The sequence below is a fragment of the Pseudomonas subflava genome, assembly GCF_023823685.1.
GTDB lineage: Bacteria > Pseudomonadota > Gammaproteobacteria > Pseudomonadales > Pseudomonadaceae > Aquipseudomonas > Aquipseudomonas subflava.
In genome coordinates this window covers 1-111,660 of sequence record NZ_JAMXBF010000008.1, presented here as the reverse complement: position 1 = coordinate 111,660, position 111,660 = coordinate 1, and the positions used below count along the sequence as shown (strand labels likewise).

104 protein-coding genes (1 of these 104 only partly in view) are annotated in these 111,660 nt (G+C 67.3%); 46 read left to right on the top strand and 58 right to left on the bottom strand.

The genetic code is table 11. From position 1 onward, the window contains the following. From NF616_RS13290 to NF616_RS13265, 6 genes are all read right to left on the bottom strand, one after another. Positions 1–870, bottom strand: partial view of an NAD(P)/FAD-dependent oxidoreductase gene (locus NF616_RS13290; RefSeq protein ID WP_252273763.1) — the 5' portion only. The gene continues 387 nt to the left of window position 1, outside the view; 870 of the gene's 1,257 nt are visible here — the first part of the coding sequence; it begins with the start codon at positions 868–870; the stop codon falls past the left edge of the window. After that, positions 867–1,103: a (2Fe-2S)-binding protein gene (locus NF616_RS13285; protein WP_252273762.1), complete on the bottom strand. Its 237-nt coding sequence runs from the start codon at positions 1,101–1,103 to the stop codon at positions 867–869. The genes NF616_RS13290 and NF616_RS13285 overlap by 4 nt, the downstream gene beginning before the upstream one ends. Next, positions 1,096–2,205: an NAD(P)/FAD-dependent oxidoreductase gene (locus NF616_RS13280; protein ID WP_252273761.1), complete on the bottom strand. Its 1,110-nt coding sequence runs from the start codon at positions 2,203–2,205 to the stop codon at positions 1,096–1,098. The genes NF616_RS13285 and NF616_RS13280 overlap by 8 nt, the downstream gene beginning before the upstream one ends. Next, complete coding sequence (locus NF616_RS13275; protein WP_252273760.1) at positions 2,202–3,137, bottom strand: 4-hydroxyproline epimerase; 936 nt, start codon at positions 3,135–3,137, stop codon at positions 2,202–2,204. The genes NF616_RS13280 and NF616_RS13275 overlap by 4 nt, the downstream gene beginning before the upstream one ends. A 110-nt stretch (positions 3,138–3,247) precedes the next feature. After that, positions 3,248–3,919 (bottom strand): GntR family transcriptional regulator, encoded by a 672-nt coding sequence (locus NF616_RS13270; protein WP_252273759.1) that lies wholly within the window; start codon positions 3,917–3,919, stop codon positions 3,248–3,250. 62 nt (positions 3,920–3,981) lie between these two features. Then, positions 3,982–4,923 carry a LysR family transcriptional regulator gene (locus NF616_RS13265; protein WP_286675048.1) on the bottom strand — a complete coding sequence of 314 codons (942 nt, stop codon included), beginning with the start codon at positions 4,921–4,923 and terminating at the stop codon, positions 3,982–3,984. Between the two features lie 190 nt (positions 4,924–5,113). Between NF616_RS13265 and NF616_RS13260 the strand changes: the two genes are divergently transcribed. Next, the gene (locus tag NF616_RS13260; RefSeq protein ID WP_252273758.1) at positions 5,114–6,529 is read left to right on the top strand and encodes an acetyl-CoA carboxylase biotin carboxylase subunit; all 1,416 of its coding nucleotides are present in this window, start codon (positions 5,114–5,116) and stop codon (positions 6,527–6,529) included. Between the two features lie 72 nt (positions 6,530–6,601). Next, positions 6,602–8,407, top strand: a complete 1,806-nt coding sequence (oadA, locus tag NF616_RS13255; RefSeq protein ID WP_252273757.1) for a sodium-extruding oxaloacetate decarboxylase subunit alpha — start codon at positions 6,602–6,604, stop codon at positions 8,405–8,407. 57 nt (positions 8,408–8,464) lie between these two features. On the opposite strand, the gene NF616_RS13250 is transcribed toward oadA, so the two are convergent. Together NF616_RS13250 and NF616_RS13245 are read right to left on the bottom strand one after the other, a co-directional pair. Beyond that, the gene (locus NF616_RS13250; RefSeq protein ID WP_252273756.1) at positions 8,465–8,860 is read right to left on the bottom strand and encodes a hypothetical protein; all 396 of its coding nucleotides are present in this window, start codon (positions 8,858–8,860) and stop codon (positions 8,465–8,467) included. 148 nt (positions 8,861–9,008) lie between these two features. Further along, positions 9,009–9,224 (bottom strand): DUF1127 domain-containing protein, encoded by a 216-nt coding sequence (locus NF616_RS13245; protein WP_252273755.1) that lies wholly within the window; start codon positions 9,222–9,224, stop codon positions 9,009–9,011. A gap of 355 nt (positions 9,225–9,579) precedes the next feature. On the opposite strand from NF616_RS13245, the gene NF616_RS13240 reads away from it, so the two are divergent. The 3 genes from NF616_RS13240 (at position 9,580) to NF616_RS13230 (ending at position 12,284) form a co-directional block, all read left to right on the top strand. Continuing rightward, positions 9,580–10,617 (top strand): threonine aldolase family protein, encoded by a 1,038-nt coding sequence (locus NF616_RS13240; protein WP_252273754.1) that lies wholly within the window; start codon positions 9,580–9,582, stop codon positions 10,615–10,617. Positions 10,618–10,742: 125 nt separating this feature from the next. Beyond that, complete coding sequence (locus NF616_RS13235) at positions 10,743–11,567, top strand: HDOD domain-containing protein (protein WP_252273753.1); 825 nt, start codon at positions 10,743–10,745, stop codon at positions 11,565–11,567. Positions 11,568–11,849: 282 nt separating this feature from the next. Beyond that, positions 11,850–12,284 carry a CBS domain-containing protein gene (locus NF616_RS13230; protein WP_252273752.1) on the top strand — a complete coding sequence of 145 codons (435 nt, stop codon included), beginning with the start codon at positions 11,850–11,852 and terminating at the stop codon, positions 12,282–12,284. A 3-nt stretch (positions 12,285–12,287) separates the two neighbouring features. Here NF616_RS13230 and NF616_RS13225 read toward each other — a convergent pair whose 3' ends face one another. The 3 genes from NF616_RS13225 to NF616_RS13215 all read right to left on the bottom strand — a co-directional run bounded on the left by NF616_RS13225 (position 12,288) and on the right by NF616_RS13215 (position 14,984). Then, complete coding sequence (locus NF616_RS13225) at positions 12,288–12,638, bottom strand: hypothetical protein (protein WP_252273751.1); 351 nt, start codon at positions 12,636–12,638, stop codon at positions 12,288–12,290. Between the two features lie 208 nt (positions 12,639–12,846). Then, positions 12,847–13,935 carry a polyamine ABC transporter substrate-binding protein gene (locus tag NF616_RS13220; protein WP_252273750.1) on the bottom strand — a complete coding sequence of 363 codons (1,089 nt, stop codon included), beginning with the start codon at positions 13,933–13,935 and terminating at the stop codon, positions 12,847–12,849. Between the two features lie 23 nt (positions 13,936–13,958). Beyond that, a complete protein-coding gene (locus NF616_RS13215) occupies positions 13,959–14,984 on the bottom strand; it encodes a histone deacetylase family protein (protein WP_252273749.1) in 1,026 nt (341 codons plus the stop codon). 178 nt (positions 14,985–15,162) lie between these two features. Here NF616_RS13215 and glsB point away from each other — a divergent pair, with 178 nt between their 5' ends. Next, positions 15,163–16,083: a glutaminase B gene (glsB, locus tag NF616_RS13210; RefSeq protein ID WP_252273748.1), complete on the top strand. Its 921-nt coding sequence runs from the start codon at positions 15,163–15,165 to the stop codon at positions 16,081–16,083. Positions 16,084–16,288: 205 nt separating this feature from the next. Here glsB and NF616_RS13205 read toward each other — a convergent pair whose 3' ends face one another. From NF616_RS13205 to NF616_RS13195, 3 genes are all read right to left on the bottom strand, one after another. Next, a complete protein-coding gene (locus NF616_RS13205) occupies positions 16,289–19,543 on the bottom strand; it encodes an autotransporter family protein (protein WP_252273747.1) in 3,255 nt (1,084 codons plus the stop codon). 82 nt (positions 19,544–19,625) lie between these two features. Continuing rightward, positions 19,626–20,615: an asparaginase gene (locus NF616_RS13200; protein WP_252273746.1), complete on the bottom strand. Its 990-nt coding sequence runs from the start codon at positions 20,613–20,615 to the stop codon at positions 19,626–19,628. A gap of 113 nt (positions 20,616–20,728) precedes the next feature. Then, positions 20,729–22,177, bottom strand: a complete 1,449-nt coding sequence (locus NF616_RS13195) for an alanine/glycine:cation symporter family protein (RefSeq protein WP_252273745.1) — start codon at positions 22,175–22,177, stop codon at positions 20,729–20,731. Between the two features lie 163 nt (positions 22,178–22,340). On the opposite strand from NF616_RS13195, the gene NF616_RS13190 reads away from it, so the two are divergent. Then, on the top strand, positions 22,341–23,159 hold the full coding sequence (locus NF616_RS13190) for a helix-turn-helix domain-containing protein (protein WP_252273744.1): 819 nt from the start codon (positions 22,341–22,343) through the stop codon (positions 23,157–23,159). 1,112 nt (positions 23,160–24,271) lie between these two features. Here NF616_RS13190 and NF616_RS13185 read toward each other — a convergent pair. Genes NF616_RS13185 through NF616_RS13175 form a run of 3 tightly spaced genes read right to left on the bottom strand, consistent with a single transcriptional unit; the run spans position 24,272 to position 26,027 of the window. Further along, positions 24,272–24,943: a GNAT family N-acetyltransferase gene (locus NF616_RS13185; RefSeq protein ID WP_252273743.1), complete on the bottom strand. Its 672-nt coding sequence runs from the start codon at positions 24,941–24,943 to the stop codon at positions 24,272–24,274. After that, positions 24,940–25,383, bottom strand: coding sequence for a GNAT family N-acetyltransferase (locus NF616_RS13180; protein ID WP_252273742.1), 444 nt, complete (start codon positions 25,381–25,383; stop codon positions 24,940–24,942). The genes NF616_RS13185 and NF616_RS13180 overlap by 4 nt, the downstream gene beginning before the upstream one ends. A gap of 14 nt (positions 25,384–25,397) precedes the next feature. Further along, the gene (locus NF616_RS13175; RefSeq protein WP_252273741.1) at positions 25,398–26,027 is read right to left on the bottom strand and encodes an FMN-binding negative transcriptional regulator; all 630 of its coding nucleotides are present in this window, start codon (positions 26,025–26,027) and stop codon (positions 25,398–25,400) included. Between the two features lie 88 nt (positions 26,028–26,115). Between NF616_RS13175 and pdxR the strand changes: the two genes are divergently transcribed. After that, positions 26,116–27,582, top strand: coding sequence for a MocR-like pyridoxine biosynthesis transcription factor PdxR (pdxR, locus tag NF616_RS13170; protein WP_252273740.1), 1,467 nt, complete (start codon positions 26,116–26,118; stop codon positions 27,580–27,582). Positions 27,583–27,923: 341 nt separating this feature from the next. Here pdxR and aspA read toward each other — a convergent pair whose 3' ends face one another. After that, on the bottom strand, positions 27,924–29,351 hold the full coding sequence (aspA, locus tag NF616_RS13165) for an aspartate ammonia-lyase (RefSeq protein ID WP_252273739.1): 1,428 nt from the start codon (positions 29,349–29,351) through the stop codon (positions 27,924–27,926). Positions 29,352–29,617: 266 nt separating this feature from the next. Between aspA and NF616_RS13160 the strand changes: the two genes are divergently transcribed. Then, positions 29,618–30,526, top strand: a complete 909-nt coding sequence (locus tag NF616_RS13160) for a LysR substrate-binding domain-containing protein (protein WP_252273738.1) — start codon at positions 29,618–29,620, stop codon at positions 30,524–30,526. Between the two features lie 619 nt (positions 30,527–31,145). Here the strand turns inward: NF616_RS13160 and aauR are convergent. The 8 genes from aauR to NF616_RS13120 form a co-directional block, all read right to left on the bottom strand. Then, on the bottom strand, positions 31,146–32,468 hold the full coding sequence (gene aauR, locus NF616_RS13155; RefSeq protein ID WP_286675047.1) for a two-component response regulator AauR: 1,323 nt from the start codon (positions 32,466–32,468) through the stop codon (positions 31,146–31,148). Beyond that, the gene (locus NF616_RS13150; protein WP_252273737.1) at positions 32,461–34,329 is read right to left on the bottom strand and encodes a sensor histidine kinase; all 1,869 of its coding nucleotides are present in this window, start codon (positions 34,327–34,329) and stop codon (positions 32,461–32,463) included. Before NF616_RS13150 ends, aauR begins: the two co-directional genes overlap by 8 nt. 200 nt (positions 34,330–34,529) lie before the next feature. Further along, positions 34,530–35,264, bottom strand: coding sequence for an amino acid ABC transporter ATP-binding protein (locus tag NF616_RS13145; RefSeq protein ID WP_252273736.1), 735 nt, complete (start codon positions 35,262–35,264; stop codon positions 34,530–34,532). After that, positions 35,261–35,929: an amino acid ABC transporter permease gene (locus tag NF616_RS13140; RefSeq protein ID WP_252273735.1), complete on the bottom strand. Its 669-nt coding sequence runs from the start codon at positions 35,927–35,929 to the stop codon at positions 35,261–35,263. The genes NF616_RS13145 and NF616_RS13140 overlap by 4 nt, the downstream gene beginning before the upstream one ends. After that, a complete protein-coding gene (locus NF616_RS13135; RefSeq protein ID WP_252273734.1) occupies positions 35,926–36,672 on the bottom strand; it encodes an amino acid ABC transporter permease in 747 nt (248 codons plus the stop codon). The genes NF616_RS13140 and NF616_RS13135 overlap by 4 nt, the downstream gene beginning before the upstream one ends. Positions 36,673–36,878: 206 nt before the next feature. Beyond that, entirely contained in the window at positions 36,879–37,793 is a 915-nt protein-coding gene (locus tag NF616_RS13130) for a glutamate/aspartate ABC transporter substrate-binding protein (protein ID WP_252273733.1), read from the bottom strand. 247 nt (positions 37,794–38,040) lie between these two features. Then, a complete protein-coding gene (locus NF616_RS13125) occupies positions 38,041–38,835 on the bottom strand; it encodes a hypothetical protein (protein ID WP_252273732.1) in 795 nt (264 codons plus the stop codon). An 84-nt stretch (positions 38,836–38,919) separates the two neighbouring features. After that, positions 38,920–39,099, bottom strand: coding sequence for a hypothetical protein (locus tag NF616_RS13120; protein ID WP_252273731.1), 180 nt, complete (start codon positions 39,097–39,099; stop codon positions 38,920–38,922). A gap of 298 nt (positions 39,100–39,397) precedes the next feature. Here NF616_RS13120 and purE point away from each other — a divergent pair, with 298 nt between their 5' ends. The 4 genes from purE (at position 39,398) to NF616_RS13100 (ending at position 41,903) form a co-directional block, all read left to right on the top strand. Further along, the gene (gene purE / locus NF616_RS13115) at positions 39,398–39,889 is read left to right on the top strand and encodes a 5-(carboxyamino)imidazole ribonucleotide mutase (protein ID WP_252273730.1); all 492 of its coding nucleotides are present in this window, start codon (positions 39,398–39,400) and stop codon (positions 39,887–39,889) included. A gap of 17 nt (positions 39,890–39,906) precedes the next feature. Further along, positions 39,907–40,989 (top strand): 5-(carboxyamino)imidazole ribonucleotide synthase, encoded by a 1,083-nt coding sequence (locus NF616_RS13110; protein WP_252273729.1) that lies wholly within the window; start codon positions 39,907–39,909, stop codon positions 40,987–40,989. A gap of 83 nt (positions 40,990–41,072) precedes the next feature. After that, positions 41,073–41,318: a GlsB/YeaQ/YmgE family stress response membrane protein gene (locus NF616_RS13105; protein ID WP_252273728.1), complete on the top strand. Its 246-nt coding sequence runs from the start codon at positions 41,073–41,075 to the stop codon at positions 41,316–41,318. Positions 41,319–41,372: 54 nt separating this feature from the next. Further along, a complete protein-coding gene (locus NF616_RS13100; protein WP_252273727.1) occupies positions 41,373–41,903 on the top strand; it encodes a DUF3299 domain-containing protein in 531 nt (176 codons plus the stop codon). Between the two features lie 105 nt (positions 41,904–42,008). On the opposite strand, the gene NF616_RS13095 is transcribed toward NF616_RS13100, so the two are convergent. Then, entirely contained in the window at positions 42,009–42,902 is an 894-nt protein-coding gene (locus NF616_RS13095; protein WP_252273726.1) for a D-hexose-6-phosphate mutarotase, read from the bottom strand. Positions 42,903–43,011: 109 nt separating this feature from the next. Next, positions 43,012–43,416, bottom strand: a complete 405-nt coding sequence (locus NF616_RS13090; protein ID WP_252273725.1) for an acyl-CoA thioesterase — start codon at positions 43,414–43,416, stop codon at positions 43,012–43,014. Positions 43,417–43,641: 225 nt separating this feature from the next. Between NF616_RS13090 and NF616_RS13085 the strand changes: the two genes are divergently transcribed. Then, complete coding sequence (locus NF616_RS13085; protein WP_252273724.1) at positions 43,642–44,931, top strand: MFS transporter; 1,290 nt, start codon at positions 43,642–43,644, stop codon at positions 44,929–44,931. A 15-nt stretch (positions 44,932–44,946) separates the two neighbouring features. Here NF616_RS13085 and NF616_RS13080 read toward each other — a convergent pair whose 3' ends face one another. Then, complete coding sequence (locus NF616_RS13080; protein WP_252273723.1) at positions 44,947–46,251, bottom strand: PQQ-dependent sugar dehydrogenase; 1,305 nt, start codon at positions 46,249–46,251, stop codon at positions 44,947–44,949. A gap of 151 nt (positions 46,252–46,402) precedes the next feature. Here NF616_RS13080 and NF616_RS13075 point away from each other — a divergent pair, with 151 nt between their 5' ends. The 9 genes from NF616_RS13075 (at position 46,403) to NF616_RS13035 (ending at position 57,722) form a co-directional block, all read left to right on the top strand. Then, the gene (locus tag NF616_RS13075; RefSeq protein WP_252273722.1) at positions 46,403–47,371 is read left to right on the top strand and encodes a PstS family phosphate ABC transporter substrate-binding protein; all 969 of its coding nucleotides are present in this window, start codon (positions 46,403–46,405) and stop codon (positions 47,369–47,371) included. Between the two features lie 174 nt (positions 47,372–47,545). Further along, complete coding sequence (locus NF616_RS13070; RefSeq protein WP_252273721.1) at positions 47,546–49,825, top strand: ABC transporter permease subunit; 2,280 nt, start codon at positions 47,546–47,548, stop codon at positions 49,823–49,825. 82 nt (positions 49,826–49,907) lie between these two features. After that, entirely contained in the window at positions 49,908–51,524 is a 1,617-nt protein-coding gene (gene pstA / locus NF616_RS13065) for a phosphate ABC transporter permease PstA (protein ID WP_286675054.1), read from the top strand. A gap of 65 nt (positions 51,525–51,589) precedes the next feature. Next, positions 51,590–52,423 (top strand): phosphate ABC transporter ATP-binding protein PstB, encoded by an 834-nt coding sequence (gene pstB, locus NF616_RS13060; protein WP_252273719.1) that lies wholly within the window; start codon positions 51,590–51,592, stop codon positions 52,421–52,423. Between the two features lie 151 nt (positions 52,424–52,574). After that, a complete protein-coding gene (gene phoU / locus NF616_RS13055) occupies positions 52,575–53,303 on the top strand; it encodes a phosphate signaling complex protein PhoU (protein WP_252273718.1) in 729 nt (242 codons plus the stop codon). A 96-nt stretch (positions 53,304–53,399) separates the two neighbouring features. Further along, the gene (locus NF616_RS13050) at positions 53,400–54,302 is read left to right on the top strand and encodes a response regulator (RefSeq protein WP_252273717.1); all 903 of its coding nucleotides are present in this window, start codon (positions 53,400–53,402) and stop codon (positions 54,300–54,302) included. A gap of 240 nt (positions 54,303–54,542) precedes the next feature. Further along, positions 54,543–55,439 carry a peptidoglycan DD-metalloendopeptidase family protein gene (locus tag NF616_RS13045; protein ID WP_252273716.1) on the top strand — a complete coding sequence of 299 codons (897 nt, stop codon included), beginning with the start codon at positions 54,543–54,545 and terminating at the stop codon, positions 55,437–55,439. Between the two features lie 93 nt (positions 55,440–55,532). Then, positions 55,533–57,347, top strand: coding sequence for a sensor domain-containing diguanylate cyclase (locus NF616_RS13040; RefSeq protein WP_252273715.1), 1,815 nt, complete (start codon positions 55,533–55,535; stop codon positions 57,345–57,347). Positions 57,348–57,449: 102 nt separating this feature from the next. Further along, positions 57,450–57,722 (top strand): hypothetical protein, encoded by a 273-nt coding sequence (locus tag NF616_RS13035; RefSeq protein ID WP_252273714.1) that lies wholly within the window; start codon positions 57,450–57,452, stop codon positions 57,720–57,722. Between the two features lie 54 nt (positions 57,723–57,776). On the opposite strand, the gene NF616_RS13030 is transcribed toward NF616_RS13035, so the two are convergent. The 5 genes from NF616_RS13030 to NF616_RS13010 form a co-directional block, all read right to left on the bottom strand. After that, complete coding sequence (locus tag NF616_RS13030; protein WP_252273713.1) at positions 57,777–59,114, bottom strand: hemolysin family protein; 1,338 nt, start codon at positions 59,112–59,114, stop codon at positions 57,777–57,779. A 73-nt stretch (positions 59,115–59,187) separates the two neighbouring features. Then, positions 59,188–60,492: a phosphate regulon sensor histidine kinase PhoR gene (phoR, locus tag NF616_RS13025; RefSeq protein ID WP_252273712.1), complete on the bottom strand. Its 1,305-nt coding sequence runs from the start codon at positions 60,490–60,492 to the stop codon at positions 59,188–59,190. Between the two features lie 31 nt (positions 60,493–60,523). Continuing rightward, positions 60,524–61,213 carry a phosphate regulon transcriptional regulator PhoB gene (gene phoB, locus NF616_RS13020; RefSeq protein WP_061902709.1) on the bottom strand — a complete coding sequence of 230 codons (690 nt, stop codon included), beginning with the start codon at positions 61,211–61,213 and terminating at the stop codon, positions 60,524–60,526. A gap of 85 nt (positions 61,214–61,298) precedes the next feature. After that, the gene (gene ubiA / locus NF616_RS13015) at positions 61,299–62,192 is read right to left on the bottom strand and encodes a 4-hydroxybenzoate octaprenyltransferase (RefSeq protein ID WP_252273711.1); all 894 of its coding nucleotides are present in this window, start codon (positions 62,190–62,192) and stop codon (positions 61,299–61,301) included. A gap of 59 nt (positions 62,193–62,251) precedes the next feature. Beyond that, complete coding sequence (locus NF616_RS13010; RefSeq protein WP_252273710.1) at positions 62,252–62,797, bottom strand: chorismate--pyruvate lyase family protein; 546 nt, start codon at positions 62,795–62,797, stop codon at positions 62,252–62,254. 223 nt (positions 62,798–63,020) lie between these two features. Between NF616_RS13010 and NF616_RS13005 the strand changes: the two genes are divergently transcribed. From NF616_RS13005 to NF616_RS12990, 4 genes are all read left to right on the top strand, one after another. Continuing rightward, positions 63,021–63,188 (top strand): rubredoxin, encoded by a 168-nt coding sequence (locus NF616_RS13005; protein WP_252273709.1) that lies wholly within the window; start codon positions 63,021–63,023, stop codon positions 63,186–63,188. A gap of 281 nt (positions 63,189–63,469) precedes the next feature. Further along, positions 63,470–63,742 (top strand): HU family DNA-binding protein, encoded by a 273-nt coding sequence (locus NF616_RS13000; protein WP_021702152.1) that lies wholly within the window; start codon positions 63,470–63,472, stop codon positions 63,740–63,742. Positions 63,743–63,878: 136 nt separating this feature from the next. Beyond that, positions 63,879–64,277 carry a helicase gene (locus tag NF616_RS12995; RefSeq protein WP_252273708.1) on the top strand — a complete coding sequence of 133 codons (399 nt, stop codon included), beginning with the start codon at positions 63,879–63,881 and terminating at the stop codon, positions 64,275–64,277. 68 nt (positions 64,278–64,345) lie between these two features. Next, positions 64,346–65,074, top strand: coding sequence for a hypothetical protein (locus NF616_RS12990; protein WP_252273707.1), 729 nt, complete (start codon positions 64,346–64,348; stop codon positions 65,072–65,074). Between the two features lie 40 nt (positions 65,075–65,114). On the opposite strand, the gene NF616_RS12985 is transcribed toward NF616_RS12990, so the two are convergent. The 6 genes from NF616_RS12985 to exbB all read right to left on the bottom strand — a co-directional run bounded on the left by NF616_RS12985 (position 65,115) and on the right by exbB (position 71,986). Then, on the bottom strand, positions 65,115–66,527 hold the full coding sequence (locus NF616_RS12985) for an aminoacyl-tRNA deacylase and HDOD domain-containing protein (RefSeq protein ID WP_252273706.1): 1,413 nt from the start codon (positions 66,525–66,527) through the stop codon (positions 65,115–65,117). 102 nt (positions 66,528–66,629) lie between these two features. Next, positions 66,630–68,705, bottom strand: coding sequence for an ATP-dependent DNA helicase RecG (gene recG / locus NF616_RS12980; protein WP_252273705.1), 2,076 nt, complete (start codon positions 68,703–68,705; stop codon positions 66,630–66,632). Then, entirely contained in the window at positions 68,702–69,634 is a 933-nt protein-coding gene (locus NF616_RS12975; protein WP_252273704.1) for a hydrogen peroxide-inducible genes activator, read from the bottom strand. The genes recG and NF616_RS12975 overlap by 4 nt, the downstream gene beginning before the upstream one ends. Positions 69,635–69,728: 94 nt before the next feature. Next, positions 69,729–70,448 (bottom strand): energy transducer TonB, encoded by a 720-nt coding sequence (locus tag NF616_RS12970; RefSeq protein ID WP_252273703.1) that lies wholly within the window; start codon positions 70,446–70,448, stop codon positions 69,729–69,731. Then, positions 70,445–70,870: a TonB system transport protein ExbD gene (exbD, locus tag NF616_RS12965; RefSeq protein ID WP_252273702.1), complete on the bottom strand. Its 426-nt coding sequence runs from the start codon at positions 70,868–70,870 to the stop codon at positions 70,445–70,447. Before exbD ends, NF616_RS12970 begins: the two co-directional genes overlap by 4 nt. A 3-nt stretch (positions 70,871–70,873) precedes the next feature. Beyond that, on the bottom strand, positions 70,874–71,986 hold the full coding sequence (exbB, locus tag NF616_RS12960) for a tonB-system energizer ExbB (RefSeq protein WP_252273701.1): 1,113 nt from the start codon (positions 71,984–71,986) through the stop codon (positions 70,874–70,876). 163 nt (positions 71,987–72,149) lie between these two features. Between exbB and NF616_RS12955 the strand changes: the two genes are divergently transcribed. Next, positions 72,150–73,004 carry an NAD-dependent epimerase/dehydratase family protein gene (locus tag NF616_RS12955; RefSeq protein WP_252273700.1) on the top strand — a complete coding sequence of 285 codons (855 nt, stop codon included), beginning with the start codon at positions 72,150–72,152 and terminating at the stop codon, positions 73,002–73,004. Here the strand turns inward: NF616_RS12955 and NF616_RS12950 are convergent. The 6 genes from NF616_RS12950 to NF616_RS12925 form a co-directional block, all read right to left on the bottom strand. Then, entirely contained in the window at positions 73,001–73,732 is a 732-nt protein-coding gene (locus NF616_RS12950) for a hypothetical protein (RefSeq protein ID WP_252273699.1), read from the bottom strand. The two genes, NF616_RS12955 and NF616_RS12950, sit on opposite strands and share 4 nt — an antisense overlap. A 5-nt stretch (positions 73,733–73,737) precedes the next feature. After that, on the bottom strand, positions 73,738–74,118 hold the full coding sequence (locus NF616_RS12945) for a RidA family protein (RefSeq protein WP_252273698.1): 381 nt from the start codon (positions 74,116–74,118) through the stop codon (positions 73,738–73,740). Between the two features lie 38 nt (positions 74,119–74,156). Continuing rightward, positions 74,157–76,268: a bifunctional GTP diphosphokinase/guanosine-3',5'-bis pyrophosphate 3'-pyrophosphohydrolase gene (gene spoT / locus NF616_RS12940; protein ID WP_252273697.1), complete on the bottom strand. Its 2,112-nt coding sequence runs from the start codon at positions 76,266–76,268 to the stop codon at positions 74,157–74,159. A gap of 62 nt (positions 76,269–76,330) precedes the next feature. Then, complete coding sequence (rpoZ, locus tag NF616_RS12935; protein ID WP_252273696.1) at positions 76,331–76,597, bottom strand: DNA-directed RNA polymerase subunit omega; 267 nt, start codon at positions 76,595–76,597, stop codon at positions 76,331–76,333. Between the two features lie 190 nt (positions 76,598–76,787). Continuing rightward, complete coding sequence (gene gmk, locus NF616_RS12930; protein ID WP_252273695.1) at positions 76,788–77,408, bottom strand: guanylate kinase; 621 nt, start codon at positions 77,406–77,408, stop codon at positions 76,788–76,790. A gap of 39 nt (positions 77,409–77,447) precedes the next feature. Next, positions 77,448–78,311: a YicC/YloC family endoribonuclease gene (locus NF616_RS12925; protein ID WP_252273694.1), complete on the bottom strand. Its 864-nt coding sequence runs from the start codon at positions 78,309–78,311 to the stop codon at positions 77,448–77,450. 154 nt (positions 78,312–78,465) lie between these two features. On the opposite strand from NF616_RS12925, the gene rph reads away from it, so the two are divergent. The 3 genes from rph (at position 78,466) to NF616_RS12910 (ending at position 80,574) form a co-directional block, all read left to right on the top strand. Next, complete coding sequence (gene rph, locus NF616_RS12920; RefSeq protein ID WP_252273693.1) at positions 78,466–79,185, top strand: ribonuclease PH; 720 nt, start codon at positions 78,466–78,468, stop codon at positions 79,183–79,185. 23 nt (positions 79,186–79,208) lie between these two features. Next, positions 79,209–79,574, top strand: coding sequence for a DUF4870 domain-containing protein (locus NF616_RS12915; protein ID WP_252273692.1), 366 nt, complete (start codon positions 79,209–79,211; stop codon positions 79,572–79,574). 64 nt (positions 79,575–79,638) lie between these two features. Further along, on the top strand, positions 79,639–80,574 hold the full coding sequence (locus NF616_RS12910; RefSeq protein ID WP_252273691.1) for a DUF808 domain-containing protein: 936 nt from the start codon (positions 79,639–79,641) through the stop codon (positions 80,572–80,574). A 220-nt stretch (positions 80,575–80,794) separates the two neighbouring features. On the opposite strand, the gene crc is transcribed toward NF616_RS12910, so the two are convergent. Further along, positions 80,795–81,574, bottom strand: a complete 780-nt coding sequence (gene crc / locus NF616_RS12905) for a catabolite repression control protein Crc (RefSeq protein ID WP_252273690.1) — start codon at positions 81,572–81,574, stop codon at positions 80,795–80,797. A 92-nt stretch (positions 81,575–81,666) separates the two neighbouring features. Here crc and pyrE point away from each other — a divergent pair, with 92 nt between their 5' ends. Together pyrE and NF616_RS12895 are read left to right on the top strand one after the other, a co-directional pair. Further along, positions 81,667–82,308, top strand: a complete 642-nt coding sequence (pyrE, locus tag NF616_RS12900; RefSeq protein WP_252273689.1) for an orotate phosphoribosyltransferase — start codon at positions 81,667–81,669, stop codon at positions 82,306–82,308. A gap of 16 nt (positions 82,309–82,324) precedes the next feature. Continuing rightward, positions 82,325–82,933, top strand: a complete 609-nt coding sequence (locus NF616_RS12895) for a DUF4124 domain-containing protein (protein WP_252273688.1) — start codon at positions 82,325–82,327, stop codon at positions 82,931–82,933. An 18-nt stretch (positions 82,934–82,951) separates the two neighbouring features. On the opposite strand, the gene argB is transcribed toward NF616_RS12895, so the two are convergent. The 4 genes from argB to coaBC form a co-directional block, all read right to left on the bottom strand. Next, a complete protein-coding gene (argB, locus tag NF616_RS12890; RefSeq protein ID WP_252273687.1) occupies positions 82,952–83,860 on the bottom strand; it encodes an acetylglutamate kinase in 909 nt (302 codons plus the stop codon). Between the two features lie 23 nt (positions 83,861–83,883). Continuing rightward, a complete protein-coding gene (gene algC, locus NF616_RS12885; RefSeq protein ID WP_252273777.1) occupies positions 83,884–85,290 on the bottom strand; it encodes a phosphomannomutase/phosphoglucomutase in 1,407 nt (468 codons plus the stop codon). A 1,213-nt stretch (positions 85,291–86,503) separates the two neighbouring features. Then, positions 86,504–86,959: a dUTP diphosphatase gene (gene dut, locus NF616_RS12880; protein ID WP_252273686.1), complete on the bottom strand. Its 456-nt coding sequence runs from the start codon at positions 86,957–86,959 to the stop codon at positions 86,504–86,506. A 23-nt stretch (positions 86,960–86,982) separates the two neighbouring features. Further along, positions 86,983–88,191, bottom strand: coding sequence for a bifunctional phosphopantothenoylcysteine decarboxylase/phosphopantothenate--cysteine ligase CoaBC (gene coaBC / locus NF616_RS12875; protein WP_252273685.1), 1,209 nt, complete (start codon positions 88,189–88,191; stop codon positions 86,983–86,985). A gap of 162 nt (positions 88,192–88,353) precedes the next feature. Here coaBC and radC point away from each other — a divergent pair, with 162 nt between their 5' ends. Then, positions 88,354–89,028: a RadC family protein gene (radC, locus tag NF616_RS12870; RefSeq protein WP_252273684.1), complete on the top strand. Its 675-nt coding sequence runs from the start codon at positions 88,354–88,356 to the stop codon at positions 89,026–89,028. Here the strand turns inward: radC and NF616_RS12865 are convergent. Then, a complete protein-coding gene (locus NF616_RS12865; RefSeq protein WP_252273683.1) occupies positions 89,025–90,599 on the bottom strand; it encodes an ABC transporter substrate-binding protein in 1,575 nt (524 codons plus the stop codon). The genes radC and NF616_RS12865 overlap by 4 nt on opposite strands. 323 nt (positions 90,600–90,922) lie before the next feature. On the opposite strand from NF616_RS12865, the gene rpmB reads away from it, so the two are divergent. Next, complete coding sequence (rpmB, locus tag NF616_RS12860; RefSeq protein ID WP_021702024.1) at positions 90,923–91,159, top strand: 50S ribosomal protein L28; 237 nt, start codon at positions 90,923–90,925, stop codon at positions 91,157–91,159. 10 nt (positions 91,160–91,169) lie between these two features. Then, positions 91,170–91,325 (top strand): 50S ribosomal protein L33, encoded by a 156-nt coding sequence (gene rpmG / locus NF616_RS12855; RefSeq protein WP_021702025.1) that lies wholly within the window; start codon positions 91,170–91,172, stop codon positions 91,323–91,325. A gap of 268 nt (positions 91,326–91,593) precedes the next feature. Here the strand turns inward: rpmG and NF616_RS12850 are convergent, their stop codons facing one another. Then, positions 91,594–91,956, bottom strand: a complete 363-nt coding sequence (locus tag NF616_RS12850) for a cupin domain-containing protein (protein WP_252273682.1) — start codon at positions 91,954–91,956, stop codon at positions 91,594–91,596. Between the two features lie 214 nt (positions 91,957–92,170). Here NF616_RS12850 and NF616_RS12845 point away from each other — a divergent pair, with 214 nt between their 5' ends. Continuing rightward, positions 92,171–93,664 carry an aldehyde dehydrogenase gene (locus NF616_RS12845; protein WP_252273681.1) on the top strand — a complete coding sequence of 498 codons (1,494 nt, stop codon included), beginning with the start codon at positions 92,171–92,173 and terminating at the stop codon, positions 93,662–93,664. Between the two features lie 150 nt (positions 93,665–93,814). Further along, a complete protein-coding gene (locus tag NF616_RS12840; RefSeq protein WP_252273680.1) occupies positions 93,815–94,957 on the top strand; it encodes an MFS transporter in 1,143 nt (380 codons plus the stop codon). A gap of 36 nt (positions 94,958–94,993) precedes the next feature. On the opposite strand, the gene NF616_RS12835 is transcribed toward NF616_RS12840, so the two are convergent. Together NF616_RS12835 and NF616_RS12830 are read right to left on the bottom strand one after the other, a co-directional pair. Next, the gene (locus NF616_RS12835) at positions 94,994–96,484 is read right to left on the bottom strand and encodes a phospholipase D family protein (RefSeq protein WP_252273776.1); all 1,491 of its coding nucleotides are present in this window, start codon (positions 96,482–96,484) and stop codon (positions 94,994–94,996) included. Between the two features lie 115 nt (positions 96,485–96,599). Beyond that, positions 96,600–98,024, bottom strand: coding sequence for an aminotransferase-like domain-containing protein (locus tag NF616_RS12830; protein WP_252273679.1), 1,425 nt, complete (start codon positions 98,022–98,024; stop codon positions 96,600–96,602). 172 nt (positions 98,025–98,196) lie between these two features. On the opposite strand from NF616_RS12830, the gene NF616_RS12825 reads away from it, so the two are divergent. Beyond that, entirely contained in the window at positions 98,197–98,418 is a 222-nt protein-coding gene (locus NF616_RS12825; RefSeq protein ID WP_252273678.1) for a DUF1127 domain-containing protein, read from the top strand. A gap of 397 nt (positions 98,419–98,815) precedes the next feature. On the opposite strand, the gene NF616_RS12820 is transcribed toward NF616_RS12825, so the two are convergent. Both NF616_RS12820 and dadR read right to left on the bottom strand, forming a co-directional pair. Next, positions 98,816–100,138: an NAD(P)/FAD-dependent oxidoreductase gene (locus NF616_RS12820; RefSeq protein ID WP_252273677.1), complete on the bottom strand. Its 1,323-nt coding sequence runs from the start codon at positions 100,136–100,138 to the stop codon at positions 98,816–98,818. A 100-nt stretch (positions 100,139–100,238) separates the two neighbouring features. Then, positions 100,239–100,727 carry a transcriptional regulator DadR gene (gene dadR / locus NF616_RS12815; protein ID WP_252273676.1) on the bottom strand — a complete coding sequence of 163 codons (489 nt, stop codon included), beginning with the start codon at positions 100,725–100,727 and terminating at the stop codon, positions 100,239–100,241. A gap of 209 nt (positions 100,728–100,936) precedes the next feature. Here dadR and dadA point away from each other — a divergent pair, with 209 nt between their 5' ends. From dadA to NF616_RS12785, 6 genes are all read left to right on the top strand, one after another. Then, positions 100,937–102,235, top strand: coding sequence for a D-amino acid dehydrogenase (gene dadA, locus NF616_RS12810; protein WP_252273675.1), 1,299 nt, complete (start codon positions 100,937–100,939; stop codon positions 102,233–102,235). Next, positions 102,210–102,563 (top strand): RidA family protein, encoded by a 354-nt coding sequence (locus NF616_RS12805; protein WP_252273674.1) that lies wholly within the window; start codon positions 102,210–102,212, stop codon positions 102,561–102,563. Before dadA ends, NF616_RS12805 begins: the two co-directional genes overlap by 26 nt. Before the next feature lie 62 nt (positions 102,564–102,625). After that, positions 102,626–103,714 carry an alanine racemase gene (gene alr / locus NF616_RS12800; protein ID WP_252273673.1) on the top strand — a complete coding sequence of 363 codons (1,089 nt, stop codon included), beginning with the start codon at positions 102,626–102,628 and terminating at the stop codon, positions 103,712–103,714. A gap of 103 nt (positions 103,715–103,817) precedes the next feature. Next, positions 103,818–104,366, top strand: a complete 549-nt coding sequence (locus NF616_RS12795) for a cupin domain-containing protein (RefSeq protein ID WP_252273672.1) — start codon at positions 103,818–103,820, stop codon at positions 104,364–104,366. Positions 104,367–104,584: 218 nt separating this feature from the next. Further along, positions 104,585–105,007, top strand: a complete 423-nt coding sequence (locus tag NF616_RS12790) for a c-type cytochrome (RefSeq protein ID WP_252273671.1) — start codon at positions 104,585–104,587, stop codon at positions 105,005–105,007. 115 nt (positions 105,008–105,122) lie between these two features. Next, the gene (locus tag NF616_RS12785) at positions 105,123–107,237 is read left to right on the top strand and encodes an acetyl-CoA hydrolase/transferase C-terminal domain-containing protein (RefSeq protein WP_252273670.1); all 2,115 of its coding nucleotides are present in this window, start codon (positions 105,123–105,125) and stop codon (positions 107,235–107,237) included. Positions 107,238–107,667: 430 nt separating this feature from the next. On the opposite strand, the gene rep is transcribed toward NF616_RS12785, so the two are convergent. After that, entirely contained in the window at positions 107,668–109,677 is a 2,010-nt protein-coding gene (rep, locus tag NF616_RS12780; protein WP_252273669.1) for a DNA helicase Rep, read from the bottom strand. Between the two features lie 295 nt (positions 109,678–109,972). Here rep and NF616_RS12775 point away from each other — a divergent pair, with 295 nt between their 5' ends. Beyond that, a complete protein-coding gene (locus tag NF616_RS12775; RefSeq protein WP_252273668.1) occupies positions 109,973–111,640 on the top strand; it encodes a putative bifunctional diguanylate cyclase/phosphodiesterase in 1,668 nt (555 codons plus the stop codon). Positions 111,641–111,660: the final 20 nt, after the last annotated feature.

The following is a 111,660-nucleotide window of genomic DNA, read 5'->3' as shown; positions in this document are numbered from 1 at the left end:
CAAGGCCTTCTCGCTGCCGCCGAAACCGGTGCTTTCGCCGGCGGCATAGTGATCGGCCAGGCTGGTGGCCTGCCAGGCATCGACGGCGATGGCGCCGTTGTCGATGTGGCAGCCCAGGGCCTGGCCGAGCTGCAGATTGGGGATCAGGCCGAAGCCGCAGGCCAGGCGCTCGCAGGCGACTTCGCGGAGCTGCCCGCCGATGTTCAGGCGCACCGCTTCCAGACGGCCTTCGCCCAGCGCTTCGAACACGTGGCTGTTCGCCCGGTAGCCCGGATGGAACAGGCCGAACGACTGCAGCAGCTTGTGCGGCCAGCGCGGCAGCTGTGCGGCAAAGCCGGCAACCTTGCTCCACGGCGCCTGTTCGGCGATGTTCAGCACTGTCGCGCCGTTGTCCCGCGCCGTGGCGGCGCTGGCCAGCAGCAGCGGGCCGCTGCCGGCGATGACGATGCGCTCGCCGGCTACCGGCATGCCGCCCTTGATCAGCGCCTGCAAACCGCCGGCGCCGGTGACACCGGGCAGGGTCCAGCCGGGGAAGGGCAGCAGCAGCTCGCGGGCGCCGGTGCACAGGATCAGCCTGTCGTATTCGATCACCCGGCCCTGCTCGGGGTCTTCCACCAGCAGCGCCTTGGGACCGGCCAGGGCGACCACGCGGGTGGCCGGCAGATGTTCGATATTGGCTTGTGCCTCCAGGCGCTGGCGATAGTCGCGGGCCAGTGGCGGCAGGTGCGCCTGCGGGCCGTCGCGCCAGATCTGCCCGCCGGCGGCGGGGTTGTCGTCGAGCACGGCGATGCGCGCGCCGCTCGGTGCGGCGGCCAGGGCCGCGGCCATGCCGGCGGGGCCGGCGCCGATGATGAGGATGTCCACCTTCATGGCCGGCTCTCCACCCGCATGCCGTCTCGGCACAGGGTCTGGCAGGCCAGGCGGCGCTGGCCGTCGATGGTTACCCGGCACTCCTGGCAGATGCCCATGCCGCACACCGGCGCGCGGCGCTGGCCGCTGACCGAGGTGCGGCTGGTGCCGTCGCCGCCGAGCAATAGCGCGGCGGCCACCGTAGTGCCGGGGGCCACCAGCAGCGGGCGGCCGTCGAGAGTCAGTTCAGGCATGCGCGCGTACTCCGGGGAAGCGCTGCGGCAGATAGGGTTCAGGCGCCAGGGGGGCGGTCTCGCCGAGCAACTGGGCGACCAGCAGGTCGGCGCTGCCCGGCGCGGTGGTGACGCCCAGGCCCTCGTGGCCGACCGCCAGCCACAGGCCGGGACGCTGCGGGTGCTCGCCGAGCAGCGGCAGGCCGTCCGGGCCGGCGGCGCGGAAGCCGGTCCAGGCACGGATGCCGTTGAGCCGGGCCAGGCCCGGCATGTAGTCGACGGCGCGCTGCAGCATCTTCGCCAGCATCCACGGCTCGACTGCGGGATCGCTGGAGCCGAACTGCCGCGAGGCGCCGATGAACAGCTGGCCGGTCGGCCGCGGCTGGATATTGGCGGCCGTCGACGGGCCGCTGGCGTTGTGCGCGCTGGTCACGTAGCCCAGCTCCACCAGGGTATGGCTGATGCGCCCGGGGTAGCGATCGGTGATCAGCAGGTGGCCCTTCTTCGGCTCGATCGGCAGCTCCGGGCACAGCTCGGTGACATGGGTGCCGCCGGCCAGGATCACCGCCTGGGCGCCGAGCCAGCCGCCGTCCTCCAGGCGTACGCGGGAGCCGTCGATCTCGATCACCCGGGCCCGGCGCTGTTCGATCAGTGGATGATCGAGCAGCCAGCGCGCCGCATTGGGCGCGTAGAGAATGCCGTCGCCGGTCACTCGCAGGCCGCCATGCAGGCCATCGCGCAGTTCCGGCTCGGCATCGCGCAGGGCGCCTGCACCAAGCAGCTCGCAGTCCAGGCCATGCTCGCGCAGCACCTGATACTTGGCCTCGGCCACGGCCATTTCCTCGGCATTGGCGGCCAGCCACAGGGTGCCGTTCTGCCGGTAGGCACAGTCGTCTGGCATGTCGCGAGACCAGTCGCGCCAGCGCTGCACCGAGTATTGGCTGAGCGCGAGCTCCGCCGGGTTGTCGTCGAGCACGATCAGGTGGCCCATGCCGGCGGCCGTGGCGGCGCGCAGGCCGGCGTCCAGCACCAGTACGCGCTGGCCGCGCCGGGCCAGTTCATGGGCGCAGGCGGCGCCGACTATGCCGGCGCCGATGACGATGACGTCGGCGCCGTCACTCACAGGCGAATGCCCCAGGCGAACGGATCGTCCGCTTCGATCAGCAGGGTGGCCTCGGCGCTGATGTGCGCGCGGCCGCGGATGGTGGGGATGATGCGGCCGCCTTCGGCATTCTCGTAGCTGCCCTCGAACTGGCTGCCGATCACGCTGGCCTGGCGCCACAGCTGGCCCGGCTGCAGCTTGCCGTCGGCCGCCAGGCACGCCAGCTTGGCGCTGGTGCCAGTGCCACAGGGCGAGCGGTCATAGGCCTTGCCGGGGCACAGCACGAAGTTGCGGCTGTCGGCCTCGGTGTCGTCGGCGAACAGCTCGATATGGTCGATCAGGCCGCCGTCTTCGCCACGGATGCCCTGGTCTTCCAGGGCCCGCTGCACGGCCACCGAGTAAGCGGTGAGGGCGTCCAGGTTGTCGCCGGCCACGCGCAGGCCGTGGTCGCTGATCAGGAAGAACCAGTTGCCGCCCCAGGCGATATCGCCGCTCACCCGGCCATAGCCCGGCACGTCGACGGTGACCGCCTGGCGATAGCGGTAGGCCGGCACGTTGCGCACGCTCACCGAGCGGTCATCGTGCAGGGTCGCCTCGACGGTGCCGACCGGTGTCTCGATCCTGTGCACGCCCGGGCCGATGCGGCCCAGGTGCGCCAGGGAGACCACCAAGCCGATGGTGCCGTGGCCGCACATGCCGAGGTAGCCAGTGTTGTTGAAGAAGATCACTCCGGCACAAGCGCTGGGGTCGACCGGCTCGCACAGCAGGGCGCCGACCAGCACGTCGCTGCCGCGCGGCTCCAGCACGCTGGCGGCGCGCCACTGGTCGAAGCGCTCGGCCAGCAGCTGGCGGCGCTCGGCCATGCTGCCACGGCCGAGGTCGGGAAAGCCTTCGAGGACCAGGCGGGTTGGTTCGCCGCCGGTGTGCGAGTCGAGTACACGGATGCGTTGCATGGATGGCCCCTGGCGATGGATGTTCCCAGCAAGGGTGCCGCTCCGGCGGCTCGGACGCTTGAGGCATTTCGGTGGTCGCCATGACGAAATCGGCACAGCGGCGGGACGTCTCAGAGGCGGTTGGGCAGGTGCTCGTAGAGGGTCTGGCAGACACCGTTGATGTGCGTCTCGATCAGCCGGGCGGCGGTGTCGGCGTCGCCGGCGCGGCAGGCGGCGATGATCTCGCGGTGCTCGTGGTCGGCGCGGTCCTTGCCCTCGGACAGGCTCATCTGCATGCGCAGATAGCGCTCCAGCTTGTCATGGATCGAGCGGATCAGGCCGACCAGGAAGGGCCGCTGCGCCGGCTCGTAGAGACAGGCGTGCAGCTGCCAGTTGAGTTCGGCCCAGCGGCCGACGTCTTCCTCGCCGAGGAAGGCCTCGCAGATGCGCTCGGCGGCGGCGAAGGTGTCCTCGGTCATGTTCGGCACCGCCAGGCGGATCGCCCGCACCTCGAGCAGCACGCGTACTTCGAACATCTGCGCCATCTCCGGCTCGGAGATGCGGGTGACCACCGCGCCCTTGTTGCGCTGGAACAGCACCAGGCCTTCGGCCTCCAGGCGCTTGAGGGCTTCGCGCACGGGGATCTTGCTGACGTTGAACAGTCCGGCGATGTCGTCCTGGCGGATCGGCTCATCCTCGGCGAACTGCCCGGAGATGATGGCGTCGCGCAGGTGCTTGGCGATGACCTCTGAGGCCGAGGGAACTATCCCAAGGTTGGGGGCATTGAAGCGGGGTAGGGGCACGATGCGTCACCGGGTCGGCTTGTCGATGCGAATATCATATACGAAATCCCTCATTTTCCAGTTCACCCCGCCCGGCTGAAGCGCTCCTCCAGCGCGGCGATCTGCGCCCGCTCGCCGCGGATGAAGTCGCGGAACGCCTGAGCCACCGGCGACAGGTGCTTGCCGCGCGGGTGCACCACGCACCAGCTGCGTTGCAGCGGCAGTTCCTCCACCGGCAGTTCGCGCAAGAGCCCGCGCGCCAGCTCCAGGCGCACGGCGTGACGCGGCAGCAGGGCCAGGCCGAGCCCGGCGATGACCGCCTCGATCTGGGATTCGCTGGAGCCGACTTCGAGCGTCTGCGCGAAGTGGGCGCGCTTCTGGTGGCAATACTCCTCGCAGGCGCGGCGGGTGCCCGAGCCGGCCTCGCGGACCAGCAGCGGAAAGGCGGTGAGATCGGCCAGGAGCAGCTTCTCCAGCGTGCACAGCGGGTGCTGCGGCGGTGCCACCGCGACGATGGGGTTGTTGAGGAAGGGGAAGAAATCCAGCGGCTGATCGCCGGGGGGCTGCGACATGATCAGCAGGTCGTCGCGGCTGGCCGACAGGCGGCGCACCGCCTGGCCATGGTTGACCACCACTAGCTGCAGGCTGACCTCCGGGTGCTGCTCGCGGAAGGCGGCGAACAGGTGCGGTACCAGGTACTTGGCGCTGGACTCCACGGCCAGGCTCAACTGGCCCTGTAGCGAGCCCTGCAGGTCGGAGAGCTGCATGTCCAGCGCCTCCAGGCGGCCGAACACGTCCTCACTGGCGCGCAGGAGGGCCTCGGCGGCGGGTGTCAGGTGCAGCTTCTTCGCCACGTAGTCGAACAGCGGCTGGCCGATCAGCTCCTCCAGCTGGCGCACCTGCAGGCTCACCGCCGGCTGGGTCAGCGCCATCTCCTCGGCCGCCCGGCTGTAGGAGCGACTCTCGCACACCGCACGGAACACCTGAAGCTGGCGAAAAGTCATTCGCATCAAGGACTTGCGCATCTGTAAAGGAACTCCAGCAGGCGATGGCTGCGGCAACTATAAGTCTTGACTAATGCTTAGCCCAATAATTATTCATTTTTGGTAATCCAGCCGCGGCGCTAGCTTAGAAAGCAAGACCGCCGCGGGCTGTGCGGTCATTCGCGGACCGCTTTGCGGCGGTCCTTTGCTCACGTGATCGAGGACCAGGCTCGTGATCAAGAAGATTCTCATCGCCAACCGCGGCGAGATCGCGGTGCGCATCGTGCGTGCCTGCGCCGAAATGGGCATCCGCTCGGTGGCCATCTACTCCGATGCGGACCGCCAGGCGCTGCACGTCAAGCGTGCCGACGAGGCGCACAGCGTCGGCGACGACCCGCTGGCCGGCTACCTGAACCCGCGTAAGCTGGTGAATCTGGCGGTGGAGACCGGCTGCGACGCGCTCCACCCGGGCTACGGCTTCCTCTCGGAGAACGCCGAGCTGGCGGAGATCTGCGCCGAGCGCGGGATCAAGTTCATCGGCCCCTCGGCGGAGGTGATCCGCCGCATGGGCGACAAGACCGAGGCGCGGCGCAGCATGATTGCCGCCGGCGTGCCCTGCACCCCGGGCACCGAGGGCAACGTCGCCGACATCGCCGAGGCGCTGTCCGAGGCCGAGCGCATCGGCTACCCGGTGATGCTCAAGGCCACTTCCGGCGGCGGCGGCCGCGGCATCCGCCGCTGCAACAGCCGCGAGGAACTGGAGTCGGCCTTCCCGCGGGTGATCTCCGAGGCCACCAAGGCCTTCGGCTCGGCGGAAGTGTTCCTGGAGAAGTGCATCGTCAACCCGAAGCACATCGAGGCACAGATCCTCGCCGACAGCTTCGGCAACACCGTGCACCTGTTCGAGCGCGACTGCTCGATCCAGCGCCGCAACCAGAAGCTGATCGAGATCGCCCCCAGCCCGCAGCTCACCCCCGAGCAGCGCGCCTACATCGGCGACCTGGCCGTGCGCGCCGCCAAGGCGGTGGGCTACGAGAACGCCGGTACCGTGGAGTTCCTGCTCGCCGAGGGCGAGGTGTACTTCATGGAGATGAATACCCGGGTGCAGGTGGAGCACACCATCACCGAGGAAATCACCGGCATCGACATCGTCCGCGAGCAGATCCGCATCGCCTCGGGCCTGGAGCTGTCGGTGAAGCAGGAAGACATCGTCTATCGCGGCTTCGCCCTGCAGTTCCGCATCAACGCCGAGGACCCGAAGAACAACTTCCTGCCCTCGTTCGGCAAGATCACCCGCTACTACGCCCCTGGCGGCCCCGGTGTGCGCACCGACACGGCGATCTACACCGGCTACACCATTCCGCCCTACTACGACTCCATGTGCCTGAAGCTGATCGTCTGGGCGCTGACCTGGGAGGAGGCGATGGACCGCGGCCTGCGCGCGCTGGACGACATGCGCGTACAGGGCGTGCGCACCACCGCGCCCTATTACCAGGAAATCCTGCGCAACCCGGAATTCCGCAGCGGCCGGTTCAACACCAGCTTCGTCGAGAGCCATCCGGAGCTGACCCAGTACTCGATCAAGCGCAACCCGTCGCACCTGGCCATCGCCATCGCCACCGCCATTGCGGCCCACGCGGGGCTTTAACGAATCGTAGCCCGGACGCAGTCCGGGATCTGCGGCCCCGGACTGCGTCCGGGCTACAGGAGAGCAGAGAACATGACCAAGAAGATCAGCGTTACCGACACCATTCTGCGCGACGCCCACCAGTCGATCATCGCCACGCGCATGCGCACCGAGGACATGCTCCCCATCTGCGACAAGCTCGACAAGGTCGGCTACTGGTCGCTGGAAGTCTGGGGCGGCGCCACCTTCGACGCCTGCGTGCGCTTCCTCAAGGAAGACCCGTGGGAGCGCCTGCGCAAGCTCAAGGCCGCGCTGCCCAACACCCGCCTGCAGATGCTCCTGCGCGGGCAGAACCTGCTCGGCTACCGCCACTACAGCGACGACGTGGTGCGTGCCTTTGTGGCCAAGGCCGCGGTGAACGGCATCGACGTGTTCCGCATCTTCGACGCGATGAACGACGTGCGTAACCTGCGCGTCGCCATCGAGGCGGTGAAGGCCGCCGGCAAGCACGCCCAGGGCACCATCGCCTACACCACCAGCCCGGTGCACACCATCGACGCCTTCGTCGAGCAGGCCAAGCAGATGGCTGCCATGGGCGTGGACTCCATCGCCATCAAGGACATGGCAGGCCTGCTGACGCCCTACGCCACCGGCGAGCTGGTCCGCGCGCTGAAGGAGGCGCTGCCGCTGGACGTGGTGATCCACTCCCACGACACCGCCGGCGTGGCCAGCATGTGCCAGCTCAAGGCCGTGGAAAACGGCGCCGACCGCATCGACACCGCCATCTCCAGCTTCGCCTGGGGCACCAGCCATCCGGGCACCGAGTCGATGGTCGCGGCCCTGCGCGGCACGCCCTACGACACCGGCCTGGACCTGGAGCTGATCCAGGAGATCGGCATGTACTTCCACGCCGTGCGTAAGAAGTACCACCAGTTCGAGAGCGAGTTCACCGGCGTGGATACCCGCGTGCAGGTCAACCAGGTGCCGGGCGGGATGATTTCCAACCTGGCCAACCAGCTCAAGGAGCAGGGTGCGCTCAACCGCATGAACGAAGTGCTCGCGGAGATTCCGCGGGTGCGCGAGGACCTGGGCTTCCCGCCCCTGGTCACCCCGACCTCGCAGATCGTCGGCACCCAGGCGTTCTTCAACGTGCTCGCCGGCGAGCGCTACAAGACCATCACCAACGAGGTGAAACTGTATTTGCAGGGCCGCTACGGCAAGGCGCCGGGCAAGGTCAACGAGCAGCTGCGCAAGCAGGCCATCGGCAGCGAAGACGTGATCGACGTGCGCCCGGCCGACCTGCTCAAGCCCGAACTGGACCGCCTGCGCAGCGAAGTCGGTGCGCTGGCCCAGAGCGAGGAAGACGTGCTGACCTTCGCCATGTTCCCCGACATCGGCCGCAAGTTCCTCGAGGAGCGCGCCGCCGGCACCCTGACCCCGGAAGTGCTGCTGCCGATTCCCGAGGCCGGTGGCGTGGCGGCGGCCGGTGGCGAGGGCGTGCCGACCGAGTTCGTGGTCGATGTGCACGGCGAGAGCTATCGCGTGGACATCACCGGCGTGGGCGTGAAAGGTGACGGCAAGCGCCACTTCTACCTGTCCATCGACGGCATGCCGGAAGAGGTGGTGTTCGAGCCGCTCAACGAGTTCGTCGCCGGGGCCGGCGGCAAGCGAAAACACGCCAGCGCGCCGGGCGACGTCAGCACCACCATGCCGGGCAACATCGTCGACGTGCTGGTCAAGGAGGGCGATGCGGTCAAGGCCGGCCAGGCCGTGCTGATCACCGAGGCGATGAAGATGGAGACCGAGGTCCAGGCGCCCATCGCCGGCACCGTCAAGGCCATCCACGTGGCCAAGGGCGACCGGGTCAACCCGGGCGAGGTGCTGGTGGAAATCGGCTGACGGCGGCGCAGCGATGAAAAAAAGGGAGCCGCGGCTCCCCTTTTTCATGGCGGGGTATCAGCGACGCAGGCGCTGGTTGCGGCGCAGGTCGATCAAGTCCTGGTAGGTGCAGGTCTGCGGTTCGGCGCCGGTGAGGTCGTAGCAGCGCTGGCCGAAACCCATCGGCCAGTAGGCGATGCCTACCGGCGGCCAGAAGATCGAGGCCACGCGGAAACGGCTGCGTAGCTTGCCGCGCTGGATGGTGTTGGCCTGTGCGTCTTCCAGCCGGTACGGCACGCCGCCGGCGGCGCCCCAGGAGAACGGGCGGCTGCGCACCAGGCCCTGGTTGTGTTTGACCGGGCGTTCGTTGACGATCAGGGTGCTGTTTTCCGGCAGCTTGAACCAGGCGCCGGTGGAGCAGCCGGCGAGGGCGATGCTCGCCGCAAGCAGGGCGGCGGACTTCAGTAGGGACATCTCGACTTCCTTGTACGCAAGCAGTGGCAGATTGCCGCTATCGCGGCGGCGCGCACTATAGCGGCTTGCCCCTGGCTTGGCGATGCCCCGAGCGGCGGGCACAAAAAAGGGAAGCCCTCGGCTTCCCTTCGTTAGCAGGCGGTACGACTCAGCGCCAGAACGGCTTGCTGATCTCCACGGCGCGGTCGTAGGTGCTGATGCCGGCGTCGGCCAGCAGGCGCTCGTCGAGGCGAGCCAGTTCACGGCGGCTGCTGGCGCGGCGCTGCCACAGCAGCAGGGTGCCCAAAACGCGCAGGGGCAGGGCGCCGTTGGCGGCCGGGGATTGTTGTTGGAACATCAGGTCGGAACTGAGTATGCGTTCCATGGTGGTGCTTCCTTCCGCGATCTGCGGGGCTAAGTGGTGTTCTATTGGAAGCCTATTTTCCTGACTGCCCAGTCGATTTTGCAGGCACAGCTGGGCTAAATTGCAGGCCTATTAGTTAGGCGGCTTTGCAACTGTTCTGGTCCTATGGCGACAACTGTACTGGTCATCCGTGAAAGTTCGGGTTGCTACGGACCTCGCGAGAGTTTTCACTAGGGACCAGGCCAGATGCGACAGTTTGCTGGCGGTACAGTTATTTTTGCCGATCCGAAACTGATGCAACTGTTATTGCCAGCGCAAACGCCCACGAGGCGGCTGCGGCTGGCTAGATTTACCGGTGTTCCCACGAGGAAATCCCATGACCGACCACACCCAGCAATTTGCCAGCGACAACTATTCCGGCGTCTGCCCGGAGGCCTGGGCCGCCATGGCCGAAGCCAACCGCGGCCACGAACGCGCCTACGGCGAGGACAGCTGGACGGCCCGCGCCGCCGACCGGTTCCGCCAGCTGTTCGAGACCGACTGCGAGGTGTTCTTCGCCTTCAACGGTACCGCCGCCAACTCCCTGGCCCTGGCCTCGCTGTGCCAGAGCTACCACAGCGTGATCTGTTCGGAGACGGCCCACGTCGAGACCGACGAATGCGGCGCGCCGGAGTTCTTCTCCAACGGCTCCAAGCTGCTCCCCGCCCGCACCCTGGACGGCAAGCTGACGCCCGAGACGATCCGCGAGGTGGCGCTCAAGCGCCAGGACATCCACTACCCGAAACCGCGCGTGGTGACCCTGACCCAGGCCACCGAGGTCGGCACCGTCTACCGTCCGGACGAGGTCGCCGCCGTCAGCCAGCTGTGCAAGGAGCTGAATCTCAACCTGCACATGGACGGCGCGCGCTTCTCCAACGCCTGCGCCTTCCTCGGTTGCAGCCCGGCCGAGCTGACCTGGAAGGCCGGCGTCGACGTACTGTGCTTCGGCGGCACCAAGAACGGCATGGCGGTGGGCGAGGCCATCCTGTTCTTCAACAAGGCGTTGGCCGAGGACTTCGACTACCGCTGCAAGCAGGCCGGCCAGCTGGCCTCGAAGATGCGCTACCTCTCCGCGCCCTGGGTCGGCCTGCTGCAGGACGACGCCTGGCTGCGCCACGCCGGCCATGCCAACCACTGCGCGCGCCTGCTGGCGGAGCTGGTGGCGGACGTGCCGGGCGTGAGCCTGATGTTCCCCGTGGAAGCCAACGGCGTGTTCCTGCAGCTCTCGGAGCGGGCCATCGAGCGGCTGCGCGAGTGGGGCTGGCGCTTCTACACCTTCATCGGCGCCGGCGGCGCGCGCTTCATGTGCGCCTGGGATACCGAGGAGGCGCGGGTGCGCGAACTGGCCGCGGACATCCGCCGCGCGATGGGCTGAAACCCGCGCCGCAGCGCAGCGGCAGGCAAGGCGGCCGACGAAAGGCAGGGGTGGACCGGGGTGGGCTGGCTAATGTTTTCAGTCCCACCCCTCACTTTTTTCCGCTTCGCCGGAGAACGTCGCTTATGGAAATCAACAGCCTCTTCGCGCAGTTGCACAGCCTTCCCAGCATTCCCAAGGTCGCCCAGGACCTGATCCAGCAGTTCGACAATCCCAACACCAACCTCGACGCGGTCGCGCGCAACATCAACCTCGACCCGGTGATCGCGGCCAAGGTGCTGCGCCTGGCCAACTCGGCGCGCTTTCGCGGCGCGCGCGAGGCGCACAGCGTCGAGGATGCCGCCTCGCGGCTGGGCTTCAACACGCTGCGCACGCTGGTGCTGGCCTCGGCGGTGACCGGCGCGTTCAAGACCGATTCCGGCTTCGACCTCAAGGCGTTCTGGCTGCACAGCTTCCAGGTGGCGAGCATCTGCCGGCTGCTGGCCAAGACCCGCGGCGTGGCGATGGAGACGGCGTTCACCTGCGGGATGATGCACAACATCGGCGAGCTGCTGATCCAGACCGGCGCCCCCGAGCTGGCGGCGCGGCTCAATCGCGGCGGCAAAACCGATGCCGCCGGCCGCGTGGCGCAGGAGACGCTGCAGCTGGGCTTCGGCTTCCCCGAGGTGGGCGCCGAGCTGGCGCGGCGCTGGCAGCTGCCCGAGGTGATCCAGCAGGCCATCGCCCTGCAGGCTCGCCCGCATCAGGCGCCGGTGGACATGCCGCTGCCGCGCCTGGTGGCCCAGGCGGTGCTGATCGCCGAGGCCCTGCGCGAGCACGACGGCGATCTGGCCAAGACCCGTCAGGAGCTGGACAGCCCGCTGTGCGAGGGCATCGACCTCGACGCGCTGTTCGACAAGCTGCCGGAGGTGCTGGAGGCCGACAAGGGCTTCAGCCAGTTGCTGGACTGAAGGCGGAGTGAAGCTCTGCGGACGCACGGCCCTGCCGCATTAGCGCGTGGCGAGGGGCTCATCTGCCCTTCGTTGACCGCGCTTTCTGCGCCTTTCGATAAGCGCGTGCTGTCGCCGTTGCGCCCGGCCTGGCCTGGCTCCGACAGCAGGCAGGCTTTCCCTGAAACCGGCGCGCCAGTGAATTTCTCAATGGCCGCCATGAAAATCTCCGGTTGGCCCGTTGCGCTCCCCTTGGCCGATGCTTCGCCCCATCGACGCGAACAGAGGACAAGGGGAATCCGCATGAAGACCGTGGCGCAGATGCTTCGCAGCAAACCGCAACAGAACGTCCATACCGTGGCGCCAGACGCCAACATGCTGGAAGCGCTGCGGCTGATGGCCGCGCACAATGTCGGCGCCCTGCCGGTGATCGATGGCAGCCGGCTGGTGGGCATCGTCAGCGAACGCGACTACGCCCGCAAAGGTGTGCTCGAAGGACGTTCGTCCATCGGCACCGCGGTGCGCGAGGTGATGAGCGTGCCGGTGGTGACGGTGCAGCCGCAGCAGAGCATCCGCGAATGCATGGGCCTGATGACCGACGGCCACCTGCGCCACCTGCCGGTGGTGGAAGGCGAGCGGCTGCTCGGCCTGCTGTCCATCGGCGACTTGGTCAAGGAGACCCTGGCCGAGCAGGACGGGCTGATCCAGCATCTGGAACAGTACATCCGCGGCGAGTGAGGCCTAGCCCTGCGGCGTCGCCTGTTCCGCCGGCGGCGCCTGCTCCGGCGATTCCTCGCGCTTGCTGCACACGCCGTTGGCGCCGTGCCGGCCGGTGTAGGTCACGCTCGGCGTGCCGTCGGCTTCAAAGCTGATGGAAATGGTCACGCCCTCGCCCTTGGCCTCGTAGTACTGCTCGCTGAATTTGCTCAGCGTGGCCTGCTTGCCGTTGATGAACACCGGCCCGCCGGCCTGGCTGCGCACGGCCAGGTCGGTGGGGCAGGTGACGTCCAGCTCCGGCAGGCTGACGGCCTGGGCGTTGCTGGCGAGGAGGGTGGCGAGAAGGGTCGCGAGGACGAGCGGCAATCTGTTCATGGGAAACTCCATGCGGGTAAGCGCAAGCGCTGCCCAGTCAACTAAGCAGCCGCCGCCCCGCCTGTCCAAGCGCTTCGTCAGTTGTCCGCGCGGCAGCGGGCTCTGCCTCATAGGGCGGTCTCGGAGCGAAGCGACAGCCGGCCATCCGCTGCACTTCGCGGTGCGGATAGCGGGCTGTTTTCGCGAGTGCATCTGACCCAGCGCAGACTCAATTACCGGTCTTCACCTTGCTCCAGGCCCGGGTGCGCGCGCGCTCGGCCGCGCGGGGTAGCGGCTCGAGGGTGTAGAGCGTCTTCATCGCCTCGGGCGTCGGGTAGAGGTTGGGGTTACTGCGGATCGACTCGGCGACCAGCGCGGTGGCGTCCTTGTTCGGGTTGGGGTAGCCGACGAAGTCGGAGATCGGCGCGATCACCTGTGGCTGCAGGAGGAAGTCGATGAAGGCGTGGGCCTCGTCGATGTTCTTCGCATCCTTGGGAATCGCCATCATGTCGAACCAGATCGGCGCGCCTTCCTTGGGCAGGCGCATGTCTACGGTCACGCCATTGTTCGCCTGCCTGGCGTTGTTGGCGGCCTGGGAGAAGCTGCCGGAGTAGCCCACGGCTGCGCAGATCTCGCCGTTGGCGATATCGCTCATGTACTTGGAGCTGTGGAAGTAGCGCACATGCGGGCGGATCTTGCTCAGCAGCTCTTCGGCCTTGGCGTAGTCGGCCGGCTCCGTGCTGTTCGGCGGCAGGCCCAGGTAGTGCAGGGCCAGCGGCAGGATCTCCGACGGCGAGTCGAGCAGGGCCACGCCGCAGCTCGCGAGCTTGGCGATGTTCTCTTCCTTGAAGATCAGGTCCCAGCTGTCCACCGGTGCCGTGTCACCGAGGGCGGCCTTGACCTTGTCCGGGTTGAAGCCGATCAGCACGGTGCCATACATGTAGGGCACGGCGTACTGGTTGCCCGGATCGTTGGCCTCGATCAGCTTCATCAGCTGCGGGTCTAGGTGCTGCCAGTTGGGCAGTTTGCTGCGGTCGAGCTCCTGGAATACCCCGGCCTCGATCTGCTTGGCCAGGAACACGTTGGACGGCACCACCAGGTCATAGCCGGAGTTGCCGGTGAGCAGCTTGGCCTCCAGCGCCTCGTTGGTATCGAAGATGTCGTAGGTCAGCTTGATGCCGCTGTCCTGCTTGAACTGGGTCAGGGTCTGCGGGGTGATGTAGTCGAACCAGTTGTAGACCTTGAGTTCGCGGTCGGCGGCCTGGGCGGTCCCGGCCAGGGTCAGGCCGCAGAGTGCGGCGGCGAGCAGTTTCTTCATGTTGTTCTTCTCCTGTGCAGGGCTCAGCCCTGGAAACCTTCGAGCACGTTGACGGCATTGATGCCGATTTCGGCGACCGCATAGCCGCCTTCCATGACGAACAGCGTAGGCTTGCCCAGCGCGGCGATGCGTTCGCCCATGCGCAGGTAGTCCGGGCTGTCCAGTTTGAAACTGGAGATCGGGTCGTTCTGGTAGGTGTCGACGCCGAGGGACACCAGCACCACGTCCGGGCCGTAGGCGGCGATACGCCGGCAGGCGGTTTCCAGGGCCGCGCCCCACACGTCCCAGGCGCTGCCGGCGGCCAGCGGCAGGTTGAGGTTGCAGCCCTCGCCACGGCCCTCGCCGGTCTCGTCGGCGTAGCCGAGGAAGTGCGGGTACTCGAAGCTCGGGCTGCCGTGGATATTGGCGACGAGCACGTCGTCGCGGTCGTAGAAGATCGACTGGGTGCCGTTGCCGTGGTGGTAATCGACGTCAAGGATCGCCACGCGTGCGGCGCCCTGGTCGAGGAAGGCCTGGGCGGCGATGGCCACATTGTTCAGGTAGCAGTAGCCGCCCATCACGTCGGCGCTGGCGTGGTGGCCCGGTGGGCGGCAGAGGGCGAAGGCGCTGTGGGCGCCGGCGGCGATCTCGGCCTGGCCGCTCAGGGCGATCTGCGCCGAGCTGTACACGGCCTGCCAGGTACCGGCGGTGATCGGCGCGAAGCAGTCGAAGCTGTGGAAGCCGTACTGGCCGTAGAGGTCGTCCGGGCGCTTGGCGCGCAGATGGCGGGCCGGGAACACGCCGGGCAGGAAGTCGGCCGTGTTGCCCTGGGCGGCCCAGCCGGCCCAGGCCTTCTGCAGGAAGTCCAGGTAGTCGCCGGTGTGGATGCGGGCGATCGGCGCCAGGCCGAACTCCCGAGGCGCCAGCACCTCGCCGAGGTTGCGCTCGCGCACCCGCGCCAGCACATGGTCGGCGCGCGCCGGCATCTCGAAGCAGGGTTTGAATTCGCCGTCGACCATCTCGCCCTGGGCGTGGTGCAGGCGGTGGTCGTCGCTGTAGAAGGTCAGCATCTTGTTGTTCTCCTCGAGGGGGCTGGCGGCATTGTTGGCGCGGGTGGCGGGTCGGGAAACGATAACGCCGGCCAACAAAGGGATAAATCCGGCCAACTTCGACGGGCTGCGCCCGCGGCGTGATGGCGCGCGTGGGCCGAGCGTCTATTTCGGCACCCGTACACGCAAGAGGCCGAACATGCAGGCGCTGTTGAACGAGATTGTGGACCAGGTGCGCCCGCTGCTGGGCCGCGGCAAGGTGGCCGACTACATCCCCGCCCTGGCCGAGGTGCCGGCCGAGCGCCTGGGCATCGCCGTGATGGGGGTGGACGGCAGCCTGTACACCGCCGGCGATGCGGCCGAGCCGTTCTCGATCCAGAGCATCTCCAAGGTGTTCAGCCTGGTGCAGGCGATTCAGCATTCCGGCGAGGACATCTGGCAGCGCCTCGGCCACGAGCCATCCGGCCAGCCGTTCAACTCGCTGGTGCAGCTGGAGTTCGAGCGCGGCCGTCCGCGCAACCCCTTCATCAACGCCGGCGCCCTGGTGATCTGCGACATCAACCAGTCGCGCTTCGCCGCCCCGGCGCTGTCCATGCGCGACCTGGCCCGGCGCCTGTCCGGCAATCCGCTGGTGGTGTCGGACGCCAAGGTCGCCGAGTCGGAATACCAGCACCGCGCTCGCAACGCCGCCGCGGCCTACCTGATGCAGGCGTTCGGCAACTTCCACAACGAGGTCGAGACAGTGCTGCGCAGCTACTTCCACCACTGCGCCCTGGCCATGAGCTGCGTCGACCTGGCCCGTGCCTTCGGCTTCCTGGCCAACCAGGGCCTGTGCCCGCGCAGCGGCGATACCGTGCTGAGCCCGAGGCAGACCCAACAGGTCAACGCCATCATGGCCACCAGCGGTCTGTACGACGAGGCCGGCAACTTCGCCTACCGCGTCGGGTTGCCGGGCAAGAGTGGCGTCGGCGGGGGCATCGTCGCGGTGGTGCCGGGGCGCTTCAGCGTCTGCGTGTGGTCGCCGGAGCTGAACGCCGCCGGCAATTCCCTGGCCGGCATGGCGGCCCTGGAATCGCTCAGCGAGCGCATCGGCTGGTCGGTGTTTGCCCCACTGGGGTGAGCCGCGCCGTTGGGTTGAATCCGTAGGGCGGGTGTTACCCGCGCATCTCACACGCGGGTTTCACCCGCCCACGGAAGCCATCCCCATCTTGCATGGGAGCAGCGGAGCGATCTGGCTTGGCGCTTGGCCGGTAGCCCGGACTTCAGTCCGGGACACCCCGGCCGGCTCCCGGACTGAAGTCCGGGCAACATCGCTGGCTTGGCTCTTAGAAGCGCGCCTGCCACTGGGCGATCAGCGCATGGTTCTGCGCATCGCTGCCCAGCTCGCCGCTGTAGCCCAGACCCAGGCTCTGCTCGGCGCTCAGGCCGAGGTCGACACCGGCCTCGACCAGCAGGCTGTTGCGATCCAGGGCCGCGCCCTCGACGCTGAAGGCGTCGCCGCCGGTGAGGAAGGACTGCCGCGCGCTGCTTTCCAGGTCGCCGAAGGTGTGGCGCCAACCCAGGCTGGCGCGCGGGGTCAGGCTCATGCCGTTGTCCAGGTTGCCGAGGTGGGCGACGCGCACACCGAGGGTGCTGCTGACGTTGTCCTGATCCTGTTCCTCGACGTGCAGGGCGGCGGCACCACCTTTCTCGTCGTAGCTCTCGTGGCTGTAGCGCTGGTAGCCGATGGCGGCGAAGGGCTCGGCGAGCAGGCGACCCTCGGCCAGCTGGTAGCCCAGCTCGGCGAAGGCCTGCTGGCTGTGGGCGTCGTAGTCGGCGCGCAGGTTATCGCGGAAGCCGCTGAAGTCGACGTCACGCTCGCCGCTGTTGTCGTGCCAGCTGTAGGAGGCGCCCAGGCGCAGGGCCAGTGGCCCGCTCTGGTGCTGGGCATAGACGCCCAGGTGCAGGCTGTCGATATCGTTATTAGCATTGTCGGCATCCACGTCGGTGCGGCCGTAGCCGCCGAGCACGCCCAGGCGCCAGGCGCTGCCCAGGGCCCAGTCGGCGCCGAGTACGGCACCGGCGCTGTCCTGGCGGATGTCACCGCTGTCGGCGTCCAGCTTGCCGTGGCTGCCCAGGCCTTGTAGCCAGAGGCGTCCGGCGGCGTTCGGATCGTTCAGCCCGCGGGCGTCGCGCGGCACGCCGCTGGCGGCCAGTTGCGGGCCGTCTTCGCGCAACAGGGAGGCCTGCAGATTGCCGCTGCCGCCCATCTGCTGCATGGCCGAGAGCATGCTGCTGCCGACCTGCGCACCGCCGGCCAGGGTGGCGCTGGCCATGCTGGCGTTGCTGCTGCCGGCCAGTTGCTCCAGGCCGCGGCGGGCGTTGTCCGCATCGCTGCCGAGCAGGGCCTGGTAGAGCTCACCGCTGCCGCTGGCCTGGATCACGTTGGCTACATTGCGACCGTTGCCGCTGCTGGCCAGGTCGGCGTAGGCCAGGTCGTTGCGGAGCAGTTGCAGTTCGACGCTGTCGCTGCCGTAGCTGAGCTCGGGGGTGAGGAAGGCCAGGTTGCTGCTGACCGTGGCGAACTGGCCGCTGATGCCGCCGTCGGCCTGCAGCACGCTGTACTGGCTCAGGCGCGGGTAGTCGCCCGAGCCTGCGACGATCTTCAGGGTCGCGCCGCTAATGCTGGCGCTGCCGCTGACCGAAGTGGGGTTGTGGCTGCCGTCGGCGGCCACGTCGAGGATCAGGCGCGAGCCACTGGCCAGGCTCAAGTCGCCGCCGACCTGGCCACCACCGAAGCCGGCGCCACTGGCGACATTCACGTCGCCGGCGATGCGGCCGAGGTTGCGCAGGCTGCCGCCGAGCACCTCGGCGCCATTGCTGAAGTCGTCGCTGTCCAGGCTCCAGCTGCCCTGCAGTACCTGCAGCAGTTCGAAGCCGCTGCTGTTGCCGAAGCTGCCGCCGGCGGCATCGTCGAGCAGCACGCGGTCAGTGCCGGCGCCGCCCGTGACGCTGCCGACGAAGCGGCTGCCGGCCTGCAGGATCAGGCGGTCGTCGCCATCGCCGAGGTCCAGGGCCAGGCCGTTCTGGCCCTCGATCAGACCGGCGTTGAGTACCTGGTCGTTACCCGCGCCCATCTGCACGGCGGCGCCGGCCGTGGTGCTGGCGAGCTGGTCGACGCGGGTGGAGTCGGCGCCGCCGCGGATCACCCCGCCGCTGCGGTTGATCAGCACGTCGTCGTAGTCGCCGACCAGGCCAATGGCGGTCTCGTCGGCGCCAATGATGCTGCCAGCGTTGTCGATGCGCGCCGCGCCGCCGTGGGGGGTGTCGGTGCCACGGCCGGTGGCCGAGGCGGTGCCGCTGGCGCCGTCGTCGATCAGGATGCCCTTGGACTGGCCGAAGATGGTCGCGCCGGCGGCGTTGATGATGGTGCCGCCACCGGCGGCGATGCCGTCGGCACCGTTGGGGTTGCCGCCGGAATCCAGGCCGCCGGCACCTAGGCCTTCGATGCGGCCGTGGTTCTCGATGTAGGCCATGCCGTCGATATCGACGCCGTCGCCGTCGCCGTTGCTGGTGGTGACGCCGAGGCCTTCATGGTCATAGGCGTTGCCGGCACCGGCATAGCGGCCGCTGATCAGGCCATAGTTGAACACCACGCCGTGGCCGTCGAGGCCGACGCCGGAGCCGTTGTGGCCGATGATGGTGCCATCGGCGTAGTTGATCACCACCGGGTTGGCGATCTGCACGCCGTTGGTGGTGACGCCGTCGACCACCTTGGCGAAGGTCACGCCGTTGCCGTCGGCCGAGGTGATGACCAGGCGCTCCAGGCCGAACAGGTCGGCATCGGCGTCGGCCGCCAGCGGGTCGCCGCCGTCGATGCCGTGGCGCGGGCCCTCGATGCTGCCGTGGTTGAGAATGGCGACGTTGCTGCGCTCGTTCTCGATGGCCACGCCGTCGGCGGCGGAATAGTCGTTGGCGCACTGGCCGCTGACGTAGTCCGGGCAACTGGTGTTGACCGTGCCGGTGGAGACGATGCGCCCGTAGTTGGTCAGGGTGAAGTTGCTGCCCAGACGCAGGGCGTCGTTGCCGGTGGAGCTGATGGTGGCGTCGCGGTTGTCCGCCGCGCCGTTGATGATCTGGTTGCCGGTGCTGGTGTAGTCGGCGTCGGCCTTGATCGCCCGCTCGCCGCCGACGCTCACGCCGCTCTGCGAAATGGTGCCCTGGTTGTCGATGATGTACTGGCCGGCCGGGCGGTTGAGACGGATGGCGACGTTGCCGACCGCGTCGATCAGCGCGCCTTCTTCGTTGCGGATGGTCAGTAGCGGGGTGCCGGTGTTGGCATCGATGGTTCGGCCGCTGCCGGTCTGCTCGATGGCGCCAGCGTTGGTCAGGGTCGAGGTGCCGCTGCCGATGGTGACCGCCGCCGTACTGCCGCTGGTGCTGAGAATGCCGCCCTGCTGCACCACGCCGGCGCCGGTCAGGCTCTGCCCGTTGTTCACCGTGCTGCCGGTGGTGACGGTAAAGCCGGCGGCGAAGGCCGGGCCGGCGATAGCGGCCTGCAGGGCCAGGACCAGGGGGAGAGGGCGCAGGAGCGGATTCATGCTGGGTCACCAGTCGCTGGAATAATAAGGCCAGCGACTATGCCCAGAACGTATTACGGAATTTTGAAGGCCCCGCGCTCCCTCAGTCGGCGCATTCCCCGCACAGGTCGAGGGCGAACAGGCGCTCGGCCTCGGCCGGCGCAAGGCCCGCGCCGATCAGGCTGAACAGCTTGCCCAGGGCGGCCTCGCGGGTCATGCCGGTGCCGCTGACCAGGCCGGCCTCGGCCAGGGCGCTGCCGGCGGCATACACATCGAAATCGACGTGGCCCTGCGGGCACTGGCTGATGGCAGCCAGCACCACGCCGCGCTCGCGCGCCTCGCGCAGCACGGCGAGGAACTCGGCATCGTCCGACGGCCCGGTGCCGCTGCCGTAGCACTCCAGCAGCGCGGCCTCGACATCGGCCAGCACCGCGCGCAGCTGGGCGGCGGACAGGCCGGGGAACAGCGGCTGTACGGCCAGCTTCACTTCGCGGCGTGGGCGGCGGTAGTGCAGCGCCTCCGGTAGCGTCTCGGCGCGGGCACCATGGCGTGCGCGTGCGGTGTTGACGAAGGCATCGAAGGCCTCGCTCTTCAGCTTGCTGGCGCGGGCGCCGTGCAGCAGCTCGCCGTCGAAGAACAGGTGCACGCCGGGCAGGCAGCCCAGGTTCAGTGCCGCCAGGGCGCCGAACAGGTTGGGCCAGGCATCGCTACCCGCGGCGCCGGCGGGCAGCATCGAGCCGGTCAGCACCACCGGCACCTGGATGCCCAGCAGCAGGAAGCTCAGCGCCGCGGCGCTGTAGGCCAGGGTGTCGGTGCCGTGCAGCAGCAGCACGGCATCGAAGCCTTCCTCGTCCACCGCCTGGACGATGGTGTCACGCATGGTCAGCCAGTTGGCCTGGCGCATGTTGGCGCTGTCGATCGGCGGGCTCAGCTCGCGGAACTGCCAGGCCGGCGCCGGGCGCTCCGGATGCAGGGCCTGCTCGGCCTTGAGCCGTGCCTCGAAGCCGGAAGCCGGCGCCAGGCCGGCCTCGCTCATTTCCATGCCGATGGTGCCGCCGGTGTAGAGCACCAGCAGGTTCTGCGAAGGGTTCATGGGGTCGTCCGGTCAGTTGGCGATAGGCGTTTCGCCCGAGTGTATGGCCGTCGGGCAGAGGTAGGACCGAAAAAAAGGGGGCGCTGTGCCCCCTTTTTATTTCAGCGCATGACTCAGCGCTGATGCAGGCTGTGACCGATCTCGGCGCGCTCGCTGGCCGCCTCGGCCTGGCCAGGGGCCGCATTCCAGACGCTCGGATCGAGATCCAGGTCGGCGAACTGCTTGGCGTCCAGCACCGGGCTGGCGACGCCGGCCTCGATCTGCGCGTCGTAGTCGCGCATCAGGCGCAGGCCGACCTTGAACAGCATGAACACCGCCGCCAGGTTGACCAGCGCCAGCAGGCCCATGGTCACGTCGGCGAAGCCGAACACGGTGGACAGGTCCTGCATCGAGCCCCACAGCACCAGGCAGATCACCAGCACCCGGTACAGCTGCACCATCCAGCGCTTGCTGGTGAAGAAGCCCAGCGCGTTCTCGCCCAGGTAGTAGTTGTACACCAGGGTGGTGAAGACGAAGAGCAGCAGCGCCATGCTGACGAACACCCGCCCCCATTCGCCGACCTGGGCGGCCAGCGCCGACTGGGTCAGGACCACGCCGGCCTCTTCCATGCCCGGCTGGTAGACGCCGGAGAGCAGGATGATCAGCGCGGTGCTGGTGCACACCAGCAGGGTGTCGATGAACACGCTCAGCGACTGCACGATGCCCTGGGCGGCCGGGTGCTTGACCTCGGCCACGGCGGCCACGTTCGGCGCGCTGCCCAGGCCCGCCTCGTTGGAGAACAGGCCGCGCTTGACGCCCATCAGGATGGCCGCGCCGATGCCGCCGGCGAAGGCCGGCTCCAGGCCGAGGGCGCTCTTGACGATCAGCGCCAGGGTGGCCGGCACCTCGGCGATGTTCATGCCGATCACCACCAGCGCCATGCCGATGTAGGTGAAGGCCATGATCGGCACCAGCACGTCGGCCATGCTGGCGATGCGCTTGATGCCGCCGAAGATGATCAGGCCGATCACCAGCACCAGGGCGATGCCGCTGAAGTGGGTGGGCAGGCCGAAGGTGTCGTGCAGCGAGGTGGCGACGGTGTACGACTGCACGGCGTTGAAGCCGAAGCCGAAGGTCATCAGCAGCAGGATCGAGAAGATGATCGCCAGCCAGCGCAGGCCGAGGCCGTGCTGGATGTAGAAGGCCGGGCCGCCGCGGTAGCTGCCGTCGGGCTCGCGGCGCTTGAAAAGCTGGGCCAGCGAGCATTCGAAGTAGCTGGTGGCCATGCCGAGCAGGGCGACGAGCCACATCCAGAACACCGCGCCCGGGCCGCCGAGCATGATGGCCACGGCCACACCGGCGATGTTGCCGGCACCTACACGGCCGGCCACGGAGAGCATCAGCGCCTGGAACGAACTGAGCTGGCCCGGCTTGCGCTGGAAGGCTTCGGCGAAGATGCCGAACATGTTGCCAAAGTAGCGGAATTGCACGAAGCGGGAGCGGATCGAGAAATACAGGCCGAGACCGACCAGGGCGACGATGAGGACCTTGCTCCAGAGCAGGTCGTTGAGAAGATCGAGCATGATGGGTTGTCTCTCTTGTAGTTATGCGTGATGAACGCCGGTACAGCACGCGCGGCTGGCGCATGGTCGGCCCGTGGCTGGGCTCGGGCAATTTCGCGGGTTGCGGCGAGTTGGCGCTACCTGATGCTAGAATCGCGTCGCTCGCATCACTTGGAATGGCCACATGTCGGAAGCCCTCGGCGACAACCTCAAGCTGCTTTGCAGCCACTACCGCTCGATTGCCGAGGTGTGCCGCAAGCTCGCCATCAACCGCGCCCAGTTCAACAAGTACCTCGGCGGCCAGAGCCGCCCCACGCCCTACAACCTCAAGCGCATCTGCGACTTCTTCGGCGTCGAGGACTACGAGCTGCTGCTGCCCGCCGAACAGTTCGCCCGCCTCATTGGTGCGCGCACTTCGGGCCATACGGCAAGCAAGCGCGGCGACGCCCTGCTCAAGCTACTCAGCCCGCTGCGCGAGCAGACCGGCGACCTGCGCCGCTACTGCGGCTATTACTTCGAATACTCCAACTGCATGTCGGTTCCTGGCTACGTGCTGCTGTCGCTGGTGCACCTGTGGGAGGAAGACGGCGACTTCCTGTTCGAGCGCCAGGAACGCCAGGAGCGCTCGGCCAGCGCCGACGTGCAGGCCGAGGACTGGGTGCGTTGCCGCTACCTCGGCGCCGCCTTCCAGCTGCAGGACCGGCTGTTCCTGATGGACTACGAGTCGCTCACCCTCAACGAGATGAGCCAGACCATCCTCATTCCCAGCTACAAGAGCCGCCTCACCCGCCTCAACGGCCTGAAGACCGGCGTCTCCAGCGGCGACCGGCGCAACCCGGCCTGCACCCGCGTGGTGTGGGAATACCTGGGGCCCGAGATCAACCGCATCAGCGCCTACCGCCAGGTGCGCCTGTACCGCCCGGACGACCCGCGCATCGACGAGGACGTGCGCCAGCGGCTGAACGTGGCGCCGCTGAAGGACGGGTTGTTCGAGATCGAGTAGAGCTCAACTGCGGAGTTGCATTGAGCCGACCAACTCAATTCCACTTGATCTAGCCAGCCAAAGTGCATGGCATTTGGCTGGCATCTATCGCCGCGCCTGATATGTTGACCAGACATAGCTCTTAATTCTTGGAGATGCTAAATCCATGAGGGACTTTATTAATATTGATGACTCGGTGACGGTTGATTTTGAAGAATACCTCGCCAGCTTAGAGGATTCTAATCTCTCTCTTGCTATAGAGCATGCTTGGCAACCAGTTCTACCTACGCTCAATAAATTTTGGTACGAAGGTAGATGTTCCGCAGTTTTTTATAAAGACATCGGACCAGGTTTTCGCCGAGGGCTCTGCTCTAGGGATTATTATCAGTGCCGGGCTAATCAAACACTGCGTAAGTGCACCGTGGCCACAAGCATACGAAGTATTGGGAGCTGCTGGTCCTGCGGTTGTGGGCGGAAACATGGTTGCGCAGCTCGGGCTTACTTGGGTACTAGCACATGAATATGCACATGCGTTCAGAGCCCACAATAAAGTTCTGGAAATCGTGGGTCACACGATTAGCGCTTACCGAGCAACGGAGCACGACGCAGACCTGCGCAACAGCAGCTATTTACCGCATCCTCCAGAAAATGTTTGGACAGGTTATGGCCGATATAGACATACGTCGATTCACGATATACGCAATATATTGGTCGATTAGATCATTGCCGGCAGAGGGCGGAGGCACTCATAGTCCGTTGTCGGAACGGCTTGTTCAGATACTCATGAAGCTAGTGACAATTACTGAGACTGCTATCGAAACAGTAGATGTGAATTGTGAGCGTCCGGAGACTCGAGCCAGAACTGAGCCACTTATAAGTGCAATAGTGGCATGCGAGCAGCTTTACGAGAGTGAGTGCGGCTCCAATGAGTATGGATTTATACGGGCATGGCACAGCTATGTTTCAAGTGGCGGACACGTTCAATGCATTGAAGATTGGATGCAGATTGCACCTCTTGTGCACCAACTGGCAGATTGTTAGAGAAAACACTCCAGTAGCGATCTGCAGTTTGACGCGCTTTCATCTAAGCACAGATTCGAATGGGTACGTGGGAGGTTAGCTCAACGCATTGCTCAGCCACGCAGCTCTTCCAACCGTGTCTTCTGCCTCCCTCTGCCATCAAAGTTGTCGGCCGCCAACCAGAGCTGGAAGGCGGCGCGGCACTGCGGCCATTCACTGTCGATGATGGAGAACCAGGCGGTGTCGCGGCTCTCGCCCTTGACCACCATATGCTGGCGGAACAGTCCCTCGTAGCTGAAGCCGAAGCGTTCGACCGCGCGTCGAGAGCGGGCGTTCCGCGAGTTGCACTTCCACTCGAAGCGGCGGTAGCCGAGTTCGTCGAAAGCGTTGCGCGCCAGCAGGAACACCGCCTCGGTGGCGCCCGGCGTGCGCTGCATGGCGCCGCCGAATGCGACATGGCCGAGCTCGATGCAGCCGTCCTTGGGCGTGATGCGCAGGTAGGCGAGCAGGCCCAGGGCGCGGCCGCCGGCCTGCTCGACCATGGCATAGAACTGCGGGTCGCGGCTGGCGGCGTTGGCGGCCAGCCAGGCATCGAAGGTCGTGCGCTCGGTGAAGGGGCCGTAGGGCAGGTAGTCCCACAGCGCCGGGTCCGGGCCCTGCAATGCCTGCCAGAGATCATCGCCATGCCGGGCGGTATCCAGTGGTTCCAGGCGGATAAAGCGGCCCTGCAGCGGGTCATGTGGCGGGAAGGGGCGCGGCTGCCACTGGCTCAGGTCGGCGCTCATGGCAGCAGCTTCCGGTACTGGATAAAGCCGGAGCGGTCGGCGATGCGGTCGTAGAGCATGCGGCCCGGGTAGTTGATTTCCTGGGTCAGCCAATGCACGCGACTGGCGCCAGCAGCAGCGGCCTGGGCGTAGATGTGTTCGATCAGCGCGCGGCCGATGCCGCCGCCGCGGATGTGTTCCGCGACGTACAAGTCCTGCAGATAGCAGTAGTCGCCCGTGGTCCAGCAGCTGCGGTGGTAGATGGAATGCACCAGGCCCACGGCCTCGCCGTCGCGCCAGGCCAGGGCGGCGTGCATCGGCTCGGCCGGGTCGAGGAAGCGCTGCCAGGTGAGGGCGCTGGTCTCGTCGGCGATCGTGGCGTTGTAGAAGCGCTGGTAGCCCTGCCAAAGCGGCAGCCAGGCGGCGTGGTCGGCGGCGGTGATGGGGCGGATATCGAGCATGCGGGCTTCCCTGTTCAGTCGATGGTGGTCATGCGCGCCGCCACTTCGCGGTCGCGGGGGCTGGAGTTGGCGAGGCTGTCGCGCACGCCGGCCTGGTCGGCGGCCGGGCGGTTCTGGCCGAGCTTCCACTTGCCGTCGAGGCGGCGGATCGGCAGGGCGAAGCCGACGATGGCGCGCAGCATGGTGTCGATGTAGTCGCGCGGCGCATCGCTCACCGCCCAGGGCCGGGCTCGGCCACTCTCGTGTTGATCGCTGAGGCGGCTGACGATCTGCAGCAGGCGCTCCGGCTGCTCGATCAGTTCGACCGGGCCGCGGGCGTGCACGGCGATGTAGTTCCAGGTCGGCACCACCTTGCCGTGCTCGGCCTTGGCCGGGTACCAGCCGGGGCTGATGTAGGCGTCCGGGCCGGAGAACACCGCCAGCGCCTCGGTGCCACCCTGCATCTCGCGCCAGTGCGGATTAGCGCGGGCGAAGTGGCCGTAGAGGGTGCCAAATTCGCCCTCGCCGGGTTCCAGCAGCAGCGGCAGATGGCTGGCCTGCACGCCTTCGCTGCCGACGCTGGTGAGCAGGGCGAAGGGGTTGTCCCGCATCTGCGCATGCAGCGCGGCGAGGTCGTCCTGGCGGAAGGAAGCGGGCGTGTACATGGGCAGCTCCTGGCGGAATGGCCTCATGCTAGGCAGGATATTGGCCCGTTGTAAGAGCCATTTCCTGCGACTTCAGTGGAGCCAATCCATGTCCGCCACGCCGCTGCTGCCCGTCGATCTCTCCGGCATCCGCCTCGATCCCGATCAGGGTCTGGCGCGCCAGCTGTACAAGGCCCTGCGCGAGCGCATCCTCGACGGCCGCCTGGCCGGGCGCACGCGCCTGCCGGCCAGTCGCGATCTGGCGGTGCTGTTGAACATCTCGCGCAATACCGTGACCCGCGCCTTTGACCAGCTGTATGCCGAGGGCTATGTCGAGGGCCGCGTCGGCGCCGGCACTTATGTGGCGGACCTGGCCGGCGAGCGTCCGGCGTCGCTGCCTATGGCGCCCGGACCGGCGCCCAGCGTGGCCTTGCGGCGCCTGCAGCAGCACCATTTGCCACCCCCGCTGAGCGGCGCGCCGCGGGCCTTTCGCATCGGTGTGCCGGCCTTCGACCTGTTTCCCTTCGAGGTATGGGCGCGGTTGCAGGCGCGCTTCTGGCGCAAGCCCTCGGCGGCGCGCCTGGGCTATGGCGACCCGGCCGGTGACGCGACCCTGCGCGAGCTGGTGGCCGCCTACCTGCGCAGCAGCCGCGGGCTGAACTGCGATGCGGCGCAGATCGTCATCACCTGCGGCGCGCAGCAGGCCATCAGCCTGTGTGCCCAGTTGCTGGTGCAGCCCGGCGACCGCGTGGCCATCGAGAACCCCGGCTACCGCGCCGCCGGGCATGCCCTGGCGGTGGCCGGCGCCGAGCTGTGTGGCGTGCCGGTGGATCAGGACGGCCTGGATACGGCCGCGCTGGGCGGCATCGAGGACTGCCGGCTGGCCTACGTCACCCCCTCGCACCAGTATCCGAGCGGGGTGACGCTGTCGCTGGCGCGGCGCCTGGAGCTGCTCGAATGGGCCGAGCGCCAGGACGGCTGGATTATCGAGGACGACTACGACGGCGAGTATCGCTACAGCGGCACGCCCCTGGCACCCCTGGCGGCACTGGATCGCCAGGGCCGGGTGCTGTACGTCGGCACCTTCTGCAAGATCGCCTTCCCGGCCCTGCGCCTCGGCTATCTGGTGCTGCCGCCGAGCCTGGCCGAGGCCTTCGCCCGTCGCCGCGCGCTGGATATGCGCCACTCGGAGGTCGGCACCCAGGCGGTGATGGCCGAATTCATCGCCGCCGGGCATTTCCAGCGCCACGTGCGGCGCATGCGCTCGGCGGCCCGGGCGCGCCGCGATGCCCTGCTGGCGCATTGGCCGCAAGACATCCCCGGCTGCGCGCCGCTGCCGGCGGTGGATGCCGGCCTGCACCTGTGTGTGCGAGTTGCCAGCCTGGCCCGCGAGCGCGAGCTGGTGCAGGCTGCCCGTGCCGCCGGGGTGGAGATGAACGGCCTCAGCGAGTACTGGCTGGAGTCCGGCAGCACGCCGGCGGACGAGCGTGCCGGGCTGGTGCTGGGCTTCGCCGCCGTGCCCGAGGCGCAGATCGTCGAGGCCATCGCCACGCTGCGCCGGGCCTGGCGCGTGTAGGGTGCGCCGCGCGCACCGTCGGAGGGTAGATGTGGCGGGCTCTGGTTGGGTGGTGCGTGGGCTGCGGTGCGCATGGCGCACCCTACGGTTTCGGTGCGTCGCGGTAGCCCGGATGCAATCCGGGGAGTGCAGGCGGTCCGTTCCCGGATTGCATCCGGGCTACATGGTTACCCTCTCCCCGGCCCCTCTCCCGCGAGCGGGAGAGGGAAGCTGAACACGGCACCGAGTAGGCGCCATATAGCATCGGGAAGAGGGGCAGCCATGCGCGCAAAAAAAAGGATGGTTGAGACCATCCCTGAGTGGTGAGGCTGGTGAGGCCTCGTCTATGAAAGCGGTGTAGATCAGGCGCCGGCCAGCGGCACCAGGCGTGGGGCGATCATGTTCTCCGGGCGCAGGATGTCGGCCAGCGTGACCTCGTCCAGCAGCTGCTCTTCGCGCACCAGTTCCAGCACGCCGCGGCCGGTGTCCAGCGCGGTCTTGGCGATGCGCGTGGCGTTCTCGTAGCCGATGTAGGGGTTCAGCGCGGTGACCAGGCCGATGGAGTTCTCCATCAGCTCGCGGCAGCGCTGCTCGTTGGCGCTGATGCCGTCGATGCAGAGCTCGCGCAGCATGTCCATGGCGCGGGTCAGCAGGCGGATCGAGTCGAAGATCTTGTAGGCGATCAGCGGCTCCATCACGTTCAGCTGCAGCTGGCCGCCCTCGGCGGCGAGGGTCAGGGCCAGGTCGTTGCCGATCACCTCGAAGGCCACCTGGTTGACCGCTTCCGGGATCACCGGGTTGACCTTGCCCGGCATGATCGAGCTGCCCGGCTGACGCGGCGGCAGGTTGATCTCGTTGATGCCGGTGCGCGGGCCGCTGGAGAGCAGGCGCAGGTCGTTGCAGATCTTCGACAGCTTGACCGCGGTGCGTTTGAGCATGCCGGAGAACAGCACGAAGGCGCCCATGTCCGAGGTGGCCTCGATCAGGTCGGCCGCCGGCACCACCGGATGACCGCTGACGATGGCCAGGCGCTGCACGGCGAGCTTCTGGTACTTCGGGTCGGCGTTGATGCCGGTGCCGATGGCGGTGCCGCCGAGGTTGACCTCATGCAGCAGGGTCGGCGCCAGGCGCTTGAGGTGCTGCAGGTCTTCGCCGAGGGTGGTGGCGAAGGCGCGGAATTCCTGGCCGAGGGTCATCGGCACCGCGTCCTGCAGCTGGGTGCGGCCCATCTTCAGTACATGGCCGAACTTTAGGCCCTTGGCGGCCAGCGCCTGGATCAGCCGGTCGAGGGCGCCCAGCAGGCTGTCGTGGCCGAGCAGCAGGCCGATGCGGATGGCGGTCGGGTAGGCGTCGTTGGTCGACTGCGCCATGTTCACGTCGTTGTTCGGGTGCAGGTGCTGGTACTCGCCCTTCTCGTGGCCCATGGCTTCCAGGGCGATGTTGGCGATCACCTCGTTGGCGTTCATGTTGGTCGAGGTGCCTGCGCCGCCCTGGATCATGTCGACCACGAACTGGTCGTGGAACTCGCCCTGGATGATGCGGGCGCAGGCGGTGCTGATGGCGGTGTGCTTGGCCGCGGACAGGTGGCCCAGCTCGCGGTTGGCGTCGGCGGCGGCCTGCTTGACCATGGCCAGGGCGATGACCAGTTTCGGGTAGTGCGACAGCGTCACGCCGGACAGTCGAAAATTCTGCACGGCACGCAGGGTCTGGATGCCGTAGTAGGCCTCGGCGGGGATTTCGAGCTTGCCGAGCAGGTCTTTTTCGACGCGGGTGGATGCAGCAGCGGACATGATGTGTCATTTCTCGGGAAAACGGCTTGGCGCCGCGATGTCCCATATGATGGGGCGTGAGCCTGTTTGTCGGCCAATGCTGTTAAACGCTATGGTATGCACGATCGGCATAATGTCGCGGTGACTCGGGTTCGATGTCGCGCGTGCATAATTTAGAACGCCCGGCGTCGAGAACGAGTGCCACGAACCTGTAGGGTGCGCCGTGCGCACCGAGTGTTGGATGTGGCACGCAGCGCGCACTGCAATGGAGGCATGTTGGAGAACGGATGAACCTGGAAACCAAATGGCTGGAGGACTTCGTCGCCCTGGCCGCTACCCGCAGTTTTTCCCAGGCGGCGCAGAGACGCTTCGTCACCCAGCCGGCCTTCAGCCGGCGCATCCGCAGCCTGGAGGCGGCGCTGGGCCTGACCCTGGTCAACCGCTCGCGCACGCCGGTGGAGCTGACCGAGTCCGGCCAGCTGTTCCTGGTCACCGCGCGCAGCATGGTCGAGCAGCTCGGCGAAGTGGTGCGGCACCTGCACCATCTGGAGGGCCAGCAGGGCGAGGTGCTGCAGATCGCCGCCGCCCACTCGCTGACCCTGGGCTTCTTCCCGGAATGGATCGGCCGCCTGCGCCGCGACGGCCTGCCGCTCTCCACCCGCCTGGTGGCGACCAACGTCGGCGAGGCGGTGCATTCGTTGCGCGAGGGCAGCTGCGATCTGATCCTCGCCTACTACGACCCGGACGCGGCGATGCAGCTGACCGCCGACATCTTCCCCTCGCTGCACCTGGGCGACACGGCCATGCTGCCGGTGTGCGCGGTGGGTGAAGACGGTGCGCCGCTGTTCGATCTGGAAAGCGGCCAGACCGTGCCGCTGCTGGCCTACAGCGCCGGCGCCTTTCTCGGCCGCTCGGTGAACCAGCTGCTGCGCCAGCGCGCCCTGCGCTCGACCACGGTGTACGAGACGGCCATGGCCGACAGCCTCAAGACCATGGCCCTGCAGGGCCTCGGCGTGGCCTGGGTGCCGCGCCTGTCCGTGACCGCCGAACTGGCCCGCGGCGAGCTGGCGGTGTGTGGTGGCGAGCAGTGGCAGGTGCCGCTGGAGATCCGCCTGTACCGCTGCGTGCTGTCGCGCAAGGCGGCAATACGCCTGCTGTGGCGCAAGCTGGAGGCGGGGGTGGGGGCGGGAGAGTGAGGCTGCGGGGGTTGGGTTGGCTTTGTCGGTAGTCGGGGCAGGGATGTGAGGGCAGCGCACCGCGGAAGCGTTGTGTGTGAGGCGATTCGGGTGTGGGCGGGAGCTTGGCGGGGCACCGTACAGCGGCGGGCTGTTCGCTGCGCTCTCGAGACCGCCCTACGAGGTTCGGAGTCGCGGCCGGTTTACGGCAGGGCCGGTGTGTGTTTGCACTTGCCACAGACAGTGCACTACCGGCGTTTGGGAAGGCGTTCGGGCCAGTTCGGGAGCTTGGCGGGGCACTGGAGAGCGGCGGGCTGTTCGCTTCGCTCTCGAGACCGCCCTACAAGGTTCGGAGTTGCGGCCGGCTTACGGCAGGGTCGGTGTGTGGTTGCACTCGCCACAGGCAGTGCACTACCGGCGCGTTTGGAAGACGCTCGGGCCAGTTCGGGAGCTGGGCGGGACACCGTAGGGCGGCGGGCTGTTCGCTGCGCTCTCGAGACCGCCCTACGTGCGCAGGGTGGTCCTGGGGTGGCTCCCCTCTCCCATTTGTGGGAGAGGGGCTGGGGGAGAGGGAGGGGCCGAGCGTGCTGCCGACCGACTCGCCTGTCCCGTGAAAGAGAAGACGGAGCAAAAAACGCCCCTACAGCCCGTACTTCTTCACCTTGTCGAACAGCGTGGTCTTGGCCATGCCCAGGGCCTGGGCGGCCTGGCTGAGGTTGCCGGCGTGGCGTTCCAGGGCGGCGCCGAGCAGGTTGCGCTCGAAGGCCTCGACCGCCTCGGCGAAGCTCGCGCCGCTGCCGTCCGGCGTGGCGTCGCTCTTCTTGAACACCGGCAGGCCGAGGGCGAAGCGTTCGGCCACGTTGCGCAGTTCGCGCACGTTGCCCGGCCAGTCGTGGGCCAGCAGGGCGGCGGTGGTGGTGCGGTCGAGTTCCTGCGGCGGGCGGTCGAAGCGCAGGGCGGACTGCTGCAGGAAGTGCTGGAACAGCAGCAGGATGTCCTCGCGCCGCTCGCGCAGCGGCGGCAATTCCAGGCTGACCACGTTGAGCCGGTAGTAGAGGTCGCTGCGGAACTCGCCGCGCTTGCCCAGCTCGGCCAGGTCGGCCTTGGTCGCGGCGATCACCCGGCAGTCCACGGTGATCGGCTGGTTCGAGCCGAGGCGCTCCAGGCTGTGTTCCTGCAGCACCCGCAGCAGCTTGATCTGCAGGGCCAGCGGCATGCTCTCGATCTCGTCGAGAAACAGCGAGCCGCCGTCGGCGTGCTCGATCTTGCCGATGCGCCGCTTGCCGGCGCCGGTGAAGGCGTTGGCCTCGTGGCCGAAGATCTCGCTCTCGAACAGGCTCTCCGGCAGGCCGCCGCAGTTCAGGGCGACGAACTCCTTGTCCTGGCGCCGGCTGAAGTCGTGCAGGCAGCGGGCGACTAGCTCCTTGCCGGTGCCGGTCTCGCCCTCGATCAGCACGTTGGCGCCGGTATCGGCGACGTTGGCGATCAGCTCGCGCAGGCGCTGCATGGCCGGCGAGCGGCCGATGATGCGCTGCTCCAGGGCCTGGCGCCCGGCCAGCTGGCGGCGCAGGGCGCTGACCTCGCGGGCCAGGCCGCGCTGTTCCAGCGCGCGGCGCACCACCTCGACCAGACGCTCGGGCGAAAACGGCTTCTCGATGAAGTCGTAGGCGCCATCGCGCATGGCGCCTACGGCCATGCCGATATCGCCGTGGCCGGTGATCAGCACCACCGGCAGGCTCGCGTCGCGGCGCTTGAGCTCGGCCAGCAGTTGCAGGCCGTCCATGCCCGGCAGGCGGATGTCGCTGACGACAATGCCGGCGAAGTCGCCGTCGATGCGCGCCAACGCCTCCTCGGCGCTGCCGACGCCGGCGCTGTCGATGTCTTCCAGCTGCAGCGCCTGCTGGCAGCCGAGCAGCACGTGGGGGTCGTCCTCGACGATCAGGACGGTCAGCGCTTCAGGCATCGCGGGGCTCCTCCAGTGGCAGGTCGAGGACGAAGGCGCTGCCGCCTTCCTCCGGGTGGCGCACGGCCAGGCTGCCGCCCGCGGCCGCGGCCAGGCTGGCGGACAGGGTCAGGCCGAGGCCCAGGCCCTTCTCGCCCGGCTTGGTGGTGAAGAAGGGCTCGAACAGGTGGGCGCGCAGGTCCGGCGGGATGCCGGCGCCGCTGTCGCGCACCTCCAGGCGGTAGCTGGCGCCGTGCCGCGCGCCGCTTAGCCAGATCTCGCGGCGCGGCTGCTCGCGCAGGGCGTCCAGGGCGTTGCTCAACAGGTTGACCAGGATCTGCTCCAGGCGGGTCTGGTCGATGGCCAGGCGTGCCTCGGCGAACTCGCGGTGCAGAGTCGGGCGCTCCTGCTCGATGCGGCTGTGCAGCAGGAACAGCGCCGCCTCTACCGCCTGCTCGAGGCTGGCCTGGCCGTGATCGCCGCCGCGCCGGGCGAAGGCGCGCAGGCTGGCGGTGATGCGGCCCATGCGGTCGACCAGTTCGCCGATGGCCTGCAGGTTGCTGCCGGCGGTGTCCAGCGCGCCGCGTTCGAGGAAGCGCGCGGCGTTGGCCGAGAGGGTACGCAGGGCCGCCAGCGGCTGGTTCAGCTCGTGGGCGATGCTGGTGGACATCTGCCCGATCACCGCCAGCTTGCCGGCCTGCACCAGGCCGTCCTGGGCCTGGCGCAGGTTGGCCTCGGTCTGCTCGCGCTCGCGCACCTCGGCCTGCAGCAGGCGGTTGCTGGCGGAGAGGTCGAGGGTGCGTTCGGCGATCTTGCGTTCCAGGTCGGCGTTGGCCTGCTGCAGCGCCTCGCGGGCGGCCAGGCGGGTGGTGATCACCTTGCGCCGCTGGTTCAGCGCCAGGCCGCCGAAGATCAGCAGGGCGCAGGCCACGCCGGCCAGCAGGCCATGGCTGACGGCGGCGCTGCGCTGCTCCGCCAGCGGCGTGAGCAGGGTCAGGTGCCAGGGTGTGTCGGACAGCGCGCGGCTCTGCTGCAGATAGTCCAGCGGCCGGCCATCGGCACCGTTCAGGCGGACTTCCTCGAGGCCGCCGCCGAGGGCATGGCGGGCCAGCAGCTGCAGTTCCTCGAGCGCCGCCCAATGGTATTGCAGGCTGCGCGCCAGGCGCTCGCGACCGGCGGCGTCCAGTGGCCGCACCGACTTGAGCCGGCGCGCCGGGTCGCTGCTGAGGATGATGATGCCGTTCTCGTCGCTGACATGGGCCTCGACGCGGGCGTCGGCCCAGCGTTTCTCCAGGGCGTCCAGGCGCACCTTGACCACCGCCACGCCGATCACCCGGTCATTGCCGCGCAGGCCGTGGGCCAGGTAGTAGCCGGGCTCGCCGGTGGTGCTGCCGATGCCGTAGAAGCGCCCGGGCGCGCCCTGCACCGCCTGCTTGTAGTAGTCGCGGAACGACAGGTCCTCGCCCAGGTAGCTGTCGCGCTGGTTCCAGTTGCTGGTGGCGACCACCCGGCCGTCGATGTCGAGCACGTACACGGCCAGGCTGCCGGCGCGCCGGTTGAGGCCTTCGAGGTAGTCGTTGACGCGCTGGCGGCGATAGCGCCCGGGGGTCAGCAGCAGGCGGCTGACGTTGCTCTCCAGCTCCAGCAGGCTGGGCAGGTAGGTGTACTTGTTGATCTCGCTCTCGACCGCGCGGGCATTGAGCTCCAGCTGCCGCTCGCCGCTCTCGGCCAGGGCGCGGATGCCGGCGGCCTCGCTCAGGCGGTAGCCGGCGTAGCCGCAGCCGAGCACCAGGACGATGCCCAGCAGGGTCAGCAGGATCTGGCGAAACAGGCGTGGCTTCACGGCGAGCACGGGCGGGACGCTGGGGGAGGGGCATTGCATCACAGTCGTCCGGGGCTGGCCAGTTGGCGCCGGGGGCCGTGCCCCCGGGTATTCTCCCTAGAATCTGTTCAGGCGCTTTTGAGCTAGAGCCAGGCAAGGCGAAGCCGGGCGAGGACGCGGAGTTTACGCGTTGTAAATGAGCAGTCCGAGCCCGGGTTCAACGCAGCCTGGCCGACGATCAAGAGCGCCTGGGCAGATTCTCAGTGCTGGAGGATCTTGTTGAGGAATTGCTGGGCCCGCTCGGAGCGGGCGTTGATGTCGCCGAAGAACTCCTCCTTGGGGCAGTCCTCGACGATCCTGCCGGCGTCCATGAAGATCACCCGGTCGGCCACCTTGCGCGCGAAGCCCATCTCGTGGGTCACGCACATCATGGTCATGCCTTCGTTGGCCAGCTGCACCATGACGTCGAGCACCTCGTTGACCATCTCCGGGTCGAGCGCCGAGGTCGGCTCGTCGAACAGCATCACCACCGGATCCATGGCCAGCGCGCGGGCGATGGCCACGCGCTGCTGCTGGCCGCCGGACAGCTGACCCGGATGCTTGTGCGCATGCTCCTTGAGGCCGACGCGCTCGAGCAGCGCCAGGCCCTTTTCGGTGGCCTCGGCCTTGCTGCGGCCGAGGACCTTGATCTGGGCGATGGTGAGGTTCTCGGTGATGCTCAGGTGGGGGAACAGCTCGAAGTGCTGGAACACCATGCCGACCCGCGAACGCAGCTTGGGCAGGTTGGTGTTCTTGTCGGCGATGGAGGTGCCGTCGACCACGATGTCGCCCTTCTGGAACGGCTCGAGGGCATTGACGCACTTGATCAGGGTCGACTTGCCGGAGCCGGACGGACCGCACACCACGACCACTTCGCCCTTCTTCACCTCGGTGCTGCAATCGGTCAGCACCTGGAAGTCCCCGTACCACTTGTTGACGTTCTGGATGGAAATCATACGGCTAACCTTTTCTGCAGGAGCTTGACCAGCTGCGAGGCGGCGAAGCTGATGGTGAAGTACACGAGGCCGGCGAAGATCAGGAACTCATGGGGCTGGCCGAGGATGTCGCCACGCGAGCGGGCGGCGTTGAGGAAGTCCATCAGGCCCACGGTGTAGACCAGCGAGGTGTCCTGGAACAGGATGATGCTTTGCTGCAGCAGCAGCGGCGTCATCTTGCGGAAGGCCTGCGGCAGGATGATCAGGCGCATGGTCTGGCCGTAGCTCATGCCGAGAGCCTGGGCGGCGCCCATCTGGCCCTTGGGGATGGCCTGGATGCCGGCGCGGACGATCTCGCAGAAGTACGCCGCCTCGAACATCACGAAGGCCACCAGGCACGAGGTGAAGGCGCCGACCGGGGTGTCCTCGCCGGTGATCCAGCGCAGGATGAAGGGCACCGCGAAGTAGAACCAGGTGATCACCAGCAGCAGCGGGATGGAGCGGAAATAGTTGACGTAGGTGGCGGCGGCATTGGCCAGCAGGCGGTTGTGCGACAGCCGCGCCATGGCCAGCAGGGTGCCGAGCACCACGCCGCCGAGCACGCCCAGCACCATCAGCTGCAGGGTCATCAGCATGCCGTTCCACAGGCCCGGCAGAGCCGGGACGATAGCGGAGAAATCCATCACTTGCCCCCCACGGAAATCAGGCCGGGCACCGCGACTTTCTTCTCCACCAGGCGCATCAGCAGCATCAGGCTCATGTTCAGGGTGAAGTAGATCAGCGTGGCCAGGGTGAAGGCCTCGAACAGGTTGGCGCTGAATTCGGCGGTCTGCTTGGTCTGCGCCAGCAGCTCCATGAGGCCGATCAGCGAGGCCACCGAAGAGTTCTTGAAGATGTTGAGGAACTCGCTGGTGAGCGGCGGGATGATGATGCGGAAGGCCTGCGGCAGCAGCACGTCGCGGTAGATCTGCGGCAGGCGGAAGCCCAGCGCGTAGCCGGCGGCGAGCTGGCCCTTGGGCAGCGCCTGGATGCCGGTGCGCACCTGTTCACAGACGCGCGCGGCGGTGAACAGGCCAAGGCACACGACGACGCTGATGAAGGCCGAGGTGGCCGGCGACAGGTCCTGCTTGAACCACATCTCCAGCGGCTCGGGCAGCAGGTCCGGCACCAGGAAGTACCAGAGGAACAGCTGCACCAGCAGCGGCACGTTGCGGAACACTTCCACGTAGCAGGTGGCGATGCCGCTGATCCAGCGGTTCGGCACGGTGCGCATCACGCCGAGCAGGGAGCCCAGCGCCAGGGCGATCAGCCAGCCGGTGAGCGCGATGGCGATGGTCCAGCCCAGGCCGGTGACGAACCAGTCCAGGTAGATCTCGCTGCCGATCCCGGTGGACTTGAAGAACACGCCCCAGTCCCAGTTGTAATTCATGACGGGTTTCCCCTCGATTCGGGCCCGAACGGGCAGGGTGGACAGGAACTGGGGCCGACACGGTCCCCCGCCGCGGTTGGCGACGGTGTTCCTGTCCTAAATTGCAGGGGTGAGCGGCGCCGCTCTCGTGAAGTGGCGCCGTACCAACGGGGCTGCCTGCTCCCTCTCCCGCTTAGGGAGAGGGGAGCTAGTCCCTACGGCCGCGCTTAGATCTGCTCGGCGGCCTTGTCGGTCGGGTTGGCGATCAGCTTCTTCAGCTCGTCGCTCATCGGGAAGTTCAGGTTGAGACCCTTCGGCGGGACCGGCTTGAGGAACCACTTGTCGTAGATGGCGTTGACTTCGCCCGACTTGAAGGTGGCGACCAGCGCGTCGTCGACCACCGCCTTAAAGGCCGGGTCACCCTTGCGCACCATGCAGCCGTAGATCTCGTAGGACTGCGGGGTGCCGACCACGTGCCAGTCGGCCGGTTTCTTGGCCTTGGCCATTTCGCCGGCGAGCAGGGCGTCGTCCATCATGAAGGCCACGGCGCGGCCGGACTCCAGCATCAGGAAGGACTCGCCGTGGTCCTTGGCCGAGATGATGTTCATGCCCATCTTCTTCTCGGCGTTCATCGCCTTGAGCAGGCGCTCGGAGGTGGTGCCGGCGGTGGTCACCACGTTCTTGCCCTTGAGGTCCGGGAAGTCGGCGACGCCGGAGGTGGTCTTGGTCAGCAGGCGGGTGCCCACCTCGAAGATGCCGACGGAGAAGTCGACCTGCTGCTGGCGCTCGACGTTGTTGGTGGTGGAGCCGCACTCCAGGTCCACGGTGCCGTTCTGCACCAGCGGGATGCGGGTCTGCGAGGTCACCAGGTTGTAGCGCACCTTGAGGTCAGGCATGCCCAGCTTCTGCTTGATCGCCTCGACCGCCTTCAGCTGCAGATCGTGGGAGTAGCCCTCGGGCTGCTGCGGATCGCTGCCGAAGTAGGAGAAGGGGATGGAGGAGTCGCGATGGCCGAGGACGATGGTGCCGCTGTCCTTGATCTTCTTCAGGGTGCCGGTCAGCTCTTCGGCCAGGGCCGGGGCGCTGCACAGGGTAGCGGCCAGGGCGAAGCCGATGGCGCGGGAGAGAGTGCTCTTGGTCATGCTGATTCTCGCTGTTGTTGTTGTCCGGGCGTACCCGCTTGGCGGATGGGATGCAGACCATCCCTGCCAGAGCTAGAGCAGGGACTGTGCCAGTCAGCTTCTATCCACGTAACTTGCTGAAATATAAGAATTAAATTATCAATCAGGTGATGGCGGGGCGTGTTCTCCGTTCGGCGTGGCGAACGGAGGAGGGTGCGGCGTTCGGAAATCCGAATGAATGGCCCCTCGAGAACGGGGCCGGGAGGGATCAGCGGTTGCGCAGGAAGGCGTTGATGAAGTCGCCCTGGTTGGGCGCGTTCTCTTCGGTGGCGAAGAGGATCTTGCCGTCGCGCTCGCGCAGCTTCATGGCGGTGTCGAAGCGGCACTCCACACCCTCGATGCCGGCGGCTTCGGCCTTGAAGGCGGGCTCGTTGCGGCACAGGCTGGCCATCTGGCTGACCACTTCGCCGCAGTAGCCGGAGATGCTCAGGCGCTTCATCTGCCCGTCGTCGATGCCGCCCCAGTCGACCCGGGTCTGCAGCGGCGTGCCGCAGTCCTTCGAGGCTTCCTGGTCCAGCGCCTGCAGGCTCTCCCAGTTGGCCCTCTCGTGCTTCTGGCGATCGAAGCGGGCCAGCTTGTCCTGCACCCCTTCGCCCTTCTGTTGCTCGTAGAGGGCCAGCAGCTCGGCGGGTTTGGTTTGCTGGCTGGCCTGTTCGTCGAAGCCCAGCTGGAAGCCTTCGGTGCCCGGCAGATACAGCTGGTAGCTGTCGCCGCCCCAGTTCTGGCGCTTGAGCAGCAGGTTGTAGGCGCCGCCGTCGAGGGTGGTAGCGTAATCGCGTTCTTCGTCGCCGCGCTCGTTCACCTCGGTGAGAAACACCACCTCGTCGAGCGGATGGTTGATGCCGCTGACCTGTACCAGCGCCTGCTTGCCGTCGGCGCTGGGCGCCAGCTTGACGCTGACGCCGTTGCCGGCATCGAACACCTGGGGGTACTTGGCCAGTTCCAGGGCGTGGGCCTGGGCGGCGAGGGACAACGAGAGGGCGAGGAGAGTCAGCGTGCGCATGGCAACGTCCTTGTTGGCTGGAAAGATGACGAGTCTAGCCGCCCGTGAGCGGGCGGTCTGTGAGCCCTGCCGCTGCGCGGGCGATCAGCGCGGCAGGCGCACGGCGCTGACCAGCGGGCAGAAGATCAGCTCGTAGCAGACTTCGAGTTCGGCGCGGGGCTCGAGGGTCTCGTCGTGTACGGCGAGGGGCGCGCGGCTCTGCGGAGCGGCGGCGCAGCCGGTGAGGGCGGCGAACAGAAGGATGAGGGTCGCGGCGCGGCGCATCTTGAAAATCCTTTTCAATATGGCGGAAGGGCGCGGATTGTACGCGGATCGACGCCGGCCAGGGGTGGCGGAGTTCTCGTTTGCCGGCCCGCTCGTCGCGAACGTCTGGGCAGCTGCAAACAGCTTGTTACGTCTGTGCGGACGGACGGCAACGGCAAAGGCGCGACACCCGTGGCTTTGCGGTATACTGCGCCGCCTCCGGGCCACCTGGCCCGACTCCTCACATGACAAGCCACGCCGAATGCGTGGCTTGTTGGTTTTTGTCGCGCCGACAGGCGCCCGAGCTAGAGGCAAAACGATGAGCGCACTGGTTGGCGTGATCATGGGTTCCAAGTCGGACTGGAGTACCCTCAGTCACACCGCAGACATGCTGGAAAAGCTGGGCATTCCCTACGAGGTGAAGGTGGTTTCCGCCCACCGCACCCCGGACCTGCTGTTCCAGTACGCCGAAGCAGCCGAGAGCCGCGGCATCCAGGTGATCATCGCCGGCGCCGGTGGCGCCGCCCACCTGCCGGGCATGTGCGCCGCCAAGACCCACCTGCCGGTGCTCGGTGTGCCGGTGCAGTCCGCCGTGCTATCCGGCGTCGACTCGCTGCTGTCCATCGTGCAGATGCCGGCCGGCATCCCGGTCGCCACCCTGGCCATCGGCAAGGCCGGTGCGATCAACGCCGCCCTGCTGGCCGCCAGCATCCTCGGTCACCAGCACCCGCAGTTCCACGCCAAGCTCAAGCAGTTCCGCGACGAGCAGACGCAGACCGTGCTGGACAATCCGGACCCCCGCGAAGCCTGAACAAGAGACTTCCCGCAATGAAGATCGGTGTAATCGGTGGCGGCCAGCTGGGCCGCATGATGGCCCTGGCGGGCACCCCGCTGGGCATGGACTTCGCCTTCCTCGACCCGGCGCCGGACGCCTGCGCCCAGGCTCTGGGCGAGCACATCCGCGCCGATTACGGCGACCAGGACCACCTGCGCCAGCTGGCCGACGAAGTGGACCTGGTGACCTTCGAGTTCGAGAGCGTACCGGCCGAGACGGTGGCCTTCCTCTCCCAGTTCGTGCCGGTCTACCCGAGTGCCGAGGCGCTGCGCATCGCCCGTGATCGCTGGTTCGAGAAGTCCATGTTCAAGGACCTCGGCATCCCGACGCCCGAGTTCGCCGACATCCAGTCCCAGGCCGACCTGGACGCCGCAGTGTCCGCCATCGGCCTGCCGGCGGTGATGAAGACCCGCACCCTGGGCTACGACGGCAAGGGCCAGAAGGTCCTGCGCAAGGCGGAAGACGTGGTCGGCGCCTTCGCCGAGCTGGGCAGCGTGCCCTGCATCCTCGAGGGCTTCGTGCCCTTCACCGGCGAGGTCTCGCTGGTGGCCGTGCGCGCCCGCGACGGCGAGACGCGCTTCTACCCGCTGGTGCACAACCGCCACGACAGCGGCGTGCTGGCCCTGTCCATCGCCAGCACCGATCACCCGCTGCAGGCGCTGGCCGAGGACTACGTCGGCCGCGTGCTGACCAAGCTCGATTACGTGGGCGTGCTGGCCTTCGAGTTCTTCGAGGTCGACGGCGGCCTCAAGGCCAACGAGATCGCCCCGCGCGTGCACAACTCCGGGCACTGGACCATCGAAGGCGCCGAGTGCAGCCAGTTCGAGAACCACCTGCGCGCCGTGGCCGGCCTGCCGCTGGGTTCCACCGCCAAGGTGGGCGAGAGCGCCATGCTTAACTTCCTCGGCGCGGTGCCGGACGTGGCCAAGGTCAGCGCCATCGCCGACTGCCACCTGCACCACTACGGCAAGGCGTTCAAGGCCGGGCGCAAGGTCGGCCACGCCACCCTGCGCTGCCGGGACATGGCCACCCTGAAGGCGCGCATCGCCGAGGTCGAGGCGCTGATCAAGGGCTGAACCCTGCCGCTTCGTTCGAGGTCACAAACGAGGCGTGCCACTGGCGCGCCTTGTGCGTTTCTGGGCTTCGAAGGAGTACGACAATGAGCATCATCGGCACCCTTTTCATCGGCCTGATCGTCGGTCTGGTCGCGCGCTTTCTCAAGCCCGGCGACGACAGCATGGGCTGGATCCTGACCATCCTGCTGGGCATCGGCGGCTCCCTGGCGGCGACCTACGGCGGCCAGGCCCTGGGCATCTACGAGGCCGGCGAGACCGCCGGATTCATCGGTGCGGTGGTCGGCGCCATTCTCCTGCTGATCGTCGTCGGCCTGGTCCGCCGCGACTGACGTGCGTGCGCCGAGCCGGTAGGCTAGACGCCATTCACCGCCACGAGACCGACCATGCGCCGCCTGCTGTTCGCCCTGTTGCTGCTGCCCCTGCTGACCCACGCTGAGCCGGCCGAGCTGGACTGGCTGGAGCTGATGCCGCCCGAAGATCGCCAGGCCCTGGAGGCCATGCCGGAGATCAGCCACGACAGCCCCGAGGCGGCCGGCACCTTCGGTCAGCAGGGCGGGCTCAAGCAGGAACAGGGCCTGCCGGCGGTGATGTACTCGAAGAAGACGGTGGCGCGCCTGAATGGCAGGCAGATTCGACTGGGCGGCTATCCCGTGCCGCTCGAGAGCGACGCCGAGGGCAAGAGCACGCTTCTGTTCCTGGTGCCCTACCCGGGCGCCTGCATCCACGTGCCGCCGCCGCCGCCGAACCAGATCGTGCTGGTGCGCTATCCCGAGGGCATCGCCCTGGACGATATCTACGAGCCGCTGTGGGTCGACGGCACCCTGCGCGTCGAGGCGGTCGCGAACGACCTGGCCGAGGCCTCCTACGCGCTGGACGCCAGCTCGGTGCGTCTGGTGGAGGAAAGCGACCTGTAGGGTGCGCCGCGCAGCACCCACTGGGCACCGTCGGTGCGCAAGGCGCACCCTTGGGTGAGGCGTCGCTCGTAAGGGTGCGCTGCGCGCACCGGCCGCACTAGATCCTCACTCGCTCCACAGGCTGACGCCCAGGCTGTGGCTCTCGCCGGGCGCCAGCTCCACGCAATCGTCCCAGACATTGGCCGTCTCGATGCACAGCATGCGCTGCCAGGCATCGTCGGCGAAGGCGGACAGGCGTTGCGCCTTGTCGATCCAGGGATTCCACAGGATGGCCGAGCGCGAGTGGCGGGTCTCCAGCAGCAGGTCGCGGTTCCAGCCGGCGTCGTGCAGGCGCAGGCGCGACGGCACGTCGAGGTAGATGCGGTCGGTCTCGCCGGTGAAGCGCAGCGCGCCCTGTTGGTGGCGCTCCTGCCAGTCTTCCAGCGTCTCGATGTAGCGGCAGCCGTCTAGGCCCTGCACCTCCACCTGATGGATGTCGCTGATGGCGAAGTAACTGTGCAGCGCCTGGCTTAGGGCCAGCGGCGCGTCGCCCAGGTTGCGGCTGGTCAGGTCCAGGTGCAGGCGTTCGTCCAGGCGGATATCCAGGCGCAGCTCGGCGGCATGCGGCCAGTCCGGTAGCGGGTTCTGCCGGGTGTCGAAACTGAAGCCGAGGTGTACGCCGCCGTCGCGTTCGTCGATGCCCTGTAGCTGCCAGTCCAGCCCGCGCACGCCGCCGTGGAAGGGTGCCTCGCCCGGGTTGGCGTGCTGCGCCTGCAGCGCCGGCGGGTTGCGGCCCAGGTCGCCGAACCAGGGCCAGCACACCGGCACGCCGCCGCGCACCGACTGGCGGCGCTGGTAGGCGGCCTGTTCGCTGAGCCAGATCAGCGGCGGCTGCTCGCCGCGCTGGTAGCTCAGCACTTGGGCGCCCTGCTGCGCCACCAGCAGCTCGGCCTCGCCCAGGCGCACGCGCCAGCAGGTCAGTTCGTCCAGTTCGATGCGTTCAATCTGTGCCTGGCTCATCGTGTTCTCCCTGAAGTCCTGGGGCATTTGACTCCAGCGAAGCGAAAAAGACCAAGTCGAATGCAAGACGCCGACTCGAGGTCGGCGTCGTCTGGCGCGGGGTGGTGCTTCAGCCGCGGCGGGGCGGGACCGGGCGGGTGCGGCCGCTGCCGTCGATGGCGACGAACACGAACACCGCCTCGGTGACCTTGCGCCACTCGCTGGACAGCGGGTCGTCGCTCCATACCTCGACCAGCATCTGGATCGAGCTGCGGCCGATCTCCAGGGTCTGGGTATAAAAGGAGAGCTGGGCGCCCACGGCCACCGGCACCAGGAAGGCCATGCGGTCGATGGCCACGGTGGCGACTCGGCCGCCGGCTACCTTGCTGGCCATGGCGGTGCCGGCCAGGTCCATCTGCGAGACCAGCCAGCCGCCATAGATGTCGCCGAAACCGTTGGTCTCGCGCGGCAGGGCGGTGATCTGCAGGGCCAGATCGCCCTGGGGGATGGGGTCTTCCTGTTCGAGTTCGATCATCTTGCTGCGCCCGGGGTGGATTCTTGTCGTTGGCTGGCCGCGGCCCTGCGGCAGGGGCCGAGCGCAGTATATAGAGGCGCGGAGCAAAGGACGACCCGTCGACGCGCGACCGCGTGGTTGCGTTGAGCAGGCGCCGCCGCCCGATTCGCGACGGAACAGTCGCTGCCCCCGCGGCCGATTTGCTATGTTGCGCCAGCCTCATCCATACCTATAACGAAGCCCCCTATGTCTGCCGAGCATGCCAGCCCTGCGCCCGCGGCGCGCCCCCTGAACCGCAGCGACTACAAGACCCTCTCGCTTTCCGCCCTGGGCGGTGCGCTGGAGTTCTACGACTTCATCATCTTCGTGTTCTTCGCCGCCGTGGTCGGCAAGCTGTTCTTCCCCGCCGAGATGCCGGAATGGCTGCGCCAGCTGCAGACCTTCGGCATCTTCGCCGCCGGCTACCTGGCGCGGCCCCTGGGCGGCATCGTCATGGCTCACTTCGGCGATCTGCTCGGGCGCAAGCGCATGTTCACCCTGAGCATCTTCCTGATGGCGGTGCCGACCCTGCTGATGGGCCTGCTGCCGACCTACGCGCAGATCGGCATCTGGGCGCCGCTGGCGCTGCTGGCCCTGCGCGTGATGCAGGGCGCGGCCATCGGCGGCGAGGTGCCGGGCGCCTGGGTGTTCGTCGCCGAGCACGTGCCGGAAAAGCGCATCGGCTTCGCCTGCAGCACGCTGACCGCGGGCCTGACCGCCGGCATTCTGCTCGGCTCGCTGGCCGCCAGCGCGATCAACCGCGTCTTCACGCCCGAGGAAATCGCCGACTACGCCTGGCGTATTCCCTTCCTGATCGGCGGCGTGTTCGGCTTGGTGTCCGTCTACCTGCGCCGCTGGCTGCACGAAACCCCGGTGTTCGCCGAGCTGCAGCTGCGCCAGTCGCTGGCCGCCGAGCTGCCGCTCAAGGCGGTGATACGCGAGCATCGCCCGGCGGTGTTGCTGTCGATGTTGCTGACCTGGGTGTTGTCGGCCGGCATCGTCGTGGTGATCCTGATGACCCCGACCCTGCTGCAGACCCAGCACGGCTTCAGCCCGGCCGACACCCTGGCGGCCAACGGCGTGGCCATCGTCTGCCTGAGCATCGGCTGCGTGCTGGCTGGCCTGGCCGCCGACCGCTTCGGCGCCGGACGCACCTTCCTGGTCGGCGGCGCGCTGCTGCTGGCCACGTCCTCGCTGTTCTACACGACCGTGAAGACCCAGCCGGACCTGCTGATGCCGCTGTACGCCTTGGCCGGCCTGTGCGTGGGCATGATCGGCGCCATCCCCATGGTGATGGTCAAGGCGTTCCCGGCGGTGGTGCGCTTCTCCGGGCTGTCGTTCTCCTACAACCTGGCCTACGCCATCTTCGGCGGCCTGACGCCGATCCTGGTCAGCCTGCTGCTGAAGTGGAGCCCACTGGGCCCGGCCTACTACGTCGGCGCCTTGTGCCTGCTGTTCATGGCGACCGGGCTCTACCTGTTCCGGCAGCAGCGCTGAGGCACCGCCGGCGCGTCACTGCGCCGGCGTCACCCGCCAGATCTTGTTGCCGACGTCGTCGGTCACCAGCAGCGCGCCCTGGCGGTCCAGCCGGACGTCCACCGGGCGACCCTGGGCCTCGCCCTCGGCATTGAGGAAGCCGGTCAGCACGTCGACCGGCGAACCGCTGGGCCGGCCTTCCTCGAACGGCACGAAGATCACCTTGTAGCCGCTGTGCGGCTTGCGGTTCCACGAGCCGTGCTGGCCGACGAACAGGCCGTTCTGCAGGTTCGGCAGTGCGCCGTCCTGGCCGAAGGCGATGCCCAGCGAGGCGGTGTGCGGCCCCAGCGCATAGTCCGGCACTAGCGCCTTGGCCACCAGTTCGGGGCGTGGCGGCTTGACGCGCTCGTCGACGTGCTGGCCGAAGTAGCTGTAGGGCCAGCCGTAGAAGCCGCCGTCGCGTACCGAGGTGATGTAATCCGGCACCAGATCGCTGCCGATCTCGTCGCGCTCGTTCACCGCGGTCCACAAGGCGCCGGTGTGCGGCTCCCAGGCCAGGCCGTTGGGGTTGCGCAGGCCGGTGGCGAACAGGCGCTTCTGCCCGCTGGCGCGGTCGACCTCCCAGATCGCGGCACGGCCGTCTTCCATCTCTATGCCGTTCTCGCCGACGTTGCTGTTGGAGCCGACGGTGACGTAGAGCTTCTGCCCGTCCTTGCTGGCGACGACGTTCTTGGTCCAGTGATGGTTGATGCCAGCCGGCAGGTCGGTGACCTTCTCAGGCGTGGCCTCGATGCGGGTCTGGCCTTCCTTGTAGGGCACACGCACCAGGGCGTCGGCGTTGGCGATATAGAAGTCGTTGCCCACCAGGGCCATGCCGAAGGGCGAGTACAGGCCGTCGAGAAACACCTCGCGCACTTCGGCGACGCCGTCGTTGTCCGCGTCGCGCAGCAGAGTGATGCGGTCCGCACTCGGCGGCTTGGCGCCTGCGCGCTTCATCACCTTGCTGGTGATCCAGCCCTTGAGGCTGAACGGCTTGTCGGTCTTCGGCGCGTTGCTCTCGGCCACCAGCACGTCGCCGTTGGGCAGGACGTGCAGCCAGCGTGGGTGATCCAGGCCTTCGGCGAAGGCATTGACCTGCAGGCCGCCGGCCGCGGTCGGCTTGCCGCCCTCGGGCCAGCCTTTGGCGGGGGCGATGTTCACGGTGGGTAGCAGGGTCTTGTTCGGCTCCGGCAGCTCCGGGCGCGGCCCGGTGCCGTCGCTGACATTGAGCTTGGCCTGCTCGCCGCAGGCGCTGCAGGCGAGCGCCAGGGCGGCGGCGGACAGCAGTTGCAGTCGGTTCATGGGCAGTCTCCGTGAGGACCGAAAGGCGGGGAACATTTTTGGACCGCCATAGTGGCCATTCATCCAATTGTCATATTCCGTTCATAGAGTGTTCATCCGGGCTGCAGATACTTGGCCCCGTTCCATCCAACCCCTCTGCTAGGAGCAAGGCATGAAACTCAAGCGTTTGATGGCGGCCCTGACCTTTGTCGCCGCTGGCGTAAGCGCCGCTAGTGCGGTTGCCGCTATCGACCCGGCTCTGCCGACCTATGAAAAGACTTCCGGTGTATCGGGCAACCTGTCCAGCGTCGGCTCCGACTCCCTGGCCAACCTGATGACCCTGTGGGCCGAGGAATACAAGAAGCTGTACCCGAACGTAAACATCCAGATTCAGGCCGCCGGCTCCTCCACCGCGCCGCCCGCCCTGACCGAAGGCACCGCCAACATCGGCCCGATGTCCCGCGCCATGAAGGACAACGAGCTGCAGGCCTTCGAAGAGAAATACGGCTACAAGCCGGTCGAAATCCCGGTTGCCATCGACGCCCTGGCCGTGTTCGTGCACAAGGACAATCCGATCAAATCCCTGGACATGGCTCAAGTCGACGCCATCTTCTCCAGCACCCGCCTGTGCGGTGGCGCCAAGGACATCACCACCTGGGGCGACCTGGGTCTGACCGGTGAGTGGGCTGCCAAGCCGATCCAGCTGTTCGGTCGTAACTCGGTGTCCGGCACCTACGGTTACTTCAAGGAAGAAGCGCTGTGCAAAGGCGACTTCAAATCCAACGTCAACGAGCAGCCGGGTTCGGCTTCCGTGGTGCAGTCGATCTCCAGCACCCTGAATGCCATCGGCTACTCGGGCATCGGCTACAAGACCTCCAGCGTCCGTGCCGTACCGCTGTCCAAGAAAGGCGGCGAAGCCTTCGAGGCCAACGAAGCCAACGCCCTGGCTGGCAAATTCCCGCTGGCTCGCTTCTTCTACGTCTACGTGAACAAGGCGCCGAACAAGCCGCTGTCCCCGCTGGAAGCCGAATTCCTGAAGCTCGTGCTGTCGAAGCAGGGACAGGAAGTGGTGGTGAAGGATGGCTACATCCCGCTGCCGGCCAAGGTGGTCGAGAAGACCAAGAAAGAACTGGGCCTGTAATCCGCCCAGCGGTGCGCCGGGCCCCCATCCCCGGCGCTCCGTCCGACACGCCCGCGACTCTTCGGAGCCGTGGGCGTTGTCACGTCACCGCTCTGTAATCTTTCTGTCACACAAGCTGGATAGATTGACGTACCTCACATTGAGCGGGCATGTCCGCCGCGCCGAGATATCCTCATGAACGACCTGGCCAATAACCGCATGAGTGCTTCCAACAGCCACCGGATCGATTTCGATACCCCCGCCCTGCAGCGCAAGCGGCGCATGCGCGCCCTCAAGGACCGCATGGCGCGCTGGTACGTGTCCATCGGCGGCCTGGCCGTGCTGGCCTGCATCACCCTGATCTTCTTCTACCTCGCCTACGTCGTCGCGCCCATGTTCGGCGGTGCCGACATGGAGGCCCGCGAAGCCCAGCAGCCGAGCTGGCTGGCCGGCCAGGGCGAGGCACTGCTGCTCTCCATCGAGGAGCAGAACAAGGTCGCCATGCGCCTGTCGCGCAGCGGCCAGGTGCAGTTCTTCGCCGTGAAGGACGCGGCCCCCATGAACGACTTCCAGCTGGCCCTGCCAGCGGGTGCGAGCATCGCCTCGGTGTCCGAGGACCAACCCGGCAGCCGCCGCGTGGTGCTCGGTCTGTCCAACGGCCAGGTACTGGTGTTCGAGCACGCCTACAAGGTGAGCTACCCGAACAACGTCAAGACCATCACCCCCGAGCTGATCTATCCGTTCGGCGAGGCGCCCATCAGCCTCGACGACCAGGGCCGCGCCCTGGAGCACGTGGCCATCAGCCAGAACGGCGACAGCCTGATGCTCAGCGCCTCTACCGGCGCCGAGCTGCACCTGCTGAGCATTAGCCGCGAAGAGAACCTGATGACCGGCGAGGTCAGCCTGGACGAGGAGCGCATCGTTCTGCCGCAGATCGCCGAGCCGATCAAGGCGATGGTCATCGACCCGCGCCAGCAGTGGCTGTTCGTGATCAACGGCAAGGCCACCGCCGATGTGTTCGACCTGCGCAGCAAGAGCCTCAACGGCCGCTACACGCTGCTCAACGGCGAGGCCGAAGTTACCGCGGTCAATCCGCTGCTCGGCGGTATCTCGCTGATGATCGGCGACAGCAAGGGCGGCATCGCCCAGTGGTTCATGGTTCGCGACCACGATGGCAAGGCGGCGCTGACCCGCATCCGCGACTTCCAGCTGGAAAACGCCGCCATCACCCAGATCCTGCCCGAGGAGCGCCGCAAGGGCTTCATCGCACTGGACGCCGCCGGCAACCTGGGCATCTTCCACAGCACCGCGCACCGCACCCTGCTGATCGAGAAGGTCGCCGAGGGCCCCGGCAGCGCCGCCCTGTCACCGCGCGCCAACCGCGTGCTGGTGGAGTCCAGCGGCCAGCTGCAGCGTTTCGCCATCGACAACCCGCACCCGGAAATCTCCTGGAGCGCGCTGTGGGGCAAGGTCTGGTACGAGAGCTACGACGAGCCGAAGTATGTCTGGCAGTCGACCTCCGCCAACAGCGATTTCGAACCGAAGATGAGCCTGGCGCCGCTGACCTTCGGCACCCTCAAGGCCGCCTTCTACGCCATGCTGCTGGCCGCCCCGCTGGCCATCTGCGCGGCCATCTACACCGCCTACTTCATGGCCCCGGCTATGCGCCGCAAGGTCAAGCCGGTGATCGAGCTGATGGAGGCGCTGCCGACGGTGATCCTCGGCTTCTTCGCTGGCCTGTTCCTGGCGCCGTATGTCGAAGGCCACCTGCCGGGCATCTTCAGCTTACTGCTGCTGACGCCGGTCGGCGTGCTGCTCGCTGCCTTCGCCTGGAGCCGCCTGCCGGAGCGCATCCGCCTGGTGATTCCGGACGGCTGGGAAGCGGCACTGCTGATCCCGGTGATCATCGTCATCGGCTGGGGCTCGCTGGGCATGAGCGGCTACCTGGAGAACTGGTTCTTCGGCGGCGACATGCGCCTGTGGATCAGCAATGACCTGGGCATCACCTTCGACCAGCGCAACGCCTTGGTGGTCGGCCTGGCCATGGGCTTCGCGGTGATCCCGAACATCTACTCGATCGCCGAAGACGCCGTGTTTAGCGTGCCCAAGAGTCTGACCTTCGGCTCCCTGGCCCTGGGCGCCACGCCCTGGCAGACCCTGACCCGTGTGGTAATCCTCACCGCCAGCCCGGGTATCTTCTCGGCGCTGATGATCGGCCTCGGTCGCGCCGTCGGCGAGACCATGATCGTGCTGATGGCCACCGGCAACACACCGATCATGGACATGAACATCTTCCAGGGCCTGCGCACCCTGGCCGCCAACGTGGCGGTGGAGATGCCGGAATCCGAGGTGGGCAGTACCCACTACCGCGTGTTGTTCCTCTCCGCGCTGGTGCTGCTGAGCTTCACCTTCGTGATGAATACCCTGGCGGAGCTGATCCGTACCCGCCTGCGCAAGAAGTACGCGTCGCTCTGAGAACTGGGAAAGGTAGACGTCCGTGAAAACCAAAGAGCAAAACCTCAAGACCTGGTTCAAGAGCGGTTCGCCCTGGGTGTGGATGACCGCGAGCGGTGTGTCCATCGCCGTGATCATGACCATCGGCCTGCTCGCCGTGATCGCCATGCGCGGCCTCGGCCACTTCTGGCCGGCCGATGTGATCGAGGCCCAGTATCAGGTGCCGGGCGAAGCCGCCCGCGTGATGGCCGGCGAACTGGTCCAGGAAGAACAGGTGCCGCGCGCGCGCCTGGCCGCTGCCGGCTTGCCGGTGGATGTGAAGGGCGGCGAGTTCATGACCCGCGAGCTGTTCAAGGTCGGCAACCGCGAGGTCTACGGTTCCGACTTCAGCTGGACCGTGGCCGAGTGGATGAGCGAGCCGCGTACCCCGGAAGACCTGATGGTCATGGAGCGTCGCGAGTGGGGCAACTTCTACGGATACCTGGTCAACGTCAAGGAGAACGGCCAGGTGGTCGCCGAAGGCGAGGCCGCCTGGGACGAACTGCAGAACCGCATCTCCCGCGTCGATGACCTGCATGCCCAGGTGGTGGCGCTGGAGAAGGGCGACATCGGTCGCATCAACCACGGCCTCGAGCAGTTGCGCCTGGAAAGCCGCAAGCTGGAACTGAAGGGCCAGCTGGACGCCACCGCCCAGGCCGACCTGGAGGCGCGCCGCGCCGAACTGGACGCCGAGTACAAGGGCCTGGAGTCGCGCCTGATCGACCTCAACCAGCAGCTGGGCCGCGACAGCGTGGCGGTGAAGACCGCCGACGGCCGCGAGCAGGACATCGCCCTCAGCAAGGTGGTGCGTGCCTACCAGCCGAACGCCATGGGCACTGGCGCCAAGCTCGGCTTCTATGTCGCCAAGCTGTGGGAGTTCGTCAGCGACGAGCCGCGCGAGGCCAACACCGAGGGCGGCATCTTCCCGGCCATCTTCGGCACCATCATGATGACCCTGATCATGGCCGTGATCGTCACCCCGTTCGGCGTGCTGGCGGCCATCTACCTGCGCGAATATGCCAAGCAGGGGCCGATGACCCGCATCATCCGCATCGCCGTGAACAACCTGGCCGGCGTGCCGGCCATCGTCTACGGCGTGTTCGGCCTGGGCTTCTTCGTATATGTGCTGGGCGGCTCGATCGACCGCCTGTTCTTCCCCGAGTCCGCCCCGGCGCCGACCTTCGGCACCCCGGGCCTGCTGTGGGCCTCGCTGACCCTGGCGATCCTCGCCGTGCCGGTGGTGATCGTCGCCACCGAGGAAGGCCTGGCGCGCATCCCGCGGGCCCTGCGCGAAGGCTCCCTGGCCCTCGGCGCGACCAAGGCCGAGACGCTGTGGAAGGTGGTGCTGCCGATGGCCAGCCCGGCCATGATGACCGGCATGATCCTCGCCGTGGCCCGCGCCGCCGGCGAAGTGGCGCCGCTGATGCTGGTCGGCGTGGTCAAGCTGGCGCCGAGCCTGCCGGTGGATGGCAACTACCCGTACCTGCACCTGGACCAGAAGATCATGCACCTGGGCTTCCATATCTACGACGTCGGCTTCCAGAGCCCCAACGTCGAGGCCGCCCGCCCGCTGGTATACGCCACCGCGTTCCTGCTGGTGCTGGTGATCGCGCTGCTCAACCTGAGCGCGGTATTCATCCGTAACCATCTGCGCGAGAAGTACAAGGCGCTGGATCATTGATGACTTGCGTCGCCGCGGCACCGGCCGCGGCGGCATGAACGAATTGTTAGCGTAGGGAGCCTCCCATGCAGCACGAAGTACACACCCACGGTATCGACATGGCCGCCCTCGGCCGACAGAAGCAGGGCCTCAACCTGGCGGACGAAACCGTCGCCCTGGAAGTGCCCGGCCTAAACCTGTTCTACGGCGAGAAGCAGGCGCTGTTCGACGTCGCCATGAACATTCCCAAGCAGCGCGTGACCGCCTTCATCGGTCCGTCCGGCTGCGGCAAGTCGACCCTGCTGCGCACCTTCAACCGGATGAACGACCTGGTCGACGGCTGCCGCGTCCAGGGCGAGATCCGCCTCGACGGCCACGACATCTACAAGAAGGGCGTGGACGTGGCCGAGCTGCGTCGCCGCGTCGGCATGGTGTTCCAGAAGCCCAACCCGTTCCCCAAGAGCATCTACGAGAACGTGGTCTACGGCCTGCGCATCCAGGGCGTGAACCAGAAGCGCGTGCTCGACGAGACCGTGGAGTGGGCCCTGAAGAGCGCCGCCCTGTGGGACGAGGTCAAGGACCGTCTGCACGACTCCGCCCTCGGCCTCTCCGGCGGCCAGCAGCAGCGTCTGGTCATCGCCCGTACCGTGGCGGTGCAGCCGGAAGTGCTGCTGCTCGACGAGCCCTGCTCGGCGCTGGACCCGATCTCCACCCTCAAGGTGGAAGAGCTGATCTACGAGCTGAAGAGCAAGTACACCATCGTCATCGTTACCCACAACATGCAGCAGGCGGCGCGCGTCTCCGACTACACCGCGTTCATGTACATGGGCAAGCTGATCGAGTTCGGCGATACCGATACGCTGTTCACCAACCCGGCCAAGAAGCAGACCGAAGACTACATCACCGGCCGCTACGGCTAACCGCCGGCTATGGCAAATCGCGCTGCGCGTTGTCGGCGGCGCTTGCCGTACGTGTTTGTACTGTCTGCGCGCCGCCTCCTAGCTCAGCACGATTTGCCAAAGGCCGGCACGCTCCGATAAGAACTCCATCAAGATTCGCAAGGGCTCGACCATGATCAACAAAGACAGCCTCACCCATCACATCTCTCAGCAGTTCAACGCCGAACTGGAGGAAGTGCGCAGCCACCTCCTGGCGATGGGCGGCCTGGTCGAGAAGCAGGTCAACGACGCGGTCACCGCGCTGATCGAGGCCGACTCCGGCCTGGCCCAGCAGGTGCGTGAGATCGATGACCAGATCAACCAGATGGAAACCAACATCGACGAGGAGTGCATGCGCATCCTCGCCCGTCGCCAGCCGGCGGCTTCCGACCTGCGTCTGATCATCAGCATCTCCAAGTCGGTGATCGACCTCGAGCGCATCGGCGACGAGTCCTCGAAGATCGCCAAGCGCGCCATCGAGTTGTGCGAGACCGGCGAGGCCCCGCGCGGCTACGTCGAGGTGCGCCACATCGGCGACCAGGTGCGCAAGATGGTGCAGGAATCGCTGGACGCCTTCGCCCGCTTCGATGCCGATCTGGCCCTGTCGGTGGCGCAGTACGACAAGACCGTCGACCGCGAATACAAGACCGCCCTGCGCGAGCTGGTCACCTACATGATGGAAGACCCGCGCGCCATCAGTCGCGTGCTGTCGATCATCTGGGTCCTGCGCTCGCTGGAGCGCATCGGCGACCACGCACGCAACATCGCCGAGCTGGTCATCTACCTGGTGCGCGGCACCGACGTGCGCCACATGGGCCTGGCGCGCATGCAGGAAGAAGTGCAGGCCGGCAAGGCCGAATAAGCCGGTCGGCAGCGCCCGGCACCCCCGGGCGCTTAGCGTTGGCCTTGGGCCAGCATCCACGGCTATGCTTGTCGACATCGTTGTCGGGAGTGGTCGATGAGCAAAGTCAGTGTGCTGGTGGTGGACGACGCCACCTTTATCCGTGATCTGGTGAAGAAGGGCCTGCGCGACCACTTCCCCGGCATCCAGATCGACGAGGCGGTGAATGGGCGCAAGGCCCAGCAGATGCTCGCCCGCCAGCCGGCCGACCTGATCCTCTGCGACTGGGAGATGCCGGAAATGTCCGGCCTCGAGCTGCTCACCTGGTGCCGCGAGCAGGACACCCTGAAGACCACGCCGTTCATCATGGTCACCAGCCGCGGCGACAAGGAGAACGTGGTCCAGGCCATCCAGGCCGGCGTCTCCGACTACATCGGCAAACCCTTTTCCAACGATCAGCTGGTGACCAAGGTCAAGAAGGCCCTGCACCGTGCCGGTAAGCTGCAGGCGCTGGCCGCCTCGGCACCGCCGAAGATGCTCAGCACCGGCGCCTTCGCCAACGATTCGCTAAGCGCCCTCACCGGCGGCAAGGCCGAGGTGGTCAAGCCGGCCGCCGCGCCCAAGGCAGCGGCCGCACCCGCCGCGGCACCGACGCCGGCGGCCAAACCCTCGGCCACCACCGGCGGACGTGGCCAGGGCCAGTTGCGCCTGCCGGCCGGCAGTATGGCCTGCGTAATCAAGGCGCTGAGCCTCAAGGAGGCGCTGCTGGTGGTCAAACGCGCCGAGCTGCTGCCGCAGGTGCTGGAGAGCGCCGTGCTCGATCTGGAGCAGGGCGAGGCGGCCGAGACCGCGCGCCTCAACGGCTACCTGCATGCGGTGGCGGCGCTGGAGCCGAAGCCGGACAGCGAATGGCTGCAGCTGACCTTCAAGTTCGTCGACAAGGACCCGCAGAAGCTCGACTACCTGTCGCGCCTGATCGCCCGCGGAACCGCACAGAAGCACTTCGTCCCCGGCGCCTGAGGTCGGTTGCGCCATATGCGCCGAGCCAGGTACGCCGCTTCCGACATGGCGCACCCCAGGCTGCGGTGAGCGCGATGGTTCGGAACAGGCAACCAACGCCTTTCGTCGGCCATCGCCCCGTTTCCCCGACATACCCTGCCGATTGCCGCACAAGCCGCGCCGGCGGTACTCGCGACAGCGTTTCGGCGCTGCTAGTCTTCCAGGTCCGGATACCCCAATAACCCATAAATCCGTGAAGTCATGCTAGGGCGCTCAATCATTCTCTGCGCATTGCTGCTGGCCGCCGGCCAGGCCAGCGCGCTGACCATCTACAAGTATGTCGACAAGCACGGCACGGTGACCTATAGCGACAAGGCCGTGCCCGGTGCCCAAGTGTTCGTGTTCCGCGACCGCATGGTGGAGAAGCTCGACAACCTGGTGAAGCTGGAGACCAAGAAGCACGAGGCCGGCGAGACCCTGGTGCTGCGCAACGACCTGTACGCCCCGGTGGAGGTCGAGCTGCGCCTGGAGAAGCAGGTGAATGTGGCCGGCGCGCCGGATGGCCCGATTCGCTGGGTGCTGCCGCCGCGCAGCCAGATCCGCCTGACCACCCTGGCGCCCCTCGATCCGGGCAAGCCGATGGGCTACAAGCCCAAGCTGCGCTACGCCATGGGCGATCCGCGCCTGCAGCCGCTGCTGTTCCGCTACCCGCTGCCGTGGCTCGGCGGCCCGTTCAAGCTGACCCAGGGCGCCAACGGCAAGTACAGCCATTTCACGCCCAAGGGGCGCTACGCCATGGACATCGCCATGCCCGAGGGTACGCCCATCGTCGCCTCGCGCGGTGGCGTGGTGGTGAAGACCGAAAACCACCAGAGCGGGCGCGGCAACAACCCTTCGGGCAACTTCGTGCGCATCCTCCATGACGACGGCACCATGGGTGTGTACCTGCACCTGATGCGCAACTCGGTGATGGTGCGCGAGGGCCAGCGGATCGAGGCCGGCACCCGCATTGCCCGCTCCGGCAACACCGGCAACAGCACCGGCCCGCACCTGCACTTCGTGGTGCAGCGCAACGTAGGCCTGGCGCTGGAGTCCATCCCGTTCAACTTCGCCCAGCCGGTTGACAGCCTGCCCAACTTCGCCATTGGCGGCGAATAGTCGCACTGGCGCGATGTCCGATTCATGACGATGCTTGAGGGACAGGCACCTGCCGTCCTTTGAGTGGTGCCGCGTCAAGGAATCCATTTACCCGTGCGTCTGCCGATCTTTCTGCTCTGCCTGCTGGGCGCGCTTAGCTGCGCTGCCGCCCCGCTGCAACTGACCGACGAGCATCCCGTGGTGCGTCCGGCGCCGTGGCTGGAGTACCTGTTGCCCGGCACCGAGCTCGATTTCGCCGAGGCCGCCCGCGCCGAGGGCTGGCGAGGCCTGGGTGGCGACTCGCTGAGCCTGGGCTACCAGGACGCGCCGGTATGGGTGCGTTTGCCGCTGCGCAACGCCTCTGCCCGTGATGACTGGCGCCTGCTGGTGGAGTGGCCGATTCTCGATCGGGTCGAGCTGCGGTTGCTCGACCCGGCCTCCGGTCGCTGGGGACCGCTGTTGCAGGCGGGCGATCACTTGCCGCTGAGCGCCTGGCCCGAGCCCGGCCGGCAACCGCTGTTCCCGCTGGCGGTGGCGTCCGGTGAGGAACGCTGGGTCTACCTGCGCCTGCACAGTCGCGAAGGTATCGTCGCACCGATCCAGTTGATCACCGAGGACGTCTACAGAGCCCAGGAGATGGACCAGCGTCTGGTGCTGGGTCTGTTCTTCGGCGCCATGCTGGCGGTGTTGCTCTACAACTTCAGCCTGTTCCTGTTCACCCGGCACCTCAGCTATCTGTGGTACAGCCTCTACCTGCTCGGCGTGGTGGTGTATGAGCTGAGCCTGAGCGGTTTCGGCGTGCTGTTCCTGTGGCCGGAGTTGGGGCGCCCGGCGGGGCTGATCTATGCGTTCTCGGCCTTGTGGAGCTTCTTCGCCGCGACCTGCTTCGTGCGGGTATTCCTGCGCATACCGCGTTATGGCGGGTGGGTGCTCTGGGCCAACAACCTGCTGCTGGGCTATTGGTCACTGGCGATGATCCTGCTGTTCCTGCGCCCGCAGTGGCTGGTCGCCCTGGGCACACCGGTGGCGGCGATACTCAGCTGCCTGCTGGCGCTGGCCACGGCGGTCAGCCTGTGGCGCCGCGGCAACCGTTCGGCGCTGCTGTTCGGCCTGGCCTGGTCGCTGCTGGTGATTTGCACCGCGGTGCACATCGCGGCGCTGTACGGCGCCCTGCCGCTCAATCAGTTCACCCTGCGCAGCCAGACCCTTGGCTTCTTCTCCGAATTCATCCTGCTTTCCATTGCCCTGGCCGACCGCATCAACCGGGAGCGGGCAGCGCGCATCCAGGCCCAGGCCGCATTGCTGGAAGAGCGCGAAATTGGCCTGGCGGCGCAGCAGCAGATGCTCGACGTGCAGCGCGGGCTCAACGAGGAACTGGACCGGCGGGTGCGCGAGCGCACCCACGAGCTGGAACAGGCCCGCCTCGATCTGGAGCGGGCGAACGATGAGCTGACCCGACTCAGTTACACCGATGCGCTGACCCAGCTGGCCAATCGGCGCCAGGTCGATGAACAGCTGCGGCTGCTGGCTGGTCGCGAGCTGGCGGTGTTGATGCTCGACATCGATCACTTCAAACAGATCAACGATCGCTTCGGCCACCCGTTCGGCGACCGCTGTATCGCCGCCGTGGCCGAGGTACTGCGCCAGCAGGTACGGCGCAGCGGCGATCTGGCCGCCCGTTATGGTGGCGAGGAGTTCATCGTGCTGTTGCGCGGCTGCACGCCGGAGGCCGCCGAACGCATCGCCGAGCGCATCCGCGTCGAAGTCGCGGCACTGGCCCTGGTGCACGAGGGCGAGACGGTACCGCTGACCGTCAGCCTGGGGCTGGCCCATGGTCGTGGCGATGGACGCGGCGCGCTGGGCGCCGCCGATCAGGCCCTCTACGAGGCCAAGCAGGGCGGGCGCAACCGGGTCTGCGTGGCGCGCTGAGGCGCCCTTCGTCGGTCCGCGGTCCGGGGCCGGCTGCGGCGTTCTATGGTGAGGCTGTCACGTCCGGGCAGTGGCCCGGCGGTTCAGCTGGAGGGTCTTGGTATGAACAACCTGCACTGCACCTACCGCGACCACGCCATCGGCGTGGCCATCATCGAGCATCCCGGCATTCCCACGCCCTGGGCGGCGGGCTGCACTATTACTTCGCCCGACGGCAGCGCCACCAAGCGCATTCCACTGCCGTTGCGGTTCGCCTTTCTCGCCGATCTGGAAAGCGCCCAGCGCGCCTCGCTGGCGCACGGCAAGTGGCTGGTGGATCGGCATCTGGACCAGGGCGTGAGCCTGACCGGCGAGGCCCAGGCGAAGGCGGCCTAGGCCCACACGGCAAGACGCCGCAGAGGGCTGCGGCGTCTGGTGGAGCGGAGAGGGTCAGTCCAGCTTGAGGACCTTGGCCAGGACGATCTTCGGGCCTTTCATTTTCTTCACCACGATGCGCAGGCCTTCGGTCTCCAGCACCTCGTCCTCCTCCGGCACCCGGTTGAGGCTCTCGTAAATCAGTCCGGCAAGGGTCTCCGCCTCGATATGATCGAGGTCGACGCCCAGCAGTCGCTCGACCTTGAACAGCGGGGTGTCGCCGCGTACCAGCAGGCGACCCGGCTGGTAGGCCAGCACGCCGCGCTCGGCCTTGTGGTGTTCGTCCTGGATATCGCCGACCAGCACTTCCAGCACGTCTTCCATGGTCAGGAAGCCGACCACCTTGCCGTCGGCCTCTTCGACCAGCGCGAAATGCGCGCCGCCCTGGCGAAACTGCTCCAGCAGCGAGGACAGCGGCATGTGCTTGCTGACGCGCTCGATCGGGCGCATCAGCTCGGCGATGTTGAACTTGGACGGCAGCATTTCCAGCAGGCTCAGCTGCAGCAGCAGGTCCTTGATGTGCAGCACGCCGACGAAGCTGCCGGCGACCTCGTCGTACACCGGGTAGCGGCTGAACTTGTGCCGGCGGAACAGGTTGAACAGCTCGTCCAGCTTGGCGCCGACCTCGACGTGGATCAGGTCCTCGCGCGAGTTGGCCCAATCCACCACCTCCAGCTCGCCCATTTCCACGGCCGAGGCCAGCACGCGCATGTCCTGGTCGCTGGGGTCACGGGCGCGGCTGGAGTGGAGGATCAGCTTCAGCTCGTCGCGGCTGTAGTGGTGCTCGTGGTGCGGCCCCGGCTCGCCCTGGCCGGCGATACGCAGAATGGCGTTGGCGCTGGCGTTGAGCAGGTAGATGGCGGGGTACATCAGCCAGTAGAAGCCGTACAGCGGCGCGGCGGTCCACAGCGACAGCAGCTCCGGCTTGCGGATCGCCCAGGACTTGGGCGCCAGCTCGCCGATGACGATGTGCAGGTAGGAAATGATGAAGAACGCGAAGAAGAAGGCGATGCCGTGGATCAGCTTCTCCGACTCGATGCCGACCGCAGCGAGCACCGGCGTGAGCAGTTCGGCGAAGGCCGGCTCGCCGACCCAGCCGAGGCCGAGGGAGGCCAGGGTGATGCCGAGCTGGCAGGCAGAGAGATAGGCGTCCAGCTGGTTGTGCACGGTGCGCAGGATGTGACCGCGCCAGCCGTGCTCTTCGGCGATGGCCTCCACCTTGGTGGAGCGCAGCTTGACCATGGCGAATTCGGCCGCCACGAAGAAGCCGTTGAGCAGAACCAGAAACAGGGCGAACAGGACGAGGCCGAGATCGGCGAGCAGATCGGAAGTGCTGAGACTGGAAGGGTCCATGGGGATCGGTGGTGGCGAAGGGTCGCTACAGGGTGGCGGCTGGCGCCGGCGATTGCAAGCCGGCGCCGGCCGATCAGTCGCGGCGGCTCAGCTGCTGCGGCGGGAAGTGGCAGGTGAAGGTGCTGCCCTTGCCGAGCACGCTGACGATGTCCAGCCGTGCCCGATGGCGCAGCAGCACGTGCTTGACGATGGCCAGGCCCAGGCCGGTGCCGCCGGTGTTGGAGGCGCGGCTGGAGTCGACCCGGTAGAAGCGCTCGGTCAGGCGCGGCAGGTGCTTGGCCTCGATGCCGATGCCGCTGTCGGCCACGCTGAAATGCCCGCCCTGTTCGTCGGCCCACCAGCGGATGCGGATCTCGCCGTCGTCCGGGGTGTACTTCACCGCGTTGAACACCAGGTTGGAAAAAGCGCTGCGCAGCTCCGCCTCGCTGCCCTTGAGGCGCACCTGGTGGTCTGCCTCCAGTGTGATGCGGTGATTGCGCCCCGAGGACAGGGCCTGGGCGTCGTTGCGGATCGACAGCAACAGCAGGTCCACGGCCACCGGGTGGTTGTCGGAGGGATAGTCGGTGGCTTCCAGCTTCGCCAGCAGCAGCAGGTCGTTGAGCAGGTTCTGCATGCGCGCGCCCTGCTGCTGCATCTGCTGCAGGGCGCGCAGCCAGCGTGGGTTCACGTCTTCGACGTTGTCCAGTAGGGTCTCGAGATAACCGGCGATCACCGTCAGCGGCGTGCGCAGCTCGTGGGAGACGTTGGCGACGAAGTCCTTGCGCATCTGCTCCAGCTGGTGGAGGCGGGTGACGTCGCGCACCAGCATCAGGTGTTCGCGATTGCCGTATTGGGTGATCTGGAACTGCAGACGCTGGCGATCATTGACCGGGGAGGGCAGTTCGAGGACTTCCTGATACTGGCCGGCGTCGAAATACTCCTTGAAGCGCGGATGGCGCACCAGGTTGGTGATCGACTGGCCGCTGTCCTGCGGGGTCTTCAGGCCCAGCAGCTCCTCAGCGGCGCGGTTCCACCACTCCAGGTTGCCCTCGGCGTCGAGCATGATCACCGCGTCGCGCAGGGCAGCGGTGGATTCCTGGACCCGGTCGATCACCGCCTGCAGACGGCCGCGCACGCGCTGGTCGCGGCGCTGCAGGTGGTAGATGTTGTCGAACACCTCGCCCCACAGGCCGTAGCCCTCGGGCGGCGCATCATCCGGTTTGCGGTCGCGCAGCCATCTGTGCAGGCGCAACAACTGCTTGAGGTGCCACAGCAGATAGCCGCCGAGGCCGATGGCCAAGGCCCAGCCGTACTCGCCGGTGATCAGGCCGACCAGGCCGCAGCCTGCCAACAGTAACAGCAGGCGGCGTGCCAGGGCGCCGCGCCAATCTTGGTTCACCTAGCGCTTCCTTAGTCTGAGCGGAGCGGGATCAGCTCTTGGTGGAGAAACGATATCCGGTGCCGCGCACCGTCTGCACCAGGTTCTCGTAAGCTTCGCCGAGGGCCTTGCGCAGGCGGCGGATGTGCACGTCCACAGTGCGCTCCTCGACATACACGTTGCCGCCCCAGACCTGATCGAGCAGCTGGCCGCGGGTGTAGGCACGCTCCTGGTGGGTCATGAAGAACTGCAGCAGGCGGTATTCGGTGGGGCCCATTTCGGCCGGCTTGCCGTCGATGGTCACGCGGTGGCTGATCGGGTCGAGCAGCAGGCCGCCGACCTCGATCGGCGCCTCGCCGTCGCTCGGCGCGGTGCGGCGCAGCACGGCCTTGAGGCGGGCTACCAGCTCGCGCGGCGAGAAGGGCTTGGTGATGTAGTCGTCGGCGCCGACTTCCAGGCCCTGGATCTTGTTGTCCTCTTCGCCCTTGGCGGTGAGCATGATGATCGGGATGTCGTCGGTCAGCTCGTCGCGCTTGAGGCGGCGTGCCAGCTCGATGCCGCTGGTGCCCGGCAGCATCCAATCCAACAGGATCAGGTCCGGCTTGCGGTCGACGATCAGGGCGTGGGCCTGCTGGGTGTTTTCCGCCTCCAGGCAATCGTAGCCGGCCATCTCCAGGGCCACTGCGATCATCTCGCGGATGGGAGCTTCGTCGTCAACGATCAGGATGTTCTTGCCAACCATGGGTCGAGCCTCGGGTCGTTCTGTCTGCGCCGCATTAGATAACGGAATTATTGCAGCGATGTGACAGCCCTGCGGCAGCCACCTTTCAACGCAGCGCGAAGTCGACAACGATGCCCAGCAGGATCGCCAGCCCGGCCCAGTGGTTGTGCAGGAAGGCGGCGAAGCATTTCTGCGGGTCGCGGTCGCGGGTGTACCAGAATTCCCAGGCGAAGCAGGCGGCGGCGCCGAGCAGGCCGAGCAGGAACCAGATACCCAGGCTGAAGCGCGCGCCGGCCATGGCCAGGCACAGCAGGGCGAGGCCCTGCAGGGCGAGGATGATGATGCGGTCGGCCCCGCCGAACAGAATGGCGGTGGACTTCACGCCGATCTGCAGGTCGTCCTCGCGGTCGGTCATCGCGTAGTAGGTGTCGTAGGCCACCGTCCACAGCAGGTTGGCGATGTACAGCAGCCAGGCCTCGGGCGGCGGCAGCTCGCCGGTCACCGCGCTGAAGGCCATCGGCATGCCCCAGGAGAAGGCTGCGCCCAATACCACCTGCGGGTAATAGGTGTAGCGCTTCATGAAGGGGTAGCAGGCGGCCAGGGCCAGGCCGCCGAACGACAGCAGGATGGTGGTCAGGTTGGTGAACAGCACCAGCACGAAGCTCATCCCCACCAGCACGGCGAACAGCGCCAGCGCCTCGCGCTCGGTCACCCTGCCATCGGCCATCGGCCGCGCCCGTGTGCGCGCCACATGGCCGTCGAAGTGGCGGTCGGCGTAGTCGTTGATCACGCAGCCGGCGGCGCGCATGAACAGGGTGCCGAACACGAAGATCAGCAGCAGGCCCATATCCGGCAGACCCTTGCTGGCCACCCACAGCGCCCACAGCGTCGGCCACAGCAGCAGGTAGATGCCGATGGGCTTCTCCAGGCGCATCAGCTGGACGAAGTCCCAGGTGCGCGGGTGTAGGCGATTGAGGGCGAGCAGGAAAGATTGGTACATCGGCGGGTCTCCGGTCCGGGTGCGCCGATTATAAGAGCATGCGTGAAATGCAGGCGGCGCTAGTTCTCGGCCGCGTGATCCCAGAACGCCGGGAGGAACACCTCGGCCACCAGTACGCCAAGACCGTCGCGGCGGAAGCACGAGCGACGCCCCCAGAGCTGTTCGGCGCGCACCTGTGGCGGTAGCCAAGCGGCCGGATAGCGGCAGGCATGCAGCTCGCCGCGGGTGAAGGCGCGGTCACTGAACAGCAGCTCGCCGAGGGAGCGGCTGCCCAGCTTGCCCAGTTCGAAGCCGGAGCCTTCCAACGCCTGGCGCGCGGCCACGCTGCGGGCGAACACCCAGGGCTGGCCGATGCCGAGCAGGAACACCTCGCGCACCCAGCCCATGCTGCCGGCCGGCACCCGCAGCGCCGCGCATTCATCGGCGCGCAGCACCTGCCAGCCCTGCTGCAGTGGCTGCACGGCGAAGCGGTCGGCACTGAGGGTGGTGAGGCGGCGAGTCAGCGAGCCCTGGTCGAACAACCAGTTACGCAGCAGCGGCGTGGGTACCGGATGCAGTTGGGCGGCGCTGAGCCAGCGCGGTGGATGGGCGAGGGAGGGAGGCACGACAACGGCTTCGGCGACCTGAGACGGCGGCGAGCTTAGCACGACGAAGGGTGTGCGACGGACACTTGCACTGGGGCGTCCATATCAGTACAAAGCCTGCTGATTTTTGATGGCCCGTCATCCCCGGCGGCCACCCTTACAGGGCCGTCGCCCAAGGCGACGTTAAAGATCGCTCCCAGCGATTTTTTAACCAGGGCAACCTCCGCCCGCGATGAGGTAGAGCATGAAGAAGTGGCAATGTGTGGTCTGCGGACTGGTCTACGACGAGAGCCTGGGCTGGCCCGACGACGGTATCGCCCCCGGCACCCGCTGGGAGGACGTCCCGGCCGATTGGCTGTGCCCCGACTGCGGCGTCGGCAAGGCCGACTTCGAGATGATCGAGATCGGCTGATTCACCGAACTCGATTCACGCGACGGCGGCCCTTGGGTCGCCGTCGGCGTTTTCGGCGGGGCACAATCGGAGCATCGATCAGCTTCTGGCCGAAACGGCGGCTGTTCTGTCGTGATCGTCCTGTTATCCGCCCGGCAAACGGCTCGGGGCTACTGGCGCGGTGCGGGATGGCGTGCCATTCTCCCCGAGTCTGCCGCAGCGCAGAGCCGTTGCGGCGCCTTTGGCGCTGTTCTGGACGGACAGCACGGACACAACAACAACAAACCGTCAAAGAGGCATCTATGCGCAAACCTGAACTCGCCGCGGCAATTGCCGAAAAGGCTGATCTGACCAAAGACCAGGCCAACCGCGTACTCAACGCCGTGCTCGAAGAAATCACCAGCGCGCTGAACCGCAAGGACAGCGTCACTCTGGTCGGCTTCGGCACCTTCCTGCAGCGCCACCGCGGTGCCCGTACCGGCAAGAACCCGCAGACCGGCGCCCCGGTCAAGATCAAGGCCAGCAACACCGTGGCGTTCAAACCGGGCAAGTCCCTGCGCGACGCCGTCAACTGAGCAAGTCCCGGCCCGGAGTCTAGGGGCTCCGGGCCTCCCCCTTTCCAGTGCGCAGGCCGCCCGCCAGACGGGATGTAGTGCCCCGCGCCATCCGCTACAATGCGCCGCCGATTTCACCACCTCGAGGCCGCGCGCCATGAAATTCCGCTTTCTCCTCTGGATGCTGGGCCGCCTGATGGCCAAGGCCAGTCGTACCAATGCCGAGTTCCAGCAGCAACTGGAGGGCAAGGCGCTGGTGTTCCAGCTGCACACCCTCGACGGCAAGGTCGCCCGCCACTACCGCATCCAAGACAAGCGCGTCACCAGCCACGCTGGCGCGGCACGTGAACCGGCCTTCGCCATTGGCTTCAAGGACGCGGCCTACGGCTTCGCCACCATGAACGCCAAGAACAAGCAGCTGGCCTTCATGCAGGGCATCCAGAACAAGGACATCCAGATCCAGGGCAACCCGGCGCTGGTCATCTGGTTCCAGGGCCTGCTCAAGCACGTGGTGCCGAAGAAGAAAAAGAAGACCGAGATCAAGAAAGCGGCCTGAGCCGCTTTCCCGCTCTGGTCCGCCGCCGGCCCCTTGGCTAGGCTGAGCCTTTTCCACGGAACCGTCCCATGCGTCTCGCTCCCCTCTTCACCGCCGCCCTGCTCGTGCTGTCGGCTCCCGTGCGTGCGGCCGATGCCACCCTCGAGCGGGTGCTCGACCTGGCCGGCGTCAAGCTGCTCTGCGAGCAGACCGCTCCGTTGCTGCAGCGTGGCATGAATGCCGAGCAGCAGAAGGCCCTGGGCCAGGCCTTTGCGGCCGGCCCGCTGTGCGCCGACCTGGCCAAGCACGTGGCATCCAGGCTCAAGCCGGAGCAGTCGCGGCAGGCCCTGGCGTTGCTGGAGAGCCCGCTGGCCCAGCACTTCACCGCCGCCGAGCGTGCGGTTGGCGACGACGGCGGCCTGGCCACCTATCGCCAGCAGTTGCAGGAGCGCCCGCCGCTGGGCAAGCGCGTGGAGTTGGTGCGGCGCCTGGACAAGGCCGCCCACACCACCGAGCTGGCCACCCTGCTGCGCTACGAAGTGGGCAAGACCCAGGCCCTGCTGGCGTTGCGTGCCCGTGGCGGCGACCTCGACGAGCAGGCGTTGGCCGAACAGACCGCCGCCCAGCGCGCGCCGCTGCGCGAGTCCAGCGCCAAGGGCATCGAGGCCTTCATGCTCTACGCCTACCGCCAGACGCCCAGCGACCGGCTCGGCGACTATGCGGCGCTCTACGAGCAGGCGCCGCTGCGTGCGGTGCTGGAGGCCAGCGTGGCGGCGCTGCCACAGGTCTTCGCCGCGCGACGCGCCACGCTGAAATGAGAAAAGGGGCCCGAGGGCCCCTTTTTCATGCGCAGTTCGATCAATGCGGCGAGTGATTGAATTGCGAGGCCAGCTCGCGCAGCGCCACTTCCGCCTGCAGCACCTTGTTCAGCGCGTCCTCGGCCTTCTCGCGGCTGATGCCCAGGCGCTCGAACAGGGCGTCCGGCAGTTCGTGCTGGGGGCCGCTGCCGATGCCGCGGCTGCGCAGCAGGTTGACCGCCAGGCACACCAGGTTGGGGTAGGCGGCGTGGGCGCCGTCGTAGTCCGGGTCATGCTGGAAGCGCAGGGCGGTGGCCAGTTCTTCCGGCATGTCCCAGAAGCGCATCAGCCAGGCGCCGATCTGTTCGCGGGTGATGCCCAGCAGGTGCTGCTCGACATAGCCGGCCGGCAGATGTGGATTGACTTCCAGGTGCCGGCAGATCAGTGAGAAGTGCGGCGGGAACACGTGGGCCAGCACCAGGTAGCCGAAGTTGTGCAGCAGCCCGGCGAGGTAGGTCAGACCCGCCTCGGGGCGCTGGGCCCGCGGCATGGCGCGGGTCAGCCCCTCGATGATGGCGGCGGTGTAGATCGCCTGTTGCCAGTACGGCGTGGCCTGCTGCGGCTGGTCCTTGGGCAGGCTCAGCGTCTTGCCGAGGGCCAGGCCGAGGGCCAGGTTGATCACCAGGTCGAAGCCCAGCACGCGGACGATGGCGTCTTCCACGGAGCGGATCTTGCCCGGCGCGGCGTAGTAGGGCGAGGCGGCCCAGCTGACCACCTGGGCGGCCAGCGCCGGGTCGGTCTCGACCACGCCGGTGATGTCGTCGACGGTGGCGTCCGGGTCGACGCGCAGCTTGATGATCTTCTGCGCGGTTTCCGGCAGCGGCGGAATCTCGATGGTCTCCTCGAGGCGCTGCTGGATGCGTCGGGCGGTGAAGGCCTGCACCGCCTGGGTGATCTCGGCGCGGTCGTCGTCCGGGCGGTTGAGGTTGAGGCGGATGCCGGCCAGCGGCTGGCCGAAGCGCGCGGCACTGGCCTTGGCCAGGAGCACCGACTTGTAGTGCTCGCTGTCGATCTCCAGCAGCACGCCGGACTGGCCGGATTCCACCAGCACGCTCGGCTCGTCCAGCAGGCGTTCGTCGTACAGGCAGGGCGAGCTGGTCAGCGGCGGCAGCGCCGGCAGCAGGCCGAGGCTGTGCTTGGCCAGCATGCGCTCCATGCGCTCGGGACGGACCGCGGTGAGGCGGCGGCCGGTCAGCTCGGCCAGGCGGTTGAGGTCGATCAGCTGGTTCTGCGGGAACAGCACCAGCAGGGCGCCGACCGCGTCTTCCAGCAGTGCGGCCTGCACGCGGCGAGCGGCCGGGTGGGCGGGGTGATCGTGGCGGATGTGGCAGGGAACGCCGAGTTTCTCGAGGAGCTGCAGGATCACCGCGGGCGGGCGAGGGGCGGAATCGGGGGCGAGGGCGACTTCGGTCATGGGCGACATCCGGTAGAAAACTGCTCTCGGGCAGTATAACCACCCCCTCGCCGAGTCCGCTCGGTCGCCGGACGGGCGATCAACGGCATTCCGTGCGACAAGTCACACTTGACCGTATTGCTGGCCATGCCGCAACCAGCGCTCCAGCAGCGGCGCGACGTGCTGCGGCCAGCGTGCCAGTAGCTCTTGCGCCGCCTCGCGCACGTCCGGCAAAAGATCCGCGTCGCGCATCAGGTCGGCGACCTTGAACTGCAGCAGGCCGGTCTGGCGTGTGCCGAGCATCTCGCCGGGGCCGCGCAGCTCCAGGTCCTTTTCGGCGATGACGAAGCCGTCGCAGGTCTCGCGCATGATGCCCAGGCGCTCGCGCCCGAGCTGCGACAGAGGCGCATGGTAGAGCAGCACACAGTGGCTGGCGGCGCTGCCGCGGCCGACCCGGCCGCGCAGCTGGTGCAGCTGGGCCAGGCCCAGGCGCTCGGGGTTCTCGATGATCATCAGGCTGGCATTGGGCACGTCGACGCCCACCTCGATCACCGTGGTCGCCACCAGCAGCTGCAGTTCGTTGCGTTTGAACGCGTCCATCACCGCGGCCTTTTCGGCCGGCTTCATGCGCCCGTGGATCAAGCCCACGCGCAGCTCGCCCAGTGCGCTGGAGAGTTCCTCGAAGCTGGTCTCGGCGGCCTGGCAGGTCAGTTCCTCGGATTCCTCGATCAGGGTGCATACCCAATAGGCCTGGCGCCCCTCGCGGCAGGCGGCGCGGACCCGCTCGACGACTTCAATGCGGCGGCTGTCGGCGATCACCAGGGTGTTCACCGGGGTGCGACCGGGCGGCAGTTCGTCGAGGATCGAGGTGTCGAGGTCGGCGTAGGCGCTCATCGCCAGGGTTCGCGGGATCGGCGTGGCGGTCATGATCAGCTGATGCGGGCACAGGCGGCCGTCGATGCCCTTCTGGCGCAGCGCCAGGCGCTGCTGCACGCCGAAGCGGTGCTGCTCGTCGATGATCACCAACGCGAGCTTGGAAAAGCGCACCTCGTCCTGGAACAGCGCGTGGGTGCCGACCACCATTGGCGCGCCGCCGGCGATCTGCTCCAGCGCCGTGGCGCGCGCCTTGCCCTTGAGCTTGCCGGCCAGCCAAGCGACCTCGATGCCGAGCGGCTGCAGCCATTTGCTGAAGTTGAGGAAGTGCTGCTCGGCGAGGATCTCGGTCGGCGCCATCAGCGCCACCTGGTAGCCGGCCTCCAGCGCCTGCAGGGCGGCCAAGGCCGCGACTACGGTCTTGCCGGCGCCGACGTCGCCCTGCACCAGGCGCAGCATGGGCTCGGCCTGGGACAGGTCGTAGGCGATCTCCGCGCCGACCCGCTGCTGCGCGCCGGTAGGGGCGAAGCCGAGGTTCTGCAGGAACAACTGCGGCAAGCGCTTGGCCAGCGGCAGCGTCGGCGCCTGCTGGGCGCGCACCTGCTCGCGCAGGCGCTGCAGCGACAGCTGGTGGGTCAACAATTCCTCGAAGGCCAGGCGGTGCTGGGCCCAGTGCCGGCCTTCGGCCAACTCGTCCACGTCGGCATCCGGCGGCGGCCGGTGCAGGTAGCGGATCGCCTGGTCCAGCGGGCCCAGCTGATAGTCGCGGGCCAGTTCGGCCGGTAGCCAGTCCGGCAGGCTGTGGGGTCCCAGACGGGCCAGGGCCTGCTGGCTGAGCTGACGCAGGCGCTGCTGGGTCAGGCCCTCGGTGGTCGGATAGATGGGCGTCAGGGTCTGTTCCACCGGCGCCGGTTCGTCGCCGCTCTGGGCGCGATATTCCGGGTGGTAGATCTCCAGGCCGGTGGCGCCGGGGCGCACTTCGCCGTAGCAGCGCAGGGCGGTGCCGCGCTTGAGGCCGTCCTTCTGCGCCTGGCTGAAGTGGAAGAAGCGCAGGGACAGGGTGCCGGTGCCGTCCTGCAGGCGTACCAGCAGGCTGCGGCGGCGGCCCATGGCGACGTCGGCGCCGGCCACCACGCCCTCGACCACCGCGTCCTGGCCCGGACGCAGCGCACCGATCGGGGTGATGCGGGTGCGGTCCTGGTAGCGCAGCGGCAGGTGGAACAGCACGTCCTGCAGGCTCTCCAGTCCGACCTTGCCCAGCTTCTCGGCCAGCGCATCACCGACGCCCTTCAGCGCGGTGACCGGGACCTGCGCCAGTTCGGTCATGCCGGAATGGCTTCACCCTGGGGGCGCGCCACCGAGCACAGGCGGATCGAGTCGGCCAGCACCTCGATGGCCTTGGGCCGCGGGAAGCTGGCGCGCCAGGCGATGGCCACGGTGCGGAACGGCGCCGGTGCGGTGAGCGGGCGCACCTCGATCACGCCCGGGGCGTAGTGGTGGCTGTCGACCGCGGAGAACGGCAGGATAGAGATGCCCAGGCCGGAGGCGACCATGTGGCGGATGGTCTCCAGCGAACTGGACTCCACCGTGGTGTGCTTGGCCGCGTCTTCGCCGCCCTTGCGCAGCGACGGGCAGGCTTCGAGCACCTGGTCGCGGAAGCAGTGGCCCTCGCCAAGCAGCAGCAGGCTCTTGTCGTTGAGCATTTCCTTGTCGATGGTGTCGCGCTCGGCCCAGGGATGGCCTGCCGGCAGCAGGGCGAAGAAGGGCTCGTCGTACAGCGGCTTGGTCAGCACGTCGGCTTCCTGGAACGGCAGGGCGATGATGATCGCGTCCAGCTCGCCGGTGCGCAGCTTGTCGCGCAGGATGTGGGTGAAGTTCTCTTCGATGTACAGCGGCATCTGCGGGGCGACCCGGTGCAACTGCGGAATCAGGTGGGGGAACAGGTAGGGACCGACGGTGTAGATGGCGCCGATCTTCAGCGGTGCGGCCAGCTGATTCTTGCCGGCCTGGGCCAGCTCACGGATGCCCTGGGCCTGCTCCAGCACCTTCTGCGCCTGGGTGACGATACCCTCGCCGACCGGGGTCAGGCGCACCGCGCTCTTGCTGCGCTCGAAGATCAGCACGCCGAGCTCGTCTTCCAGCTTCTTCACGCCGACCGACAGGGTCGGCTGGCTGACGTGGCAGCGTTCGGCGGCGCGGCCGAAGTGCTGTTCCTGGGCGAGCGTGACGATGTAGCGCAGTTCGGTGAGGGTCATAGGTAAATTCCATTGAGATGTCGCCAAGCATAGCGACTGTATTCAATGGAACCAACCGGGCCGCAGCGAAAGATACGGCCCGGCTGAAGCCGGCTCAGCGGGTGAGGGTGAAATTCAGCGGATAGTCGATCGACATGCTGTTGCCGCTCAGCACCTTGCTCGGCGGCGGCGGTACCGGGCTGGCCCGGCGCAGCTGGCGCTGCACGTCGCGGTCGAAGGAGTTGCGCGCTGTGGAGGTCTTCACTTCGCTGGCGAGGATGCGGCCGTGGGCGTCGATGGTGAAATTCACCAGCAGCGTGTGCTTGCTGCCGACGCGGTTCATCCGCCGCTCGCGATCCGGGTAGTGCAGACGCTTGCTCAGATAAGCCTGCAGCTTGGCCATCCACAGCGCCTTCTCGCGGTCGATCTCGCCCTGGCTGGTCTGCTGCTGCGTCGGAGCCTGGACCGGCGCGGCGGCCTTTTCCTGGCTGGCGACCTTGGGCGCCTCCGGCTGCGGCTTGACCTCCGGCTTGGGCGGCTGCGGCTTCGGCTTGACCTTGGGTTTCGGCTTGGGCTTGACGATCGCCAGCTTCGGTTTCGGCGCCTCGACCACCTCGGGGATGGGTTCGGGCTCCGGCTCGACGATGGGCTCCGGCGGCGTCGGCTCGGGCGGTGCCACCACCGGCTCCAGCTCGATGAGCATGGCCGCGGGCTCCAGCATGATCGGCGTAACCGCCGGCCGCCACAGCAGCGCCAGGTAATAGAGGCCGATGTGCAGCCCGATCACGGCGATCAGGCTGACGGCCCACAGCGGCAGACGACGCGCTTGGCTCATTGGCTACCGACCGTTTCCAGGCCCACCAGGCCGATCTTCAGGTAACCGGCACCGCGCAGCTGATCCATCACGGTCATCAGGTCGGAGTAATCTACGCCCTTGTCGCCACGGACGAAGACGGTCTTCTCCTTGTCGCCGCCGGTCATGCGGTCCAGCGAGGCCTTGAGCTGGGTCGGGTCGATCTGCTGGTTGTCCAGGTACAGGCTGGTGTCTTCCTTGATGCTCAGGTACACCGGCTTGTCCGGGCGCGGCACCGGCTTGGCGGTGGAGGCCGGCAGGTCGATCTTGACGTCCACGGTGGCCAGCGGCGCGGCCACCATGAAGATGATCAGCAGCACCAGCATCACGTCGATGAACGGGGTGACGTTGATCTCGTGATTTTCCTGGAGGTCGTCACCGCCCTCGTGCAGATGCAGGCTCATGGATCAGCCCACCTTGGCGATCGAAGCCTGGGCGCGCTCGCCGGACGGCTGGTCCAGGTCGCGGCTGACCAGCAGCAGGACCTGGGCGGAGGCGTCCGCCACCTGGGCCTTGTAGCCGGCGATGGAGCGGGCGAAGACGTTGTACACGACGACGGCCGGGATTGCCGCGACCAGGCCCAGGGCGGTGGCCAGCAGGGCCTCGGCGATGCCAGGGGCGACCACGGCCAGGTTGGTGGTCTGCGATTCGGCGATGCCGATGAAGCTGTTCATGATGCCCCAGACGGTACCGAACAGGCCGACGAAGGGCGCGGTGGAACCGATGGTGGCGAGCACGCCGGTGCCCTGGCTCATGCTGCGGCCGCTGGCAGCGACCAGGCGCTCGAGGCGGAAGCTGACGCGCTCCTTGATGCCTTCCTTCTCCTTGCAGCCGGCGGACAGGCGCAGCTCTTCACGGGCGTCCTCGATCAGCAGGGCGCTGAAGCTGTGCTTGGCGCGGGCCTGCTCGGCGGCCTGGTTGAGGCTACGCGCGCCCTTGAGGTCGGGCAGTTCGCGCTGCAGGCGGCGGCGGGCGACGATCAGCTCCAGGCCCTTGGCGACCCACACGGTCCAGGTGAGGATCGAGGCCAGTACCAGGCCGATCATCACGCTCTTCACCACGCGGTCGGCGCCCTGGTACATGCCCCAGGGCGAGAGGTCGTGCAGCACCGGCTCGTCGACCGGCTCGGCCGCGGCGTCGGCTTCCAGCGCCTGCAGGGCGGCGGCCAGCTGCTCGGCATCGGTGCCGGCGATGCCGTTTTGCTGCAGGAATTCCTGGCGAGCCGCTTCGCGCTGCTCGGGGGTGGCCTGCTCGCCCAGGGCGTCCAGCTTGGCCCTGAGTGCCTCGGCCTGCGGATGGGTGGCCACGGTCGGCGCCTGTTCCGCGGTCGGGGCCGCCGGGGTGGTGGTGCCCGCAGCGTCGGTCGGCGCGGTGCTCGGCGCGGTAGCGGCCGGCTGCTGGGCGACCGGGGCGGCTTCCTCGGCCGTCGCGCCGAACGGCAGCAGAAGGCCGAACAGCAGCGCCGGAACGGCGAGGCGGGAAGCGAGGGTTGGCTGGGCGCGGAGGGCGTTAGAATTCATGCTGGCCGGACCTGAAGTGAGGGAGGTCGCACGGGTCGGAATGCGACCCTGTGCAAAAAAGGCCTGTATTATTGCAAGTAATTCTTGTTTGTGAAAGCAATAATGTAACTTTTCTACCCGGCCCGCGCGCCGTCCATTTCCGCACTCCAGAGGTAGCACCACCATGTCCAAGACCCTGATGATCGCCGGCTGCGGCGATGTCGGCAGCCGCCTGGCCCGCTGCCTGGCGCCGTCCGGCTGGACCCTTTACGGTCTGCGGCGCGATGTCGCGCGGCTGCCCGCGGAGGTCCTGCCGGTGGCCGGTGACCTGCAGCAACCGGTATGCCCGGCCGCCTGGCCGCAAGGCGAGCTGGACTACCTGGTGTACAGCGCGGCGGCCAGCCAGCACGACGAGGCGGGTTACCGCAGCGCCTATGTCGGCGGCCTGCGCAACGTGCTGGGCTGGCTGGCCGAGCGTGGCCAGCGGCCGCGGCGCCTGGTGTTCGTGTCGAGCAGCGGGGTCTACGGCCAGGCTGGCGGCGAGTGGATCGACGAGCGTTCCCCGGCCGAGGCCCAGGGCTATTCCGGGCGGATCATGCGCGAGGCCGAGGAGCTGGCCCTGGCCAGCGGCTTGCCGGCCACCCTGGTGCGCCTGACCGGCATCTACGGCCCCGGTCGCCAGTGGCTGCTCAACCAGGTCCGCCAGGGTTATCGGGTGGCCAGCGAGCCGCCGCTGTACGCCAACCGCATCCATGCCGACGATGCCGCCGGCTTGCTGGCCTTCCTGTTGCGCGCCGACGCCGAGGGCGCCGAACTGGCCGACTGCTACCTGGGCGTGGATGACGAGCCGGCGCCGCTGCACGAAGTGGTCGGCTGGCTGCGCGAGCGCCTCGGTGTGACCGAATGGGCCGAGGAGAACAGCGTGCGTCGCGCCGGCAGCAAGCGCTGCAGCAACGCCCGCGCCCGTGCCCTGGGCTGGGCGCCGCAGTACCCCAGCTACCGCGAGGGCTACGCCGCGGTGCTGAGCGAGGCGGTTTAGTCGCGCTCCAGCAGCCAGGCCTGGCGCCCGGGGCGGTAGGTGGGCACCTCGTCCGGGGCGGACTGGTTGAGCGCCTCGAGGATGCGCAGGCGATCGCCTTCGCGCTCGAACAGCCAGGGTGAGCCCTGGTTGCCGAGCTGCAGCCAGAGGCTGTCGTGCTCACCGGCCATGGAGGCGCAGTCGCCGGCCAGGCACAGCGCGTAGCGCTCGGTGCCGGGCAATCCCTCGAGACGGCCATCGGGGTGGAACAGCACCAGGCCGCCCTCGCCGACGCCCTCGCGGATCGTCCATTCGCCGCCCAGGTAGGCCTGGTACAGCGCCCATTCGAAGCTGCTGCCGACCGGTGCGCCGGCCTCGGCCACATGCTCCGGCCGGGCGAAGCGCTGCTCGGGGCCCTGGGCGCTGGCCTGCTGGATCAGCGCTTCGCCCTGCACCTCGAGCTGCTCCTGATAGTCGCCCTGGTAGTCGACCCGCCAGCGTCCCGGCTCGCCGGCCTCGAGACGCCCTTCCGGCAGCTCGAAACCATTGCTGTAGGTGGCCAAGCCGCGCTGGCTGTCCAGCCGCCATTCCAGGTTGGGGCCGTGGGCCAGCAGCGCCTCGCGCAGGGGAATGCCATCGCGCGCAGCGTCGATGATCGGCTGGTTGATCCAGGTGCCGTCCGGGCTCTGCGGGCCGGCACAGCCGGCCGACAGACCGGCAGCCAGGGCGATCGCGAGCAGGCGGCGCATGGGGCTCAGTCGAGGACCAGGATGCCGTCCATCTCGACCTGCGCGCCACGCGGCAGGGAGGCCACGCCGATGGCGGCGCGGGCCGGGTAGGGCTGCTCGAAGTAGCGGCCCATGACCTCGTTGACCTTGGCGAAATGGCTCAGGTCGGTGAGGAAGATGTTCAGCTTGACCACGTCCTTGAACGAGCCGCCGGCCTCTTCGATCACCGCCTTGAGATTCTCGAACACCTGCACGGTCTGCTCCTCGAAGCCCTGCACCAGCTCCATGGTCTTCGGGTCCAGCGGGATCTGGCCCGACAGGTAGACGGTGTTGCCGGCCTTGATCGCCTGGGAATAGGTGCCGATGGCGGCGGGGGCGTTGGGCGAAGTGATGACGGTCTTGCTCATGGGAACTCCGATTCCAGAGGGTGGGATGTGCGGTGGGATCAGGCGCGCATGCGGGTGATGCGGATGACGCCCTTGAGCGCGCGCAGCTTCTTGATGACGCGGGCCAGGTGCACGCGGTCATGCACGCTGATGACCAGCTGGACGACGCTGATGCGGCCGTCGCGTTCGTCCATGCCGATCTTCTCGATGTTGCCGTCGGCGGCGTTGACGCTGCTGGCCAGCAGGGCGATCAGGCCGCGCTGGTGTTCCAGCTCGACGCGCAGCTCGACGTTGAACTCGCCGGCCACGTCCTTGGCCCAGTTGAGCTGGATGCACTTTTCCGGGTTGTGGCGGATGTCGGCGATGTTCCGGCAGGTTTCCAGGTGCACCACGATGCCCTTGCCGGCGGACAGATGGCCGACGATGGGGTCGCCGGGGATCGGCGTGCAGCACTTGGCGTAGTTGAGCACCAGGCCCTCGGTACCGCGGATGGCCAGCGGGCCGTCCTGACTGGGCGAGGCGGCCTCGCCGGTCTCTGCGAGCAGGCGGCGGGCGACCACGTAGCCCATGCGATTGCCCAGGCCGATGTCTTCCAGCAGGTCCTCGATCACCTCCAGACGGTATTCGCCGAGCACGGCCTGGATGCGCTCCGCGCTGATCTTCTCCAGGTGGCTGTCGAAGCCGGTGAGGGCCTTGTTCAGCAGGCGCTCGCCCAGGCTGATGGACTCGGAGCGGCGCTGCTGCTTGAGGGCGTGGCGGATGTGCGTGCGTGCCTTGCCAGTGACCACGAAATTGAGCCAGGCCGGGTTCGGCCGTGCGCCGGGGGCGGTGACGATCTCCACCGTCGAGCCGCTCTCCAGGGCCTGCGACAGTGGCGCCAGGCGGCGGTTGATGCGGCAGGCGATGCAGCTGTTGCCGACGTCGGTGTGCACGGCGTAGGCGAAGTCGACCGCGGTGGAGCCCTTCGGCAGCTCCATGATGCGGCCCTTGGGCGTGAACACGTAGACCTCGTCCGGGAACAGGTCGATCTTCACGCTCTCGATGAATTCCAGCGAGTTGCCGGCGCGCTGCTGCATCTCCAGCACGCCCTTGACCCATTGGCGGGCGCGGGCGTGGTTGCCCTTGGGCGTGTCGTCGCCGTCGGACTTGTACAGCCAGTGGGCGGCGATGCCGTTGTTGGCCATCTCCTCCATCTCGCGGGTGCGGATCTGGATCTCGATGGGCACGCCGTGCATGCCGAACAGGGTGGTGTGCAGCGACTGGTAGCCGTTGGCCTTGGGGATCGCGATGTAGTCCTTGAAGCGGCCCGGCAGGGGCTTGTACAGGTTGTGCACCACGCCCAGGGCGCGGTAGCAGGTGTCGACCTTGTCGACAATGATGCGGAAGGCGTAGACGTCCATGATCTCGTTGAACGCCCGGCGCTTGCCGCGCATCTTCTGGTAGATGCTGTAGAGGTGCTTCTCGCGGCCGATCACCTCGCCTTCCATGCCCTCGCGCTGCAGGTAGGCGGTGATCGATTCCTCGATCTTGGCGACGATTTCCTTGCGGTTGCCGCGGGCGCGCTTGACCGCGGTGCGGATGCGCTCGGAGCGCATCGGGTGCATGGCCTTGAAGCCGAGGTCCTCGAACTCCACGCGCATGCTGTGCATGCCCAGCCGGTTGGCGATGGGTGCGTAGATTTCCAGGGTTTCCTTGGCGATGCGCCGGCGCTTCTCGCCGGACAGCACTTCCAGCGTGCGCATGTTGTGCAGGCGGTCGGCGAGCTTGACCAGGATCACGCGGATGTCGCGGGCCATGGCCATGGCCATCTTCTGGAAATTCTCGGCCTGGGCCTCGGCCTTGGACTGGAAGTCCATCTGGGTCAGCTTGCTGACGCCGTCCACCAGCTCGGAGACGGTCTCGCCGAACTGGGCGGTGAGGGCTTCCTTGGCGATGCCGGTGTCCTCGATCACGTCGTGCAGCATCGCGGCCATCAGGCTCTGATGGTCCATGTGCATGTCGGCGAGGATATTGGCGACGGCGAGCGGATGGGTGACGTAGGCCTCGCCGCTGCGGCGGCGTTGTCCGTCGTGGGCCTGCTCGGCGTAGAAGTAGGCGCGGCGGACCAGGTTGACCTGATCCGCGGCCAGGTAGGTCGAAAGTCGATCGGCGAGGGTGTCTATGCTCGGCACGGGTTCACCCCCTGCCGAGTCGGCGCTTTACCCGGTGCCGCGTGGCTTCGACCAGGCATGGCTTACAGAGGCTCGTTGGCCTCTTCCTCGAAGGCGGCGGCGAACAGCGGCTCTTCCTCGACGATGTCTTCCTGGGCGACGAACTCAGCGTCCACCAGTTTGCTGGCAATTTCACGCAGGGCGACGACGGTCGGCTTGTCGTTTTCCCAGGCGACCTTCGGCTCCTTGCCGCCGGTGGCCAGCTGACGGGCGCGCTTGGTGGCCAGCATGACCAGCTCGAAGCGGTTGTCTACGTTCTCCAGGCAGTCTTCAACGGTAACGCGGGCCATGGTGATCCTCGTGGCAAATAGCAAATAAGGCTGGGCCCGGATGGGCGAGCGGACTGGATAGTCTAAAAAATCACCAGCGTTTAGGGAAGCCCCACGGCATAGGTGTTGGGCTCGCGAGCCGAAGTGAGGCCGGGCAAACGGCGCCGAGGAAGCTGAATTACACCTCTGAATGGCGCTGCGGAGCCGGCGGTCAGGCCAGCAGCTCGCTCAGCAGTCCCGCGTGGCGTTGTTGCTGGCTGCTCTGCACCAGGCGGTTGGCGCGGAAGATCGAACGCAGGTCTTCCAGGGCATGGGCGAAGTCGTCGTTGATCACCAGGTAGTCGTATTCGACGTAGTGGCTCATTTCGCTGACCGCGTCGCGCATGCGCCGCTCGATGATCTCGGCGCTGTCCTGGCCGCGGTTGGTCAGGCGGTGGCGCAGCGCCTCCTGGGTCGGCGGCAGGATGAAGATGGAGCGGGCCTGGGGCATCAGCTTGCGCACCTGCTGGGCGCCCTGCCAGTCGATCTCGAGGATCAGGTCGAGGCCCTGGGCCAGGGTCTGCTCGACCCAGACCTGCGAGGTGCCGTAGCAGTTGTCGAAGACCTGGGCGTGCTCGAGGAACTCACCGCGCTGGATCATCGCGCCGAACTGCTCATGGTCGACGAAGTGATAGTTGACCCCGTCCGCCTCGCCAGGACGCATGGCGCGGGTGGTGTGGGAGACGGAGACGCGGATGTGCGGCTCGCTGTCGAGCAGGGCCTTGACCAGGCTGGTCTTGCCGGCGCCGGAGGGTGCGGAAACGATGTAGAGGGTGCCGGTGGTGACGGTCATCTGTCTGTCCTGGTGAGGGCGTGGCTCGAGCCTGGTGGCTTATTCGATGTTCTGGACCTGCTCGCGCATCTGCTCGATCAGAACCTTGAGGTTGACGGCGGCCTGGGTGCTGCGCGGGTCGAAGGCCTTGGAGCCGAGGGTGTTGGCTTCGCGATTGAGTTCCTGCATGAGGAAGTCCAGGCGCCGGCCGGCGGCGCCGCCGGCCTTGAGCACGCGGCGCACCTCGGTGACGTGGGTGGCGAGGCGATCCAGCTCCTCGGCCACATCGCTCTTCTGCGCCAGCAGCACCAGCTCCTGCTCCAGGCGTTGCGGGTCCAGCTCGGCCTTCATCTCGGCGAAGCGCGCCTCGATCTTCTGCCGCTGGTTGGCCAGCATCTCGGGCACCAGCACACGCAGCGCGGCGACTTCATCGAGGATGCCGTCCAGTCGCTCGCCCAGCAGCTTGGCCAGTTCCGCGCCTTCGCGGGCGCGGCCGCTCTTCAGCTCGCCGAGGGCCTGCTCGAACAGCCCCAGCGCGGCGGCGTTGAGCGCCTGCGGGTCGGCGGCATCGGCCACCAGCACGCCGGGCCAGCCGAGCACTTCCAATGGATTGAGCGGCGCCGGCTGGCGGATCAGCGCGGCCACCTGTTCGGCGGCGGCGATCAACTGGCGGGCGCGTTCGTCGTCCACTTGCAGGCTCTTGCCGGCGCCTTCCTCGGCGAAGCGCAGGGTGCATTCGACCTTGCCGCGCGACAGGCCCTGGCGCAGGGCCTCGCGTACCGCGCCTTCGAGGTCGCGGAAGGCGTCCGGCAGGCGCAGGTGCGGCTCCAGGTAACGGTGATTGACCGAGCGCAGTTCCCAGCTCAGGGTGCCGTGGGCGGACGCCGACTCGACGCGGGCGAAGGCGGTCATGCTGTGCACCATGGGCGAACCTCGAGGAAAGGGGATGGGGGCCGGATTGTAACCCAGTGCGACCGTCGGCCCAATCGGGCGTGCCGTGGCCTTCCCGGCAGCCCTATAATGCCGGGCAGGTGGGCGTCGAGACGTCCGAGATTTTCGCTTTCTACAGGATCAGCAGATGAAACGTCCCAGCGGCCGTGCTTCCACCCAGTTGCGTTCCGTGCGCATCACCCGCAACTACACCAAGCACGCCGAGGGTTCGGTGCTGGTCGAATTCGGCGACACCAAGGTGATCTGCACCGCCAGCGTCGAGTCCGGCGTGCCGCGCTTCCTCAAGGGGCAGGGCCAGGGCTGGCTGACCGCCGAATACGGCATGCTGCCGCGCGCCACCGGTGATCGTAACCAGCGCGAGGCCAGCCGCGGCAAGCAGGGTGGCCGCACCCTGGAGATCCAGCGCCTGATCGGCCGCTCGCTGCGCGCCGCGCTGGACATGAGCAAGCTGGGCGAGAACACCATCTACATCGACTGCGATGTGATCCAGGCCGACGGCGGCACCCGCACCGCCTCCATCACCGGCGCCATGGTGGCGCTGGCCGACGCGCTGAAGGTGCTGAAGAAGCGCGGCGCGCTGAAGGGCGAGCCACTCAAGCAGATGGTCGCCGCCGTGTCCGTGGGCATCTACCAGGGCGAGCCGGTGCTGGACCTGGACTACCTCGAGGACTCCGCCGCCGAGACCGACCTCAATGTGGTGATGACCGACGGCGGCGGTTTCATCGAAGTGCAGGGTACCGCCGAAGGCGCCCCCTTCCAGCCTGAAGAACTGAATGCCATGCTGGCGCTGGCCCAGCAGGGCATGCGCGAGCTGTTCGAATTGCAGCGCGCGGCCCTCGCCGACTGAACCCCATCCACCCGGAGAGCCCCATGGAAGAGCAGAACCTCAGCCCCACCCCGAGCCCGGAAGCCCGCCAGTGGGCGATGTTCTGCCACTTCGCGGCCTTCGCCGGGTTGCTGATCCCGTTCGGCAACCTGCTCGGCCCGCTGATCGTCTGGCAGCTCAAGCGCGACCTCGACCCCTTCGTCGATGACCAGGGCAAGGAGGCGCTCAACTTCCACATCACCGTGTCCATCGCCGCGCTGGTGTGCATGCTGCTGGCCGTGGTCGTGATCGGCTTCCTGCTGTTGCCGCTGCTCGGCCTGGCCGCCCTGGTGCTGACCATCATCGGCGGAATCAAGGCCAACGAGGGGCGGTCCTACCGTTACCCGCTGTGTTGGCGGCTGATCAAGTGATTCGCCGGCCCCGCATGCGGGGCCTTTTTCTGCATCTGCATCCACTCACATAAGGAAATCGGAAGTGGCCGGAGCCAGTCTGTTAACTCTGCTCGACGACATCGCCAGCGTGCTGGACGACGTCTCGGTGATGACCAAATTGGCGGCGAAAAAGACCGCCGGCGTGCTGGGCGACGACCTGGCGCTGAATGCCCAGCAGGTCACCGGGGTCAAGGCCGAGCGCGAGCTGCCTGTGGTCTGGGCGGTGGCCAAGGGCTCGATGATCAACAAGCTGATCCTGGTGCCGGCGGCGCTGCTGATCAGTGCATTCGCGCCCTGGCTGGTGACGCCGCTGCTGATGATCGGCGGTGCCTTCCTCTGCTTCGAGGGTTTCGAGAAGCTGGCGCACAAGTTCCTGCACAGCAAGGAGGAGGACCAGCGGCACCACGCCGAGCATGTCCAGGCACTCGCCGACCCCGCGGTGGACATCGAGGCCGTCGAGAAGGACAAGATCAAGGGCGCGGTGCGTACCGACTTCATCCTCTCGGCCGAGATCATCGCCATCACCCTCGGCGTCGTCGCGGAGCAGGCCTTCATGCAGCAGGTGCTGGTGCTGTCCGGCATTGCCGTGCTGATGACGGTGGGTGTTTATGGCCTGGTCGCCGGCATCGTCAAGCTGGATGACGCCGGCCTGTACCTGAGCCAGCGCGCCAGCGCGGCGGCGCAGAGCCTGGGCCGCGGCATCCTCTGGCTGGCGCCGTGGCTGATGAAGCTGCTGTCGGTGGTCGGTACCGCGGCCATGTTCATGGTCGGCGGCGGCATTCTCACCCATGGCATCCCGGGCGCTCACGACCTGATCCATCACTGGGTCGAAGCGATCCACGCGATACCGGCGGCAGGCGGTGTGCTGGCCGTACTGGCACCAACCCTGATCGACGCGCTGTTCGGTGTGCTGGTGGGTGCGCTGGTGCTGGCCGTGGTGAGTGCCGCGGGCAAGGCCTGGAGCGCGCTGCGCGCCTGAGAGCCTGCCGAAGATCGTCGGCCAGGCTGCGTTGCAACGCAGTAACGACTGCGGGCTGGTCGGATGGGCTCGGAGCGCGGCTTGCGGCTAACGCGTCTGGCGCGGCCCGAACGGCAAGTGCAATGAGTCCGCTCATTGCTCCGCGCCCTTGCCCAGCCCCGCCTTGGCTCTAGCTCAAAAGATCGTAGACAGGCTGTGAGGCTTGGGGCGAACTGGCTGCTTAAACGCTGAGCAGCCAGTCGTAGTCGACGATCAGCGGCGCATGCTGGGAGAAGCGCGGCTGGCGCGGCATCTTGGCGTTGCGCACGATCCGGCGCATGCCCGGCGTGAGCAGCTGATAGTCGAAGCGCCAGCCGAGATTGAGCATCTCCGCCTGTTCGCTGTCCGGCCACCAGCTGTACTGGTCGCCCTCGCGGCTGACTTCGCGCAACGCGTCGACGTAGCCCATGGTGCCGATCACCTCGTCCATCCAGGCGCGCTCCGGCGCGAGGAAGCCCGGTAGCTGCTGGCTGTCACGCCAGTTCTTCACGTCCAGCTTCTGGTGCGCGACGTAGAGCGAGCCGCAGTAGATGTACTCGCGGCGCTTGCGGCGCTGCTTGTCCAGGTAACCGGTGAAGTCGTCGATGAACTTGAACTTGTGATTCAGGCTCTCGTCGCCGTTCAGGCCGGACGGCAGCAACAGGGTGGCGATGCTCACCTTGTCGAAGTCGGCCTGCAGATAACGTCCGTAACGGTCGGCCATCTCGAAGCCGAGGCCGTGGATCACCGCCTTGGGTTGCAGGCGCGAATAGAGCGCCACGCCACCCTGGGCGGGCACTTCGGCATCGGCCGCGTAGAGAAAGTAGCCATCCAGCTGATAGGCCGGATCGTCCAGTTCGAAGGAGGAGACTCTTGTATCCTGCAGGCAGATCACGTCGGCATTCTGGGCCTGCAGCCAGCTGAGCAAACCTCGCTCGACCGCGGCCTGAATACCATTCACGTTCACACTGATGATCCGCATAAATGGCCCCCAAAAACACCTGCGTGTATGATACCCGAGCTCATTCCCATTAGCTAAATTCACAGCTAAATCCGTGCCGTACGGAGCTTTGCATGCAGGCGTATCAACGCGAATTCATCCGTTTTGCCATCGAGCGCGGCGTGCTGCGCTTCGGTGAGTTCACGCTCAAATCCGGGCGTACCAGCCCCTATTTCTTCAATGCCGGCCTGTTCGACAGCGGTCTGGCCCTGGCCAAGCTGGGGCGTTTTTATGCCTCCGCGCTGGTGGATGCCGGCATTAGTTTCGACGTGCTGTTCGGACCGGCCTACAAGGGCATCCCGCTGGCCGCGGCCACCGCCGTGGCTCTGGCCGAGCACCATGAACGCGACATGCCCTGGTGCTTCAATCGCAAGGAAGCCAAGGACCACGGAGAGGGCGGCACCCTGGTCGGTGCGCCGCTGGCCGGTCGAGTGATGATCGTCGACGACGTGATCACCGCCGGCACCGCGATTCGTGAGGTGATGCAGATCATCCAGGCCCAGGGCGCCCAGGCGGCGGGTGTGCTGATCGCGCTGAACCGCCAGGAGCGTGGCCAGGGTGAGCTGTCGGCGATCCAGGAAGTGGAGCGCGACTACGGCATGCCGGTGGTCAGCATTGTCTCGCTGGAGCAGGTGCTGGATTATCTCGCCGGCGATGCCGAGCTGAAGAAGCACCTGCCGGCGGTGGAGGCCTACCGCGCGCAGTACGGTATCTGACTAGAAGGATTGGCTCATGCCCCAGCAGTTGCTCCTCGCCGTGTTCGTTGCGACAGTCCTGTCTCAGGCCGCGGTGGCTGCGCAGCCGTCCAAGGCCGACTCTTCTGTCGAGTACTATCGCTACACGGACAGCCAGGGCAGGGTTGTGCTCAGCCGGCAAGGAGTGCCGACGGAGTACATCTCCAAGGGCTATGAGGTGCTGAACGACGGGGGCAGGGTGATTCGTGTCGTGCCACCGGCGCCGAGCTTCGAGGAGCGCAAGCGTCTGGCTGAGGAAAAGGCCAAGGCCAAGTCCGATGCCCAGTTGCTGCGCATCTATTCCGAACCGGCCGACGTCGAGCGGGCTCGTGATCGCAAGCTGGCGGAGCTGGACGGTACCATCAGCGTCGCGCAAAGCAATCTGCTCTCCCTGCGCACCCAGCAGGCCAACCTGCAGGCGAAAGCCGCCGAGTTCGAGCGGGCGGGACGCCAGGTGCCCGAGCACCTGCTGGTGCAGATCGACAATCTCAAGGCCGAACAGGCGAGTGTGGAAAAGAGCATCGAGCGCTACCGACAGACCCGCAAGGACGCCGAGGTTTCGTTCGCCGCCGACCGCGCGCGCCTGATAGAGCTGCGCGGCGAGTGACCCCGCCGCGCGGCGCCGTCAGTGGTGGCGCTTGCGGTTGGTGATGAGGGTGCCGACGCCGCTGTCGGTGAAGATCTCCAGCAGCACCGCATTCGGTACGCGACCGTCGATGATATGCGCGCTGGTCACGCCACCTTGCACGGCCTCCAGGGCGCAACGAATCTTCGGCAGCATGCCGCCGTAGATGGTGCCGTCGGCGATCAGACTGTCCACCTGCTCGGTGGTCAGACCGGTCAGCACCTCGCCCTGCTTGTCCATCAGGCCGGCGATGTTGGTCAGCAGCATCAGCTTCTCGGCCTTCAGCGCCTCGGCCACCTTGCCGGCGACCAGGTCGGCGTTGATGTTGTAGGACTCACCGTCGGCGCCCACGCCGATCGGGGCGATCACCGGAATGAAGTCGCCCTTGACCAGCATGTTCAGCAGTTCGGTGTTGACGCCCGTCACCTCGCCCACGTGACCGATATCGATGATTTCCGGCTGGGTCATCTCCGGGGTCTGGCGGCTCACGGTCAGTTTCTTCGCGCGGATCAATTCGGCGTCCTTGCCGGTCAGGCCGATGGCGCTGCCGCCATGGCGGTTGATCAGGTTGACGATGTCCTTGTTGACCTGGCCGCCGAGCACCATCTCCACCACGTCCATGGTCTGCGCGTCAGTCACGCGCATGCCATCGATGAAGTGGCTCTCGATCGACAGGCGCTTAAGCAGATCGCCGATCTGCGGGCCGCCACCATGCACCACCACCGGATTGATGCCGACCGCCTTCATCAGCACGATGTCGCGGGCGAAGCCTTCCTTGAGCTCGTCGCTTTCCATGGCGTTGCCGCCGTACTTGATGACCAGCGTCTTGCCGACGAAGCGACGGATATAGGGCAGCGCTTCGGACAGGACCTTGGCGACTTGAGTGGCGGCATCACGATTGAGGTTCATGGTGGAACGGACTCCGGGGCGGATCAGAACGGCAGGTTGAGGTCGGGAGCGACGTTGTATAGCTGGGCGCGGAACACTTCCTTGATGCGCGTGAGCTCCTCCTCGGTCTCCGCCTCGAAGCGCAGCACCAGCACCGGCGTGGTGTTGGAGGCGCGGACCAGGCCCCAGCCCTTCTGGTAGTCGACGCGCACGCCGTCCAGGGTGGTCAGGTTGGCCTCGCCCCACACGCCGTCGCGCTGCAGGCTCTCGATCAGGCGGAACTTGTTCTCGTCGGTGACGGTGACGTTGATCTCCGGCGTCGAGATGTCCAGCGGGAAGGCGGAGAACACGTGCTCGGCATCGCGGCGATCCTGGCTAAGGATTTCCAGCAGGCGCGCGGCGCTGTAGATACCATCGTCGAAGCCGAACCAGCGCTCCTTGAAGAACACGTGGCCGCTCATCTCGCCGGCCAGCAGGGCGCCGGTTTCCTTCATCTTCTTCTTGATCAGCGAGTGGCCGGTCTTCCACATCACCGGGCGGCCACCGTAGCCGCTGATCAGCGCGCCCAGGCGGCGGGTGCATTTGACGTCATAGATGATGTCGGCGCCGGGATTGCGCGAGACCACGTCCTTGGCGAACAGCATCATCAGGCGGTCCGGATAGACGATGGTGCCGGTGTTGGTCACCACGCCGACGCGGTCGCCGTCGCCGTCGAAGGCCAGGCCCAGGTCGGCGCCCTCGCTCTTCACCCGGGCGATCAGGTCTTCCAGGTTCTCCGGCTTGCCCGGGTCCGGGTGGTGATTGGGGAAGTTGCCGTCCACCTCGCAGAACAGCGGGATCACGCTGCATCCCAGGGCCTCGATCAGCCTGGGCGCGATGACCCCGGCCACGCCGTTGCCGCAGTCGACCACCACCTTGATCGGCTTGGCCATCGCGATGTCGTCGCGGATGTGCTTGAAGTAGCGGTCGAGGATATCGATCTGCTCGACGCTGCCGACGCCGCTGGCCAGGTCGTTGTTGTCGATGCGCGCCTTGAGGCCCTGGATCTGCTCGTTGGCCTGGGTGTCGCCGGCGATGACGATCTTGAAGCCGTTGTAGTCCGGCGGGTTGTGGCTGCCGGTGAGCATCACGCCGGACTTGCCTTCCAGTACGTGGGTGGCGAAGTACAGCACCGGAGTCGGCACCATGCCGATGTCGGTGACCTGGCAGCCACAGTCCAGCAGGCCCTGGATCAGCTGTTGCACCAGCTGCGGGCCGGACAGGCGGCCGTCACGGCCGACGGCGACGTTGGGCTCGCCCTGGGCCAGGCTCTCGGAGCCGATGGCGCGGCCGATCCAGTAGGCGGCCTCGGGAGTCAGGGTGTCGCCGACCACGCCGCGGATGTCGTAGGCGCGGAAGATGCTGGCGGGGAGTTTCGGTGGGGTCTGTACGTTTTGCACGGCGCTATCCATGAGGGGTTGCTCCAATCCCAGGAGGTCCTGGTCTTCGTCGAGAATGTCGATATCGAGGATATCGGTGGCCTGGAACAGCGGGTCCGCCAACTGCACGGGTCTGGACGCCGCCGAGGGGGCAGTGATCGAGGAACTGCCGGCCCCATGTATCGGGGCTTCTTGTTTGGGGCGCGGCAGGCGCGCCAGGCTCTGCGCCAGCCCGTCGAGGGCGGCGAAATGAAGAGCGAAGGGTTTGACCGACTTTCCGCTGGAAAGCTCCTGCAGCATTCCGGCCAGTTGCTGCACATCGCCGCGCAGGCGGCCGAGCAGGTGGTTGCGGGTGAGCATCAGGCCGAGCAGCGCGCCGGCCAGGGCCAGCAGGGCGGCGACGCCCAGGATCACCGGCGACAGCGGCAGGCCGCCCATGCCTGGCCCCGGGGTGAAGTCGAGCTTCCAGTTCGGGTTGCCGGTGTCGAAGCGCTGGGCCGCGGCATCGCCGGCGCTGCCACGTTGCAGCAGGACCTGCGGCGCGCCGTCGCCGAACTGCTGGGCGAGCTGGACCTGACCCGCCTCCGCCGGCAGGGCCGGCAGCGCAGCGAGCAGACGTTGCAGGTCGACGACCAGCAGCAGGGTGCCCTGCAGCTGTTCGCTGCCGGCGGTGCGCAGCGGGGCGGCGCTGTAGGCCAGCCAGCGCTCGCCGACCCTGTAGGCCTCGATCGCCGGTTGCTGGCCGTTTTCCAGGCGGCGCAGCATGTCCAGCGCGGCGAAGTTCATCGGGCCGGTACGGCCCACGTCCAGGGAGGCGCGGGCCGGCAGGTTGATATGCGCATCGACCACGCCTTGCCAGTGCTGCAGGCCGCGCTCGGCAACGCCGATCAGGCTGCGGTCGTCGCTCTGCAGGGCCGCCAGCAGGGCCGGATCGTTGGCCGCGGCCAGGGTGTCGGCCTGCAACTGGCGCTGGGCCTGCTGGAGTGCGCCGGCCTGGCCGCTGCCCCAGGCCTCGACCAGCTGCTGTTGCCGAGCCTGGCCACTGCCATTGAGCCCGAAACCGATCAGCGCGCCGGCCAGGATCAGCCCGCCCAGGGCGGCGATGGCGCCCGGCAGCAGGGCCTTCTGATCGTTGCCCGCCCGGGCAGGCTTGGCGGGTGCGGTGTCGACGAGTGGGGCGGTGTCCTTGGTTGCACGCTTGAATTTCACGCAACGTCTCCCTGGCAAGTGATCCCGTGCGGGCGTTTCAGTGGCTACCGGAGTGGCCGAAGCCGCCGGCGCCGCGCTGGCTGGCGTCGAACTCCTCGACCAGCTCGAAGTGCGCCTGCACCACCGGCACCAATACCAGCTGCGCGATGCGCTCGCCGACGGCGATGGTGAATGGCGTCTGGCCGCGATTCCAGCAGGACACCATGAGCTCGCCTTGGTAGTCCGAGTCGATCAGGCCGACCAGGTTGCCGAGCACGATGCCGTGTTTGTGGCCCAGGCCGGAGCGCGGCAGGATCAGCGCCGCCAGGCCGGGGTCGCCGATATACACGGACAGGCCGGTGGGGATCAGCAGGGTCTGGCCCGGCTCGAGCACGGTGTCTTGCTTGAGCAGGGCGCGCAGGTCGAGGCCGGCGGAGCCCGGCGTGGCGTATTGCGGCAGCGGGAAGTCGCTGCCCAGGCGCGGGTCGAGAATCTTGGCTTGCAGAGCGTGCATGTCGGGTTCCGTAAACGAGTGGATCAGGCGCGGTTGAAGCGCTCGGCGATGAAGGCCACCAACTGGCGGGCGATCTTGCTCTTGCTGGTCTGGGCGAAGGCGCTGGCCCGCAGTTCGCGGTCGATCACGGTGATGGCGTTCTCTTCGCTGTTGAAACCGATGGTGGGGTTGGCCACGTCATTGGCGACGATCAGGTCGAGGTTCTTGTCCTTCAGCTTGCGCGCAGCATAGTCGAGCAGGTTCTCGGTTTCTGCGGCGAAGCCCACGCTGAACGGACGATCTTCACGCCCGGCAATGGTGGCGAGGATGTCCGGGTTGCGCACCAGCTGCAGCAGCAGGCCGTCGCCGGTGGTGGGGTCCTTTTTCATCTTGTGCGGGGCCACCACTTCCGGGCGATAGTCGGCCACGGCGGCGGAGGCGATCAGCAGGTCGCAGGGCATGGCGGCCTCGCAGGCGGCCAGCATGTCGCGGGCGCTGACCACGTCGATGCGGTTGACCCGGTCCGGCGTCGGCAGGTGCACCGGGCCGGTCACCAGGGTCACCCTGGCGCCGGCCTCCACGGCGGCCTCGGCCAGGGCGAAGCCCATCTTGCCGGAGCTGTGGTTGGTGATGTAGCGCACCGGATCGATGTTTTCCTGGGTCGGGCCGGCGGTGATCAGCACGTGCTTGCCGGTCAGGGCCTGCCACTGGAAGCAGTCGGCGGCGCGCTGGGCCAGTTCGTGCGCCTCGAGCATGCGGCCGAGGCCGACGTCGCCGCAGGCCTGGCTGCCGGACGCCGGGCCGAATAGGTGGAGGCCGCGTTTCTGCAGGGCCTGGGCGTTGGTCTGGGTGGCGTCGTCACGCCACATGGCCTGGTTCATCGCCGGAGCCAGGGCGACCTGGGCGTCGGTGGCCAGCACCAGGGTGGTGAGCAGGTCGTCGGCGACGCCCTGGGTCAGGCGCGCCATGATGTCGGCGGTGGCCGGGGCGATCAGCACCAGGTCGGCCCACTTGGCCAGCTCGATATGGCCCATGGCGGCCTCGGCGGCCGGGTCGAGCAGGTCCAGGTGCACGGGGTGGCCGGAGAGGGCCTGCAGGGTCAGCGGGGTGATGAACTCGCGGCCGCCGCGGGTCATCACCACCCGCACCTCGGCACCCTGGTCGCGCAGGCGGCGGATCAGCTCCGCGCTCTTGTAGGCGGCGATGCCGCCGCCGACGCCCAGGACGATGCGTTTCCGATACAGCCGCTGCATAGGCCTGCCTTAATAATGTGGTGTGGATAGCAGCACCGCGACCTCCCTCCCCAGTTCGGTCGCCATGCGAAAAAGCCGGGCTAAGATAGCACAGGGCCTGCGCCGGAACAGCGGGCTGCACGGGCTGGCAAGGGTGCCGGCACGCTTTGCACAGGAGGTGGAATGAGCATTCGCGACTGGCCCGCGGCGGAACGCCCGCGGGAGAAACTGCTGGAACTGGGAGCGGCCGCGCTGAGCGACGCCGAGCTGCTGGCGATCTTCCTGCGCACCGGGGTGGCGGGGCAGAGCGCTGTGGACCTGGCGCGCCATCTGCTCGCCGACTTCGGCAGCCTGCGCGCGTTGCTGGAGGCGGACCTCGATTCGTTCAGCCAGCGCCTCGGTCTCGGCCCGGCCAAGTTCGCCCAGTTGCAGGCGGTGCTGGAGATGGGCCGCCGCCACCTGGCCGAACGCCTCAAGCGTGACTCGGCGCTGGAGAGCCCGCAGGCGGTGCGCGACTACCTCAAGGCGCGCCTGCGCCACGAGCCGCACGAGGTGTTCGGCTGCCTGTTTCTCGATGCCAAGCACCGGGTGATCTGCTTCGAGGCGCTGTTCTTCGGCTCCATCGACGGCGCCAGCGTCTACCCGCGGCAGGTGGTCAAGCGCGCCCTGGCACACAACGCGGCGGCGGCGATCCTGGTGCACAACCACCCGTCCGGCGTCGCGGAGCCGAGCCAGGCCGACCGCCTGCTCACCGAGCGGCTCAAGGAGGCGCTCGGGCTGATCGAGGTGCGGGTGCTCGACCATTTCATCGTCGGCGACGGCGAGCCGCTGTCCATGGCCGAATACGGCTGGGCCTAGTCCAGCCGCACCCTGGAGAAGTCCTGGCGGCCGAACGGGCTGACCTGATAGCCGCTGACCTTGTCGTTGTGCAGGGCGAATGCGGTGGGGTGGGCCAAAGGCAGCCACAGGGCCTGCTGCTGGATGACGGCCTGGGCCTGCCGGTACAGCTCGCTGCGCTGCTCCTGGCCGCTGGCGGCCTTGCCTTCGGCGATCAGCTTGTCCAGCTGCGGGTCGCAATAGCGGGCGAAGTTCAGCCCGGACTGCACCGAGGCGCAGGCGAATTGCGGGGTCAGGAAATTATCCGGGTCGCCGTTGTCGCCGGCCCAGCCCATGAACAGCAGGTCGTGCTCACCGGCCTTGGCCCGGCGAATCAGCTCGCCCCATTCGATCACGCGGATTTCCGCCTGGATGCCCACCTTGGCCAAGTCGGCCTGCAGCAACTGGGCGCCGAGGGTCGGGTTGGGGTTGAGCAGGCTGCCGGAAGGGCGGGTCCAGATCGTGGTCTTGAAGCCTTCTGCCAAACCTGCCTCGGCCAGCAGCGCCTTGGCCTTGGCCGGATCGTGGGCGTAGCCGGGCAGGTCCTTGGCGTAGCTCCAGGTGTTTGGCGGGTAGGGACCGCTGGCCGGGGTGGCGCTGCCCTCGAACACCGCCTTCAGGTAGCTGGCCTTGTCGAAGGCCAGGTTGATGGCCTGGCGCACCTGCGGTTTGTCCAGCGGCGGATGCTGGCTGTTGAGGGCGACGAAGGCGGTCATGAAGGCCGGCGTCTCGCTGATCGCCAGCTTCGGCTCCTGGCGCGCCACCTGCACGTCCAGCGGCTTGGGCGACAGGGCGATGTGGCATTCGCCGCGCTTGAGTTTCTGCAGGCGCACGTTGGCGTCGGGGGTGATGGCGAACACCAGGCCGTCGACGGCGGGCTTGCCGGCGAAATAGTCCGGGTTAGCGGTATAGCGGATCACCGCATCCTTCTGGAAGCGCTTGAGCACGAAGGGGCCGGTGCCCACCGGCTGGGCGTTGAGCTTCTCCGGCGTGCCGGCGGCCAGCAGCTGGCCTGCGTACTCGGCGCTATAGATAGAGGCGAAGCCCATGCTCAGGGTCGCGAGAAAGGTGGCGTCCGGGTGCTTGAGCACGAAGCGCACGCTCATCGGCGTCGGCGCCTCGATGCGTTCGATCAGCGCCGGCCACTGCATGGACTGCGCGTGCGGATAGCCGCTGGCGGCGACCTTGTGCCAGGGATGGGCCGGGTCGAGCATGCGCTGGAAGCTGAACAGCACGTCGTCGGCGTTCAGTTCGCGGCTGGGGGCGAACCACTCGGTGTGCTGGAATTTCACTCCCGGGCGCAGCTGGAAGGTCCAGCTCAGGCCGTCGGCGGAGACCTCCCAGCGCACGGCCAGGCTGGGCACCAGCTTGCCCGCCACGGCGTCGTAGTCCACCAGGCGGTTCATCAGCGCATCGGCGGACGCGTTGGTGGTGGTCAGGGCGTTGTACTGCACCACGTCGAAGCCATCCGGGCTGGCCTCGATGCACACGCTGAGAGTGGCGGCCTGGCTCAGCACAGGGGCGAGCAGCAGGGGCAGGGCGGCAAGGCGCATCGCGAATCCTCCGAAGGGCGAGAGGCCAACCCTAGAGCAAAAGAGCCCGCGGCGACAATCGAATCGGGCGACGAGCGGTAGCCCAGGCGATGTCTTGAAGTGGCGCCGGCTCTGGCCGCTGCGTGGATTTGCCGGGTGTCGCGATCCTTGCGGGTGACCGGGTGTTCTGGTATAAAGCAGCGCTCTTTTCTAGGGGCCCGGTCCAGCGGTAACGCCAAGCGCCGGTAAGACCCCCGAGAAACGCGGCGCTGAGCGCCAAATGACTATTGAGTTCAAGCGGCCAACCCATGCCGGGTTGGGCATGTGGTTTAGAGGGCTGAGGCATGTCGAGAGTCTGTCAAGTAACCGGTAAGGGTCCGGTTACCGGGAACAACGTTTCCCACGCTAACAACAAAACCCGTCGTCGTTTCCTGCCGAACCTGCAGCACCATCGCTTCTGGGTCGAGTCCGAGAAGCGCTTCGTGCGTCTGCGCGTTTCCGCCAAGGGCATGCGCATCATCGACAAGCGCGGCATCGACGTAGTGCTGTCCGAGCTGCGCGCTCGCGGCGAAAAGGTTTAAGGAGCTAATCATGCGTGAACTGATCCGTTTGGTGTCCAGCGCCGGTACCGGCCACTTCTACACCACCGACAAGAACAAGCGCACCACTCCGGACAAGATCGAGATCAAGAAATACGATCCGGTCGTCCGTAAGCACGTGACCTACAAGGAAGCCAAGATCAAGTAATTGATCGGGCCCTTGTACGAAGAAACCCGCCTCGGCGGGTTTTTTCTTGCCTGCGAAAAAGGACGGGCGGAAAAAAGCCCGCAGGGGGATGCGGGCTAGCAGGGTGTCGCAGGATCAAACGGTATTTAAAGTTCGTTCAAGGCTATGCGAGCTAAGCCAGACAAGGCGAAAGCGGCCGAGGGCGGGGAGTTTACGAGCTGTAAATTGAGCCGCCCGAGGCCGCTTTCAGCTCAGTATGGCCGACGCGCAGCATGGCCTTGGGCGAACTTCAGGCCTTGGCCTCGAAGATCACATAGACCTTGCGGCAGGGCTCCAGCACTTCCCAGGTGCCCTTGAGCCCGGCGGGAATGACGAAGCGGTCGCCGGCGCGCACGGTCTTGGCGTTGCCGTCCTCGTCGCGGATCACCGACACGCCCTGCAGGATCTCGCAGTACTCGTGCTCGGTGTAGTGAATGGTCCACTGGCCCACCGCGCCTTCCCAGATGCCGACGTTGAACTGGCCGCAAGGACTGCCGTAGTGGTTGCGCACGCTCTGCTCGGGGTCGCCCTTGAGCACCTTCTCGGCGGCGGGGCGGTAGTGCTCGGGCGCGGTTCCGGCGCTGGCGAAGTCGACGATCTGGTCGATGTGCATGGCGGCATCCTGTGGTCTGGAATGGTAATCGCGGCAGTCTATGTTTGATAAAACGAACATTGCAAGGCGCTGTTCGCCGTTCTGTCAAAAATATTGAAAATGCCGAGCGCTCTGGTTTAGTGTGGCGGCACATCCCGGCCGGCAATCGGCCTGACAGAATAATTGCCAGTGCGTGTTGTCGATTTGCCACACGCCTCCACCGAGGACTCCTTGCATGACTACCTTGACCCGTGCCGACTGGGAACAGCGCGCCAAGAGCGTGAAGATCGAGGGCCGCGCCTTCGTTCAGGGCCAGTACACCGATGCGGTGTCCGGCGCCACCTTCGAGTGCATCAGCCCGGTCGACGGTCGTCTGCTCGGCCTGGTGGCCAGCTGTGATACCGCCGACGCCGAGCGCGCCGTGCAGGTCGCGCGCGCCGTCTTCGATTCCGGCGTGTGGTCGCGCCTGGCGCCGGTCGAGCGCAAGAAGGTCATGATCCGCTTCGCCGACCTGATCGAGGCCCACGCCGAGGAGCTGGCCCTGCTGGAGACCCTGGACATGGGCAAGCCGATCGGCGACTCGCTGAGCGTCGACGTGCCGGCCGCCGCGCGCGCCATCCGCTGGAGCGGTGAAGCCATCGACAAGATCTACGACGAGGTGGCCGCCACCGCCCATAACGAGCTGGGCCTGGTCACCCGCGAGCCGGTCGGCGTGGTCGCCGCCATCGTGCCGTGGAACTTCCCGCTGCTGATGACCTGCTGGAAGCTCGGCCCGGCGCTGTCTACCGGCAACTCCGTGGTCCTCAAGCCGTCCGAGAAGTCGCCGCTGACCGGCATCCGGATCGCCCAGCTGGCCATCGAGGCCGGCATTCCGGCCGGCGTGTTCAACGTGCTGCCGGGCTTCGGCCACACCGTCGGCAAGGCCCTGGCTCTGCACATGGACGTCGATACCCTGGTGTTCACCGGTTCGACCAAGATCGCCAAGCAACTGATGATCTACGCCGGTGAATCGAACATGAAGCGTGTCTGGCTGGAGGCCGGCGGCAAGAGCCCGAACATCGTCTTCGCCGATGCCCCCGACCTGCAGGCGGCCGCCGAGGCCGCGGCCAGCGCCATCGCCTTCAACCAGGGCGAGGTGTGCACCGCCGGCTCGCGCCTGCTGGTGGAAAACTCGATCAAGGACAAGTTCGTGCCCATGGTGGTCGAGGCGATCAAGGCGTGGAAGCCGGGCAACCCGCTGGACCCGGCGACCAACGTCGGTGCGCTGGTCGACACCACGCAGATGAACAACGTGCTCAGCTACATCCAGGCCGGCCACGACGACGGCGCCAAGCTGGTCGCCGGCGGCAAGCGCGTGCTGGAAGAAACCGGCGGCACCTATGTCGAGCCGACCGTGTTCGACGGCGTGAGCAACGCCATGCGCATCGCCAAGGAAGAGATCTTCGGCCCGGTGCTGTCGGTGATCGGTTTCGACAGCGTCGAGGAAGCCGTGACCATCGCCAACGATACCGTCTACGGCCTGGCCGCCGGCGTGTGGACCAGCAACCTGTCGCGCGCCCACCTGGTCGGCAAGGCCCTGCGCGCCGGCAGCGTGTGGATCAACCAGTACGACGGCGGCGACATGACCGCGCCGTTCGGTGGCTTCAAGCAGTCCGGCAACGGCCGCGACAAGTCGCTGCACGCCTTCGACAAGTACACCGAGCTGAAGGCCACCTGGATCAAGCTGTAACGCTCGAGACCGGATCCGGGCGCGGTTCGCCCGGTCAGTCCTGTTGTGAAGGTCCGCTCTTCCCGGGAAGAGCCGGCTCCCTGTGAGCCACACCTGCGGCCGGGTTTCTCTGGAAACCCGGCCGCACTGCTTTCGAGGGATGGAAACGTCATGCGCTGGGGAACCTACTTCGCGGTGTGCGCCGCGGTCATCAGCATCGGTCTGGCGCTGGGCGTGACCATGCCGCTGGTGTCGTTGCGGCTGGAAGGCTGGGGACATGGCAACTTCGCCATCGGCGTGATGGCGGCGACCCCGGCGGTCGGTGTGCTGCTCGGCTCGCTGGTCGCCGGGCGGCTCGCCGCGCGTCTGGGCACCACCCTGGTGATGCAGCTGTGTCTGTTGCTCGGCGCGCTGTCGGTGGCGCTGCTGGCGCTGGTCCAGCACTACCCGGTGTGGCTGGGGCTGCGGCTGTTCCTCGGGGTGGCGCTGACCGTGGTGTTCATCCTCGGCGAGAGCTGGATCAACCAGCTGGCGGTGGAGAAGTGGCGCGGTCGTCTGGTGGCGCTGTATGGCACCGGCTACGCGCTCAGCCAGCTGGCCGGGCCGCTGCTGCTGACGCTGCTCGGCACCGATACCGACCTGGGTTTCTGGACCGGCACCGGGCTGCTGATCTTCGGCTCGCTGGCGCTGCTCGGCCGCACTGGCGCGCCGCGGGTCGACGCCCACAGCGCCTCGGGCCGCGGCCTGTTCGACTTCTGCCGGCGCATGCCAACCATCGCCTGGGCGGTCGGCCTGTTCGCCGCGTTCGAGGCGATGATGCTCACCCTGCTGCCGGTGTACGGCCTGCAGCAGGGTTTCAGCCAGGACGTGGCTCTGCTGATGGCCAGCGTGGTGGTGGTCGGCGACGCGGCCCTGCAGCTGCCGATCGGCTGGCTCGCCGACCGCCTGCCGCGCAGCTCGCTGTTCCGCGCCTGCGGCCTGGTCCTGTTGCTGTCCAGCCTGAGCGTGCCGATGCTGCTGCACACGCCGCTGATCTGGCCGCTGTGGGTGCTGTTCGGCGCCAGTGCGGGCGGGCTGTTCACCCTGTCGCTGATCCTCATCGGCGAGCGTTTCCGCGACGACGAGCTGGTCCGCGCCAATGCCCACGTGGCGCAGCTCTGGGGCCTGGGTTGTCTGGTCGGGCCGCTGCTGACCGGCGCCGCCAGCCAGTGGTTGAGTGGCCACGCGCTGCCGTTGGTGATGGCTATCGGCGCGGCCGGTTTCGTCTGGCTTGCTTGGCGCGACAAGGCGGGGCTGCCGGCCGTCGAACGCTAGGTTCGGCGTTGCGCCACGCGCACCGCTGCAGGTGTGCTAGAGCATCTGCTCGAGCCCGACCATGTCGGCGAACCAAGCGTTGAAGCGGCGCCAGGCGCTGCCGGGTTCGCGCGTCAGCTCGTGCTGCCTGCCGTCGTCCTCGGCGCGCCAGCGCATCTGCCCGTCCACCAGCCGCACCTCGTAGCTCAGCGAGGGCTGCATGCCTTCCAGGGCCAGTTCGCGCACGCGTTCGCTCAGCTTCGGGCTGTCCACCAGCACGCCGACCTCGGTGTTCCACAGCAAGGAGCGCGGGTCGAAATTCAGCGAACCGACGAAGGCATAGCGACGGTCCATCACGATCGCCTTGCTGTGCAGGCTGGATTCGGAGCTGCCGCTGAAACTATACGGGCCGCTGCCGCCCGAGCCGTTGCCGTCCGGCTGGCGGCGCAGCTCGAACAGGCGCACGCCGTGTTCCAGCAGCTCGCGCCGATAGGGCGCGTAGCCGCCGTGCACGGCCGGCACGTCGGTGGCCTCCAGCGAATTGGTCAGCAGGCGGATGTTCACGCCGCGGTCGGCGTGGCCGGTGAGATAACGCATGCCGTCTTCCGCCGGCACGAAGTAGGCGGACACCAGGATCAGCTCGTGTTCCAGCCCCTCCAGCTTGGGCTCCAGTTGGCTGGCCAGGAGCAACTGTGGGTCGGGCTCGCCGTCGGCGAGCACCTTGGACGGCGCGTCCCACAGCGCCCAGCCCGGTGCCCAGATTAGCTCGTCCAGCCAGCGGTACAGACGCGGATCGTCACGGTAGGCCTGCAGGCGTTCGGACAGCTCGCGCTGCTCCACGCGCGCCTGGGCCAGGTAGCCGCGCAGGCGCTGCCTGGCCTTGGCGAGGTCGCGCTCGTCCGGCGGCCAGCGCAGGAACTGCTGGATCGGCTTGCTCAGCGCGCTGTTCCAGTACTGGTCGAAGCTGTGCGCCAACTGATCGGCCACCGGGCCGACGGCGAGCATGTCGATGTCGGTGAAGTTGCGGTTGGGCTTGGCGTCGAAGTATTCGTCGCCCAGGTTGCGACCGCCAACGATGGCCGCGCTGCCGTCGGCCAGCCACAGCTTGTTGTGCATGCGCCGGTGCTGCTGGCCGAGGTTTAGGGCGCGGCCGAGAAGGCGTGTGACGCCGGTGGAGCGGCCCAGGTGCAGCGGATTGAACACCCGCACCTGGATGTTCGGGTGGGCGGCGAGCAGGGCGATCTCGTAGTCGCGACCGTCGCTGCTGGTGTCGTCCAGCAGCAGGCGCACGCGCACCCCGCGGTCGGCGGCGCGCAGTACTTCGTCGATCAAGGTGCGTGTGCTGAGGCCGTCGTGGACGATGTAGTACTGCAGGTCCAGGCTGCTCTGCGCCGCGCGGATCAGCTCGGCGCGGGCGGCGAAGGCCTCGTCGCTGGCCGGCAGCAGACGGAAGCCCGACTTGCCCTCGTGGCGGGCGGCCAGGTCCAGCAGATGACGGCCAAAGCTCGATTCGCTCGGCGGCAATGTCTGGCTGGGCTGGATGGACATGGTGCTGCCGCAGGCGCCCAGGGCCAGCAGCAGGACGAGCAGCAAGGCGTGGCGCACTCCGGCCTCCGAGGGGGTTGCTCCGTTCTCCTTGGGACGTCTGCCGTTGCGTAAAGATTCAGGTGGAATGTTCGGCCAGCAGCTCGCCCACCGTCTCGCCAACACGGCGCACGGCCTGCTCGAGGGCACCGCCCTGGGCGGTGGCGAAGTTCATGCGCAGGCAGTTGCGGTACTTGCCGGCGGCGGAAAAGATGCTGCCCGGCGCCACCTGCACCTTGTGCGGCGCCAGCAGGCGGTTGAGGCGCTGGCTGTCGAAGCCCTGGGGCATCTCCACCCACAGCATGAAACCGCCCTGGGGCTGGCTGACCCGGGTGCCGGCGGGGAAGTACTGGCTGACCCAGCCGGTCATCAGCTCGCGGCCGCGCGCGTACTGGCCACGCATGCGTCGCAGGTGAGGTTCGTACTGGCCGGCGCCGATGAACTCGGCCAGCGCCAGCTGGGGCAGCTGGGCGCTCATGCCGGTACCCATGTACTTCATGTGCAGCACCCGCTGCAGGTAGCGCCCGGGCGCGATCCAGCCGATGCGCAGGCCCGGTGCCAGGGTCTTGGAGAAGGAGCTGCAGAGCAGCACGCGGCCGTCCTCGTCGAACGACTTGATGCTGCGCGGGCGGGGGTAGCGGTAGGCCAGATCGCCGTAGATGTCGTCCTCGATGATCGCCACGTCGTAGCGCTGGGCCAGTTCCAGCAGGGCGCGCTTGTTGGCCTCGGGCATGATGTAGCCGAGCGGGTTGTTGCAGCTCGGCGTCAGCTGGATGGCCTTGATCGGCCACTGCTCAAGGGCCATCTCCAGCGCCTCCAGGCTGATCCCGGTGAGCGGGTCGGTGGGCAGCTCCAGGGCCTTGAGGCCGAAGCCCTTGAGCGACTGCATCACGCCATGGAAGCTCGGCGAGTCCACCGCGACGATGTCGCCGGGCTGGCAGATGGCGCGCAGGGCGACGGACAGCGCCTCGTGGCAGCCGGTGGTGATGACGATCTCTTCCGCCGGGACCTGGCAACCCGAGTCCAGCATCAGGCGCGACACCTGGCGGCGCAGCAGGATCTCGCCCTCCAGGCTGCCGTAGCTGAGCTCCTTCAGGCTCTGGCGCCGGCTCAGCCGCGACAGGCTGCGCAGCAGTGGCTTGAGCGTGGGCGCGCAGATGTCGGGAATGCCGCGGCCCAGTTGCACCAGGTCGCTGTAGGGCGGGGTGCTGACCAGCTCTAGCACCTGGTCCCATTGGGACACTTCCACCGGGCGCTGGGCTGTACGGCTGACCATCGGCAGCGCCGGCTTCTGTCTGCTCAGCGGCACGAAATAGCCGGACTTCGGCCGCGGCTCCACCAGGCCGTTGTCCTCTAGCTGGCGGTAGGCCTGCTGCACCGTGCTGAGGCTGACGCCGTGCTCCTGGCTGAGGGCGCGCACCGAGGGCAGACGGTCGCCGGGGCGGTACAGGCCCTGTTCGATGCGGGTGCCGAGCAGTTCGGCGAGATTGAGATAGAGAGTCATGACAGACGCTGTCTCGGGCTAAGGTCGGCAATACAGATGGCGCCAGAATAGACCATTCAGTTGCGCCGTCGAGCGATCTGTATGATATCGATAGATTATTTGTGGATCTGTATCGCCTGTATGGGCATCGCCATCATGGTCTCCTAAGGAAGAGCCTGACGGAGGGCGGACCATGCGCGAATTCGGTGATCTGTATGTCACGCTGCAGGAGCGGCAGGAGGACGAGCGTCAGCCACTGCGTGAGCTGGGTCGACGCTGGCGCCTGCTGCGCCGGCATCTCGCGACCCGCCGTGCCCTGCTGGAGCTGGACGCCGCGCAACTGCACGACATCGGCCTGACCGCCGAACAGGCCCGAGCCGAAGCGACCCGGCCGTTCTGGCGGTTGTTGCGCTAGCCGGCACGATTCGGTGCGGGCCGGGCGGTGCACAGCCCTGCGGGCGAGTACCCCTACGGTTTCCGTTACCGAGCAGAGGCGCATCCTCGTAGGGCGGCCTCGCCGCAAAGCGGCAGCCCGCCAAGGCGCTGCACCCGGCGTCCCCGCTCTCCGCGCGCCCACACTCAGACCGGCCCATCGCCTACTTCAGGCTATGCCCAGCGCCAGTAGTGGTTGTTGCGCTAGCCAGAAAGATCGGCGCGGGCTGGCGGTGCACTGCCCTGCGGGGCGAGCGCCCCTACGGTTTCTATTACCGAGCAGAGTCACGTCGTCGTAGGGCGGCCTCGCCGCGCAGCGGCAGCCCGCCAAGGCGCTGCACCCGGCGTCCTCACTCTCCGTAGCACGGCGCACCCAACACTCAGACCAAACCCACCGTCTCCTTCAGGCGATACCAGGCCATGCCCAGCGCCAGCAGTGGCGAGCGCAGATGCCTGCCGCCGGGGAAGGTCATGTGCGGCACCCTGGCGAAGAGCTCGAAGCCGCCGCCCTGTTCGCCGGCGATGGCCTCGGCCAGCAGCTTGCCAGCGAGGTGGGTGGCGTTGACCCCGTGCCCGGCGTATGCCTGTGCGTGGTAGACGTTGGGATGGTCCTTCAGTCGGCCGATCTGCGGCAGGCGGTTGGCGCCGATGCCGATCATGCCGCCCCACTGGAAGTCGATGCGTACGTCTCGCAGCTCCGGGAACACTTCCAGCATTTTCGGCCGCATATAGGCGGCGATGTCCGCCGGATCGCGGCCGGAATAGTGGCAGGCGCCGCCGAACAGCAGGCGGTTGTCGGCCGAGAGCCGGTAGTAGTCCAGTGCCACGCGCTGGTCGCACAGCGCCATGTTCTGTGGGATCAGCTGGCGTGCGCGAGCCTCGCCCAGCGGCTCAGTGGCGATCACGTAGCTGCCGGCGGGCAGCACCTTGCCGCCGAGGGTTGGGTCGAGTCCGTTGAGGTAGGCGTTGCAGGCCAGCACCAGGGTCTTGGCGCGCACCGAGCCCTGGGCGGTGTGTACCTTCACCTCGGCACCGTGGTCGATGCGGGTGACCGGCGAATGCTCGAACAGGCGCACCCCGAGCGAGGCCGCGGCCGCCGCCTCGCCCAGGGCCAGGTTGAGCGGGTGCAGGTGGCCGGAGCCCATGTCGATCATGCCGCCGCAGTAACGGTCGGAGCCGACCACTTCGGCCATCTGCCCGGGCTGCAACAGGCGCAGCTCGTGGCGGTAGCCGAGGCTCTCCAGTTCGGCCTTGTCCTCGGCGAAGCCCTCCAGGTGGGCGGGCTTGTTGGCCAGGTCGCAGTAGCCCCAGGTCAGGTCACAGTCGATCTGGAATTCCTCGACGCGGCGACGCACCAGCTCCACCGCCTCCAGGCCCATCAGCTTGATCTGGCGTACGCCCTCGGCGCCGATCACCGGCTCGAACTGCTCGAGGCCGTGGCCAACGCCGCGGATCAGCTGGCCGCCATTGCGCCCGCTGGCGCCCCAGCCCACCAGGTGGGCCTCCAGCAGCACCACCGAGAAGCCCTTGCGAGCCAGCTCGATGGCGGTGTTCAGGCCGGAAAAGCCGCCGCCCACCACGCACACGTCCGCGACCTGCTCGCCGGCCAGGGGCGGGTAGGCCAACTGGCGGTTGGCCGTGGCCGCGTAATAGGAGGCGGCGTGCTGGTCGCTGTGGACGGGCGGGTTGAGCCGGGCGTTCATGTGCGAAATCCTGATTTTTGTGTTTGGAAAATTTGACGCAGGATAAGCCCGCCCCGCGCGGCCCGCCAAGGGGGACTCGGAAAAAACTGTGCCGGGCGGGTCAGTCCGGTACCGGCAGGGTCAGCGACTCCTTCACCTCTTCCATGACGATGTAGGACTTGGATTCGCGCACGTGCGGCAGCTTCAACAGGATGTCGCCGAGCAGCTTGCGGTAGCTGGCCATCTCGTTGATCCGCGCCTTCACCAGGTAGTCGAAGTCGCCGCTGACCAGGTGGCACTCCAGCACGTGGGGCAGCTTGAGCACGGCGCGGCGGAATTCCTCGAAGGTGTCGCCGGACTTATAGTCCAGGCTGATCTCGACGAACACCAGCAGGCTGGCCTTGAGCTGTTGCGGGTTGAGGCGGGCGTGGTAGCCCATGATGATGCCCTCGCGCTCCAGGCGGCGGACCCGCTCGGTACAGGGCGTGGTGGACAGGCCGACCCGCTCGCCCAGCTCGGTGAAGCTGATGCGCCCATCCTCCTGGAGGATGCGCAGGATGTTGCGGTCGATCTTGTCCAGTTCGCGGCGGCTCTGGTGCTGGGTGCGCATGGCGGGCTCCTTGAATGATGAGCGAGATAATTCACTGCAGTATGGGTGAAGTCTAGCCATATCGCCTGGATTGCATCCTGTGAAAGCGCTCTGCGCCGGCAACTAACGCCAAATGCCGGACGATAAACAGTGAATATCGCTACCGCTGCCTTCCTATACTGCGCGGCATAACGCCCGGCAAAGCAATGCCTGCAATGAGGGAGGCCACCATGCGCGTTCTGGTTCTTGGCAGCGGTGTGATCGGCACCGCCAGCGCCTACTATCTGGCCCGCGCCGGTTTCGAGGTGGTCGTGGTCGACCGCCAGGACGGCCCGGCCTTGGAAACCAGCTTCGCCAACGCAGGGCAGGTCTCCCCCGGCTATGCCTCGCCCTGGGCCGCCCCGGGCGTGCCGCTGAAGGCCATCAAGTGGCTGCTGCAGCAGCACGCGCCGCTGGCGATCAAGGCCACCGGCGACGTCGACCAGTATCTGTGGATGGCGCAGATGCTGCGCAACTGCACCGCGGCCCGCTACGCGGTGAATAAGGAGCGCATGGTGCGCCTGTCCGAGTACAGCCGCGACTGCCTCGACGAGCTGCGCGCCGAGACCGGCATCGCTTACGAAGGCCGCCAGCTCGGCACCACCCAGCTGTTCCGCACCCAGGCCCAGGTCGATAACGCGGCCAAGGACATCGCCGTGTTGAAGGCCTCCGGCGTGCCCTACGAGCTGCTCGACCGCGATGCCATCGCCCGTGTCGAACCGGCCCTGGCCGGGGTCAAGCACAAGCTGGCCGGGGCCCTGCGTCTGCCCAATGACCAGACCGGCGACTGCCAGATGTTCACCACCCAACTGGCGGACATGGCCAAGGCCCTGGGCGTGGAATTCCGCTTCGGCCAGAACATCCAGCGCCTGGATGCGGCCGGTGATCGCATCAACGGCGTGTGGATCGACGGCAAGCTGGAGACCGCCGACCGCTACGTGCTGGCCCTCGGCAGCTACAGCCCGCAGCTGCTCAAGCCGCTGGGCATCAAGGCCCCGGTGTATCCGCTCAAGGGCTACTCGCTGACCGTGCCGATCACCAATCCGAACATGGCGCCAAGCTCGACCATCCTCGACGAGACCTACAAGGTCGCCATCACCCGCTTCGACAACCGCATCCGCGTCGGCGGCATGGCCGAGATCGCCGGCTTCGACCTGAGCCTCAACCCCAAGCGCCGCGCCACCCTGGAGATGATCACCAACGATCTCTACCCGGAAGGCGGCGACGTCAGCCAGGCCAGCTTCTGGACCGGCCTGCGCCCGGCCACGCCGGACGGCACGCCGATCGTGGGCGGTACGGCCTTCCGCAACCTGTTCCTCAACACCGGACACGGTACTCTTGGCTGGACCATGGCCTGCGGCTCCGGTCGCTTCCTCGCCGACCTGATGGCCAAGAAGCGTCCGCAGATCAGCGCCGAAGGCCTGGACATTTCCCGCTACGGCAACACCAAGGAGAGCCACAAGCATGCCCATCCAGCGCCTGCGCATTGAGAAGCGCTACAGCGAGATCGTCATCCACAACGGCACCGTCTACCTGGCGGGCCAGTTGGCCGATGACTACGACGGCGACATCCGTGAGCAGACCCGGCAGACCCTGGCGAACGTCGACCGTTTCCTGGCCGAGGCCGGCAGCGACAAGTCGCAGATCCTCTCGGTGACCATCTACCTCAAGGACATGGCCGCCGGTTACGCCGGCCTCAACGAGGTCTGGGATGCCTGGGTCGCCGAGGGTGCCTCCCCGGCCCGCGCCTGCGTCGAGGCCAAGCTGTACGACCCGCGCGTACTGGTGGAGATGACGGTCGTAGCCGCCCAGAACTGACTCTTCCCTGATTCGCCCGGCACCCCCGCCGGGCTTTTTTTAACCGAACGAAAGTAGCCGTCATGCGTCCCGCCCGTGCCCTGATCGACCTCGAAGCCCTGCGCCACAACTACCGCCTCGCCCGCGAGATCAGCGGCGCGAAAGCCTTGGCGGTGATCAAGGCCGATGCCTACGGCCACGGCGCCACGCGCTGCGCCCAGGCGCTGGCGGCGGAGGCCGACGGCTTCGCCGTGGCGTGTATCGAAGAGGCGCTGGAGCTGCGCTACGCCGGCATCCGCCAGCCGATTCTGCTGCTCGAGGGTTTCTTCGAAGAGAGCGAGCTGAGCCTGATCGACCAGCACCAGCTGTGGTGCGTGGTGCGTGACGCCTGGCAGGTCGAGGCCATTGAGCGAGCGCGCCTGGGTCGGCCGCTGCGGGTATGGCTGAAGGTCGATTCGGGCATGCACCGGGTGGGCCTGCACCCGGCCGAGTACCGCGACGCCCATGCCCGCCTGCTGGCCAGCGGCAAGGTCGACCGGGTCGTGCTGATGAGCCACTTCTCTCGCGCCGATGAGCCGGACAGCCCGCGCAGCGCCGAGCAGCTGGCACTGTTCAACGAGGCGCGCGGCGACCTGCAGGCGGAAGTCAGCCTGCGCAACTCGCCGGCGATCCTCGGCTGGCCGGGACTATTCAAAGACCAGCAGGCCAGTGACTGGGTGCGCCCCGGCATCATGCTCTACGGCGCCACGCCCTTCGAGCAGGACCAGGAGCAGGCCGCACGCCTGCGCCCGGTGATGACGCTGGAGTCGAAGATCATCAGCGTGCGCGAGCTGCCGGCCGGCGAGCCGGTGGGCTATGGCGCGCGCTTCGTCGCCGAACGACCGACCCGCGTCGGCGTGGTCGCGATGGGCTATGCCGACGGCTATCCGCGCCACGCCGAAACTGGCACACCGGTAATGGTCGATGGCCACGCCAGCCGGCTGATCGGCCGGGTATCCATGGACATGCTCACCGTCGACCTCACCGATCTGCCGGGTGCCGGCCTCGGCAGCCGGGTCGAGCTGTGGGGGCGCAACGTCTCCGCCAGTGCCGTGGCCTACGGGTGCGGCAGCATCCCGTACCAGCTGTTCTGCAATGTCAAACGCGTGCCGAGGCTCTATTCCGGGGCCTAGCCGCCGCCCCACGGGGCAATTGCATCTGCCGTGTTGTAAATACTGAACACTGGCCGCATGATACCGCCACCCAAATGCCTTGCTCCCAAGGAGGACCCCCGCATTGGACGTCGGTGTTCGACTGCAATCTATCCGCAAACTCAAAGGCCTTTCCCAGCGTGAACTCGCCAAGCGTGCGGGCGTCACCAACAGCACCATTTCGATGATCGAGAAGAACAGCGTGAGCCCCTCGATCAGCTCGTTGAAGAAGGTGCTCGGCGGGATCCCCATGTCGCTGGTGGAGTTCTTCTCCCTCGACCTGGAACAGGACAACCAGACCCAGGTGGTCTACCGGGCCGACGAACTGACCGACCTCTCCAGCGGCGCCGTGACGATGAAACTGATCGGCAAGGCGCATCCCAACCGCACCATCACCTTCCTCGACGAGACCTACCCGCCGGGCACCGACACCGGCGAGGAAATGCTCAACCACGACGGCGAAGAGGCCGGCATGCTGGTGGAGGGACGGCTGGAGCTGACCGTGGGCAACGAGGTGTTCGTCCTCGAACCGGGCGACAGCTACTACTTCGACAGCACCAAGCCGCACCGCTTCCGCAACCCGTTCGAGGGTCCGGCCCGGCTGATCAGCGCAACAACGCCGGCGAATTTCTAAAAAAAGCGGGTAAGTGGCGGCTAATTCGCAAGCCGCCAGGTGTCCTCGAGATCCCGTGTGCTGCGCCGCGAGGCGACAACCGGGACGTTCGACCCGGCCCGAAGGTCCAATGCCCCTGCGACAAGTTGGGTTGTTCCGGCCAGCGGGTCTAACCGTTATACTGCGCCCGCCCGCGAAACCGTGGCCGCGGGCGTGACTAGCCACAATGAGGGTGTACCGTGAACCTGATCAAGAAGCTGCTGGCGGCCCAGGCTGCCGTATTGGCCCTGTGGGCTGTGAGCGCTCAGGCTGCGACCAACGACGAGATCGCCGAGCGCATCAAGCCGGTCGGCGAGGTCTGTATCCAGGGTGAAGAATGCAAGGGCGTCGGCGCCGTCGCCGTCGCTGCCAGTGGCGGCGCCAAGTCGCCGGACGACGTGATCGCCGCCCACTGCGGCGCCTGCCACAACGCCGGCGTGCTGGGCGCGCCGAAGGCTGGCGACACTGCCGCCTGGCAGGCCCGTGCCGACAAGGAAGGTGGTCTCGACGGCCTGCTGGCCAAGGCCATCTCGGGCATCAACGCCATGCCGCCGAAAGGCACTTGCGCCACCTGCTCGGACGAAGAGCTGATGGGCGCCATCAAGAAGATGTCCGGCCTCTGATCGCCGCCGTCTCTCGATGACCGCAAGGCCGCCTCCGGGCGGCCTTGTCGTTTTCGCCTGAGCAAAACCGCAGCGGGACGGTCCAACCTCCGACGTCAATTGAGGAGGAAGCCGGGTGCCGAGTCGTACGCTGGAACAGGCCGTTGATGAAGTGCTGGCACGTATCGACGGGCCGATCCGCCTTGGCCTGCCGCTCGGGCTGGGCAAGCCCAACCGGTTCGCCAATGCGCTGTACCAGCGGATCAAGGCGCTGCCGCAGCGCCAACTGATCATCTACACGGCGCTGTCGCTGGCCCGCCCGCAGCCACGCAGCGAGCTGGAGCAGCGCTTCAGCGGCCCCTTCCTGCGCCGGGTCTACGGCGACCATGTCGAACTCGACTATCTCTCCGACCTGCGCTGCGGCGACCTACCGGCCAACGTGCGCATCGAGGAGTTCTATCTGCAGCCGGCCAGCCAGCTGGGCAACCCCCTGGCCCAGCAGAGCTACATCAGCCTGAACTACAGCCACGTCGCCCGCGACCTGCAGCGCAAGGGCATCAACGTCATCGCCCAGCTGGTGGCGCTGGACCCGCGGCGCCCGGGGCATGTCAGCCTGAGCTGCAACCCCGACATCACCCTCGACCTGCTGCCCGGCCTGCGCGAGCGCCGCCGCGCCGGCGAGACCATCCTGTGCATCGCCCAGCCCCACGCCGAGCTGCCGTACATGGGCGGCGATGCCGAACTGCCGGTGGGCGAGTTCGATCTGCTGCTGGAGCCGGTCGAGCGCCACACCCTGTTTTCCACGCCCAACCTGCCGGTGAGCCTGCAGGACCATGCCATCGGCCTGCACGTCAGCGCGCTGGTGCGCGACGGCGGCACCCTGCAGCTTGGCATCGGCGCCATGGCCGACGCCGCGGTGGCGGCGCTGCTGGCGCGGCAACGGGACAACGCGCGCTATCGCAGCCTGCTGTACGCCATGGACATTCCCCAGCGCTGGGGCGCGCTTATCGAGCGCGAGGGCGGCCAGGAACCCTTCGCCCGTGGGCTCTACGGCTGCAGCGAGATGTTCATGCATGGCCTGCTGGCCCTGCTCGAGGCCGGGGTGATCCGCCGCGCGGCCTACCCGGATGCGGAGCTGCAGCGGCTGGCCGAATGCGGCGGGCTGGACGAGCGCGGGCGCCTGACCGGCATCGGCCTCGCCGCGCTCGATGCGCGCAGCTTCGTCCGGCTGCAGCGCCAGGGCCTGCTCGCCGCCGAACTGCGTCTGGACGACCAGCAATTGCTGCTGCCGGACGGGGGCCGGCTGCCCGCCGACCTGTCCGATCCGGCCACCTTCGCCGCGCTGGCGCCCTATCTGGGCGAGGCGCATGGCGCGGTGCTGGTGCACGGCGGCTTCTTCCTCGGTCCGCAGGCGTTCTATCAGCGCCTGCGCGAGCTGAGTGACGACCTGCGCCGGCGCATCGGCATGACCGCCATCAGCCGCATCAACCGGCTGTACGGCGACGAGCCGCTCAAGCGCCTGCAGCGCCGCGACGCGCGCTTCGTCAACAGCTGCTTCGTGGTGACGTTGCTCGGTGCCAGCGCTGCCGACCAGCTGGAGGACGGCCGCGTGCTCAGCGGGGTCGGCGGGCAATACGACTTCGTCGCCCAGGCTCACGAGCTGGAGGGCGGCCGATCCATCCTGATGCTGCGCAGCTGGCGCGAGGACGGCGGCGAGGTAAGCTCGAACATCCGCTGGGATTACCGCCACGCCACCATTCCGCGGCACCTGCGCGACATCGTGGTGACCGAGTACGGCATCGCCGACCTGCGGGGCCGTAGCGATGCCGAGGTGATCGAGGCGCTGCTGCGCATCGCCGATTCGCGCTTCCAGGACGAACTCATCACCGCCGCCAAGCAGGCCGGCAAGCTGGCGGAGGATTTCGAGCTGGCCGCCGAATACCGGCGCAACACGCCGGAGCGCCTACTGGCGCTGCGCATCGAGTTTCCCGAGCTGTTCGCCGAATACCCGCTGGGCTGCGACTTCAGCGCCGAGGAGCAGGACCTGCTGCGTGCGCTGCAGTGGCTGAAGAGCAAGCTCAGGCTCAGCGAGATATTCGAGCTGGGCGTGGCCGCGCTGTTCGACCTGCCGGACGCCGCCGACTATGCGGCGCACCTGCAGCGCATGGGCCTGGAGCGCCCCGAGGGATTGCGCGAGCAGCTCTACCAGAAACTCCTGCTGGCCGGCCTCAAGGCGACCGCGGCGGGTTAACCGCCTCGCGGGCCGTAAAGGCTATCGGTGCGCATGGCGCACCCTGCGCAAGCCGCGTCCTTCAATGCCATCGGTGCGTACGGACGGTATGGGCGTGAAGATGCGGACGTAGGGTGCGCTGTGCGCACCGCATCCCGCCGAGGCCCATGGTGCGCATGGCGCACCCTGCGCAAGTCGTGTCCCTCCAACGCCATCGGTGCGTACGGAAGGTATGGGCGTGAAGATGTGGACGTAGGGTTCGCCGCGCGCACCGCATGTCCCGCCGAGGCCAATGGCGCGCATGGCGCACCCTACGCAAGTCGTGTCCTCCAATGCCATCGGTGCTTACGGAGGGTATGGGAGTGGGGATGCGGACGTAGGGTGCGCTACGCGCACCGCATGGTTCCCGACGACGCCAAGGTGCGCATCGCGCACCTGGCAATGGTCCCGGTCAGCGCTTGAGCATTGCCCGCATATTGGCCAGGGCGTCGTTGCCGCGGGCGCTCTTCACTTCGGCCGGGGCGTCTTCCTGGCCTTCCCAGACTAGGTCCTCCTGAGGTAGCTCGTCGAGGAAGCGGCTCGGCGAGCAGTCGATGATCTCGCCGTACTGCTTGCGTTTGCTGGCGTAAGTCAGCGCCAGGTTGCGCTTGGCCCGGGTGATGCCGACATAGGCCAGGCGGCGTTCTTCCTCGATGGTGTCGGCCTCGATGCTGGAGCGGTGCGGGAGGATCTCTTCCTCGAAGCCGATGATGTACACCGAGGGGAATTCCAGGCCCTTGGAGGCGTGCATGGTCATCATCTGCACGCCCTCGGCGCCTTCTTCCTCTTCCTGCTGGCGCTCCAGCATGTCGCGCAGCACCAGCTTGCCGATCGCGTCCTCGACGGTCATGTCGCCGTCTTCGTCCTTGTCCAGGGTGTTCTTCAGCGCCTCGACGAGGAACCAGACGTTTCCCATGCGCGCCTCGGCGACCTTGTCGCTGGAGGCGTTCTGGCGCAGCCAGTTCTCGTAGTCGATGTCCATCACCATGCTGCGGATGGCGCCGATCGGGTCGTTGCCGGCGCACAGCTCGCGGATCTTGTCCATGTAGCGCTTGAAGCGCGACAGGCGCTCGGTGTAGCGGCTGTCCAGATGCTCGGCCAGGCCCAGCTCGTCGCTGGCGGCGTACATGCTGATCTTGCGCTCGCTGGCGTAGTTGCCGAGCTTCTCCAGGGTGGCGGAACCGATCTCCCGGCGCGGCACGTTGATCACCCGCAGGTAGGCGTTGTCGTCGTCCGGGTTCACCAGCAGGCGGAAGTAGCTCATCAGGTCCTTCACCTCCTGGCGGGCGAAGAAGCTGGTACCGCCGGACAGGCGATAGGGGATCTGGTGGTGCTGCAGCTTCAGCTCCATCAGCTTGGCCTGGTAGTTGCCGCGGTAGAGGATGGCGAAGTCGCTGTACGGGCGCTCGGTGCGCAGGTGCTCGGTGAGGATCTCCAGCGCCACCCGCTCGCACTCGGCCTCCTCGTTGCGCGTGCGGATCACCCGGATCGGGTCGCCGTTGCCCATCTCCGACCACAGCTGCTTCTCGAAAGCGTGCGGGTTGTTGGCGATCAGCACGTTGGCGCATTTGAGGATGCGGCTGGTGGAGCGGTAGTTCTGCTCCAGCATCACCACCTTCAGCGAGGGATAGTCCTCTTTGAGCAGCATCAGGTTTTCCGGCCGCGCGCCGCGCCAGGCGTAGATCGACTGGTCGTCGTCGCCGACCACGGTGATCTGGTGGCGCATGCCGACCAGCTGCTTCACCAGCAGGTACTGGCTGGCGTTGGTGTCCTGGTACTCGTCCACCAGCAGGTAGCGGATGCGGTTCTGCCACTTCTCCAGGATGTCCTTGTGCTCTTGGAACAGTTTCACCGGCAGCAGGATCAGGTCGTTGAAGTCCACCGCGTTGTACGCCTTGAGCGTGCGCTGGTAATGCAGGTAGACGATGGCGGCGGTCTGCTCCTTGGGCCCGCGGGCGTTGGCCAGGGCCTCGTCGGGCAGGATCAGGTCGTTCTTCCAGCTGTCGATCAGGTTCTTGATCTCGTCGACGCCGTCATCGCCGGCGTATTCCTTCTGCATGATGTCGGTCAGCAGCGCCTTGATGTCGCCATCGTCGAAGATCGAGAAGCCGGGCTTGTAGCCGAGGCGGGCGTATTCCTTGCGGATGATGTTCATGCCCAGGTTGTGGAAGGTCGAAACGGTCAGGCCGCGGGCCTCGCCACCCTTGAGCAGGCTGCCGACGCGTTCCTTCATCTCCCGCGCGGCCTTGTTCGTGAAGGTCATGGCCACAATGTGGCGCGCCTGGATGCCGCACTGCTGCACCAGGTAGGCGATCTTGCGGGTAATCACGCTGGTCTTGCCGGAGCCGGCGCCGGCCAGTACCAGCAGCGGGCCGCCGACGTAGTTCACGGCCTCTTGCTGCCGGGGATTGAGTCGCGACATGGGGGAATTCGGTCAGAAAAATCGAGGCGGCATTCTAGCAGCCGGGGTCCGGCTGCGGGGCCCATGCTGACCACGGGGCGACGGGATGAGTTCCCGATAAAAAGCTTCAGGATTGTGTGATAAGTCACTATTTTTAAAGATCATGTACGCTTGTGCCAACGGTTGCCCGTTGCCGCTGCTATGCCTTTCCCGCAGGATGCGCAGATATCTGCACAGGGACGGGCAGAAAGAGAACGCCGAGACACGGCGCACACAGACGGGGTCTGTCTGTTCTTTTCCGACCTGGGGAGGTCATTTGTCCGCGCACGTCGAACCCATGCGCCTGGTCCTGCTGGCCGAAGAGCCTGAGTGGGCGGGCTTGCTGCGTGCGCGGCTGGCGGCGCTGGGCAGTGCCTCTCCGCTGATCACCGCGCCGTCCTGGCAGGCCGCCAGCAGCCTGTTCGACGACGGCGGCCATGGCCTGCTGCTGACCACCCCAGCGTGCCAGCCGGCGCCCGGCAGCTGTTCGCTGCCCACCGTGCTGCTGCTCGACGAAGAGCCCGAGCAGGTGCCGGCCGACGTCTACGACTGGCTGGTGCGCGATGCGCTTTCCGCCGACACCCTGCGCCGCTGCCTGCGCTACGCCGGCGAGCGCGCCCGTTTGCAGGGCACCCTGCAGCGCCTGGCCGAGCAGGACCCGCTGACCGGCATCGCCAATCGCCAGGGCTTCCAGACCCTGCTGGCGGCGCGGCTGGCGGAATACCAGGGCCGCGGCCTGGCCCTCGGCCATCTCGACCTGGACAACTTCAAGCACGTCAACGACGCCCTCGGCCATCAGGCCGGCGACCGCCTGATCCTGCAGGTGGTGGCACGCCTGAAGGCGCAGCTGGAGGCCGGCGACGCCCTGGCCCGCCTGGGCAGCGACGAGTTCGCCCTGCTCATCGACACCCGCCGCGACCCGCAGCGCGCCGAGCGCCTGGCCGAACACATCGTCGAGGCGCTGTCCGAGCCGTACTGGCTGGAGAGCGAGAGCCTGCTGCTCGGCTGCAGCCTGGGCCTGGCCCACGCCCGTGCCGGGGAGAGCGCCGACCCGCTGCTGTGGCACGCGCACATCGCCATGCAGCAGGCCAAGGCGGCCCAGGGCTGCAATTTCCACCTCTACGACGAGCGCATCCACCGCGGCGCGCGCAGCAAGGCGGACCTGGAAACCGAGCTGCGCCGCGCGCTGCGTCGCGACGAGCTGGAGCTGCACTACCAGCCGCGCCTGTGCCTGCAGAGCGGGCGGATCCTCGGCCTGGAGGCGCTGGTGCGCTGGAACCATGCCGAACGTGGCCTGCTCGGCCCGGACGAGTTCGTGCCGCTGGCCGAGGAGAGCGGGCTGATCGTGCCGCTCGGCTACTGGGTCATCGCGCGGGCGTTGCGTGACATGCAGTGGCTGCGCGGCCGCGGCCTGCCGGCACTGCACATGGCGGTCAACCTGTCGTTCCGCCAGTTCCAGGACAGCCAGTTGCTGGAAACCCTCGGCCGGCTGATCGAGGAGCGCGGCGTGGACGCCCAGTGGCTGGAGTTCGAGCTGACCGAGACCGCGGTGATGCGTCGCAGCGAGCAGGTGCAGCAGACCATGCAGGCCCTCGGCCGGCTCGGTGTGCGCTTCTCGCTCGACGACTTCGGCACCGGCTTCTCCTCCTTCGTGCACCTCAACAACCTGCCGATCACCCTGCTGAAGATCGACAAGAGCTTCGTCGCCGGCATGGGCGGCCGCGCCGAGAACCGCCAGCTGGTGCGGGCGATGATCAACCTGGCGCACAACCTGCACCTGGAAGTGGTCGCCGAGGGCGTGGAGGATGCCGAGCAACTGGCCCTGCTGCGCCAGTTCGGTTGCGACCAGGTGCAGGGCTACCTGATCAGCCGGCCACTGCCGCTGGCCGACCTGGCGCGTTTCCTGGTGTTCGGCCTGCGCCAGCCGCTGCTTGCCGGCGTCTAAGTTGGAGTCACGGTTGTAGG

Bases quoted from the DNA above. Each gene is read 5' to 3' on its own strand.
- NF616_RS13285 (WP_252273762.1), bottom strand. From the start codon at position 1,103: ATGCCTGAACTGACTCTCGACGGCCGCCCGCTGCTGGTGGCCCCCGGC.
- NF616_RS13275 (WP_252273760.1), bottom strand. From the start codon at position 3,137: ATGCAACGCATCCGTGTACTCGACTCGCACACCGGCGGCGAACCAACC.
- NF616_RS13265 (WP_286675048.1), bottom strand. From the start codon at position 4,923: ATGCGCAAGTCCTTGATGCGAATGACTTTTCGCCAGCTTCAGGTGTTC.
- oadA (WP_252273757.1), top strand. From the start codon at position 6,602: ATGACCAAGAAGATCAGCGTTACCGACACCATTCTGCGCGACGCCCAC.
- NF616_RS13250 (WP_252273756.1), bottom strand. From the start codon at position 8,860: ATGTCCCTACTGAAGTCCGCCGCCCTGCTTGCGGCGAGCATCGCCCTC.
- NF616_RS13245 (WP_252273755.1), bottom strand. From the start codon at position 9,224: ATGGAACGCATACTCAGTTCCGACCTGATGTTCCAACAACAATCCCCG.
- NF616_RS13240 (WP_252273754.1), top strand. From the start codon at position 9,580: ATGACCGACCACACCCAGCAATTTGCCAGCGACAACTATTCCGGCGTC.
- NF616_RS13235 (WP_252273753.1), top strand. From the start codon at position 10,743: ATGGAAATCAACAGCCTCTTCGCGCAGTTGCACAGCCTTCCCAGCATT.
- NF616_RS13230 (WP_252273752.1), top strand. From the start codon at position 11,850: ATGAAGACCGTGGCGCAGATGCTTCGCAGCAAACCGCAACAGAACGTC.
- NF616_RS13225 (WP_252273751.1), bottom strand. From the start codon at position 12,638: ATGAACAGATTGCCGCTCGTCCTCGCGACCCTTCTCGCCACCCTCCTC.
- NF616_RS13220 (WP_252273750.1), bottom strand. From the start codon at position 13,935: ATGAAGAAACTGCTCGCCGCCGCACTCTGCGGCCTGACCCTGGCCGGG.
- NF616_RS13215 (WP_252273749.1), bottom strand. From the start codon at position 14,984: ATGCTGACCTTCTACAGCGACGACCACCGCCTGCACCACGCCCAGGGC.
- glsB (WP_252273748.1), top strand. From the start codon at position 15,163: ATGCAGGCGCTGTTGAACGAGATTGTGGACCAGGTGCGCCCGCTGCTG.
- NF616_RS13205 (WP_252273747.1), bottom strand. From the start codon at position 19,543: ATGAATCCGCTCCTGCGCCCTCTCCCCCTGGTCCTGGCCCTGCAGGCC.
- NF616_RS13200 (WP_252273746.1), bottom strand. From the start codon at position 20,615: ATGAACCCTTCGCAGAACCTGCTGGTGCTCTACACCGGCGGCACCATC.
- NF616_RS13195 (WP_252273745.1), bottom strand. From the start codon at position 22,177: ATGCTCGATCTTCTCAACGACCTGCTCTGGAGCAAGGTCCTCATCGTC.
- NF616_RS13190 (WP_252273744.1), top strand. From the start codon at position 22,341: ATGTCGGAAGCCCTCGGCGACAACCTCAAGCTGCTTTGCAGCCACTAC.
- NF616_RS13185 (WP_252273743.1), bottom strand. From the start codon at position 24,943: ATGAGCGCCGACCTGAGCCAGTGGCAGCCGCGCCCCTTCCCGCCACAT.
- NF616_RS13180 (WP_252273742.1), bottom strand. From the start codon at position 25,383: ATGCTCGATATCCGCCCCATCACCGCCGCCGACCACGCCGCCTGGCTG.
- NF616_RS13175 (WP_252273741.1), bottom strand. From the start codon at position 26,027: ATGTACACGCCCGCTTCCTTCCGCCAGGACGACCTCGCCGCGCTGCAT.
- pdxR (WP_252273740.1), top strand. From the start codon at position 26,116: ATGTCCGCCACGCCGCTGCTGCCCGTCGATCTCTCCGGCATCCGCCTC.
- aspA (WP_252273739.1), bottom strand. From the start codon at position 29,351: ATGTCCGCTGCTGCATCCACCCGCGTCGAAAAAGACCTGCTCGGCAAG.
- NF616_RS13160 (WP_252273738.1), top strand. From the start codon at position 29,618: ATGAACCTGGAAACCAAATGGCTGGAGGACTTCGTCGCCCTGGCCGCT.
- aauR (WP_286675047.1), bottom strand. From the start codon at position 32,468: ATGCCTGAAGCGCTGACCGTCCTGATCGTCGAGGACGACCCCCACGTG.
- NF616_RS13150 (WP_252273737.1), bottom strand. From the start codon at position 34,329: ATGCAATGCCCCTCCCCCAGCGTCCCGCCCGTGCTCGCCGTGAAGCCA.
- NF616_RS13145 (WP_252273736.1), bottom strand. From the start codon at position 35,264: ATGATTTCCATCCAGAACGTCAACAAGTGGTACGGGGACTTCCAGGTG.
- NF616_RS13135 (WP_252273734.1), bottom strand. From the start codon at position 36,672: ATGAATTACAACTGGGACTGGGGCGTGTTCTTCAAGTCCACCGGGATC.
- NF616_RS13130 (WP_252273733.1), bottom strand. From the start codon at position 37,793: ATGACCAAGAGCACTCTCTCCCGCGCCATCGGCTTCGCCCTGGCCGCT.
- NF616_RS13125 (WP_252273732.1), bottom strand. From the start codon at position 38,835: ATGCGCACGCTGACTCTCCTCGCCCTCTCGTTGTCCCTCGCCGCCCAG.
- NF616_RS13120 (WP_252273731.1), bottom strand. From the start codon at position 39,099: ATGCGCCGCGCCGCGACCCTCATCCTTCTGTTCGCCGCCCTCACCGGC.
- purE (WP_252273730.1), top strand. From the start codon at position 39,398: ATGAGCGCACTGGTTGGCGTGATCATGGGTTCCAAGTCGGACTGGAGT.
- NF616_RS13110 (WP_252273729.1), top strand. From the start codon at position 39,907: ATGAAGATCGGTGTAATCGGTGGCGGCCAGCTGGGCCGCATGATGGCC.
- NF616_RS13105 (WP_252273728.1), top strand. From the start codon at position 41,073: ATGAGCATCATCGGCACCCTTTTCATCGGCCTGATCGTCGGTCTGGTC.
- NF616_RS13100 (WP_252273727.1), top strand. From the start codon at position 41,373: ATGCGCCGCCTGCTGTTCGCCCTGTTGCTGCTGCCCCTGCTGACCCAC.
- NF616_RS13095 (WP_252273726.1), bottom strand. From the start codon at position 42,902: ATGAGCCAGGCACAGATTGAACGCATCGAACTGGACGAACTGACCTGC.
- NF616_RS13090 (WP_252273725.1), bottom strand. From the start codon at position 43,416: ATGATCGAACTCGAACAGGAAGACCCCATCCCCCAGGGCGATCTGGCC.
- NF616_RS13085 (WP_252273724.1), top strand. From the start codon at position 43,642: ATGTCTGCCGAGCATGCCAGCCCTGCGCCCGCGGCGCGCCCCCTGAAC.
- NF616_RS13080 (WP_252273723.1), bottom strand. From the start codon at position 46,251: ATGAACCGACTGCAACTGCTGTCCGCCGCCGCCCTGGCGCTCGCCTGC.
- NF616_RS13075 (WP_252273722.1), top strand. From the start codon at position 46,403: ATGAAACTCAAGCGTTTGATGGCGGCCCTGACCTTTGTCGCCGCTGGC.
- NF616_RS13070 (WP_252273721.1), top strand. From the start codon at position 47,546: ATGAACGACCTGGCCAATAACCGCATGAGTGCTTCCAACAGCCACCGG.
- pstA (WP_286675054.1), top strand. From the start codon at position 49,908: ATGACCGCGAGCGGTGTGTCCATCGCCGTGATCATGACCATCGGCCTG.
- pstB (WP_252273719.1), top strand. From the start codon at position 51,590: ATGCAGCACGAAGTACACACCCACGGTATCGACATGGCCGCCCTCGGC.
- phoU (WP_252273718.1), top strand. From the start codon at position 52,575: ATGATCAACAAAGACAGCCTCACCCATCACATCTCTCAGCAGTTCAAC.
- NF616_RS13050 (WP_252273717.1), top strand. From the start codon at position 53,400: ATGAGCAAAGTCAGTGTGCTGGTGGTGGACGACGCCACCTTTATCCGT.
- NF616_RS13045 (WP_252273716.1), top strand. From the start codon at position 54,543: ATGCTAGGGCGCTCAATCATTCTCTGCGCATTGCTGCTGGCCGCCGGC.
- NF616_RS13035 (WP_252273714.1), top strand. From the start codon at position 57,450: ATGAACAACCTGCACTGCACCTACCGCGACCACGCCATCGGCGTGGCC.
- NF616_RS13030 (WP_252273713.1), bottom strand. From the start codon at position 59,114: ATGGACCCTTCCAGTCTCAGCACTTCCGATCTGCTCGCCGATCTCGGC.
- phoB (WP_061902709.1), bottom strand. From the start codon at position 61,213: ATGGTTGGCAAGAACATCCTGATCGTTGACGACGAAGCTCCCATCCGC.
- ubiA (WP_252273711.1), bottom strand. From the start codon at position 62,192: ATGTACCAATCTTTCCTGCTCGCCCTCAATCGCCTACACCCGCGCACC.
- NF616_RS13005 (WP_252273709.1), top strand. From the start codon at position 63,021: ATGAAGAAGTGGCAATGTGTGGTCTGCGGACTGGTCTACGACGAGAGC.
- NF616_RS13000 (WP_021702152.1), top strand. From the start codon at position 63,470: ATGCGCAAACCTGAACTCGCCGCGGCAATTGCCGAAAAGGCTGATCTG.
- NF616_RS12995 (WP_252273708.1), top strand. From the start codon at position 63,879: ATGAAATTCCGCTTTCTCCTCTGGATGCTGGGCCGCCTGATGGCCAAG.
- NF616_RS12990 (WP_252273707.1), top strand. From the start codon at position 64,346: ATGCGTCTCGCTCCCCTCTTCACCGCCGCCCTGCTCGTGCTGTCGGCT.
- NF616_RS12985 (WP_252273706.1), bottom strand. From the start codon at position 66,527: ATGACCGAAGTCGCCCTCGCCCCCGATTCCGCCCCTCGCCCGCCCGCG.
- recG (WP_252273705.1), bottom strand. From the start codon at position 68,705: ATGACCGAACTGGCGCAGGTCCCGGTCACCGCGCTGAAGGGCGTCGGT.
- NF616_RS12975 (WP_252273704.1), bottom strand. From the start codon at position 69,634: ATGACCCTCACCGAACTGCGCTACATCGTCACGCTCGCCCAGGAACAG.
- NF616_RS12970 (WP_252273703.1), bottom strand. From the start codon at position 70,448: ATGAGCCAAGCGCGTCGTCTGCCGCTGTGGGCCGTCAGCCTGATCGCC.
- exbD (WP_252273702.1), bottom strand. From the start codon at position 70,870: ATGAGCCTGCATCTGCACGAGGGCGGTGACGACCTCCAGGAAAATCAC.
- exbB (WP_252273701.1), bottom strand. From the start codon at position 71,986: ATGAATTCTAACGCCCTCCGCGCCCAGCCAACCCTCGCTTCCCGCCTC.
- NF616_RS12955 (WP_252273700.1), top strand. From the start codon at position 72,150: ATGTCCAAGACCCTGATGATCGCCGGCTGCGGCGATGTCGGCAGCCGC.
- NF616_RS12950 (WP_252273699.1), bottom strand. From the start codon at position 73,732: ATGCGCCGCCTGCTCGCGATCGCCCTGGCTGCCGGTCTGTCGGCCGGC.
- NF616_RS12945 (WP_252273698.1), bottom strand. From the start codon at position 74,118: ATGAGCAAGACCGTCATCACTTCGCCCAACGCCCCCGCCGCCATCGGC.
- rpoZ (WP_252273696.1), bottom strand. From the start codon at position 76,597: ATGGCCCGCGTTACCGTTGAAGACTGCCTGGAGAACGTAGACAACCGC.
- gmk (WP_252273695.1), bottom strand. From the start codon at position 77,408: ATGACCGTCACCACCGGCACCCTCTACATCGTTTCCGCACCCTCCGGC.
- NF616_RS12925 (WP_252273694.1), bottom strand. From the start codon at position 78,311: ATGGTGCACAGCATGACCGCCTTCGCCCGCGTCGAGTCGGCGTCCGCC.
- rph (WP_252273693.1), top strand. From the start codon at position 78,466: ATGAAACGTCCCAGCGGCCGTGCTTCCACCCAGTTGCGTTCCGTGCGC.
- NF616_RS12915 (WP_252273692.1), top strand. From the start codon at position 79,209: ATGGAAGAGCAGAACCTCAGCCCCACCCCGAGCCCGGAAGCCCGCCAG.
- crc (WP_252273690.1), bottom strand. From the start codon at position 81,574: ATGCGGATCATCAGTGTGAACGTGAATGGTATTCAGGCCGCGGTCGAG.
- pyrE (WP_252273689.1), top strand. From the start codon at position 81,667: ATGCAGGCGTATCAACGCGAATTCATCCGTTTTGCCATCGAGCGCGGC.
- NF616_RS12895 (WP_252273688.1), top strand. From the start codon at position 82,325: ATGCCCCAGCAGTTGCTCCTCGCCGTGTTCGTTGCGACAGTCCTGTCT.
- argB (WP_252273687.1), bottom strand. From the start codon at position 83,860: ATGAACCTCAATCGTGATGCCGCCACTCAAGTCGCCAAGGTCCTGTCC.
- algC (WP_252273777.1), bottom strand. From the start codon at position 85,290: ATGGATAGCGCCGTGCAAAACGTACAGACCCCACCGAAACTCCCCGCC.
- dut (WP_252273686.1), bottom strand. From the start codon at position 86,959: ATGCACGCTCTGCAAGCCAAGATTCTCGACCCGCGCCTGGGCAGCGAC.
- coaBC (WP_252273685.1), bottom strand. From the start codon at position 88,191: ATGCAGCGGCTGTATCGGAAACGCATCGTCCTGGGCGTCGGCGGCGGC.
- radC (WP_252273684.1), top strand. From the start codon at position 88,354: ATGAGCATTCGCGACTGGCCCGCGGCGGAACGCCCGCGGGAGAAACTG.
- NF616_RS12865 (WP_252273683.1), bottom strand. From the start codon at position 90,599: ATGCGCCTTGCCGCCCTGCCCCTGCTGCTCGCCCCTGTGCTGAGCCAG.
- rpmB (WP_021702024.1), top strand. From the start codon at position 90,923: ATGTCGAGAGTCTGTCAAGTAACCGGTAAGGGTCCGGTTACCGGGAAC.
- rpmG (WP_021702025.1), top strand. From the start codon at position 91,170: ATGCGTGAACTGATCCGTTTGGTGTCCAGCGCCGGTACCGGCCACTTC.
- NF616_RS12850 (WP_252273682.1), bottom strand. From the start codon at position 91,956: ATGCACATCGACCAGATCGTCGACTTCGCCAGCGCCGGAACCGCGCCC.
- NF616_RS12845 (WP_252273681.1), top strand. From the start codon at position 92,171: ATGACTACCTTGACCCGTGCCGACTGGGAACAGCGCGCCAAGAGCGTG.
- NF616_RS12840 (WP_252273680.1), top strand. From the start codon at position 93,815: ATGCGCTGGGGAACCTACTTCGCGGTGTGCGCCGCGGTCATCAGCATC.
- NF616_RS12835 (WP_252273776.1), bottom strand. From the start codon at position 96,484: ATGTCCATCCAGCCCAGCCAGACATTGCCGCCGAGCGAATCGAGCTTT.
- NF616_RS12830 (WP_252273679.1), bottom strand. From the start codon at position 98,024: ATGACTCTCTATCTCAATCTCGCCGAACTGCTCGGCACCCGCATCGAA.
- NF616_RS12825 (WP_252273678.1), top strand. From the start codon at position 98,197: ATGCGCGAATTCGGTGATCTGTATGTCACGCTGCAGGAGCGGCAGGAG.
- NF616_RS12820 (WP_252273677.1), bottom strand. From the start codon at position 100,138: ATGAACGCCCGGCTCAACCCGCCCGTCCACAGCGACCAGCACGCCGCC.
- dadR (WP_252273676.1), bottom strand. From the start codon at position 100,727: ATGCGCACCCAGCACCAGAGCCGCCGCGAACTGGACAAGATCGACCGC.
- dadA (WP_252273675.1), top strand. From the start codon at position 100,937: ATGCGCGTTCTGGTTCTTGGCAGCGGTGTGATCGGCACCGCCAGCGCC.
- NF616_RS12805 (WP_252273674.1), top strand. From the start codon at position 102,210: ATGCCCATCCAGCGCCTGCGCATTGAGAAGCGCTACAGCGAGATCGTC.
- alr (WP_252273673.1), top strand. From the start codon at position 102,626: ATGCGTCCCGCCCGTGCCCTGATCGACCTCGAAGCCCTGCGCCACAAC.
- rep (WP_252273669.1), bottom strand. From the start codon at position 109,677: ATGTCGCGACTCAATCCCCGGCAGCAAGAGGCCGTGAACTACGTCGGC.